Annotated in this window: 96 protein-coding genes, 2 tRNA genes, 2 rRNA genes, 1 other RNA gene and 1 pseudogene (2 of these 102 only partly in view); 52 read left to right on the top strand and 50 right to left on the bottom strand. The window is 57.9% G+C overall.

Going from position 1 to position 115,343, the window contains the following annotated elements; genetic code table 11:
* Positions 1–478, top strand: partial view of a UDP-glucose dehydrogenase family protein gene (locus GRI35_RS05810; RefSeq protein ID WP_160613285.1) — the final stretch only. The gene continues 833 nt to the left of window position 1, outside the view; the window shows 478 of its 1,311 coding nt (coding positions 834–1,311); the start codon falls outside the window, past its left edge; the stop codon is at positions 476–478.
* Here GRI35_RS05810 and GRI35_RS05805 read toward each other — a convergent pair.
* The 7 genes from GRI35_RS05805 to GRI35_RS05775 form a co-directional block, all read right to left on the bottom strand.
* Positions 475–1,266: a hypothetical protein gene (locus GRI35_RS05805; RefSeq protein ID WP_160613284.1), complete on the bottom strand. Its 792-nt coding sequence runs from the start codon at positions 1,264–1,266 to the stop codon at positions 475–477. The genes GRI35_RS05810 and GRI35_RS05805 overlap by 4 nt on opposite strands.
* A 39-nt stretch (positions 1,267–1,305) precedes the next feature.
* Positions 1,306–2,742 (bottom strand): flavin-containing monooxygenase, encoded by a 1,437-nt coding sequence (locus tag GRI35_RS05800; RefSeq protein ID WP_160613283.1) that lies wholly within the window; start codon positions 2,740–2,742, stop codon positions 1,306–1,308.
* Positions 2,742–3,395 (bottom strand): aquaporin, encoded by a 654-nt coding sequence (locus GRI35_RS05795; protein WP_160613282.1) that lies wholly within the window; start codon positions 3,393–3,395, stop codon positions 2,742–2,744. Before GRI35_RS05795 ends, GRI35_RS05800 begins: the two co-directional genes overlap by 1 nt.
* Before the next feature lie 53 nt (positions 3,396–3,448).
* Positions 3,449–3,855, bottom strand: an RNA gene (gene rnpB / locus GRI35_RS05790) — RNase P RNA component class A.
* A 7-nt stretch (positions 3,856–3,862) separates the two neighbouring features.
* Positions 3,863–4,567, bottom strand: a complete 705-nt coding sequence (locus tag GRI35_RS05785; protein ID WP_160613281.1) for an N-acetylmuramoyl-L-alanine amidase — start codon at positions 4,565–4,567, stop codon at positions 3,863–3,865.
* A 6-nt stretch (positions 4,568–4,573) separates the two neighbouring features.
* Positions 4,574–5,233, bottom strand: a complete 660-nt coding sequence (locus GRI35_RS05780; RefSeq protein WP_160613280.1) for a histidine phosphotransferase family protein — start codon at positions 5,231–5,233, stop codon at positions 4,574–4,576.
* Positions 5,234–5,361: 128 nt separating this feature from the next.
* Positions 5,362–5,757: a Mov34/MPN/PAD-1 family protein gene (locus GRI35_RS05775; protein WP_160613279.1), complete on the bottom strand. Its 396-nt coding sequence runs from the start codon at positions 5,755–5,757 to the stop codon at positions 5,362–5,364.
* A gap of 16 nt (positions 5,758–5,773) precedes the next feature.
* Here GRI35_RS05775 and GRI35_RS05770 point away from each other — a divergent pair, with 16 nt between their 5' ends.
* From GRI35_RS05770 to GRI35_RS05740, 7 genes are all read left to right on the top strand, one after another.
* The gene (locus GRI35_RS05770; protein ID WP_160613278.1) at positions 5,774–6,727 is read left to right on the top strand and encodes an RluA family pseudouridine synthase; all 954 of its coding nucleotides are present in this window, start codon (positions 5,774–5,776) and stop codon (positions 6,725–6,727) included.
* Positions 6,728–6,836: 109 nt separating this feature from the next.
* A complete protein-coding gene (gene rpoH, locus GRI35_RS05765) occupies positions 6,837–7,739 on the top strand; it encodes an RNA polymerase sigma factor RpoH (RefSeq protein ID WP_160613277.1) in 903 nt (300 codons plus the stop codon).
* A 97-nt stretch (positions 7,740–7,836) separates the two neighbouring features.
* Positions 7,837–8,505: a monofunctional biosynthetic peptidoglycan transglycosylase gene (mtgA, locus tag GRI35_RS05760; protein WP_160613276.1), complete on the top strand. Its 669-nt coding sequence runs from the start codon at positions 7,837–7,839 to the stop codon at positions 8,503–8,505.
* Between the two features lie 5 nt (positions 8,506–8,510).
* On the top strand, positions 8,511–9,488 hold the full coding sequence (locus tag GRI35_RS05755) for a cation diffusion facilitator family transporter (RefSeq protein ID WP_160613275.1): 978 nt from the start codon (positions 8,511–8,513) through the stop codon (positions 9,486–9,488).
* Between the two features lie 38 nt (positions 9,489–9,526).
* Positions 9,527–10,045, top strand: coding sequence for a sigma-70 family RNA polymerase sigma factor (locus GRI35_RS05750; RefSeq protein ID WP_160614778.1), 519 nt, complete (start codon positions 9,527–9,529; stop codon positions 10,043–10,045).
* Positions 10,042–10,758: an anti-sigma factor gene (locus GRI35_RS05745; RefSeq protein ID WP_160613274.1), complete on the top strand. Its 717-nt coding sequence runs from the start codon at positions 10,042–10,044 to the stop codon at positions 10,756–10,758. The genes GRI35_RS05750 and GRI35_RS05745 overlap by 4 nt, the downstream gene beginning before the upstream one ends.
* A gap of 75 nt (positions 10,759–10,833) precedes the next feature.
* Positions 10,834–11,400, top strand: coding sequence for a fasciclin domain-containing protein (locus tag GRI35_RS05740; RefSeq protein WP_160613273.1), 567 nt, complete (start codon positions 10,834–10,836; stop codon positions 11,398–11,400).
* Between the two features lie 369 nt (positions 11,401–11,769).
* Here GRI35_RS05740 and clpX read toward each other — a convergent pair whose 3' ends face one another.
* Together clpX and GRI35_RS05730 are read right to left on the bottom strand one after the other, a co-directional pair.
* Entirely contained in the window at positions 11,770–13,041 is a 1,272-nt protein-coding gene (clpX, locus tag GRI35_RS05735) for an ATP-dependent Clp protease ATP-binding subunit ClpX (RefSeq protein WP_160613272.1), read from the bottom strand.
* A gap of 206 nt (positions 13,042–13,247) precedes the next feature.
* On the bottom strand, positions 13,248–13,952 hold the full coding sequence (locus GRI35_RS05730) for an ATP-dependent Clp protease proteolytic subunit (protein ID WP_160613271.1): 705 nt from the start codon (positions 13,950–13,952) through the stop codon (positions 13,248–13,250).
* 262 nt (positions 13,953–14,214) lie between these two features.
* Between GRI35_RS05730 and GRI35_RS05725 the strand changes: the two genes are divergently transcribed.
* Positions 14,215–16,344 (top strand): TonB-dependent receptor plug domain-containing protein, encoded by a 2,130-nt coding sequence (locus GRI35_RS05725; RefSeq protein WP_160613270.1) that lies wholly within the window; start codon positions 14,215–14,217, stop codon positions 16,342–16,344.
* Here the strand turns inward: GRI35_RS05725 and GRI35_RS05720 are convergent.
* Positions 16,341–17,564, bottom strand: a complete 1,224-nt coding sequence (locus GRI35_RS05720; RefSeq protein WP_160613269.1) for an acyltransferase family protein — start codon at positions 17,562–17,564, stop codon at positions 16,341–16,343. The genes GRI35_RS05725 and GRI35_RS05720 overlap by 4 nt on opposite strands.
* A gap of 164 nt (positions 17,565–17,728) precedes the next feature.
* Between GRI35_RS05720 and GRI35_RS05715 the strand changes: the two genes are divergently transcribed.
* A complete protein-coding gene (locus GRI35_RS05715) occupies positions 17,729–19,081 on the top strand; it encodes a cation:proton antiporter (protein WP_160613268.1) in 1,353 nt (450 codons plus the stop codon).
* Positions 19,082–19,136: 55 nt separating this feature from the next.
* On the opposite strand, the gene tig is transcribed toward GRI35_RS05715, so the two are convergent.
* Together tig and GRI35_RS05705 are read right to left on the bottom strand one after the other, a co-directional pair.
* On the bottom strand, positions 19,137–20,738 hold the full coding sequence (tig, locus tag GRI35_RS05710; protein WP_160613267.1) for a trigger factor: 1,602 nt from the start codon (positions 20,736–20,738) through the stop codon (positions 19,137–19,139).
* Positions 20,739–20,808: 70 nt separating this feature from the next.
* A tRNA-Leu gene (locus GRI35_RS05705) sits at positions 20,809–20,893 on the bottom strand.
* A gap of 146 nt (positions 20,894–21,039) precedes the next feature.
* Here GRI35_RS05705 and GRI35_RS05700 point away from each other — a divergent pair.
* A complete protein-coding gene (locus tag GRI35_RS05700; RefSeq protein ID WP_160613266.1) occupies positions 21,040–21,354 on the top strand; it encodes a DUF3297 family protein in 315 nt (104 codons plus the stop codon).
* A 257-nt stretch (positions 21,355–21,611) separates the two neighbouring features.
* On the opposite strand, the gene GRI35_RS05695 is transcribed toward GRI35_RS05700, so the two are convergent.
* Positions 21,612–22,361 (bottom strand): CHAP domain-containing protein, encoded by a 750-nt coding sequence (locus GRI35_RS05695; protein WP_160613265.1) that lies wholly within the window; start codon positions 22,359–22,361, stop codon positions 21,612–21,614.
* Positions 22,362–22,513: 152 nt separating this feature from the next.
* Here GRI35_RS05695 and der point away from each other — a divergent pair, with 152 nt between their 5' ends.
* Positions 22,514–23,995, top strand: coding sequence for a ribosome biogenesis GTPase Der (gene der / locus GRI35_RS05690; RefSeq protein WP_160613264.1), 1,482 nt, complete (start codon positions 22,514–22,516; stop codon positions 23,993–23,995).
* A 27-nt stretch (positions 23,996–24,022) separates the two neighbouring features.
* Positions 24,023–26,035, top strand: coding sequence for an acyltransferase family protein (locus GRI35_RS05685; protein ID WP_160613263.1), 2,013 nt, complete (start codon positions 24,023–24,025; stop codon positions 26,033–26,035).
* On the opposite strand, the gene bfr is transcribed toward GRI35_RS05685, so the two are convergent.
* The 5 genes from bfr to GRI35_RS05660 all read right to left on the bottom strand — a co-directional run bounded on the left by bfr (position 26,036) and on the right by GRI35_RS05660 (position 29,849).
* On the bottom strand, positions 26,036–26,527 hold the full coding sequence (gene bfr / locus GRI35_RS05680; protein ID WP_160613262.1) for a bacterioferritin: 492 nt from the start codon (positions 26,525–26,527) through the stop codon (positions 26,036–26,038). It lies immediately after the preceding gene.
* Between the two features lie 136 nt (positions 26,528–26,663).
* A complete protein-coding gene (locus GRI35_RS13805; RefSeq protein WP_160613261.1) occupies positions 26,664–26,855 on the bottom strand; it encodes a (2Fe-2S)-binding protein in 192 nt (63 codons plus the stop codon).
* A gap of 169 nt (positions 26,856–27,024) precedes the next feature.
* The gene (locus tag GRI35_RS05670) at positions 27,025–28,395 is read right to left on the bottom strand and encodes an SPOR domain-containing protein (RefSeq protein ID WP_160613260.1); all 1,371 of its coding nucleotides are present in this window, start codon (positions 28,393–28,395) and stop codon (positions 27,025–27,027) included.
* Between the two features lie 37 nt (positions 28,396–28,432).
* A complete protein-coding gene (locus tag GRI35_RS05665; protein WP_160613259.1) occupies positions 28,433–29,110 on the bottom strand; it encodes a hypothetical protein in 678 nt (225 codons plus the stop codon).
* A 22-nt stretch (positions 29,111–29,132) separates the two neighbouring features.
* Complete coding sequence (locus GRI35_RS05660) at positions 29,133–29,849, bottom strand: ParA family protein (protein ID WP_160613258.1); 717 nt, start codon at positions 29,847–29,849, stop codon at positions 29,133–29,135.
* Between the two features lie 266 nt (positions 29,850–30,115).
* On the opposite strand from GRI35_RS05660, the gene GRI35_RS05655 reads away from it, so the two are divergent.
* Together GRI35_RS05655 and GRI35_RS05650 are read left to right on the top strand one after the other, a co-directional pair.
* On the top strand, positions 30,116–31,282 hold the full coding sequence (locus GRI35_RS05655; RefSeq protein ID WP_160613257.1) for an SPOR domain-containing protein: 1,167 nt from the start codon (positions 30,116–30,118) through the stop codon (positions 31,280–31,282).
* Positions 31,283–31,377: 95 nt separating this feature from the next.
* A complete protein-coding gene (locus tag GRI35_RS05650; protein ID WP_160613256.1) occupies positions 31,378–32,643 on the top strand; it encodes a DUF418 domain-containing protein in 1,266 nt (421 codons plus the stop codon).
* A 7-nt stretch (positions 32,644–32,650) separates the two neighbouring features.
* Here GRI35_RS05650 and GRI35_RS05645 read toward each other — a convergent pair whose 3' ends face one another.
* Complete coding sequence (locus GRI35_RS05645; RefSeq protein ID WP_160613255.1) at positions 32,651–33,877, bottom strand: dihydroorotase; 1,227 nt, start codon at positions 33,875–33,877, stop codon at positions 32,651–32,653.
* Positions 33,874–34,926 carry an aspartate carbamoyltransferase catalytic subunit gene (locus tag GRI35_RS05640; RefSeq protein WP_160613254.1) on the bottom strand — a complete coding sequence of 351 codons (1,053 nt, stop codon included), beginning with the start codon at positions 34,924–34,926 and terminating at the stop codon, positions 33,874–33,876. The genes GRI35_RS05645 and GRI35_RS05640 overlap by 4 nt, the downstream gene beginning before the upstream one ends.
* A 112-nt stretch (positions 34,927–35,038) precedes the next feature.
* Between GRI35_RS05640 and sppA the strand changes: the two genes are divergently transcribed.
* Positions 35,039–36,925: a signal peptide peptidase SppA gene (sppA, locus tag GRI35_RS05635; RefSeq protein WP_160613253.1), complete on the top strand. Its 1,887-nt coding sequence runs from the start codon at positions 35,039–35,041 to the stop codon at positions 36,923–36,925.
* A gap of 80 nt (positions 36,926–37,005) precedes the next feature.
* Here sppA and GRI35_RS05630 read toward each other — a convergent pair whose 3' ends face one another.
* From GRI35_RS05630 to GRI35_RS05620, 3 genes are all read right to left on the bottom strand, one after another.
* Positions 37,006–37,248, bottom strand: a complete 243-nt coding sequence (locus tag GRI35_RS05630; protein ID WP_160613252.1) for a hypothetical protein — start codon at positions 37,246–37,248, stop codon at positions 37,006–37,008.
* 50 nt (positions 37,249–37,298) lie between these two features.
* Entirely contained in the window at positions 37,299–37,943 is a 645-nt protein-coding gene (locus GRI35_RS05625) for an SOUL family heme-binding protein (protein ID WP_160613251.1), read from the bottom strand.
* A 90-nt stretch (positions 37,944–38,033) separates the two neighbouring features.
* Positions 38,034–38,648 carry a TetR/AcrR family transcriptional regulator gene (locus GRI35_RS05620; protein ID WP_290258934.1) on the bottom strand — a complete coding sequence of 205 codons (615 nt, stop codon included), beginning with the start codon at positions 38,646–38,648 and terminating at the stop codon, positions 38,034–38,036.
* A gap of 126 nt (positions 38,649–38,774) precedes the next feature.
* Between GRI35_RS05620 and GRI35_RS05615 the strand changes: the two genes are divergently transcribed.
* Positions 38,775–41,138 (top strand): TonB-dependent receptor, encoded by a 2,364-nt coding sequence (locus GRI35_RS05615; RefSeq protein WP_160613250.1) that lies wholly within the window; start codon positions 38,775–38,777, stop codon positions 41,136–41,138.
* A gap of 11 nt (positions 41,139–41,149) precedes the next feature.
* On the opposite strand, the gene GRI35_RS13690 is transcribed toward GRI35_RS05615, so the two are convergent.
* A complete protein-coding gene (locus tag GRI35_RS13690; RefSeq protein ID WP_202390517.1) occupies positions 41,150–41,392 on the bottom strand; it encodes a hypothetical protein in 243 nt (80 codons plus the stop codon).
* Positions 41,393–41,453: 61 nt separating this feature from the next.
* Between GRI35_RS13690 and serS the strand changes: the two genes are divergently transcribed.
* From serS to GRI35_RS05595, 4 genes are all read left to right on the top strand, one after another.
* A complete protein-coding gene (gene serS / locus GRI35_RS05610; protein WP_160613249.1) occupies positions 41,454–42,875 on the top strand; it encodes a serine--tRNA ligase in 1,422 nt (473 codons plus the stop codon).
* A 115-nt stretch (positions 42,876–42,990) separates the two neighbouring features.
* A complete protein-coding gene (gene surE / locus GRI35_RS05605; RefSeq protein WP_160613248.1) occupies positions 42,991–43,749 on the top strand; it encodes a 5'/3'-nucleotidase SurE in 759 nt (252 codons plus the stop codon).
* Positions 43,746–44,516, top strand: coding sequence for a M23 family metallopeptidase (locus GRI35_RS05600; RefSeq protein ID WP_160613247.1), 771 nt, complete (start codon positions 43,746–43,748; stop codon positions 44,514–44,516). The genes surE and GRI35_RS05600 overlap by 4 nt, the downstream gene beginning before the upstream one ends.
* A 6-nt stretch (positions 44,517–44,522) precedes the next feature.
* Positions 44,523–45,623 (top strand): potassium channel family protein, encoded by a 1,101-nt coding sequence (locus tag GRI35_RS05595; protein WP_160613246.1) that lies wholly within the window; start codon positions 44,523–44,525, stop codon positions 45,621–45,623.
* Positions 45,624–45,647: 24 nt separating this feature from the next.
* On the opposite strand, the gene GRI35_RS05590 is transcribed toward GRI35_RS05595, so the two are convergent.
* Positions 45,648–46,058, bottom strand: a complete 411-nt coding sequence (locus GRI35_RS05590) for a DUF1761 domain-containing protein (protein WP_160613245.1) — start codon at positions 46,056–46,058, stop codon at positions 45,648–45,650.
* A gap of 77 nt (positions 46,059–46,135) precedes the next feature.
* On the opposite strand from GRI35_RS05590, the gene rimO reads away from it, so the two are divergent.
* Entirely contained in the window at positions 46,136–47,503 is a 1,368-nt protein-coding gene (gene rimO / locus GRI35_RS05585; protein WP_160613244.1) for a 30S ribosomal protein S12 methylthiotransferase RimO, read from the top strand.
* 183 nt (positions 47,504–47,686) lie between these two features.
* Here the strand turns inward: rimO and GRI35_RS05580 are convergent, their stop codons facing one another.
* The 3 genes from GRI35_RS05580 to GRI35_RS05570 form a co-directional block, all read right to left on the bottom strand.
* Positions 47,687–49,375: a LuxR C-terminal-related transcriptional regulator gene (locus GRI35_RS05580; protein ID WP_160613243.1), complete on the bottom strand. Its 1,689-nt coding sequence runs from the start codon at positions 49,373–49,375 to the stop codon at positions 47,687–47,689.
* A gap of 106 nt (positions 49,376–49,481) precedes the next feature.
* Positions 49,482–49,784: a hypothetical protein gene (locus GRI35_RS05575; RefSeq protein ID WP_160613242.1), complete on the bottom strand. Its 303-nt coding sequence runs from the start codon at positions 49,782–49,784 to the stop codon at positions 49,482–49,484.
* A 154-nt stretch (positions 49,785–49,938) separates the two neighbouring features.
* Positions 49,939–50,808 carry a hypothetical protein gene (locus tag GRI35_RS05570; protein ID WP_160613241.1) on the bottom strand — a complete coding sequence of 290 codons (870 nt, stop codon included), beginning with the start codon at positions 50,806–50,808 and terminating at the stop codon, positions 49,939–49,941.
* Between the two features lie 140 nt (positions 50,809–50,948).
* Between GRI35_RS05570 and GRI35_RS05565 the strand changes: the two genes are divergently transcribed.
* The 7 genes from GRI35_RS05565 to GRI35_RS05535 all read left to right on the top strand — a co-directional run bounded on the left by GRI35_RS05565 (position 50,949) and on the right by GRI35_RS05535 (position 60,319).
* Entirely contained in the window at positions 50,949–51,746 is a 798-nt protein-coding gene (locus GRI35_RS05565; RefSeq protein WP_160613240.1) for a transglutaminase-like domain-containing protein, read from the top strand.
* Positions 51,747–51,876: 130 nt separating this feature from the next.
* Positions 51,877–53,316: a glucose-6-phosphate dehydrogenase gene (gene zwf / locus GRI35_RS05560; protein WP_160613239.1), complete on the top strand. Its 1,440-nt coding sequence runs from the start codon at positions 51,877–51,879 to the stop codon at positions 53,314–53,316.
* The gene (edd, locus tag GRI35_RS05555) at positions 53,309–55,120 is read left to right on the top strand and encodes a phosphogluconate dehydratase (RefSeq protein WP_160613238.1); all 1,812 of its coding nucleotides are present in this window, start codon (positions 53,309–53,311) and stop codon (positions 55,118–55,120) included. Before zwf ends, edd begins: the two co-directional genes overlap by 8 nt.
* Positions 55,120–56,103 carry a glucokinase gene (gene glk / locus GRI35_RS05550; protein ID WP_160613237.1) on the top strand — a complete coding sequence of 328 codons (984 nt, stop codon included), beginning with the start codon at positions 55,120–55,122 and terminating at the stop codon, positions 56,101–56,103. The genes edd and glk overlap by 1 nt, the downstream gene beginning before the upstream one ends.
* A complete protein-coding gene (gene eda / locus GRI35_RS05545; RefSeq protein ID WP_160613236.1) occupies positions 56,100–56,714 on the top strand; it encodes a bifunctional 4-hydroxy-2-oxoglutarate aldolase/2-dehydro-3-deoxy-phosphogluconate aldolase in 615 nt (204 codons plus the stop codon). The genes glk and eda overlap by 4 nt, the downstream gene beginning before the upstream one ends.
* Positions 56,711–59,485 carry a phosphoenolpyruvate carboxylase gene (locus tag GRI35_RS05540; RefSeq protein WP_160613235.1) on the top strand — a complete coding sequence of 925 codons (2,775 nt, stop codon included), beginning with the start codon at positions 56,711–56,713 and terminating at the stop codon, positions 59,483–59,485. Before eda ends, GRI35_RS05540 begins: the two co-directional genes overlap by 4 nt.
* Positions 59,486–59,602: 117 nt before the next feature.
* Positions 59,603–60,319 carry a L,D-transpeptidase family protein gene (locus GRI35_RS05535; RefSeq protein ID WP_407985043.1) on the top strand — a complete coding sequence of 239 codons (717 nt, stop codon included), beginning with the start codon at positions 59,603–59,605 and terminating at the stop codon, positions 60,317–60,319.
* On the opposite strand, the gene tilS is transcribed toward GRI35_RS05535, so the two are convergent.
* The 5 genes from tilS to GRI35_RS05510 form a co-directional block, all read right to left on the bottom strand.
* Complete coding sequence (gene tilS, locus GRI35_RS05530) at positions 60,312–61,367, bottom strand: tRNA lysidine(34) synthetase TilS (protein ID WP_202390515.1); 1,056 nt, start codon at positions 61,365–61,367, stop codon at positions 60,312–60,314. The two genes, GRI35_RS05535 and tilS, sit on opposite strands and share 8 nt — an antisense overlap.
* Positions 61,354–62,259, bottom strand: coding sequence for a tol-pal system YbgF family protein (locus tag GRI35_RS05525; protein ID WP_160613233.1), 906 nt, complete (start codon positions 62,257–62,259; stop codon positions 61,354–61,356). Before GRI35_RS05525 ends, tilS begins: the two co-directional genes overlap by 14 nt.
* Positions 62,260–62,429: 170 nt before the next feature.
* On the bottom strand, positions 62,430–63,281 hold the full coding sequence (locus tag GRI35_RS05520; RefSeq protein WP_160613232.1) for a helix-turn-helix domain-containing protein: 852 nt from the start codon (positions 63,279–63,281) through the stop codon (positions 62,430–62,432).
* A gap of 124 nt (positions 63,282–63,405) precedes the next feature.
* Positions 63,406–65,676: a phosphoenolpyruvate--protein phosphotransferase gene (ptsP, locus tag GRI35_RS05515; RefSeq protein ID WP_160613231.1), complete on the bottom strand. Its 2,271-nt coding sequence runs from the start codon at positions 65,674–65,676 to the stop codon at positions 63,406–63,408.
* Between the two features lie 68 nt (positions 65,677–65,744).
* The gene (locus GRI35_RS05510) at positions 65,745–65,900 is read right to left on the bottom strand and encodes a DUF465 domain-containing protein (protein ID WP_160613230.1); all 156 of its coding nucleotides are present in this window, start codon (positions 65,898–65,900) and stop codon (positions 65,745–65,747) included.
* Positions 65,901–66,095: 195 nt separating this feature from the next.
* On the opposite strand from GRI35_RS05510, the gene GRI35_RS05505 reads away from it, so the two are divergent.
* Together GRI35_RS05505 and GRI35_RS05500 are read left to right on the top strand one after the other, a co-directional pair.
* Positions 66,096–66,293 (top strand): YdcH family protein, encoded by a 198-nt coding sequence (locus GRI35_RS05505; RefSeq protein ID WP_160613229.1) that lies wholly within the window; start codon positions 66,096–66,098, stop codon positions 66,291–66,293.
* 336 nt (positions 66,294–66,629) lie between these two features.
* Positions 66,630–67,091: a DUF1465 family protein gene (locus GRI35_RS05500; protein WP_160613228.1), complete on the top strand. Its 462-nt coding sequence runs from the start codon at positions 66,630–66,632 to the stop codon at positions 67,089–67,091.
* A gap of 9 nt (positions 67,092–67,100) precedes the next feature.
* Here the strand turns inward: GRI35_RS05500 and glpK are convergent, their stop codons facing one another.
* Positions 67,101–68,570, bottom strand: coding sequence for a glycerol kinase GlpK (gene glpK, locus GRI35_RS05495; protein WP_160613227.1), 1,470 nt, complete (start codon positions 68,568–68,570; stop codon positions 67,101–67,103).
* Positions 68,571–68,716: 146 nt separating this feature from the next.
* On the opposite strand from glpK, the gene GRI35_RS05490 reads away from it, so the two are divergent.
* The 4 genes from GRI35_RS05490 to GRI35_RS05475 are packed head-to-tail and all read left to right on the top strand — an operon-like array spanning position 68,717 to position 72,656.
* On the top strand, positions 68,717–69,610 hold the full coding sequence (locus GRI35_RS05490; protein ID WP_328598450.1) for an MBL fold metallo-hydrolase: 894 nt from the start codon (positions 68,717–68,719) through the stop codon (positions 69,608–69,610).
* Complete coding sequence (locus tag GRI35_RS05485) at positions 69,595–70,296, top strand: DUF4230 domain-containing protein (RefSeq protein ID WP_160613225.1); 702 nt, start codon at positions 69,595–69,597, stop codon at positions 70,294–70,296. The genes GRI35_RS05490 and GRI35_RS05485 overlap by 16 nt, the downstream gene beginning before the upstream one ends.
* A complete protein-coding gene (gene nadA, locus GRI35_RS05480) occupies positions 70,293–71,282 on the top strand; it encodes a quinolinate synthase NadA (RefSeq protein ID WP_160613224.1) in 990 nt (329 codons plus the stop codon). Before GRI35_RS05485 ends, nadA begins: the two co-directional genes overlap by 4 nt.
* 42 nt (positions 71,283–71,324) lie before the next feature.
* Positions 71,325–72,656, top strand: a complete 1,332-nt coding sequence (locus GRI35_RS05475) for a DUF2254 domain-containing protein (RefSeq protein ID WP_160613223.1) — start codon at positions 71,325–71,327, stop codon at positions 72,654–72,656.
* Between the two features lie 7 nt (positions 72,657–72,663).
* Here the strand turns inward: GRI35_RS05475 and GRI35_RS05470 are convergent, their stop codons facing one another.
* A complete protein-coding gene (locus tag GRI35_RS05470; RefSeq protein WP_160613222.1) occupies positions 72,664–73,593 on the bottom strand; it encodes a DMT family transporter in 930 nt (309 codons plus the stop codon).
* Positions 73,594–73,654: 61 nt separating this feature from the next.
* Between GRI35_RS05470 and GRI35_RS05465 the strand changes: the two genes are divergently transcribed.
* Positions 73,655–74,758 carry an alkene reductase gene (locus GRI35_RS05465; RefSeq protein ID WP_160613221.1) on the top strand — a complete coding sequence of 368 codons (1,104 nt, stop codon included), beginning with the start codon at positions 73,655–73,657 and terminating at the stop codon, positions 74,756–74,758.
* A 45-nt stretch (positions 74,759–74,803) separates the two neighbouring features.
* Positions 74,804–75,679 (top strand): HpcH/HpaI aldolase/citrate lyase family protein, encoded by an 876-nt coding sequence (locus GRI35_RS05460; protein WP_160613220.1) that lies wholly within the window; start codon positions 74,804–74,806, stop codon positions 75,677–75,679.
* A 16-nt stretch (positions 75,680–75,695) separates the two neighbouring features.
* Here GRI35_RS05460 and GRI35_RS05455 read toward each other — a convergent pair whose 3' ends face one another.
* Together GRI35_RS05455 and lipB are read right to left on the bottom strand one after the other, a co-directional pair.
* On the bottom strand, positions 75,696–75,983 hold the full coding sequence (locus GRI35_RS05455; protein WP_160613219.1) for a hypothetical protein: 288 nt from the start codon (positions 75,981–75,983) through the stop codon (positions 75,696–75,698).
* The gene (gene lipB, locus GRI35_RS05450; RefSeq protein ID WP_407985042.1) at positions 75,980–76,651 is read right to left on the bottom strand and encodes a lipoyl(octanoyl) transferase LipB; all 672 of its coding nucleotides are present in this window, start codon (positions 76,649–76,651) and stop codon (positions 75,980–75,982) included. The genes GRI35_RS05455 and lipB overlap by 4 nt, the downstream gene beginning before the upstream one ends.
* Positions 76,652–76,718: 67 nt before the next feature.
* Between lipB and GRI35_RS05445 the strand changes: the two genes are divergently transcribed.
* Positions 76,719–77,537, top strand: a complete 819-nt coding sequence (locus tag GRI35_RS05445) for a hypothetical protein (RefSeq protein ID WP_160613217.1) — start codon at positions 76,719–76,721, stop codon at positions 77,535–77,537.
* Between the two features lie 30 nt (positions 77,538–77,567).
* On the opposite strand, the gene GRI35_RS05440 is transcribed toward GRI35_RS05445, so the two are convergent.
* Positions 77,568–78,176 (bottom strand): class I SAM-dependent methyltransferase, encoded by a 609-nt coding sequence (locus GRI35_RS05440; RefSeq protein ID WP_160614775.1) that lies wholly within the window; start codon positions 78,174–78,176, stop codon positions 77,568–77,570.
* Positions 78,177–78,319: 143 nt separating this feature from the next.
* Between GRI35_RS05440 and GRI35_RS05435 the strand changes: the two genes are divergently transcribed.
* A complete protein-coding gene (locus GRI35_RS05435; RefSeq protein ID WP_160613216.1) occupies positions 78,320–79,690 on the top strand; it encodes an MFS transporter in 1,371 nt (456 codons plus the stop codon).
* Between the two features lie 21 nt (positions 79,691–79,711).
* Here the strand turns inward: GRI35_RS05435 and GRI35_RS05430 are convergent, their stop codons facing one another.
* Positions 79,712–80,056 carry an arsenate reductase family protein gene (locus GRI35_RS05430; RefSeq protein WP_160614774.1) on the bottom strand — a complete coding sequence of 115 codons (345 nt, stop codon included), beginning with the start codon at positions 80,054–80,056 and terminating at the stop codon, positions 79,712–79,714.
* Positions 80,057–80,204: 148 nt separating this feature from the next.
* Here GRI35_RS05430 and GRI35_RS05425 point away from each other — a divergent pair, with 148 nt between their 5' ends.
* Positions 80,205–82,343, top strand: a complete 2,139-nt coding sequence (locus tag GRI35_RS05425; RefSeq protein ID WP_160613215.1) for a TonB-dependent receptor — start codon at positions 80,205–80,207, stop codon at positions 82,341–82,343.
* A gap of 6 nt (positions 82,344–82,349) precedes the next feature.
* Here the strand turns inward: GRI35_RS05425 and GRI35_RS05420 are convergent, their stop codons facing one another.
* Together GRI35_RS05420 and GRI35_RS05415 are read right to left on the bottom strand one after the other, a co-directional pair.
* Complete coding sequence (locus GRI35_RS05420; protein ID WP_160613214.1) at positions 82,350–82,901, bottom strand: (2Fe-2S)-binding protein; 552 nt, start codon at positions 82,899–82,901, stop codon at positions 82,350–82,352.
* A gap of 28 nt (positions 82,902–82,929) precedes the next feature.
* A complete protein-coding gene (locus GRI35_RS05415) occupies positions 82,930–83,694 on the bottom strand; it encodes a class II aldolase/adducin family protein (protein ID WP_160613213.1) in 765 nt (254 codons plus the stop codon).
* A gap of 151 nt (positions 83,695–83,845) precedes the next feature.
* Between GRI35_RS05415 and GRI35_RS05410 the strand changes: the two genes are divergently transcribed.
* The 9 genes from GRI35_RS05410 to GRI35_RS05370 all read left to right on the top strand — a co-directional run bounded on the left by GRI35_RS05410 (position 83,846) and on the right by GRI35_RS05370 (position 97,300).
* Positions 83,846–85,198 carry an MATE family efflux transporter gene (locus GRI35_RS05410; RefSeq protein ID WP_160613212.1) on the top strand — a complete coding sequence of 451 codons (1,353 nt, stop codon included), beginning with the start codon at positions 83,846–83,848 and terminating at the stop codon, positions 85,196–85,198.
* 70 nt (positions 85,199–85,268) lie between these two features.
* Positions 85,269–87,656, top strand: coding sequence for a chemotaxis protein CheA (locus tag GRI35_RS05405; RefSeq protein ID WP_160613211.1), 2,388 nt, complete (start codon positions 85,269–85,271; stop codon positions 87,654–87,656).
* A complete protein-coding gene (locus GRI35_RS05400; RefSeq protein WP_160613210.1) occupies positions 87,653–88,084 on the top strand; it encodes a chemotaxis protein CheW in 432 nt (143 codons plus the stop codon). Before GRI35_RS05405 ends, GRI35_RS05400 begins: the two co-directional genes overlap by 4 nt.
* A 55-nt stretch (positions 88,085–88,139) precedes the next feature.
* The gene (locus GRI35_RS05395) at positions 88,140–88,505 is read left to right on the top strand and encodes a response regulator (RefSeq protein WP_160613209.1); all 366 of its coding nucleotides are present in this window, start codon (positions 88,140–88,142) and stop codon (positions 88,503–88,505) included.
* A gap of 10 nt (positions 88,506–88,515) precedes the next feature.
* Entirely contained in the window at positions 88,516–89,631 is a 1,116-nt protein-coding gene (gene cheB, locus GRI35_RS05390) for a chemotaxis-specific protein-glutamate methyltransferase CheB (RefSeq protein WP_235900142.1), read from the top strand.
* On the top strand, positions 89,622–90,503 hold the full coding sequence (locus tag GRI35_RS05385) for a CheR family methyltransferase (RefSeq protein ID WP_160613208.1): 882 nt from the start codon (positions 89,622–89,624) through the stop codon (positions 90,501–90,503). The genes cheB and GRI35_RS05385 overlap by 10 nt, the downstream gene beginning before the upstream one ends.
* A 78-nt stretch (positions 90,504–90,581) precedes the next feature.
* Positions 90,582–92,150 (top strand): putative bifunctional diguanylate cyclase/phosphodiesterase, encoded by a 1,569-nt coding sequence (locus GRI35_RS05380; protein ID WP_235900141.1) that lies wholly within the window; start codon positions 90,582–90,584, stop codon positions 92,148–92,150.
* A complete protein-coding gene (locus GRI35_RS05375) occupies positions 92,147–93,970 on the top strand; it encodes a methyl-accepting chemotaxis protein (RefSeq protein WP_235900140.1) in 1,824 nt (607 codons plus the stop codon). Before GRI35_RS05380 ends, GRI35_RS05375 begins: the two co-directional genes overlap by 4 nt.
* 114 nt (positions 93,971–94,084) lie before the next feature.
* Positions 94,085–97,300: an amidohydrolase family protein gene (locus GRI35_RS05370; protein WP_160613207.1), complete on the top strand. Its 3,216-nt coding sequence runs from the start codon at positions 94,085–94,087 to the stop codon at positions 97,298–97,300.
* A 277-nt stretch (positions 97,301–97,577) separates the two neighbouring features.
* On the opposite strand, the gene GRI35_RS05365 is transcribed toward GRI35_RS05370, so the two are convergent.
* The 4 genes and pseudogenes from GRI35_RS05365 to GRI35_RS05350 form a co-directional block, all read right to left on the bottom strand.
* Positions 97,578–98,570 carry a DUF2891 domain-containing protein gene (locus GRI35_RS05365; protein ID WP_160613206.1) on the bottom strand — a complete coding sequence of 331 codons (993 nt, stop codon included), beginning with the start codon at positions 98,568–98,570 and terminating at the stop codon, positions 97,578–97,580.
* On the bottom strand, positions 98,561–99,523 hold the full coding sequence (locus GRI35_RS05360) for a DUF979 domain-containing protein (protein WP_160614770.1): 963 nt from the start codon (positions 99,521–99,523) through the stop codon (positions 98,561–98,563). The genes GRI35_RS05365 and GRI35_RS05360 overlap by 10 nt, the downstream gene beginning before the upstream one ends.
* Before the next feature lie 152 nt (positions 99,524–99,675).
* Positions 99,676–100,339: pseudogene (locus tag GRI35_RS05355) on the bottom strand (DUF969 domain-containing protein); the annotation flags it as partial.
* Entirely contained in the window at positions 100,336–103,920 is a 3,585-nt protein-coding gene (locus GRI35_RS05350) for a hydantoinase B/oxoprolinase family protein (protein WP_160613205.1), read from the bottom strand. The pseudogene GRI35_RS05355 and the gene GRI35_RS05350, both read right to left, overlap by 4 nt.
* Before the next feature lie 114 nt (positions 103,921–104,034).
* On the opposite strand from GRI35_RS05350, the gene GRI35_RS05345 reads away from it, so the two are divergent.
* Both GRI35_RS05345 and GRI35_RS05340 read left to right on the top strand, forming a co-directional pair.
* Entirely contained in the window at positions 104,035–105,126 is a 1,092-nt protein-coding gene (locus GRI35_RS05345; RefSeq protein ID WP_160613204.1) for a Gfo/Idh/MocA family protein, read from the top strand.
* Entirely contained in the window at positions 105,119–106,042 is a 924-nt protein-coding gene (locus tag GRI35_RS05340) for a TauD/TfdA family dioxygenase (protein WP_160613203.1), read from the top strand. The genes GRI35_RS05345 and GRI35_RS05340 overlap by 8 nt, the downstream gene beginning before the upstream one ends.
* Here the strand turns inward: GRI35_RS05340 and GRI35_RS05335 are convergent.
* Complete coding sequence (locus tag GRI35_RS05335; protein WP_160613202.1) at positions 106,032–107,744, bottom strand: solute:sodium symporter family transporter; 1,713 nt, start codon at positions 107,742–107,744, stop codon at positions 106,032–106,034. The two genes, GRI35_RS05340 and GRI35_RS05335, sit on opposite strands and share 11 nt — an antisense overlap.
* 135 nt (positions 107,745–107,879) lie before the next feature.
* On the opposite strand from GRI35_RS05335, the gene GRI35_RS05330 reads away from it, so the two are divergent.
* A complete protein-coding gene (locus GRI35_RS05330; protein WP_160613201.1) occupies positions 107,880–109,757 on the top strand; it encodes an ABC-F family ATP-binding cassette domain-containing protein in 1,878 nt (625 codons plus the stop codon).
* On the opposite strand, the gene GRI35_RS05325 is transcribed toward GRI35_RS05330, so the two are convergent.
* The 4 genes from GRI35_RS05325 to GRI35_RS05310 form a co-directional block, all read right to left on the bottom strand.
* On the bottom strand, positions 109,754–112,966 hold the full coding sequence (locus GRI35_RS05325; RefSeq protein WP_160613200.1) for a bifunctional cytochrome P450/NADPH--P450 reductase: 3,213 nt from the start codon (positions 112,964–112,966) through the stop codon (positions 109,754–109,756). The genes GRI35_RS05330 and GRI35_RS05325 overlap by 4 nt on opposite strands.
* Before the next feature lie 144 nt (positions 112,967–113,110).
* Positions 113,111–113,187, bottom strand: a tRNA-Met gene (locus tag GRI35_RS05320).
* Positions 113,188–113,408: 221 nt separating this feature from the next.
* Positions 113,409–113,523: ribosomal RNA gene (rrf, locus tag GRI35_RS05315) — 5S ribosomal RNA — on the bottom strand.
* A 128-nt stretch (positions 113,524–113,651) separates the two neighbouring features.
* Positions 113,652–115,343 (bottom strand): 23S ribosomal RNA (locus GRI35_RS05310); it runs 1,099 nt beyond the window's last position.

Below are 115,343 nucleotides of genomic sequence, written 5' to 3'. Positions count from 1 at the left end.
CGAAAGCCCCGTTCGCATCGTCGAAGCTGTGGTCAAAACCAATGAGACACGCAAACGCGCCATGGGCCGCAAGGTCGTTGATGCGCTGGGCGGTCCGGATGAAGCTCGCGGCAAGAGTGTCGCGCTGCTTGGCCTGACATTCAAACCGAATACAGACGATATGCGCGACAGCCCCGCGATTGCCATTGCCCAGACACTGCATGATGCAGGCGTGAGCGTAGCTGCCTATGATCCGGAAGGGATGGAAGTGGCGGCCCCGCTAATGCCTGAAGTCGCAATGAAGGAGAGCCCCTATGCCGCTATCGAAGGTGCGGATGCGATTGCCATTGTGACCGAATGGGACGCTTTCCGTGCACTCGACCTTGGCCGTGTAAAAGAACTCGCCAACGCACCAGTCCTGATTGACCTGCGCAATATCTATCAGCCGGATGATGTTCGCGCAGCGGGCTTTGAATATTCCAGTATCGGCCGGGCTTAGAACCCTAGCCAGTGCTGGCGGTCAGAGCGGCCGCTTAACTTTCTAAGACAGCTAAACGCGACCATCAGCGTCGATAGGCCGGTTGCAACGGCAATAGCGAAATGCTCCTGGCCGCCTTTGAAGTAGATCGCCAGCATTGCCCACAAAATCACCACCGAGTACCAAGGGTTGCCGCGCGCTCCTGTCGCTGCCGCCGAGCCGATCAGGCCGGCCACGAGAACTATTGCAGCTGCGAGCATCGGGTAGGAACTACCTGCACCGACACCGTGATATTTAAGCGCAGCCGTGATGTTCACGGTCGATGCGACAGTCAACCACGCCGCCAACGCACTAAAGGTCAGCGCGGTGATCCATCGTTCGCCTTTCGTGAACGGCTTTTCCCAAGCCACCAGAGCCCGCAATGTTGCAAGCAGGCAGACCAAGGAGAACAAGATAATGAGCGCCGAAATGAAAGTCAGATTGTAAAACTGGGTGTAGGTCGCCCACAATCCATTCGCTGCCGTTGCACCCGCAGTATACCAACCGATGCTGGCCACCAATGGATTGTCACGCTGGCCTGGCAGCGCTTGCCACACCGCGTAAATAGCGCAACCTAGGAACAGCGGCCCCCAAATCGCAAATGCCCATCCAGAGGGAACCACAAGCGTTCTGATTGCATCGGAACGTTGACCGATTGGCTCGCCCAAGCCGAAATTAGGCAGGAAGGTAGCTCCAATCTGCCAAATGACGGCAAGGACAATGGCGAGAATCTGGAGGGTGCTTCGCGTAGTTGGTGCTGATGTTTGCATAGGGTCGGAACCGACTGCAAAGGCGTCGGTTCCGCGAAATTAGGATCCGATAAGGAAATCAGCGAAGTCCGGCGCCTGCATCTCCTCGGCAAAACGGCTGAACTGCCACGGATACGAGGCTACCCTACCCTGCTTGTCGAAGTACCAGCTGTCACAGCCCGATACCCAGATTGTGCCATTCATCGCCTCACGCAGTTCAGCATTATAGGCCTCAGTCACAGCCGCTTTCGGCTCAACGGTGACACCCGAACTCGCGTGCTCGATCAGCGATACGACATATTTTGCCTGAAGCTCGGCTGTCATCAGGTAGGAGAAATTGCCTATCGGACTGTTTGGCCCGCCGATCATAAACCAGTTGGGAAAACCCGGAACTGCAACCGAACGGTAGGCATAGTTCCCGTCGGCCCATTCGTCCGCCAGCACGCGGCCATCGCGCCCGGCAATATGCATCGGATGGCAGAGACTGTGGGCATGAAACCCGGTGGCGTAGATCAGGTAGTCGAGTTCGTGCAGTGTGCCGTCCTCCATCCGCACGCCTTGGGGTTCAATCTTGCTGATTGCTCCTGTCTCCAGCGTCGCGTTTGGCCGCTGGATTGCCGCGTAGAACCCGTCCGACAGCACCAGCCGCTTGCAGCCGACTTTATAATCGGGCGTCAGTTTTGCGCGCAGGTCCGGATCAGCAATGCTGGCGCGCAAATTCTCTTCGCACGCTTCAACCATATGGTCATAAGCTTCGGGATTGTGGCCGGACACCGCATCGCCAAAAACTTCGTTAAACCGGCTGGCGAGGTAGTGATAATAACCGTCCATCTTGGCCGGATCATCGCGGTATTCCTTCCGTTTTTCCTCGGCAATCGGATGGTTGGGCAGCGGCATAATCCACTGTGCTGTGCGCTGGAATAGCGTCAGCGTTCCGGCAATCTCCGCCAGTGCACACGTCAATTGTGTACCGGTCGAACCACTGCCGATGATACCAACCCGCTTGCCGGTCAGGTCGACGCTGTCATCCCAGCGGGCTGAATGGCAGGAACCGCCCGCAAAGCTATCGAGCCCTTCGATATCCGGCATTTTAGGATGGTGCAGCGCACCGCTTGCAGAGATGACCGCATCGAAGCGCCCTTGCGGTCCTTTGCTGGTGGTCACGTCCCAACCACCATCGGCGAATTTCGCTTCAATCACTTCATGGCCGAATGCGATTTTCGGGAACGTGCCGATTTGCTTGGCCACATCGCGCATATAGCCTTGGATTTCAGCACCGGGAGAGCAGCGCCGTGTCCATTCGGCGTTAGGCGCAAAGGTGAAGCGATAGAGATGCGAGGGAACATCACAGGCCACGCCGGGATAGCGATTATCACGCCACGTCCCGCCTAGATCGTCACTCTTCTCAAACAGCGTGAAGTCGGTGATGCTTGCCTGTTTTAAGTAGTAGGCCGCAGCGATCCCCGAAGCGCCAGATCCTATGATCGCGACACGCATCAGCCTGATTTCTCATACAGCAGCTTTGCAACCCAAACCGCCGCGATCGCACCGGCAAACTGCGCAGCGACAAAGCCCGCCACATCAACCGGAGCAATCCCGGCAAAAGTGTTGCTGAGGCTGCGCGCGACCGTGATCGCAGGATTGGCAAAGCTGGTCGATGAAGTGAACCAATAAGCAGCACTGATATAGAGGCCCACAGAGGCGGGCACCCACGCAACGTTCACTCTGATCGTCCCCAGAATGGTCAGAACCAATCCGAATGTCGCAATAAACTCGCCCAGCCATTGCCCCGTGCCGGTGCGCGGCTTGAGCGAATATTGAATCAGCGGCTGGTCGAACATCACATGAGCCGCCCACACGCCGATGATCCCGGCGACCAATTGGACTAAGACAAACAGGAGCGCTTCCTTGGTCGCAATCTCTCCGCGTATCCGGAACGCCAGCGTCACCGCCGGATTGAAATGCGCGCCCGATATTGGCCCCAGCATGGCGATCAGCACCGACAAGATCGCGCCGGTTGCCAACGTGTTACCAAGCAGAGCAATCGCGACATTTCCGCCAGCAAGCGTCTCGGCCATAATGCCTGAGCCGATTACACAGGCGAAAAGGAAGAAGCTGCCAATCGCTTCCGCCAACAGTCTTCGACTCATTGTCTTTCCCTTCACAACTCAATTGCCGATGACAGAGTTGGCCGGAGTAGGAAAGTACCAGGGAGCCTGTAAGCCGGGTTCTGTCTTGCGGGTGGTTTCCCGAAGGACCCGATCCGCAAGGGCAGCCATTCCTCTAGGCTACGGATTGCTTCGCAGCTCAAGCAGCCAACCCGGGCGGTCGATGCGAAACGCATCTGCTGATTACTCAGCGCGCCGCCCCTATTTGGCCTTGCTCCGGGTGGGGTTTACCATGCCGTTTCCGTTGCCGGTCACGCGGTGCGCTCTTACCGCACCCTTTCACCCTTACCTCTAAGAGAGGCGGTTTGCTCTCTGTGGCACTGTCCCTTGACCTCGCCATCTTGCGATATTGAAGCCCGGCGGGCGTTACCCGCCACCCTTGTTTCGTGGAGCCCGGACTTTCCTCGGTATCCTAAGATAACGCGGCTGCCCGGCCCCCTGGCAGCTCGCTATCTAGCGGCTCCGCGGTCGCGATCAAGCAGCAACTGGAACAGGATCGCACAGATTTCTCCGTCCACTTGCCCATCCATCTTGTGCGGGCGCCAGCGGCGTTGGAATGCTTCGACCGCTTTGGTGCTGTCAGTAATGTCATAGCCATAGCGTTCCAGCGCGAGAAAGAAGGCCCCGTCATTGTCGAACGGATTGCCCAGCTGGATCTTTGGAACAGCGGTTGCGAGTCCGTAATCCGCCAGCCGGTCCCATGGGAAAAGTTCGCCCGGATCGGTCTTGCGCGCGGGGGCAACATCGGAATGGCCTACGACATTGGCTTTGGCGATATCGTATGTCTGCACAATCCGGTGAAGCAGCGGGACTAAAGCCTCAATCTGCGCATCTTCGAACGGGCGATAGCCTAAGCCATGTCCCGGATGATCGAGTTCGATCCCGATACTGGCCGAGTTAACATCTTTGGTCCCGCGCCAGAACGACGCACCGGCATGCCAAGCGCGCTTTTCCTCGGGTACGAGCAGCGTCACTTCGCCTTCTTCCGAAATCAGATAATGCGCGCTCACGCTCGCTTCCGGATCGCAGAGCCGCTCCAACGCGGTCTCTACCGGCTTCATCTCGGTATAATGCAACACGACCATCGAAATCGGCAATTTTCGCTCATTACAATTGGGCGATAACCGCGTGTGATGAACGAGCTCGTCTGCCATATTATCTTACCCAATAAGACCCTCTGGCTGGGGCAGCACTGCGCCCAGAACCAGCGCATCATCGCCCAGCTGATATTGCAAACCGCCGCCCGCTTTCTTGGCCAGCTGTGCAATCATATAGGCCGGCGCTGTACGGCTACTCAGTTCGTCGGCAGGTAAATCGCCTTGCAGCGCGTGCCCGATGGACTCGTCAAACGCGATCTTGTCGCCAGCGGCGCGAACAACGATTTCTGTATTCCCGCCGGTCATTTCCGCACCAATATCCAAAGTGCCGCCGCGAATAAGTGCGTCGAGAGCGATATGCGCGAGGTTCAGCAACACCTTCACCGCGTCCTTGGGAAGCTTCGCAGCGTCCATCGCCCAATTGGCTTCAACGCGCTTGGCATCGCCGATCAGCGCATCAATCACGGCCTTCGGTTCAGCCACCTCCACCATTTCGCCAAAGCCACCAGCCGCGCCAAATGCCAAGCGGAAAAATTTGAGTTTATCAGTGCTGGCCTTTGCGCTTTGTTCGAGCAAATCCATGCATTGCTTACGCATCGCCGGATCATGCTCGTCGGCGAGCAATTCCAAACCATTGCTCATCGCGCCCACAGGGCTAAGCAAGTCATGGCACAGCCGCGAGCAGAGCAATGCGGCAAGATCGGGAGACGGATTATCAGTCATTTACGGTTGCAAATCCTACAGGATGGAACACATGGAACACTGTCTTAGGGCAAATTTACCATAGCGCCACCCGCTGCGTCGAAACGAGTATTTTTCGCGAATAGCAGATGCCGCTCATGACGGTGATATTAGTCTTCTACGACCTCGTAGGAAAGCGGTTTGAAGCCCACGGGACCATCGCGCCAGAAGCGGATTTTGTCGCACCCTATTATCGCCCAGACCTTATCATCGCCCGCGGCTGAGGCCTGATCGGTTTTGGAAGGTTCTGGCAGTCCCTTGGGGTGAGAATGATAGTAGCCGATGACGTTCGGGCCGCCCTCGCGTTCGATCTTGTAGGCCGCGATGAGGGTAGCGGGGTCAATCTCGAAATGGGTTTCGGGTGTGGGATGGACGTTTGTGGCGGGTTGAATTTGGGCGATTTCACCGGCTGCGCCCAAGAGGATACCGCAGCATTCGTTTGGGTGCGTTTTGTTGGCCTCATTTCGAAGCGCCTCGATAAGATCACTTGAGATGTTCAACGTCATCGACCATCGCTTTAGCATGAGCGAGAGTGAAGTCATTACCGGAACCGTCGCCACATCCGGCCGCTTAGACAAAGCGCTAGCCGAAGCATCCGGCCTGTCGCGAGAGCGGGTCAAAGCGCTGATGGCCGAAGGCGCGGTTACAGTGGACGGTAGCCCCGCCATCAATCCTTCCGCCAAGGCTCAGTCAGGCAGCACGTTCATCATCACCGTTCCGCCTGCTGCCGAGGCAGAAGCGCAACCCCAGGACATCCCGCTAGAGATCGCGTTCGAGGATGAGCATCTGATCGTCGTCAACAAACCTGCGGGCATGGTCGTGCACCCAGCCGCAGGAAATCCTGACGGAACACTGGTCAATGCTTTGCTCCACCATTGTAAAGGGCAGTTATCCGGGATCGGCGGAGTTGCCCGCCCCGGCATCGTGCACCGGATTGATAAGGATACTTCTGGTTTGCTGGTTGTAGCAAAATCTACTGCTGCGCATGAGGGGCTGGCCGCCCAGTTAGCAGACCATTCGATCAAACGCCGCTATCATGCGGTGTGCGGCGGGCATCCCAACCCCGCCAGCGGAACGATCAAAGCACGCATTGGCCGGTCGGGTCAGAACCGCAAAAAAATGGCAGTTCTGCCCGACACATCATCACGCGGAAAACATGCAGTCACGCATTTCAAAACCATCGAAAAGCTCAATCATTGCAGCCTGATAGAGTGCAGGTTGGAAACGGGGCGGACACACCAGATACGGGTTCACCTTGGGTCAATCGGTCATGCGCTATTAGGGGATCCAACATATGGACGAACTCCAGCGAAATTGAGAGCGATTCTGAAGGAACTGGGCTTTGCCAGGCAGGCGCTGCACGCGGCGTCTTTGGGCTTCGACCACCCGATAACGGGCGAATTTGTCGAGTTTCAGACCGAAATTCCGGCCGATATGCGGGAACTTATCGACGAAACCGCACGTTCTGATCGATGAATAGCACTGCAAATCGTGCAAAGTGCGTCTATATGTAACCAAGCGGCCCGAAATAACGGATGCTCTTAGAGGTCCGGAAAACAGAGGCTGGCGAAGAAAGGTTAGGGAAATGAGTAACGTAACGACCAAAGTCCCGGCATTAGGCGGCGAGCAAAGCCTCAATCGCTATCTGTCGGAAATCAAGAAATTCCCCGTATTGACCGCCGAGCAGGAATATATGCTCGCCAAGCGTTATGCGGAACATGAAGATCCCGAAGCAGCCGCACAATTGGTGACCAGTCACCTTCGCCTTGTCGCGAAAATCGCGATGGGTTACCGCGGCTACGGCCTCCCTGTTTCTGACCTCATTTCAGAGGGCAATGTCGGGTTGATGCAGGGCGTCAAGAAATTCGAACCCGAGCGCGGCTTCCGCCTTGCTACCTACGCAATGTGGTGGATCAAGGCGAGCATGCAGGAATTTATTCTGCGCAGCTGGTCGCTCGTGAAAATGGGTACCACTGCGGCTCAGAAAAAGCTGTTCTTCAACCTTCGCCGGATGAAGAAAGAGCTTGAGGCCTACGAAGATAGCGACCTGCATCCCGATGACGTGACCAAGATCGCAACCGATCTCGGCGTGCCGGAGCAGGAAGTCATCAACATGAACCGCCGGATGATGATGGGCGGCGACGGCTCGCTCAACACCAAAATGCGCGGTGACGAGGAAGATGGCGGCCAGTGGCAAGATTGGCTGGTGGACGACTCGCCTCTGCAGGACGAAACTGTGGCTGACGCTGAAGAAGCGGAAGTCCGGCACGAAATGCTCGGCGAAGCGATGGAAAGTCTGAATGACCGCGAGAAGCACATTCTGACCGAACGCCGCCTGACCGAAAACCCGCAAACGCTCGAGGAGCTATCGCAGGTTTACGAAGTCAGCCGCGAACGCATCCGCCAGATTGAAGTGCGGGCGTTCGAAAAACTGCAGAAAGCGATGAAGACCATTGCTGGTGAGCGGTTTATGCCGACGGCAGCGTAACGCCAGAAAACCGGCGCAATCACCAAGCCCCCGCCAACAGCAATGTTGGCGGGGTTTTTGTTTATCGGCCGAGCATTGCACGCTATGCTTGTTGTAAATGACCCGCCTTTTCAAAATCCTCGTAAAGATCATACTGTGGTTCATAGGCCTCAGCCTTGCCTTTGTGCTGCTGTTTAAATTTGTGCCGCCGCCAGTCACCGCGACGATGGTGATGAATGGCGACGGGATTACCAAGGATTGGGAATCGCTTTCCAATATCGATCGCAATCTGGTCAGTGCCGTGATTGCTGGTGAGGACAGCAAGTTTTGCAGCCATAACGGTTTCGACCGCGAAGCTATCGAGAAAGCAATCAAGCGTAATGCACAGGGCGGGCGTATCCGCGGCGGCTCCACAATCAGCCAGCAAACCGCCAAGAATGTCTTCCTGTGGCAAGGCGGCGGTTATGTCCGCAAAGGGTTTGAAGCGTGGTTTACTTTCCTGATCGAGAATATCTGGGGCAAGCGGCGCATCATGGAGGTCTATCTCAACGTCGCCGAGACAGGGATTGGAACCTACGGTGCGGAGGCGGGCGCACAGCGTTACTTCGGTCACTCCGCCGCGCGTCTGACCAAGAGCGAGGCAGCGCGCATGGCCGCAGCCCTGCCCTTGCCGCAAAAGCGCTCTGTCACCAACCCGACCGGCTTCACGCGCAAATATGGTAACACCATCGCTGCGCGGATTGATGTGGTAAGGCGTGACGCGCTCGATGCCTGCGTCTATGACTGACGACAATGGGCGCCCGAGACTTACATAACCATACACATCATATCGAACACGGGCACGACCATGGGCACGGCCACGGACATGCGGGCCATTCGCACGTGCCCGCCGACTTCGGCCGCGCCTTTGCCATCGGGATCGTCCTCAACACAGCCTTTGTCATTGTCGAGGCGACCTACGGTTTCCTGTCCGGTTCAATGGCACTGGTTGCCGACGCCGGGCATAATCTATCGGATGTGCTGGCGCTGCTTGTGGCTTGGGGTGCGAGCATCGCAGCGAAGCGCGCGCCGACCACACGCTTCACTTACGGCTATAAGAGCTCCACGATCCTTGCCGCGCTGGCCAATGCCGCATTGCTGCTGATTGCCATTGGGGCGATTTTCTACGAGACATTGCACCGGATGACCGATCCGCAACCGATCGAGGGAATGACGGTTGTGATCGTTGCCAGCATCGGCATCGCGATCAACGCCTTCACCGCGCTGCTGTTTATGAAAGGCAGCAAAGACGATCTGAATATTCGCGGCGCCTATCTGCACATGGCCGCCGATGCGCTGGTGTCTGCGGGCGTTGTGCTGGCCGGTCTGGCGATAATCTGGACGGGAGCGCTGTGGATCGATCCGGCGGTAAGCCTAATCATCGTCGCGGTGATCGCTTGGGGCACATGGGGCCTATTGAAAGACAGTGTAAAGATGGGCCTGCTCGGCGTGCCCGAGGGTATTTCCGAGGCCGACGTCCGCACATATCTCTCGGGCCTTGCTGGCGTAAATGAAGTGCACGAGCTACATATCTGGCCGATGAGCACGACTGAGACCGCCCTGACCGCGCATCTGGTGATGCCTGCGGGTCATCCCGGTGATGTTTTTCTTCACGATATTGCGCGCCAGTTGAACCATCACCACCAGATCAATCACGCGACCATCCAGATCGAACAGTCGCGCGAATGTGCCCAGCACGGCTCCGCCTGTTTTGGAGCTGATGCAACGTGAACGCCGCCGACGCCGCCCGCGAAGAACTCAACGCTGCGATGAAGCGTCTTGCGGATGGTGACCGTTCGGCATTGGAATTTATCTATCAGGCAACTTCGGCGAAACTATTTGGCATCTGTCTCCGTATCTTGGGGGAGCGAAATGAAGCCGAGGACGCATTGCAGGATGTCTATATAAATCTGTGGCGTAGCGCAGACCGCTATGATCCCGACCGCGCCAGTCCGATTAGCTGGCTGGCGATCTTGGCGCGCAACCGCGCGATAGACCGCTTGCGGACGGGCAAGGTTCAGCGCGGCGCTGTGCCGGTTGATGAAGCGATGGAAATCACGGACAATGCTCCGCTCGCCGATGCCATGCTAGAAACCGAGCAACGCGATGCGAAGATCCACCATTGCTTGGGTGAACTCGAACAACGACAGCAGGATGCAATCCGCACCGCCTTCTTCAACGGCGCGACCTATGCGCAACTGGCCGAAGCCCGCGATGTTCCGCTAGGAACGATGAAAAGCTGGGTCCGCCGAGGCCTCGCCAAATTGAAAAGGTGTCTCGAAATATGAGCGCTCCAAAACTGACAGAGAGGGAACGTCTTGCCGCCGAGTACGCATTGCGCCTGCTCGAAGGTGAGGAGTTGCTACAGGCACGCGGACTGATGGCGAGCGATCCGGCGTTTGCTGCTGAAGTCGCTGTGTGGGAAGAGAAACTCAGCCATTTGCAGGCTGCACAACCCGATCTGGTACCCGGTCCGGAACTTTGGGCGCGGATCGAAACCGAAATCGCAGGCAGGCCGGTTGCGGGCAACGATAATGTCGTCTCGCTTCAGAAGCGCGTGCGAAACTGGCAATTTGCCAGCATGTTCTCCGCCGCTGCCGCGATTGCTCTCGCCTTCTTTGCATTCCCGGCCATTCTGGGAACCGGCGAAGAACCGGCGCAGCCTGACGCGCCGCTGATGGCCAATATTCCAATCGCCGACACACCGTTAAGGCTGGCCGTTACATACTTGCCCGAGCGCGAAGAGATTCTGGTTTCTGCGAGCGGCCTTACGGCGGACGGCGTGCACGATCATGAATTGTGGCTGGTGGCAGATGATGGCGCAAAAACGCTTGGCGTAGTGGTCCCGGGCGCAGAACGCCGTGTCGCCGTTGATCCTGCACTGGCATCGCTCATTTCCGACGGCTCGCAGATGGTTCTGACGCGCGAACCATTGGGCGGCGCGCCGAAGGGCGGAGAGGCTGGACCCGTGGTCGCACAGGGGGAATTCACCCAAATATAATTTGCATCCGCTGACCCGCGGGCTGCGTATCTCCATCACAAGCAGGACGGGGCTTGATGAAAAAAGGAGATACACATGTCTAAATTGAAATCACTTAAAGCTCTTGGTCTTGCCGCAACTGCCGCGATTGCCGGTGGCGCAGCTCTCACCGCGGTGCCGGCAACGGCACATCATCATAAGACTGCCGCTAAGGCCCAGCCTAACATCGTGCAAACCGCGATGAGCACCGGCGTCCATGAAACTCTGGTCGCAGCTGTGCAAGCAGCCGGTCTGGTCGACACTCTATCTGGGCCTGGCCCATTCACGATTTTCGCGCCAACCGATACGGCGTTCGCAAAGCTGCCAGACGGCACAGTCGCGACATTGGTAAAGCCCGAGAATAAGGGCCAACTGACCAGCATCCTGACCTATCATGCAGTCGCCGGTAATGTGAGCGCAGCCGATCTGGTCGCCCTGATCAAGAAGCATGGCGGCAGCGCCACTGTCACCACCCTGTCCGGCGGCACCCTGACTGCGCGCCTCTCCGGCGACACCGTGGTCATCACCGACGCAGCAGGCCACGCGACAGCGGTAACGCAAACCGACGTGAAGACATCGAACGGCGTGATCCACGTAACCGACGGCGTTTTCCTGCCCGGTTGATCGCTTACCCTTCCTGCGCTGCCGATTTTCCCCCAAACACGCAGCGCATAAAGAACCCCGCTCGGCCATTCCTCCGGCCGAGCGGGGTTTTCGTTTTTTGTTTTAGTCCCCCATTCGCCGGTCGCGAGCTATCCGGCTCACTTGGCTACCTCGCATAGGCTCGGGCGGCCGTACAGGTGGCCTTCGGCCGTCTGCGCCTTTGGCTTCGACTCCGGCCTTGCGGTCGGCTGGTCGCCGACCGGATCAGAGCCAGCTATCTATCTTGCTCCTGTTCTTGGTCGCGGCAGCCAGAGGGCGACTGCCCGACGCGCGGTTAGCGCGGAAGCCTAAGCGAGCGGATGCGAGCGCCGGCGTTTGAGGCTAAACAAACTAAGCAGCCTCGTCCTTCTTGGCTTTCTCGCCGCCGACTACGCGGATGGGTTCTTTCGTTCCTTCGACCACATCCTTGTCGATCACGATTTCGGTCACGCCGTCCATATCGGGTAGATCGAACATCGTATCGAGCAAGATACCTTCGACGATTGAACGAAGTCCGCGCGCACCGGTCTTGCGTTCGATGGCTTTCTTCGCAATCATTTCGAGAGCGTCTTGCTTGAAGGTCAGTTCGACATCTTCAAGTTCGAACATCTTGGCATATTGCTTGACCAGTGCATTCTTCGGCTCGCTGAGGATTTCCACCAGCGCACCAATATCCAGATCACGCAAAGTCGCGATAACCGGCAAACGGCCGACAAATTCAGGGATCAGGCCGAATTTCAGCAGATCTTCGGGCTCGCATTTTTCGAGCAATTCGCCGATGCGGCGTTTGTCCGGATCGGCAACATGCGCGCCGAAACCGATGCTGCGCTTCTGCAGACGGTCAGCGATAACTTTCTCAAGACCGGCAAACGCACCGCCACAGATGAACAGGATGTTCGTGGTGTCGACTTGCAGGAATTCCTGCTGCGGATGCTTGCGCCCGCCCTGCGGCGGAACGGAAGCAGTGGTGCCTTCCATCAGTTTCAACAGAGCCTGCTGCACGCCCTCACCCGACACATCGCGGGTGATTGATGGGTTTTCTGCCTTGCGGGTAATCTTGTCGATTTCATCGATGTAGACGATGCCGTGCTGCGCCTTGTCGACATTATAGTCGCTGGATTGCAGCAGCTTGAGAATGATATTTTCGACGTCTTCGCCGACATAGCCCGCTTCGGTCAGTGTGGTCGCGTCAGCCATTGTGAAAGGTACATCGAAGGTGCGCGCCAACGTCTGCGCGAGCAAAGTCTTACCGCAGCCGGTTGGACCGACGAGCAAGATATTCGATTTTGCCAGCTCCACCTCGCCCGATTTGCCACCGTGCTTGAGCCGCTTATAGTGGTTGTGGACCGCGACGGAGAGGACGCGCTTGGCGCGGTCTTGGCCGATCACATAATCGTTGAGCGTGGTGAAGATATCCATCGGCGTCGGCACATCGCCGTCACCCTTGCCGCCAGCGATGCCGGCTTTGGTTTCTTCCCGAATGATATCGTTGCACAGCTCGACGCATTCGTCGCAAATGAACACGGTTGGTCCCGCGATCAGTTTGCGCACTTCATGCTGCGACTTACCGCAGAAGCTGCAATAGAGTGTGCTTTTGGAATCAGTTCCGCTCAATTTCGTCATATCCCGTCTTCCCGAGTCCATCCTGCCCAACGGGGGCAAGAGGATTCGACCGACTGTAAAGCCGGATAATTGATAATCAACCAGCCATCGCTAGCAGACACCCCTTACAGGTACCTGAAGCGACAGGGTTGCTGAAATGCTACAGTTAACGTCCCGCACTGGGGCGAAACTTACACAAACTTGCCCTAGTGAGGGCGACATAAACTTTACTCGGGTGCGCCGCCGCTGCCCTTCTCATCATCCGATTCTTCGCCTTCGGGGCGTGTTTCGAAGACTTTATCGACCAAGCCGAACTTCATCGCTTCGTCGGCCTCAAGGAAAGTATCGCGGTCCATCGCCTTTTCAATTTCGGACAATTTCTTGCCGGTATATTTGACGTAGAGATCGTTCATGCTCTTCTTGATCCGCAGAATCTCGCGGGCCTGAATTTCGATATCCGAGGCCATACCGCGCGCACCGCCCGAAGGCTGGTGGATCATGATCCGGCTGTTCGGCAGCGCCACGCGCATACCCGGCTCACCCGCTGCGAGCAGGAAGCTGCCCATCGATGCGGCCTGCCCCATACATACGGTCGACACACGCGGCTTGATGTATTGCATCGTGTCATGGATCGCCATGCCAGCCGTCACCACGCCGCCGGGCGAGTTGATATACATGCTGATCGGCTTGGAAGGGTTCTCGCTTTCCAGGAACAGCAATTGCGCGGTAATCAGCGAGGCCATGCCGTCTTCGACCTGACCGGTCACAAACACGATCCGTTCGCGCAGCAGGCGGCTGAAGATATCGAAGCTGCGTTCGCCGCGGCTTGTTTGTTCGACCACCATCGGAACCAGCGCGCCGGTTAGTGGGTCACGGGAAAACTGGCCTTGCGTGCCGTAGGTGTCGCCAAGCTGCTCTGAGACGTCGATCATGATATTCCTAACTTCAGTGAATTTTGAACACCTATGTCGCGACTGCCAGCGCGATGTTCAAGGGCGTTAACCCTTCGCGCGAAAATGGCTGTTGATGGAACCGAGTAATTCAGCTGAAACTCCGTTCGTCTACAGCGGTAAACGGCACATCTCTTGTTGCCTGGGGTTAATGGTGTTTATCGTGGAATTTGATCCACCTGTCGAAGCTAACTGTTGTTCAAAACTCACCAATTGCACAAGGCACGTGGGAGGACTGAAAATCATGGACGGCAATACCGCTTTATTGCGCCTGACATCATCCCTGCTGGCAGGCACCGCCTTGTGGACGGGAGCCTCACTTGCCGCGCAGGAAAGTGATATCGAGCGAGCCACCAGTGGCACCGAGAGCGCTGCGGCACCGGCCGGACCAAATGTAAGCACCACCGGCACCGGCGGAACTTCCTATATGCCTGAATATTTCGCGCAGTTCGCTCCGCGCAACGCGCTTGACATGCTGCGGGAAGTTCCCGGCTTCAATATTCAGGGAGGTAACGGTGGCAGCCGCGGCCTCGGTCAGGCAGACGAGAATGTGCTCATCAATGGCAAACGCCTGTCGAGCAAGTCCGATAGCGCAAGCGACCAACTGGCGCGCATCCCGGCTGACAAAGTCGTCAGAATCGAAATTGTTGACGGGACCACGCTCGACATACCCGGCCTCACCGGACAAGTTGCCAACATATTCACTTCGGGCGGCGGCCTATCGGGCCAGTTTGAATGGCGCGGAGGTTTCCGGCCTCTAACCGACCGGCAAGAATATTTTGGCGGTGAAGCATCAATTTCCGGAGCGCTCGGCAAGCTCGGCTATACTCTCGCATTCGAAATGACCAATAACCGCTTCGGCGGCGTCGGCACGGGCTTGATCAGCGACGCGAACGGCACATTGATCGAGACACAGGACTTCTACTCCCCCGGTGCATTTGACCAACCATCGGTCTCCGCCAATCTGACATATGATTTCAGCGATGAAGTGACCGCTAATCTCAACCTGTCTTACGAGAAAGAGTTTTTTGATCGGAACCAGACCGAGTTCCAATTCGGCCCAAATCTGGTTGATCGCAATGAGCGCAGCGACCGGAAAAATCGCGAAACCGAGTATGAGATCAGTGCCGATATCGAATTCCCGCTCGGTCCCGGCCGTCTGAAACTGATCGGGTTGGAAGGCTTCGAAGGCGGTGTGTTTACCCAGACGCTGGTCACGGAATTTGCCGATGGCTCCGACGATACAGGTAGCCGCTTCATCTCCGACGCGGACGAAGGCGAGCGGATCGGGCGCGCCGAATATAGCTGGAACATGCTCGATGCCGATTGGCAAATCTCGGGCGAAGCAGCGTTCAACCGGCTCGACCGTGTCGCCAGCCTTTTCGAAGTGGTGGATGGCGATTTTGTGGAAATAGCCTTTCCCGAAGGAACCGGCGGCGTGACAGAGGATCGCTACGAAAGCATCCTCAGCGTCAGCAAGCAGATCACCGACCGGCTTGGCTTCCAAACATCCGGTGGCATGGAATTTTCCAACATCAAGCAAACCGGTGCGGCAGCCAATGCGCGCAAATTCAAGCGCCCCAAAGGCTCCGCATCGCTGGCTTGGCGGCCGCAGGATGGTTTGGACATTTCGTTGGAGCTGCGCCGGAGCGTCGGGCAACTCTCCTTCGGCGATGTTCTCGCGCGGGTTTTCCTCGACCAAGGCAACCAGAACGATGGCAATAACGAGCTGGTGCCCGAGCAAAGTTGGGACCTCGATCTCGAGATCAGCAAAAATTTGGGCGCATGGGGCTCGACCACTCTGTCGATCGTCCATCGCCGAATAGAGGACTATATTGATGTCATTCCGCTGACCGGGGGCGGCGAGGCGCGCGGCAATATCGACAAGGCCACACGTACTGATTTCGATTGGAACACCACGCTCAAATTCGATCCGCTGGGTATTCCCGGTGCGCAGGTCGATCTGGAATTCCAGATTGTCGAGACGAATGTCCGCGACCCGTTGGACGGTATTGACCGGCCGTTCTCCGGTCAGCGCAATCAGCGCTACCGCGCCGAGTTCCGCCACGATATTCCGCGCAGCGATATCGCTTATGGCACCAATATCTTTTACTCACGCAACAACCAGTATTTCCGGCGCGGCGAAGTCGGGCGTGAATATGAAGGCCCGACATTCGCCAACATCTTTATCGAACACAAAGACGTCTTCGGTCTGACGGTGAATGCGCAAGCCGGCAATCTGCTGGGCGGTGACGGCTTCTTCGACCGCACCGTCTATGATGGCAGCCGTGATGTCGATCCGGTGCTGTTCGTCGAGAACCGAGTGGCTCGTATCGGACCGATATTCCGCTTTAGCGTAAGCGGCAATTTTTAGGCCGCTGCCAGTCCCGGCGTACCCGCCGCAGCTTTACGTTCCCGCTTTGCCCGGATCTTGTCGATATCGGTCTTGCCGTTGAACAGCAGCCGCGCCCAGCCGAAACGGCGGACCACATATTCGTGGACGACGATCACGGTCAGCGCGGAGGCAGCCGTCAGTAGCGAGAATTCCAGCCAGATCGGCCACTCCACCGGCACCAGCCAGCGCCCGTAAACATAGACCAGGCAATGGTGGAACAGATACATCGACAACGCACAGTCGGCGAGCCATGCGGTGCGCGGTCCGCCGTTGATGAAGTAGCGATGGAAGAATTGCAGGATAAACAGCACGATCGTCCAGATCGCTAACTGGTTCGCGAACAGCATGAACAGCGACAGCAGCTCGCTCTGCTCCGGATTGGCGTAAGGTTGCAGGATCAGCGCCGCAGCCGCCGCATAGGGCATATACCAGCGCCACTTGACCAGTGTGGCCAGAAAGGCCGGAGACAAAGCCGCCATTACCCCGATCACAAAGAATGGGAACTCGCTGACCAGCTTGTACCAGCTTTGGAAGCCGGGGAAGATCAGCTCATATGCGCCGGGCACTTGTCCCGCGACAAGGTAATTCGCGGTGTTCGCGGCGGCCAGCAGCAGCAAGAAGAATGCGAAGGCAGCGCTCGATTTAAACGCCACCGCCAGCCATTCCGGCACTGCAACGGCGCGCCCGCGTAGTCCGGATTCGCGCGGTACAATCTTCTCTATCAATGCCGCGAGGAAGAACATTGGCACCAGGCTGACAAGGAACCACAGATGCAGCGCCCACAAACCGCTGGACCAGACCTCGACGAAGTTCGCACTGCCAATCCAGCCAAACGGGCTTTCACTACCGCCCGCATCGACATAGCGCAGATAAAGCTCGATCATGTTGAGCGTGATCGCGATCGTCACCAGCGGTACGCCCGTGCGCAGCAACCGGTTGAGCAGAAAATCGCCTACCGTTCGCCGGGTCAGTAGCAGAACCGCGAAGAAGCCGCCCACGAAGAAGAAGGTCGGCGTAACAAACAGGTGAAAACCGAAAATCAGCCAATCAAAAAATTCGTGCCGCGCAGTATTGGTTGTGATCCATAGCCGCGCAGGCGCATATACCGTCCCTGCATGCAGCGCGACGGACAAGAACATCAGCACCGACCGCGCACCGTCGATATCATGGTAATGCTTATTCTGCGTAACAGCACTCATCGGATCACTCCGGTACAATTGTTCCGCCCCCCGCAATGTCAGCTAGCCCAAAATCGTAAAATTTGGACAAAAGAGATGGCGCCGTGTCACTTTGGAACGCGGGCTTCGCGTAAAGTTAACCGGGCCGCAGGGAACCACTGCGCCGCTTTTCCGGTTAATACCCCATGGACGCGCGCATTCTGTTCTTTGCGATCTTCGGGCTGGCTCTGATGCTGGCCGTGATGCTGGAGCGAAAACTGTCGCGCAGTCTTATCCCGCTGCCCGTGCTGTATGTCGGGGTTGGCTATCTGTTGTTTTCAATGCCGCTGGGCTTGCCCAATCTCAATCCGGTGGGCGACACGCTCAATGCGATAACGCTCGAATACGTTACCGAATTTATTGTGATCGCTTCGTTGGCGGCTGCCGGAATTGCGATTGACCGGCCGGTAAATTGGAAAAACTGGCGGCAGATATGGCCGCTTCTTCTGATCGCAATGCCTCTCACGATCGCTCTCACCGCATGGCTGGGATGGTGGGCTCTGGGTCTTGCTCCGGCCAGCGCAATCCTGCTCGGTGCAGCGATGGCACCAACCGACCCGGTTCTGGCACGCAGCGTCCAGGTCGGCCCGCCGGGCGACAACGAGCGGCACGATCTGCGCTTCAGTCTGACGGCCGAAGCCGGCCTCAATGACGGGCTTGCATTCCCGTTTACCTATCTTGCGATCGCTGCAATCGGTGCCACGACAATCGGGGGCTGGACGCTGGAATGGTTTGCGCTCGATTTTGTCTGGCGGATTCTGGCGGGTACGGCTGTCGGCTACGGCATCGGCCGATTGGGCGCGTGGTATGTATTCGAACGCGAAGCAGATGGTCCGGCGGACAAGCAGGACGACGGGCCCGAAGTGTATTCCACCAGCGAAGGCCTGATTGTATTGGGCACATTGCTGCTGGCTTACGGTGTGGCAGAACTTGTCGAAGGATACGGATTTATCGCGGTGTTTGTTGGCGCGGTAACCGCACGCCAGCGCGAAAACGCCAGCCGGTACCACAAAATGAGCCACCATTTCATCGACCAGATAGAAAAGATCGTCCTGGTCGCGGTTCTACTGGGTTTTGGCGGGATGCTCGCTGGCGGGATATTGGATGCGCTCACTGTGCCTGCCGCTCTTGTCGGCCTCGCGCTTATCTTCCTGATCCGTCCGGCCAGCGGGGTGCTGTCGGAATCGCTCAGCCCGCTTCCTTGGGCAGGCAAATTTGCCGTCGCATTTCTGGGCATCCGCGGAATGGGATCGATTTATTACATGGCTTATGGCCAGAACCACGGCGACTTTACAGATGTCGATATCCTGTGGGCGACCATTTCCTTCACGATCCTTGTATCAATCGTTGTGCACGGCATCGCATCGGGCCGGGGAATCGAATGGGTCGAAGCGCGCGGCGGACATATTCATTTAGGCGAAAATGAGGCGATGCATTCGCTATCACCCGATGGTGAGAAAACTTTGGAAATAGAATCCGCAAGCGATCAGGCCCGCTAAAAGAAACGGGCGATATGCTCCCGCATACCGCCCGCCGATTGTCCAGAAAGCTGGATTATTTCTTCTTTGCAGCAGCCTTTTTAGCCGGTGCCTTTTTCGCGGCTGGCTTCTTCGCTGGAGCCTTCTTCGCAGCTGGCTTGGCCGGTGCTTTTTTGGCTGGAGCCTTTTTTGCGGCTGCTTTCTTGGCCGGTGCTTTCTCAGCCGGGGCCTTTTTGGCAGCTTCCTTTTTAGGAGCGGCTTTCTTGGCCGGCGCTTTCTTCGCAGGAGCTTTTTTCTTGGCCGCAGGCTTCTTCTTGGCACCCTTCTTCGCGGCTGTTTCCTCGGCCTCTTCGTCTGCTTCGATAGCAGCCTCAAGCTCTTCCTTGGTCACTTCGCGCTCGGTAACGTCGGCCTTCTCGAACAGGAAGTCGACGACCTTGTCCTCATAGAGAGGCGCGCGAAGCTGGGCCGCAGCCATTGGCTCCTGCTGGATGTACTGGATGAAACGCTCGCGATCTTCGTCGCGATATTGCTGGGCCGCCTGCTGGACGAGCATGCTCATTTCCTGCTGGCTGACTTCAACGCCGTTATTCTGGCCGATTTCACTCAGCAGCAGACCAAGACGCACGCGGCGCTCGGCGATGTTGCGGTAATCGTCTTTCTCGGCTTCGATTTCCTTCAGCGCGCCCTCAGGATCTTCGTCCTTCGCGGCTTCTTGCTGAAGCTGGGCCCAGATCTGGTCGAATTCGGCATCGACCATCTTGTTGGGCACATCGAAATCATGTCCAGCGGCGAGCTGATCGAGAAGCTGGCGCTTCATCTGCGTGCGGGTCAGACCGTTGGTCTCTTGTTCCAGCTGACCTTTGAGAAGCTCTTTCAGCTTGTCGAGGCTGTCGAGGCCGAGCGAGGTGGCAAAGTCATCGTCGATTTTGCTTTCGCCTTCGACTTTGACTTGCTTCACCGTGATCGCGAATTGCGCGTCTTTACCGGCGAGGTGCTCTGCCTGATAATCTTCAGGGAAAGTCACGGTGATGGTTTTCTCATCACCGGTTTTCACGCCAGCCAGTTGCTCTTCAAAGCCGGGGATGAATTGGCCTGAACCGATCACCAGCGGCGCGTCTTCTGCTTTGCCGCCTTCAAATTCTTCGCCGTCAATGCTGCCAACAAAATCAATGATCAACTGATCGCCGTCACCGGCCTTCTTCGATTTCGGCGCGTCGTTGTAGCTCTTCTGCTGGTCAGCGATATTCTTGACCGCTTCATCAACCGCCTCGTCGCTCACCGGAACGGTAAGACGCTCAAGCTTCAGACTGTCGATATCAGGCGTGTCGATAACCGGCAGAACTTCCAGCTCCACGGTCAGCTTGGCGTCTTTGCCTTCTTCATACCCTTCTTCGAGGTCGATCACCGGCTGCATCGCAGGGCGCAGCTTCTTTTCTTTCATCAGTTCATCGACTGATTCGCGGATCACATCATTGACGGTTTGCGCGTGTAGCTGCTCGCCGTGCATTTTCTTGACCAGATTCGCAGGCACTTTGCCGGGGCGGAAGCCGGGCATTTTGACCTGCGGGGCAATCTTCTTGACCTCTGCGTCGACCCGGCTGGCGATATCTGCTGCGGGAATGGTCACCGTATAGGCGCGCTGGAGGCCTTTGTTCGTGGTCTCTTTAATTTGCATGATCCGCTATTTAAACCTTTATAAAATCGTATAATTTCGAGCTTTCCGACTTCATTCCCGTGCGCAAATATGGTGCGGGCGAAGGGACTCGAACCCCCACATCGTAAGATACTGGTACCTAAAACCAGCGCGTCTACCAATTCCGCCACGCCCGCACACGAACGAAGCCGCACGCCCACACCTTTTGGCGCGAGACTCGCGAGCAAGGGTGCGCCCTTAAAAGGCCCCGATGAAAAGGGCAAGCACGGTCTGTGGCGTGCAGGGTCTTGCGAGGCACACAATGTCCGACTATCGGGCGCACATGAGTGATGAAAACACCCCAGAAAGCCCAGAGACACCCGCTGCAGCCGGACCAGACGTGCCGCCCGATCACATCTGTGTGAACCCGCGCAGCAAGTTCTTTGACGGCGATAAGCTACAGCGCGGCATCGGCATCCGGTTCAAAGGCCGGGAGCGCACCGATATCGAAGAATACAGCATCTCCGAAGGCTGGGTCCGCGTGCAAGCGGGCAAGACGCTGGACCGTAAAGGCCAGCCTCTGACGATCAAGCTGAAAGGCGAAGTCGAGGCGTGGTACGAAGATCTGGGCGACGAGCCGCCCGTGGCGAAAGCCTAACCGGCTTTCGCTGGTTTATTTGTTTAGCTTCAAGCGCCAGCGTGGACATCCGTCCACTTGGCTGCGCCTAACGGCGGCGCGCGGTCGCGCTCTGGCTGCCGCGACCAGGAACACGCGCTTCGATAGACAGCTGGCACCAAGAACCTTGGTCGCGGCAGCCAAAGGGCCGACCGGCCCGCCCGAGCGTTAGCGAGGACAGCCAAGCTGGCCGGATGGCCAGCGCCCGGCGACTGAGGGTCCAAAACAAACAGACTCTCTCAATCGTAGAGCGAAACAGCTGCTTTTACGCGATCATTCACATTACCGTGCTGCACGCGCGTCATCTGTACCGTAGGACGCGGCGCTCTGTGCGATGCCACACGCTGGGCCGGCTTGGCTGACAGGCTGGCAAATGCGCTTGCAAAGGCACGCGAAGGCTTGCGCGATACCGGGTTCGCGGCAGGCGCACGGGCGATCTGCGTCCGAGGCTTTGGCGCACTGAAAGACGGCCTCTCGAAATTTGGCGCCGTGTCCGAGTAAATAAAGCCATGGATCGGCCATGCAGTTTTGCCCAGTGCCTGTATCGGGTGATACCATACGCGGACTTCGCTCCAGTCATTACCCGGCGATACGTCCACCGCGCGCACATCGTTCTCGATCTGGCCGCGGCGTCCATTGATTGGCGACCAATTGGAGTGCCGCAGCAAAATGGTGCGGCTGTTCACGATCTTGCTGACCGCAGCCACGTGGCCCAGCTGCATATTGCCGTGCGGTTCAAACGCCATCACCGCGCCTACTTTAGGGCGATTGCCGCGCTTGAACCTACCTTCGGCCTGCTTCCACCAAGTGTATGCATCGCCGTATATGTTGATGCCCGAAACTTCGCGGGCATAGGGTACACATTGTAGATAGGGCGGCAATTCGCGCGATTGGTTGATACTTTCGCGAGCTTCGGCTCTGCTCGCCGTGATAGTTATGGTTCCGACAAGCGCAGCAGCGGCAATAAGGGGTGTAAAGCGGTGTAGCATGCCGTCCCTAATGCTGTGTTAGGGTTGCAACCACCCTGCCGGACACGGTTAACCAGAAATAACCATGAATATTCGTGGCACGCGCAAATACGCTTGGGCCCTGTCACTCAAACCTTGCCATTCGCGGTATTAACCGCCACCTGCGGCGCATTATGCTTCCGCAAGTCATCATTATTGGCCGGCCCAATGTCGGCAAGAGCACGCTGTTCAACCGCTTGGTTGGGAAGAAGCTCGCGCTTGTCGACGATCAGCCAGGCGTGACGCGCGACCGCCGCAGCGGTGATGCGGAGATCGCCGGATTGAAATTCGAAGTCGTCGACACCGCAGGGTGGGAAGATGACGATCCCGACACACTGCCCGGCAGAATGCGCAAACAGACCGAAGTCAGCCTTGTCGGGGCCGATGCTGCGATGATGGTGATTGATGCCCGCGCCGGTGTCACGACGCTGGACGAGGAAATCGCGCTGTGGCTGCGGAGCCAGAAAGTGCCCGTCGTGATGGTCTGCAACAAGGCAGAAGGCAAAGCCGCCGAGGCAGGCATCTATGAAAGCTATGCGCTCGGCTTTGGCGACCCGATCCCCGTTTCCGCTGAACACGGTGAAGGCATTGCCGATTTGTTTGGCGCGTTATGGCCTATCATCGGCGATAGCGAAGCGCGGATTGCCGCTGAAAAGGCAGAAATCGCTCACAACAGAAAACTCGCCGTCGATGAGGCCCGCGCTGCAGCAGAGGCAGCCGGCGAGGAATTTTTCGAAGAAGACGAGCCCGATACAGGCCCGTTGAAGCTGGCAATTGTCGGTCGGCCCAATGCGGGCAAATCAACACTCATCAACCGGATGTTGGGCGAGGATCGCCTGCTGACCGGCCCTGAGGCTGGCATCACCCGCGATTCGATTGCGGTAGACTGGCAATGGACCGACCCAAGCACTGGCGAAGCGCGCGATATCCGTTTGATCGACACCGCCGGGATGCGCAAGCGCGCCCGCGTAACCGAAAAGCTGGAAAAGCTCGCAGTTCAGGACGCCAAACTGGCAATCGATTTTGCCGAAGTGGTGGTGCTGTTGCTTGATGCGACACAAGGGCTCGAGCATCAAGATCTCAAAATCGCCTCGCAAGTCCTTGAAGAAGGCCGCGCATTGATGATCGCGATCAACAAATGGGACATTGCGCAAGACGCCTCCAGCCTGTTCAACGGCATTCGTGAGGCATTGAATGAAGGTCTCGCGCAAGTTCGCGGGGTTCCGCTTTTCGCTGTCTCTGCCAAAACCGGCAAAGGCATCGACACCATGTTGGCCGCCGCATTCGAACACCGCAGCAATTGGTCGAAGCGCGTGCCAACGGCAGCGCTCAATCGCTGGTTCGATGATGCGCTCAACAACAATCCGCCCCCTGCTCCCGGCGGCAAGCGCATCAAGCTGCGCTATATCACCCAGGTCGGCACCCGCCCGCCACGCTTTGTGGTGTTCGGGACCCGGCTGGACTCGTTGCCAACAAGCTATGAACGCTATCTGGTCAACGGCATTCGCAAGCATCTGGGTTTTGACGCCGTGCCGGTCCGCGTCGGTCTGAAAAGCGCTAAAAATCCGTACCACGTCCGCCAGCAGGCCTCCAAGCAGGAGCGCACGGAGCGCTAAGGGCATTCCGGGTTACAACACAGCGATATGGTAGCCCCAGCCGCATTCTCCTACCGACCGGAAATTGACGGCTTACGCGCTGTCGCAGTGGTCGCAGTCATTCTGTATCACGCGGGGTATTCGCTGTTTTCCGGCGGGTTCGTTGGCGTCGATGTATTCTTTGTCATTAGCGGCTATCTGATTTGTTCGCTGATCCTCAAAGACCTCGATCGAGGCACATTCTCATTCCTTGAGTTTTGGGAACGGCGGGCGAGGCGGATTTTCCCGGCTTTGTTCGCGATGGTGCTCGGCACGGTGCTGATTGGCCTGGTCTTGCTGTTTCCCGGGGACATACAGCGACTGGGCAGCAGTATGGCCGGGGTCGCGACTTTCCTGTCCAATATCGTATTCTCCCGCCAGACCGGATATTTCGACGCGGTCAGCGAGTTCAAACCGCTGATCCACACGTGGAGCCTGTCAGTCGAAGAGCAGTTCTATCTGGTCTTCCCGGTCCTGATATTCCTGCTGTGGAAGCTGGGCGCGCGCAAAGCATCGGCAGTGTTCGCAGGTCTTTTGATTGCCAGTCTGGCAGCGGCCGAGCTGACGGTGCGCGCCTCCCCCGATGTCGCATTCTTCTATCCGCACACACGCGCTTGGGAATTGCTCAGCGGTGTTCTGGCGGCGATTTTCTTGCACCGCGCACCCGCCAATTGGTCGGCGTCCACCCGCGAGATCGGGAGCATGGCCGGATTCGCGCTGGTTTTCGGTTCGATTTTCTGGCTCGATTCTACCACGCCGTTCCCAAGCCTCTACGCCGTTCCTCCGGTTCTTGGGACGGTGATGATAGTGCTGTTCGCGCGCGATGGCGGGATCGTTCGCAGCGCACTGGCGTGGAAACCGATGGTCGCAATCGGGCTCGCGTCTTACAGCGCCTATCTCTGGCACCAACCAGTTTTCGCATATGCAAGGCACCTCTACATCGCCGACCCATTGGGCATCATGATGCCTATCGCCATCGTGATCAGCGCGGCACTGGCCTATCTCAGCTGGCGTTTTATCGAAGCCCCGTTCCGTGATCGGTCGCGTTTCAGCCAGAAGCAGATTTTTGCAGGCTCCCTCGGCGCGCTGGCTGTGACATTCATCATCGGCGTCGGCCTGTATTTTTCCGATGGCTTAGAAGGGCGCTTCTCGCCCGAAGTGAGAGAACTCATTGCGAAGAAAGCCTATTCGCGCGGCTTAACGGGTAAATGCGTCATTTCCGAGCGAGAGCCCGACATTTTGCGTGCGAAGATCGCGGCCTGTTACGAACGGGGAAACACCATCTATTTGATCGGCGATTCCCACGCGCGATCAATCTCGCAGGCTGTGGGCAAGCTTGCCGATAGCAATAATATGAAGTTGATCGTGCTGTGGGAAAGCGGCTGTATGCCCGTCCAGACTGTCGGGCGCACCCGTCAATCGGAGACCTGCACGGATCTGAAAGCACAAACGCGTCAACTGACACACGATTTCCCGGCGCCGGTAATACTGTCGAGCCGCTGGCGGGGCTTTATTCAAGGTAATCCGTTCAACAATCGCGAAGGCGGCCAGGAATTTGGCCGGTCAATGCCGATGGTTGCAGATGGTGAATTGGTCAATAACCCGGTCGAGCGGGTCGAGACTGCCTTGCGCGATTGGTCGAAAGATGTGCCTCTGGTTATTGTCGATATGATACCCGAGGCTGGCTGGCTGGTAAAACATGCCATGGCCCGCCGCCGTCAAATGGGCATCGGCCCCGATGATCCGCTCACCACCAGCTACGACGCCTATCTGGACGCCAATCGCGACATTATCACGATGTTTGATCGTCTGGAACAGAACGAAGCAATCTCGGTCGTGCGCACTGCACCTATGGTGTGTAGCGAGCAATCAGGGCGCTGTCTTAACGAACGTAACGGCGAGGCACTCTATATCGACGACCACCACCCAGACTGGGCGTTCTCGCAAGATATTGCCGCCGGAGTGTTTGAGCAGTTGCACGGGCGAAAATTGGTTGCCGCCCCGGACAAAAACGACAGGTAATTATCCCGCGCCGCCATCGCCTGCGGCCTGGCTTTGCAACTGCACGTAATTTTCCAGTCCCATTCGTTCGATCATATCGAACTGGGTTTCGAGGAAATCGACATGTTCCTCCTCGCTCGCGAGGATGCCGGCGAAGAGATCGCGGGTCACATAATCGCGCGCGGTTTCGCAATATTCGATTGCATCGATCAGTAGCGGGATTGCGTCATGTTCGACTGCGAGATCGGCTTTGAGAATCTCCTCGACCGTCTCGCCAACCCGCAAATTGTGGATCGCCTGAAAGTTTGGCAATCCGCCCAAGAACAGGATGCGTTCGGCCAGTTGGTCGGCATGCTTCATTTCATCGATCGATTCGTGCCGCTCATATTCAGCGAGCTTGGTCACGCCCCAATCATCAAGCACGCGGTAATGCAGCCAATATTGGTTGATCGCGGTCAGCTCGTTAGTGAGAGCCTTGTTCAAAAATTCGATGACTTTCTTGTCGCCCTTCATGGCACGTCTCCTGATTAGGGGATATGCCACAGCCTATGCGCCGCAGGGCGGCAGTTTAGCAAGCGGAAACGTCGAAAAAACGGCAGAATTCCGCCATTTGCGAGTGATTTGCGTTAGTAGGAAAACGGTCCGGAAGTTACTCGGCGTAGGCCGGCATCAGCGCCATTTCGCGCTCTTCATCGACAATCGCTTGGGCATCTTCGAGGCACTGACCGCAATTCGGGCGCTTTCCCATGCAGGCATATACAGCTTCCACGTCACCATTATTCGCACACGCAGCACGGCGCAGATCGCTTTCTCTGATGGCGTTGCAAATGCAAATATACACGCGGGCAATCTCCTTCGATGGAAGAGAGGTAATGCGACTTACTCGCAATAGCAAGCGCTTTTGAGAATCATTTGCAGAGACTTGAGAGCGAAAAGCGCCCTCCCGAAACCGGAAGGGCGCTCTCGCTGTTATGCAAAATTTTTGCTGACCGGCAAAACCGGTACGAGAATTAGCGGCTGGCCATCCGCACGCCGCGGTCAATTGCACCTGGAAGCGGCGCATTTGCCGCCCAAGTAATGCAGCCTTGGCCTTTCGCTTTCACGGTCGAGCACATGCTGCGTGCGCTGGCGTTCTTGAAGCCGCCTGCCGAAACGCGGAAATATTTCTTGCCGCGCACACGTGCTTCGGTGATGACCATGTCATAGTCTTTCAGTTGCGGATAACGCTTGGCATAGATACCCCAAGCCCGTTTAGCGCTGGCTTCGGTCGAGAACGAGCCGAGTTGAATGAGATGCTCACCATGGGCCACTGGGCGTGACTCGGCAGCAGCTTTTGCCGCGGTGCTGGCTGGCGTTTTCTGGACAACCGGGTTCGATACGAAACGAACGGCGCTGCTGGTGATGTCCGCAAGCGTCGCTCCGGTTGGCGTTGGTTCGGCGAATGCAGCAACGAAACCCGTGGACTCTTCTGCAGGAGAAGGCGCCGCGCCAACAATAGGTGCCGGTGCGGGCGCAACAGCGACCTGTGCTCCAACAGCTGGCAACTCGCCGCCCATTGGTGGCAGTGCGTAGTCAGGTGATGCCATCGGTGCATCAGCGACTTGGACTGGATCCAGACCGGATGTTTGGGCGGCAGCCAGCTGCTCTGCTGTTACAGCATCTGAAAGCGCCAATTGCGCAGGCTGACCGGTATCGCCGACCAGCGGAACACCCAGAAGGTTGGCAACCCGTGATTGGAAATATTCGGGTCGGACAGTCTGCGCCCATTCACCGATACGGTCGCTGACCTGATCGGCCGGCACGTCTTCTGCCGCCATCAGACGAGCAGCCCGCCACTCACCCTTGAGAGCGTAAGAATAGGCCAGGTTCTGGCGAACTTTTGGTGTTGCCTGACCCGCACGCAGAGCGTTGCCCAATATGTGAATGCCGCGCTCAGGATTGCCCGCAAGTGAAAATGCCAGGCCCAGGTCGGCAGGATCAATCGAATCGCGGTACTCGCTGAGAGTTGCCAGCGCAGCAGAGTTGTTGCCCGCAGCGATTTCGGCGAGCGCATAGCTCAATGCCGTACGCGAACTGTTGTCGCCCAGCGTCATGGCGTCTTTGAAACTTGTGGCTGCCGACTGAAAACGGCCTGATTCCATGTACACGGCGCCGAGCATCGCGCGGTAACCGGCGTTACGCGGCTCAGCCAATACGGATTCTTCCGCATGGGCGATTGCTTGACTTGTCTTGCCTTTGACCAGTGCATTTTGCGCTTTTTGCGCGGAGAAATCAGCACGCGGCGCAGCCTGCGACGATGCGCAACCAGCCAGAGTGGTGGTTGCAAGGGCAGTCGTAACGGCCAGCATGATGGCCCGGTTTTGTTTGGCTATCTTGGGCATTGTCTGTTTCCCTTTTGCTCTTGGTCTTCGTGTCAAATCAGGTGCGCACTTGCGCGGCGAGTGAATCCACATCGGGCATGTCGCCGAGCAGTTGGTCGAGAGCTTCGGTCACCAATTGCTGGGCACTGCGATTGCGCAGCGTGCAGGCGAGGCGAAGTTTCAGATGGCGATCCGCATCAAGACGCAGAGTAAAGGCAGCGCGCTTGCCGCGATCCAGCGCGGAGCGGCGGTTGCGCGATGGTTTCGCATGCAGTTGAACCGGTGCAGGCTCTTGAGGCACTTCTTCGACGGGCAAAGCGTCCGCCTGGACGGGCTGTTCCTCTCGCTGTTCCGGCTCGTCCTCTTCTTCGAATTCTTGGCCTTCGCTGGAACCGGCCTCAGCTGGGCTCAACGTCGCATAAAGACCTTCTTGCTGGCGGCGCACTACGGGCTTTTCGGCCAGGAGGTCGGTCAAGGCTGCTTCAGCCTGTTCGGCCAGTTCCTGCGCTTCCGCATCCGCTTCGGGATTGGCCGGTGCCGGTGTCAGATGCGCGACTTCGGCATCATGCTTGGGCGCATCGTCTTCGGCGCCCATATCGTTCCAGCCCAGGTCTTCCAGGCTTTGCGCAGCGCTACCCGCTGTGAGCGGCGCCATTTGCGGGCGCATAGCCGGCTTCGCACCGCCCTTACGGGCTAGCAAAGTCGGGCTGAGAGAGGCAAAGTTCGAGTCGTCCATGACGTGTGTCCTGATCCCCCGCTTACTGGGCGACGCGGCGGCCGAAGCCTCCGCCTGGACGGTGAGCCGGTGCAACTTGCGAGACCGAACCTGGTGCCGCGAACACTGTGCGGCGGAAATTCTTCTCAAGCCGGTCAGCCATATAGTTCCAAAGTGCGGTAACCTCGGCTGCGCTGCGGCTTTCTGGATCGACTTCCATCACGGTGCGGCCATCGATCATAGAGGCGGCGAAATCCGTGCGGTGGTGAAGCGTGATCGGGGCAACGGTGCCGTGCTGTGACAGCGCGACGGCAGCTTCCGATGTAATTTTGGCTTTCGGCGTTGCGGCATTGACCACAAACACCAGCGGCTTGCCTGCGCGTTCGCACAGATCAACCGTAGCACCTACAGCGCGCAGATCATGCGGGCTCGGGCGGGTTGGCACAACGATCAACTCGGCAACGCCGATAACCGATTGGATGGCCAGAGTAATCGCTGGCGGCGTGTCGATCACTGCCAGTTTGAAGCCCTGCTGACGCAGAACCTGAAGATCATTCGCAAGACGAGCGACGGTGGTTTGCGCAAAAGCAGGATATTCTGCTTCACGCTCATTCCACCAATCGGCCAGCGACCCTTGCGGATCAATGTCGATAAGAACGACCGGTCCGGCCCCGGCGCGCTGCGCCTGAACTGCCAGATGTCCCGAAAGCGTGGTTTTACCCGATCCACCCTTTTGCGATGCTAATGCCAGTACTCGCAAGGCCTGGTCCCCCTAGAATCCGTTAACTTACAAAGCCGCACGATTGCGGTTCGGATGCTGAGATCGCAGGATACCCCTAATTTTGAGTTAACGAGACTTACATGGCATGAAGGAGATATCAGGTTGGAGTCGCTGGAATCCTAAGATTGCTGCCTTGGTTAACGGAGAAGTCAGCATAGAAACGAAATGCTAACGCCTCATTCACTATGAAGCCGCCACGAACATGATTTGAACCGGACCGATTTTAATAAGGGTCTCTCGACAGTATGATACGATCACGTGCACTTTCTCTTCTCGCAGCCGCCGCGACACTGGCTGTCGCTGCACCTGTTATGGCAGAGCTCAATGCTGGGTACGAAGCATGGAATCGCGGCGACTATAAAGCCGCCGTGCGCGAATGGCGCGACTTGGCTGCAGAGGGCAATGCTGATGCACAGTTTAACATGGCGCAGGCATACCGGTTGGGGCGCGGCGTAGAGCAGAATTCCAAACAGGCAGAAATCCTGATCGCGAAAGCTGCGGCGCAGGGGCACATCAAGGCGACCGATACTTACGGCCTTTTGCTTTTCCAAAGCGGCCGCCGTGAAGAGGCGATGCCTTACATCATCAAAGCTGCCGAACGCGGCAATCCGCGCGCGCAGTATTTACTGGGTATCGGGCACTTCAATGGCGATCTGGTGGGTAAGGACTGGGTTCGCGCTTATGCCCTGATGACTCTGTCGAACTCCGCCGGATTTGCCCAGGCCAAACCGGCGATCACACAAATGGATGATTTTATTCCGTTGGCGCAGCGCCAAGAGGCGCAAGTGCTGGCGCAGAAGCTGAAGCGCGATGCCAATACAACGCTGGCGCAGCAAATCGCCTCGGACGAATTGGGCGTGACGGTCAAACCGGCGGCATCCGCTTCGCCGCCACGGCAAGCAAGCGCATCTGCCCGCTCGCCACTGCCCAGCTCTGTGACGCGTATTCCAGAGCCAATCCAATCTATGAGAGTCCCGCCCTCAGTTGCCGCAGCGCAAACCGCTGTGGCCGAGGCCGCGCGTGTGACCGGCACCGAAAGCCCGGCCCGCGCAGGCGCTGATTTTGTGGTGCCGACGCAAGCTACGCCCGCCCCCGCCCGGACGGCTCCGGTGCGGACAGCTCAAGTTGCCGCTGATCCCAATCCACCTGCTCCGCGCCGCGTTGCTGCGAATTCGGCAAGCGCAAATGGGCCATGGCGCGTACAGCTCGGTGCATTTGGTGTGCGCAGCAATGCCGACCGACTGTGGTCGCGTCTGTCGGACAATGCGGTTTTGTCAGGCAAACAAAAGTTCGTGGTGCCTGCGGGCCGCGTCGTGAAGCTGCAAGCAGGCGGGTATCCAAGCCGTTCCAGCGCCCAAAACGCGTGCAATACACTGAAACGCAGCGGGCAAGATTGCCTGGTTACTCGCTAAGCGTCGCGGTTTCGTCGACGCTGACTAGCAACTCATAGATAAATATTCCCCCGTTTACCGCATGCTGCTAGCGATTGCGGTGAGGGGAATTTCGAATGAGTGACAGTACTAGCGAGCAGGTTCTGCCCGCATCCGCGACACAGACACCGCGATTGCTCGGTCTGGATTTCACCCGCGGTATCGCAGTGCTGGGTATTCTGGCCGCGAATATCATCGCGTTCGGTCAACCGTTCTCCGCCTATATGTGGCCTGACGGTTTCGTCGCGCCGCATGCAGATGATGCAGGGTGGATGTGGGTTGCGCAATTCGTCCTGATCGACGGAAAGATGCGCGGTCTGTTCACGCTGTTGTTCGGTGCGGGCCTGGTGCTGTTTATGGAAAAGGCGTGGGCCAAAGGGCAAACACGCTGGTTACAAGCCCGCCGGCTGGCATTTCTGCTGATATTTGGCTTGATCCACTTCTTCTTCATCTGGCGCGGCGATATCCTCATTCTCTACTCGATCGCTGGCTTCGCCGCGATGGCATGTCTGCGCTGGTCAGCGAAAGCGCAGCTGAGAGCAGGTATCCTTGGCTACATTGCGGGTATGCTGTTCTATGCAATGTTTATGGGGCCGGCCTATTTCGTCGCCGAAACCGAATGGGGCGAGCAGGCCGCCATGGCCGAAATGCGAGAAGGGCTGGCGCAAGGCAAGGCCGAAGATATGGCCGAGCGCGCGGCAGAAATCCCGATACTGACGCAAGGCAGTTATGCCGATTTCGTGAGCCACAATGTCACCGCCCATGCGGGAGACATTGGCTTCATGCTGTTCCTGTTTATTTTTGAAACCCTGCCGCTGATGCTAATCGGCATGGGGCTGTTCCGATACGGGTTTTTCAGCGGGGAGTTAGACCCTGCCAAGCAGCGTATGTGGGGCTGGATCGGCATTATCGCAGGAACGCTGATGACTGTGCCGATTGCGCTATGGGCGCAAAGCATAGGCTTCACCTATTGGGGCACACTTTCGGCATTTGTCGGATTTTCGGGACTGCCGCGCCTGCCCGTTATTATCGGTCTGGCCGCGCTGCTTGCGCTATGGGGACCGAAAGCGACCGGATGGCTGGGGCAGCGGTTCACGGCCGCTGGACGCATGGCATTCACCAATTATCTCGGCACATCGGTACTGATGATGCTGATCTTCCACCCTTGGGCTGGCGGGTTGTGGGGTGAACTCAACCGGCCGCAGCTGTATATCGTCGTGCTCGTCGCATGGGCGATCATGCTGCTGTGGTCGAAGCCGTGGCTATCGCACTTCCGTTTCGGTCCGCTTGAATGGCTGTGGCGCTGTCTGACTTACGGAAAGCTGTTCCCGCTCAAGCGGTAAGTCGAAACTAAAGCTGCACTCCGCCTTTGAAAACGGAGAGCGCCCTGCCCTGCGTCGGCTGATGGTCGAACGGCGTGTTGCCGCCTTTTGCCGCCATCTGGCTTGAGTCGACGACCCACGGCTTGTCCGGATCGACGATACATAGATCGGCTTCCAGGCCAGCGGCAATCTGACCGCATGGAACGCCGAGCAGTTTCGCCGGATTGGCGGCGAGCAATGCGCACGCACGTGGCATGTCGATCACTTTATCCCGCACCAATGTCAGCGTCATCGCGAGCAGCGTTTCCGCCCCGGCCATACCCGGTTCCGCATCCGCGAACGGAAGGCGCTTATCCTCCGGACCGCGGGGATCGTGGCCTGACGCTATGACGTCGATAGTACCATCGCCAATCGCCTCAATCACGGCTTGCCGGTCGCTTTCATTCCTGAGAGGCGGAGACAGCCGTGCGAAAGTCCGGAACTCCGCCGTCGCGAGATCGGACAGCATGAAATGTGCGGGCGTGACACCAGCTGTAACCTGAACGCCGCGAGCCTTCGCTGAACGCACCAGATCGAGCGATGCTTGGGTCGTTACCTGCCGAATATGTAGCTTCGCACCAGCCATTCCGGCGAGCGCGATATCGCGTGCGACGGCCAAAGCCTCCGCCTCGGCAGGCGCACTAGGCAGACCCAAACGCGTGGCCATATTGCCTGCAGTTGCAGACGCTGTACCCGAAAGACCAGCATCCTCAGCATGCGACACAACCACCAGATCGAGCATCGCTGCATATTGCAACAGCCGGAGCATCGCGCCCGAATCTCCAATCCATCCGCGCCCCGTTGCTACTCCGCGTGCACCGGCATCCTTCATCAGGCCGATTTCGGCCAGTTCACGGCCCTCAAGTCCCTTGGTCGCAGCCGCTAGCGGATGCACCCACAGGTCGGGCTTACCGCTATAGGCGACCAACCGCACGCGTGAGGGATAATCGAGCGGAGGGCTTTGATCGGGCATCACCGCTGCGCGCGTAATCCCGCCAAAGTGAAATGCTGGCTTATCGACGGCAAATACGCCGAAATCGACCAGCCCCGGCGTAATGAGTTTGCCCTTGGCATCGACGAGGGTATCGCCGTCCTGCGGTGTCACGTCGCCGACACTATCGATTACGCCATCAACACAGCGAACCGCGCCAGAGGTCAATCCGGCTGGCCCGACAATCTGGCCGTTTGTGATGGTAAGAGGCGCTTGCTGCTTCATGCCCAGCGCTCCCCATTAGCTGACAGCGCGTTGGCCCAGCCGTCAATTCCGCGTGTTTTGCGCGTTAGCACATCGAGCGCTGCCATCCGGATCGCAACGCCCATCTCGACCTGCCGCGTAATAATCGAGCGTCCGATCATATCGGCGACTTCGCTATCGATCTCGACCCCGCGATTCATCGGGCCGGGATGCATCACCAGGGCATCGGGAGCCGCGCGTTGCAGGCGTTCTTGCGTAAGGCCGAACAGATGATGATATTCGCGCGCCGAAGGGATAAACTGCCCTTCCATCCGTTCGGTCTGGAGCCGCAGCATCATCACCACATCGCTGCCATCCAGCGCGGCATCGAAATCGCTAAACGGCGTCGCGCCCATCGCTTCAACCTCGGCAGGCATGAGCGCTGGCGGGGCGCATAAGCGGACCGAAGCGCCCAGCGCTGTCAGGCACAGAATGTTGGACCGCGCCACGCGGCTATGCAGAATATCGCCGCAGATCGTGACGGTCAGGCCAGTAAAGTCATCGGCATTGTGTCCGCGTTCGCGCAGAGCATGACGCAGCGCAAGCGCGTCGAGCAAAGCCTGTGTCGGGTGCTCATGCTGCCCGTCTCCGGCGTTTAAGACCGGGCAATCGACTTTGCTCGCAATCAGTTCCACCGCGCCGCTGGAGCCATGGCGGATCACGATCGCATCTGCCCGCATCGCGTTGAGCGTGATCGCGGTATCGATCAGCGTCTCGCCCTTCTTCACGCTCGACTGCGCGGCGTGCATATTGACCACATCTGCGCCCAAACGTTTGCCCGCGATTTCAAAACTCAACAGTGTCCGGGTGGAGTTTTCAAAAAACGCATTGATAATCGTCAGCCCCGCAAGAGTATCGCTGTGTTTCGCGGTCTGCCGGTTCAGATCGACCCATTGCTCGGCTTCATCCAACAGAAACAGAACTTCGTGACGTTCCAGCTGGCCAATGCCGAGCAGATCGCGGTGCGGAAAGGCCAGTGACCCTGCAGGATATTCCCGCTTGGTACCGGATGAGGAGTGCGTCGATGTCATTAAAGTGAGGCCATTAGTCGAGGCAGGTCTGCGGCTCAAGCGGTTTCGACTGGCGATATTACCGATGTGTCCCTAACTAGGCTGCAATATTAGATTTAGAGGCAATTCGAAAATGGCATTTGCGGGTAAAGTTTGGCGGCTGTTACGGGGCATCAAGGATTTCTTGGCGCTGATCTTCCTGTTGCTGTTCTTTTGGATGCTGTTCGCCATTCTGACCGCGCGGCCCAGCGCTGCACTGGTTCAGGAAGGCGCTTTGCTGCTTGAGCTTGACGGCGTGATTGTCGAAGAAAGAACCGAAGTTGATCCGCTTCAGGCATTTTTGAGCGGACAGGCGCCCATGGCAGAATTTCAGGTCCGTGACGTCGTCCACGCGCTCAACAGCGCGGCCACTGATGAACGGATCAAAGCCGTTGTGCTTGACCTAACCAGCTTCGTTGGCGGCGGTCATGTGCATATGCAAACCATCGGCGAAGCGCTCGACCGGGTTAAGGCAGCGAACAAGCCCGTGCTTACTTACGCCATCGGTTATGGCGACGATGCGATGATGTTGGCCGCGCATTCAAGCGAGGTGTGGGTCGATCCCCTCGGCGGCGCTGTGATCGCAGGCCCCGGCGGTTCGCGGCTCTATTATGGTGAGTTGCTCGAAAATCTGAACATCAATGCGCGGGTCTATAAAGTCGGCACGTACAAATCTGCGGTCGAACCCTATTCACGCAGCGATATGTCGCCCGAGGCGCGCGAGAATTACCAGCAGCTATTCGGCTCTCTATGGGAAGAATGGCAAGCCAACGTCAAAAAGGCGCGGCCCGATATCGACCTCGATCTCGTCACCAAGACACCCGCAGAATGGGTACAGGCAAACCAGGGCGATTTGGCTCAAGCAGCGCTCGCTGCGGGCATGGTCGATAAGCTGGGCAACAAGGTTGAGTTCGGCGAGCGCGTCGCAGAATTGGCGGGCGAGGACGAATGGGACGAAGCGCCCGGGACTTTCGCTTATACAGAACTGGGCGCATGGCTCGCGGACAATCCGGTCGACACGGAAGGCGATGCGATTGGCGTCGTGACAATCGCGGGTGAAATCGTCGATGGTGATGCCGGACCCGGCACAGCAGGCGGTGACCGGATTGCCGGCCTGCTCGATGATGCGCTGAACGAAGACTTCAAAGCGCTGGTGGTACGGGTGGATTCACCGGGCGGATCGGTGCTCGCTTCGGAAGAAATCCGCCGCGCGATCCTGCGTCACAAAGCGAAAGATATTCCGATAGTCGTATCAATGGCCAATGTAGCCGCAAGTGGCGGATACTGGGTGTCCACACCAGCCGACCGTATCTTTGCCGAACCGGAATCGATCACCGGCTCGATCGGTATTTTCGCAGTGATCCCGACATTCGAAGATGCCGCAGCCGAATGGGGCGTCAATGGCGATGGCGTGCGAACCACGCCGCTATCCGGCCAGCCTGATCTGATTTCCGGATTCACGCCGGAAGTCGACGCTCTGCTGCAAGCCACAATTGAAGACGGTTACAATGATTTCCTCACCCGCGTTGCAGAAGCGCGTGGCAAGTCGATGGAAGAGATTGACGCAATCGGCCAAGGCCGTGTGTGGGATGGCGGAACTGCACGCCAGATCGGCTTGGTCGATCAATATGGCGGCATTGAAGATGCTCTTGCCTATGCGGCGGGAAAAGCCGGTCTAGAAGAGGGCGCATGGCACGCGCAATATCTGGGCGATGGCCCTGACCAATACAGCACTCTACTGCGCAGTCTGTTGATGGATGATGATGCAGAAAGCGCGCGAACCGGTGGCGACTTGTTCGCAATGGTAACAGGCCGTCAGCAAGCCTTGATTGGCCAAGCGCACAGCGATCTTGACCGTCTGCTGTCGGTCCGCGGAATGCAGGCCTATTGTCTGGAGTGTCCGGTATCACCGGCTGCTTCTAGATCGACGGCACCGCCGAGTGGATGGCTTGCCAAAGCAATGGCGATTTTTGCCGATTGATCCCATTCGGCAGCAAACATAAAAAGGGCGCGCAGGTCATAGAAACCTGCGCGCTCTTTTTAATGCTGTTTTGAACCCGATCAGAGTGCGGGTGCTTGCACCTTTGGCGGTGTAGCGGGGTCGGTGGTCACCTCGTTATTCTTTGCCAGATATTTCTTCGCGAAATACCCACCAGCTGTGAGTGCCACAAGCACGGGTAGGCTGGCGCGCTTTGCAATCGTTGCCGCGCCCACGCCGAGCAGCGCGCCGGTCGGACCGCCCATACCTCTCGCGCTTTTCGCCAATTTTGAGCCTGCTACTGCGCCGATAATCTTGCCAATCATGATAATCTCCTTTCGGATAATCAATGCGTTACCGCGGTCTTGGTTCCAGCTTATTCAGCGGCCAGCTCAATCATCACTTCATTGCGGCGACGTTCCGGCGGTGTGCCGGGCGCGTCGTAAAACGCGTATGTCGGTGAAGCCGCTGCGCTGAGATCCTTTATTGCCATGTAGGCTTTCAGAGTACCCTCGTGCTGATCGACCCGATCTTGCGAGGCCCAACCGGAAAAGCGGATCACGGCGACTTTCTTCGCCGGAACTTCGATCAGTCTCACGTCCGGATTGTTCGGCCTCGGTAGCGTGTCCATCGTGTATTGTGAGGGCATGATAAAGCGCACTTGCCATGTCTCGCCATCATTTTGCTGGGTCACGGGAGACGTCATCGCGATTTTCTCGCCTTGCGCGCGCGCGTTGGCTTGCTGCGTAACCGGCGACGTCATCGCGATGTCTTTTTGCGAGAGATTGTTACCGAAGATATAGTCCGCAATCACACGGAAGCCGCGTCCCATTGCGCGGCGGCGATCGCCAGCCACTTCAGCCTGCGCGACAATCATCGGCGCATATTCGCGAATTTCGATATTTTCAGCGCTGCTTAGAACGGTGTATTGCGGTTGCTCTGTCCGATCGTCCGCAGTAGCCGCTCCTGCAGAACCTGCGGCCAAAGCCGCGAGGCCCGCAGCTAAATATCCCTTGTTCATTCTCGCCGCCGATCATCTGCTAAATATGTTTTTGGAATCCAGAGAACGGAGCCTGCGGCAATTGGTTCCTTCGCAGCAAACGCCAGAGCGCTATTCTTGGCCAGCAATACCGTGGGCCAGCATAGCGTTGGCAGCGGCGGCCACTTCGTCCGCAGACATGTCATTCTCCCTGCCCCAGATCGCATAGCGCAGGCCCAGAAACACATTCATTCCCATCAACGCCCATGCATGGGCCTCTTGCGGGTCGGCGCGGAAATGACCCTGTGCCGCGCCAGCCTTGAGCCGGTCGAGAATACGCTCGGCGATTGTTTCATAGTGGTTTTGGTAGCTGGCCGGATCAACAAATTCGGCTTCGTCGATAATGCGGTAGATTTCCTTGTGCTCGCCTGCGAAGTCCAGAAATCCTTTGAGCGCAGCGCGCTCGATTTCGAGCGCCGTCATGCGCTCATCAATCGCTTCACGGGCCGCGCGTTTTACCGAATCGCTCATATCGGCGACCAGCGCGCGGAAGATCGCATCCTTCGAATCGAAATAGGTGTAAAAGCTGCCGAGCGCGACACCGGCGCGGCGGGTGATCCCGCTGATCGAGGCTTCGTGGAAGCCCTTCTCACCAAATTCGGCAGTCGCAGCATCGAGCAATTTACGCAGCGTTTTGCGCCCGCGCTCGGTGCGCGGCTGCTTCGCAGGCGGCTGTAATGTTTGCACGATTGCTGTTGCCCTTCCCGACCCCACTGAAGGCGTGAGTAAGCGGCAAATCGATTCCTCGCAAGACTAAACTTGAAAGTTGGTTCATGTTTCAATATTAGGAGTCAGAACCATGGGAGAGAATCGATGCGCTTCACCAATCGCAGATTAATTTGCAGCTTGCTGGCCGGTACTGCGGCACTTGCTTTCACCGCCGCGCCAGCCGTGGCGCAGGACACTGACGGGACTGAGGCCGCAGAGGCTGGCAGCGGCGATCCGATCATCACTGTAACCGCGCGCCGCCGTGAAGAGCGTATTGTCGATGTGCCGCTCTCGATCACTGCGATCAGCGGCGATGAGCTGGCGAAGACCGGCACGCTGGAGCTGACGGAAATCGGCCAGAAGGTTCCCAACCTCACTCTGGAGGTCTCACGCGGTACCAACACCACGTTGACGGCATTTATTCGCGGTGTGGGGCAGCAAGACCCTGTTGCAGGCTTCGAGGCCGGCGTCGGGCTGTATGTCGATGATGTCTATATCAATCGCCCGCAGGCCGCGGTGCTGGATATTTATGATGTCGAGCGGATCGAAGTTTTGCGCGGCCCCCAAGGTACCCTCTATGGCCGCAACACCATCGGCGGCGCGATCAAATATGTGACCCGCCGCTTACCCGATGATGTCGAGCTGAAAGTGCGCGGCACATACGGCTCCTACGATCAGGCGGACCTCGTTGTCAGCGGCTCTGCTCCGCTCACCGACAGCCTGAAGTTCGGCGCGAGCGCTGCCCGCCTCAGTCGCGGCGGTTTCGGTGACAATCTCAATCTCGCGGGCGTCGAAAATTACAACAAAGACGTGTGGGCCGGCCGCGCCACTCTGGAATTCGACAATGGCCCTGTCTTCGCGCGCCTTTCCGGCGACTATGTGAAAGACAATAGCGAGGCCCGTCAGGGTTTCCGCCTGATCCCGGGACTGTTGACCGGCGCGCCCGTGCTGGATGACGTTTATGATACGCGCGCAGGCCTGAATGTCGTCGATCAGGAGGTCGAAGCCTTTGGCGGCGCGCTCAACATCGCAGTCGAGGTGAGTGACACGATCACACTGAAGAGCATCACTGGTTACCGCGAAGACAAATCAACTACGCCGATTGATTTCGACAGCCTGCCAGCTGCCGATCTGGACGTGCCAGCGATTTACGAGAACGACCAGTTCAGTCAGGAATTTCAGCTTCTATATGAGAGCGATAATTTCAACGGCGTGATTGGCGCATATTACCTTGACGCCAATGCCTTCACCGCGTTCGATGTGGCCCTGTTCACGACCGGCGATCTGTTGTTCCTGCTGGATCCAACAACCGATCTGCGCGGCCTTAATGCACAGACGCTGGGCGACGTAAACACCAAGACATGGTCGATCTTTGGTGATTTCACCTATGATATCTCAGAACAATTGAGCATTTCTCTCGGCGGTCGCTATACCAGCGACAAACGCACCAGCCGGGTCCTCAGAACAAGCTTTGTTGGCGGCTTCTCGAACCTGTTCGGAGGCTCGGGCGTACCGTTCGCCGTCACGTCCGACTTTAACGGCAGCCAGACGTTCGAGGAATTCACCCCCCGCGCCTCGATCAGCTATAAGCCGACCGAGAACCACAATATCTATTTCACCTACTCACGCGGCTTCAAAGGCGGCGGTTTCGATCCGCGCGGCCAAACCAGCGCCGCGCCCGATCTGGACGGCGATGGCGACATCGATTTCGACGACCAGTTCCGATTCCTCAGCTTCGATCCCGAAACGGTCGACAGCTATGAACTGGGCTGGAAGGCCTCGCTGCTCGACAATCGTCTGAATATCGCGGTTGCCGCTTTCAAAGGTGATTACACCGACATCCAGATTCCCGGATCGGTTGGCTTCGACACTACCGGTAACGGCGTGAATGACAGCTTCATCGGCATTACCAGCAATGCTGGCGAAGCGGATGTGAATGGCTTCGAATTCGAAGGCAACGCGCTGGTCGGCAAAGACTTCGCCGGTGCGGGAAGCCGTTTCAACGTCAATTGGTCGCTTGGCTATGTCGATGCGACATACAAACAGTTCATCGACGCATTCGGCGTGGACGTAGCGGATCAGCGGGTGTTCCAGAACACACCTGAATTCACCGTCAGTGCCGGGTTTGATCTTGGCCTGCCGGTTGCCAACGGGATCGTCGATCTGATTGGCGGGGTTAGCATGCGATCCGATGCCAGCCAGTTTGAAACGCCCAACGCATTCCTCGATCAGGACGGGTTCGTACTGCTCGATGCGAGCATTGTTTACACCGCCGACAGCGATCGCTGGTCGATTGGTGTCCACGGTAAAAACCTGACCGACAAGCGCTATATCGTGGCCGGATATAACTTCGTTGCAGGCGGCACCAATGGCGTGCCGTTCGCGCCTACGCTTGGGCTTGAGGGCACACTTACAGGCTTCTACGGCGATCCCCGCCGGGTCTTTGTTACTGGCGAGTTCCGCTTCTAGCGGCACATAGCTCAGCCGGACGCTCCTCTCCCGATGCGTCTGGCTTCCCGAGACCGCGCGGCTTCCACTGTGAAGCTGCGCGGTTTTTGGTTCCACTCGCCTTCAGCAAAGATAATGATATCACCGGGCGCAGTATCGTTCTCGGCATACATATCCCATGCTTCATGGATCATATCGGGCTCTCCCCAGATGCGCACTGCGTTCCAGTACCTGTCATCCCGAAAACCGACAAAATGGACGAGAGCTTTGCGCATATTCACGCGTTAGCCACCGCGGTGCTTGAGACCAAATCAAAACGAGTCCATAGCCGCGCCCATGCATGATATTCGATTTATCCGTGAGAATCCCGAGACGTTTGATGCCGGTCTGAAACGGCGCGGGGCCGAGCCTGCTTCTGCCTCGCTTCTCGTGACCGATAGCCAGCTTCGCGCAGCTATCCAAACACTAGAAGAAGGCCAAAACCGCCGGAAAGTACTATCGAAGGAATTTGGAGATTGGAAACGTAAGGGGAGTAATCCTCCGACGAATTTAATAGCTGAGTTGGAGAGCCTTAAGGTAAACTTGCCAAGTGGCGAGAAGGAAGTAGCCAAACTTCGGAAGAAGTTGAGAGATGATCTTGATTTAATACCCAACCTGCCAGCGCCGGATGTGCCTGATGGTGCAGACGAAAACGCCAACGTCGAATTGGACACTTGGGGAAACCCCCGCAACTTCGATTTCAAGCCCAAGGAACATGCCGATCTGGGACCAGACTTGGGATTGGACTTTGAAACTGGGGCGAAACTGTCAGGTTCGCGCTTTACATTCCTACGCGGGAATATGGCCAAACTTCACCGGGCGCTTGGTCAATGGATGCTCGATCAACAAACCGGCGAGAAGAACGGTTACATCGAATGCAACCCTCCGTTGCTAGTCAACGACGCAGCGATGTATGGCACTGACAAACTGCCGAAGTTTGCCGAGGACTCCTATAGTTTAGAGTCCGGATTGCCAAAGGACGAACAGGACCGTCTGTTTGGTCAGTTCGTAAGTGATCTTGTCGCAGAACAGGGAGGCAGTGCCAGTTTTGGTATTCCGGGTCTCTTGGAAAGGTTTCGAAAGGCACTCTTCGATCAAGGCTTTACCCGGCGCTGGCTCATCCCCACCGCCGAAGTCAGCCTGACAGCATCGGTCCAAGGCGAGATCCTCGACAACGATGCGCTACCCATGCGCATGACCGCCCTGACCCAATGCTTCCGCAGCGAAGCGGGGTCTGCGGGTAAGGATACGCGCGGTTTTATCCGCCAGCACCAGTTCGAAAAATGCGAGCTGGTCAGCATCGTGCGCCCCGAAGAGAGCGAAGCCGAACATGAGCGAATGACTGAGTGCGCCGAAGGTATCTTAAAAGCGCTCGAGCTCCCGTATCGTAAGGTATTGTTGTGCACCGGCGATATGGGCTTCGGCGCGCGCAAAACCTACGACCTGGAAGTCTGGCTTCCCGGACAAGGTGCTTACCGCGAGATAAGCTCATGTTCCAACACAGGCGATTTCCAGGCGCGGCGAATGAACACACGCTATCGGCCGGAAGGCGAGAAAAAGACAGAATTCCCGCATACGCTCAATGGCTCGGGCCTTGCGGTCGGGCGGACCTTGGTAGCGGTGCTCGAAAACTATCAGAATGCTGACGGGAGTGTCACAATTCCCGAGGTTTTGCGGCCTTATATGGGCGGTATCGAGAAGTTGGAACCTCAACCATGACCAAGCTATTTAAACCCCTCCCCCTTGAGGGGGAGGCCAGGTGGGGGTGTACGGCACTTGCAGTTTGCGTCGAACGCCCACCCCTAACCCCTCCCTCAACGGAGGGGAACTTACCGTGAGAATTCTCGTAACCAATGATGACGGAATTTTCGCGCCGGGCCTCACAGTGCTCGAAGAGATCGCAGCCGAGTTCAGCGACGATATCTGGGTATGCGCACCGCATGAAGAGCAATCAGGCGCCGGACACTCGCTCACGCTCAATGCGCCCGTCCGCCTGCATACCCATGGCCCTCGCCGGTTCTCGGTCACCGGTACGCCCACAGATTCGGTCACGCTGGGCCTGCGCAAAGTAATGGATAGCCCGCCCGATTTGATCCTGTCCGGGGTCAATCGGGGGGCGAATCTCGGCGACGATATCACCTATTCGGGTACCGTATCCGCCGCCATCGAAGGCGCGCTGGCGGGCATCCGTTCAATTGCACTGAGCCAAGTCCTCGACCGCTCCGCAGAGCACGAACAATTCGACGCGACACGCCAGTGGGCAGCCAAGGCCATCGCGCCCCTGCTCGATACGCCGCTGCCCGAACGCACGCTGGTAAATGTAAACTTTCCCCCGCTTGCGGGCGAAAAAGTTGCGGGGATTCGCGCGGTCAGGCAAGGATTCCATGACTACTCACGCGGCTCGGTAGTCGAAGGGACGGATCCACGCGGTCTGCCCTATTATTGGTTCGGGCTGCATGCGATCGAACATACGCTCGATCACGGGACTGATCTAGAGGCAATTGACGAGGGGTTTGTATCGGTGACGCCGCTTCAGCTGGATCTCACCCACCATACCTCTCTCGAAGCCTTGGCCGGGAGATACTCGACATGAAGGAACTTGCTCTGTTGCTGCTCGCACCGCTGCTGATTGCTGCGGGCGATCCGACCACCGAAACCGAACATGTTGTGACCGAGGGCGAAACGCTGGGCGGCATTGCCAATCGCGCGCAAGTGCCGGCCTCTGTCATCGCGGCGGCTAATGGATTGCAGGAACCCTACAACGTTCGCGTCGGCCAGAAACTGCAAATCCCGCGTCAAAAAGTGCACGTGGTGAAGGATGGCGACACCGGTTTTGGCATTGCCCAGCGGTATGGCATTCCTTTCGCCAATATCGCAATCGCCAACGGGTTGGAGGAACCATACACCATCTCCACAGGACAGCGGCTGATTATTCCAGCGGTGATCCAGTCCGTCCCCGCTCAGCGTCAGGCCCCCACCGAACCCTATTTCCGCTGGCCGCATGATGGCGAAGTGATGCTGGGCTTCAGCCTGCGCGAAGATGGCAAGGGCCATGACGGTCTGGATATGAAGGCCAACCCGCTCGATATGGTCCGCGCATCATCCTCAGGGACTGTAGTGTTCGCCGATGAAGAACCCAAGCGCTTCGGGCGTCTGGTCGTGATCGATCACGGCAATGGCTGGCGCACACGCTATGGCCACCTTGCCAAACTGACGGTCAAACTGGGCGATGTGGTCAAAACGGGCGAGCGCATTGGCCTCGCCGGTGATGCAGGGGTCGCCACCGAAACCGAGCTGCATTTTGAAATCATGAAAGATAACAAGCGCATTGACCCTGCGAGCAAGCTGCCGCAACGGTAAACCTGCATGAGCGATCAAATCGACCGTATCGTAAAACCGGGCAGCGGCAGGCGCGTGCGCGGACCCAAGTTCCAGCCGCTGCGGCGCGCAACGCGCGTTCCCGTGTGGGGCGATCTGGGTATCCGGCTTGGTCTGGCGATCTTCCTGCTTGCAATCGTGGTGCTGATCCATTGGTGGGACCGCGGCGGACTGGTCGACAATCTCGACGGCGATGTCAGCTTCACCGATGTCATCTACTTCACTCTGATTTCGGTTACCACAACCGGTTTTGGCGACATTGTACCGGTGACCGACCGGGCCCGCATGGTGGAGGCTGTCATTGTGACGCCGATCCGGTTCGCGGTATTTTTTATCTTTGTGGGCACCGCCTACAATTTCATTATGAAGCGCAGCTGGGAGAAGTTTCGCATGAAGCGCATTCAAGAGAAGCTATCCGACCACATCGTCGTCCTGGGCTACGGCGTATCCGGCTCCGAATCGGTCAATGAACTGATCGAGCGCGGGATGGACGCCAGCAATATCGTCGTCATCGACCCCAGCGAGGAACGGCTTATCGAAGCGGAAAAGCTGGGCTGCAATATCATGGCTGCCGATGCCACCCGCGACCGGACGCTCAACGCGGTGCGGATCACAGAGGCGCAAAATGTGCTGGTGTCCGCGGGCCGCGATGACACGTCGATCCTGATAGTGCTGACAGTACGCGCGCTGGCCCCAAATGTGCCGATCAGCGTTGTGGTCCGCGCCGACGACAACGAGTCTCTCGCCCGCCAAGCCGGGGCTAACAATGTCATCAATCCCGTACGCTTTACCGGGCTGCTGCTCGCAGGCTCTGCCAAGGGTGCGCATATTGCCGACTATCTCGCCGACCTCGCCTCGGTCACGGGCCGAGTGCAGCTCGTCGAGCGCGAAATTACCGAAGAAGAATGCGGCTGCGCGATTACCGAACTGAGAACAGGCGGGCGCGGCTTACGGGTTTATCGCAAGGGCAGAGTCCTCGGCTTCTGGGAAGATGAGTGCCAGAATCTGCAGCCCGGCGATATCGTGGTTGAAATTGTCCCGACCGAAAATGGTGAAGAGCGCGGCGACGGCCACAATGGCCGCCACTAACGCTCTCCTAAATACCGCCACTGATTATGGCAGATAGGCGTGGACTGTTCCCATAGCGAGGTAGAACAATATCCAGTAGCCCGCATCAATGAAGAATAGCGTCTTGCCCTTTTGCGAGAACAGGTAATTCGTTCCCAGCGCAGGAATGATAAAACCGATTGCCACCCCGAATGCGGTCATCACTTTTACCGCGACCGACAGATCAGTGGCATAGCTCGCAAAAGTATGCGCCAGCGTCCAGCTGCCGAGCAGCGAAAACGCGAATGCGCCGCCATAGACCAGGCCCATATTGCCGTCTTGGATCTGCTCTTCGGTCAGGCCGACAGCGCCCATCCATTTCTTGCCCATGACCGGACCGTACCAGATACCGCCAACGATAAATCCGCAAGCAGCCGCCAGCACCACCGCCAGCCAGTTCACATCGAATAAGTCCATCAAACCCTCCCTGATGGCGCGACCCAACCCGGACGGTATAGCGCAAAGCCGCTTTCAGGTGTAGAGGCGCGGCCATAATGAACACGACGACTCTTCCTGACGCCAAAAAAGTTGGCATGGTTTCCCTCGGCTGCCCCAAAGCCTTGGTCGATTCCGAACGCATTCTTACGCGCCTGCGGGCAGACGGTTATGCGATGTCGCCCGATTATGCCGGCGCTGACGTTGTGCTTGTCAACACCTGCGGCTTCCTCGACAGCGCGAAGGAAGAAAGCCTTCAGGCCATCGGCGAAGCCATCGCCGAAAACGGTCGGGTGATCGTGACCGGCTGCATGGGCGAAGAAGCCGACGCGATTCGCGCTGCGCACCCCCAAGTTCTGGCGGTCACTGGCGCGCATCAATATGAGCAGGTGGTCGAGGCGGTGCACGAGCATGCTCCGCCGAGCCAAGGGCCGTTTGTCGATCTGATACCGCAACCAGACATCAAGCTGACCCCGCGCCATTACAGCTATTTGAAGATTTCAGAGGGCTGCAATCACTCGTGCTCTTTCTGCATCATTCCCGATTTGCGCGGGAAGCTTGCCAGCCGCCGGATCGATGCGGTTCTGCGCGAAGCCGAGAAGCTGGTCGCCGCGGGGACCAGAGAGCTCCTCGTCATCAGCCAGGACACCTCGGCCTATGGCGTCGATACCCGCCATGAAGAACGCGATTGGAAAGGCCATCCCGTCCGCGCGCATATGACTGATATGGCGCGCGAGCTGGGTCAGCTCGATATAAGAGACGGGACCCCGCCATGGGTGCGGCTGCACTATGTTTACCCCTACCCGCATGTCGATGCGGTGATCCCGCTAATGGCGGAGGGTCTGCTGACGCCCTATCTCGACATTCCGTTCCAGCATGCCAGCCCTTCGGTCCTCAAGCGCATGAAGCGCCCCGCGAATGAGGCCAAAGTCCTGGAGCGCCTCAAGAACTGGCGTACCATCTGCCCTGACATTGCGGTGCGCAGCAGCTTCGTCGTCGGCTTCCCCGGAGAGACCGAGGATGATTTCAAATATCTGATCGACTGGCTCGAAGAAGCGCAGCTCGACCGCGTCGGTGCATTCCGTTTCGAACCGGTCGAAGGCGCACAGGCCAACGCTCTGCCCGATCCCGTGCCAGAGGACATCAAGGAAGAACGCTACGCCCGGCTGATGGAAGTCACCGAGCGGATTAGCGCCGCCAAACTCGCCGGCAAAGTCGGCAAGGTCCTGCCTGTCATCATCGACCAAGTTGGCGAGCCCGACGAAGATGGCGACATCGGCGCCACCGGCCGCAGCCAGGCCGACGCGCCTGAGATCGACGGCAATGTATTCTTGCGCAATGTGCCCGAAACGCTGGCAGCCGGCGATATCATCAGCGTCGAAGTCGAAGAAGCCGACCCGCATGATTTGTACGGGGTGATTCGTTAATTCGAACCACACTCTGACTGAACAGGGCCAGAGTTAGCTAATAAAGTACATCCGGAAAGACGGTTCTTGAACGAACTGTCCATGGGACGTGACGATCGACGATGCGAAAGAACGCGCCATTCGTGTGAGGAAAGGCGAAGCGAAGCTAGCAGGCGTTCGCGATGTAGGAAAATGCTGCCCGGCCTACGAACGATTAATATGCAATTTCAACGCCGTATCGAATATCAGTCTGGGCACCTGATGCATCGCCAGACTGCCGACATTTTCCAGCGGACCGATTAATTCAAAACCGTACTTCTCGCAAAAAGCGCGCTGCTGCTCTGCCGGCGCGAGCCCGTCTTCTTCTCCACACACCATGACCACGGGCCGCGCTAGATTTTTGCAATATGACGACCAGTCGCTGGCCGATAGCAACGTCTGCTGGAATGGCGCATTATAGCCATCCTGAAATGTACGCTGCATCGACCGGCGCATTGTTTCAATCACTTCGGGATCATCGAACGTGGCAAGGTCGGCAGGGCTATGACCATAGAGACTTTTGAAGAACCCGGCACCATCGCCCTTGCGGATCATCGCTGCGGCTGCGGCAAAATAAAGCTTTACGAAACCGGGCGCGATCCGTGCCAACCGCATCGGTGCGCGATAGCCGAACGCCAGATGTGCGAAATCATCAGCACTAATGGCGGGCAATATTGCTCCTGCGGTGACCAGCCCGTCGAAACGCTCGGGAGCTTTTTTGACGAATGCGAAACCGTAAGGCGCCGAAACGCGAACTGTAATGACCGGGCAACGATCGACGCCCAGACTGTCCAGCAGTTCAAATACCCGCGCAGCGTAGTCTTCCAATGTTGCGAGGCCCATATTTGGTACCTGGCTGCCTGCATAGAATGGCAACCACGGCGCGATCACGCGAAACCCGTTAGCCCGCGCTGCGAAAGACTGGCGCGGGGTCAATAAAGCACCATCGGCAGTCGCATGTAGATATAACAGCGGAATGCCGTCACGCTTACCGTGAATTTCGTACGGTAACATGCCACCATCGGACGCCCGGAAAACGTGGCTGTTATCAGTACCATCTGCTGTGTCGGTACTGAACTGGGCAGCCATAAAGGACGCGTGGAACCCACCGTATAACGATACAAGATCAAGTTGCGAGCCGATCCCGAGCTTTCTCAGAAGCGTTTTAAGTTGATTGCGCGCTGTCCCGATTGATCGATCTCGCGATTGGGCAAATTGCCGGATCGACAGACCGTCAACGATGTAACGGGCAAGTTGTGACTCCGTTTCGGTGAGCCGCAGAACATTGGTAAAAGCCGCTCCGCTTCGCTCATCCCAGCGTAACCTGATCGCGCGCAGTTCAGCCAACGGTTCAGGCGCTTCACGCAGCGTGGCCACGAACAGGATTCCGTTGTCATCATCTCTGTCGGCGCGCAAACGAAGCAGCAAAGGCTGGTGGGTTTCGCCGTTGCGAAGCGCCCACGAGAGTTTCTTGGCGCTTGCCGGATCAAGCTCCCATACCCAGACAGGGATCCGGTCCGAAATGCCAGCCGCCCATTCGGCCGCAAAAGTTTCGTCGATCGATACGATCCGTAAGTCGATACCGAGAATAATCTGCGGTTTTGCAGCCCCGCCCGTCTTTTGGCGGTCGTCCGTCCCGGCTGATGCCAGCCCTTTGAAATCGTCGCCGATATTGGGATCGATCTCGTCGAGCAAATCGACTATCCGGTCAAAATGACCTTGCATTTGCTCCATTCTTTCGGGCTGATCGACAGGCTCGGCCTGCAACAATGACAGCAACTGCAATAGCCGGTCGGGCTTGGCAACGACGCCATAGGCGTCCCGGATCAGCTTATCGGTCGATTCGTCGCTCATAGTCTGGACCTTGCCAATAGTAATGAAGCTGTAAAACAAAAAAGGCCGCACCCCGTGGGGAGGTGCGGCCAAGGTTACACCACGAAACTGGATCGCATCGGTGTGTTTATTTCACGCAATATTTGCCGGAAGCTTTGAGGCCGCTGGGGCAGCTACCACTGCGCACTTCGGCATAATCGTCTTTGTCACCGACGCAGTAATTGGCCGAGGCACGGAAGCCCGTGGGGCATGAGCCGATTTTGACGATCGCGACTTTGCTGCTCGATTTACAGCTAGAGCCGGACGCGCTGAAGCCCTTGGGACACGAGCCGTCCTTGCTGACCTGCGCGCTACTGGACTGTGCGAAAGCCATAGGGGCTGTGCCGATAGTGAGCGCAATTGCGCCAATAGTTGATACAATAACCTTCATGCTAAACTCCTAAAACGGTGAACAGTAAAAATCCCAGAAGGAGAATGCCGCACACGATAACTACGAAGACATCACCCATGGCGAATTCCCTAATTGAATGCGTGATGGAAATGACGCGCCGGACGCGTTGTGGGGAGGTACCGGCGCGCCGAGCTCATGAACCGGTAGGACCGCGGCGGAATGTAAACGCCAAGGTGCTTTTGCCAGTGTTTTTGTCGTAGTGCTGGCAATAGAAGTCTGTGCCACGATCAGTATGCAGACCCGGCATGTTGAACGTGATCATTTTCTTGCCGCGTGCATCGAGCACTTTCTTATACTGGTTTGACCGGGAGGAATTGCTGCCGGTTGCCGTTGGCGTGTAGCCGGTCGAATTGCCGGTATGCAGCATGACGTCTTTGCCGCTGTAATTGTCTTGCGGCGGAGCATTCACATTGTCGAGCTGCAGCTTACCGTCATACGATACGCATTGCAGAGCGTAGCGGCCTTTGTTGTACGCCACCTTGTCGACTTCGACGTACAGCACGTCGAACACACCCATGGCCGGAAACACACAGCCATTGGTTGGCGTGACATTGACCCGGTTCAGCAGCCCTGAACGCTCTTCCGTGCTGATGCCCTGACTGAATGTGTAATCGCCTGCCTGCGCGATAAACGCGTTGCTCAGCCCGACATTGGCGCATTGGGTTGCCGATTTGAACTTGGCCGGCATAGGGCCCGCGATGCCCGCGTGACTTTTCGGGCGCGCTGTCTTCGGGTAGTTGCTGCGCTGGCGCATGCCCTGCCTGATGGCAGCATTGCGTCCGCCGGGGGCGCGCACTGCACGCGGGCCGTTTCCGCGGCTTACCGAGTCGACGGCATCAACTACCTCTTCGACATCTTCGACGGCTTCTTCGACTTCTTCGACTTTCTTTTCGACTTTCTTGACCTTGTCGCGAAGCTTGCTGAACGGCCCGGCGTCTGCTGCTGCCGAAAAGCCTGTAGTGGCGATCGCCAAACCGGCAACTGCGAGAATTGATTTTTTCATGATACGATCCCTTTTGATATTGATAGCGGGCAGCTATCGCGATCAAGGATTCGTTCGAATGTCCCATCTGGTACAAACGGGCAGTTTAATGTTGATTTTTTGCACCCGAAACCCGCCCTCATTCAAAGCATTGTCCCATCATGGCCATAACCATTTCCGCCAAATTCGTGTTCGAGACGTCCGAGCCGACCGATATTCTCCTTCAGTTCGAGGCAGCGGAGATTCCAGAGCAGCGCCTGCTGTCGGCGGACACGTCTCTTCCCCAGGCAAAACACCTCGCTCGCATTGCGGCGGGGGATGATATTGGCGAGCGGATCTGGCTGCGGGTCGATGGGAAATATTCGGTCGATTATCGGGCGGAGGTCGAGCTGGATAGGCTCCTCAGCCCGATCAGCTCGCTGGACCGGGTCGAGCCGCATAATTTGCCTGCAGAAGCCGTGAAATATCTGTTCGACTCGCGCTATTGCCAGGCGGACCGGATGCAGAGCTTCGTGCAGGACGAGTTTGGCGATCTGGCAGGCGGCGCGCGGATTATGGCGATGCATGAGTGGATCGCGCGCAACTTCACTTACACGCCCGGCGCGTCGGATGCCTCTACCACAGCCGTCGACAGCTTTGTCGAACGGCGCGGTGTGTGCCGCGACTATGCGCATGTGATGGTGACTCTGGCGCGGGCCAGTGCGATCCCGGCGCGTTTTGTCAGCTGCTATGCTCCGCATGTCACGCCCCAGGATTTCCATGCAGTGGCAGAAGTGTTTCTGAGCGATCCGACTACTCCCGGAGGCGGTGCGTGGTATCTGATCGATGCCACCAATATGGCCAATGCCGAAAACATCGTAAAAATCGGCGTGGGACGTGATGCTGCCGATGTCAGCTTTATGACCAGCTTCGGGCAAAGCAATTTCCTGTCGAGCGAAGTGTCAGTCTCCGCAAGCTGATCGCGCCAGCGCGCGACTGCATGAATACATATGCGCGAGTATGAAACGCGCATCATGCGGGGTGCATGGCGCGCGGGTGAGTGCTACACCGAAGGCTCACCGGCTTGCATTTATTGGGAGATATGCGCGCATGAACTTTACCGCCGACAGGCTGCTGCTGTTCGGGGCGACTGGCGATCTGGCGCAGCGTATGCTGCTGCCCTCGCTCGCGGCGCTGCATGCGGATGCGCTGATTGCGGATGATGTGAAGATCATCGGCACCGCGCGATCCGAGATGACCGACATCGAGTTCCGCAATTTTGCGCGCGAAGCTTTGGAAAAATACATGCCCGCCGACCGGCGTAGCGGGATGGCCGAATTCCTGGGTCGCCTAAGCTATCACCCGCTCGATGCGACCACGCTGGACGGATTTCAAGGCCTCGCGGACAAAGTCGGCGAGCCGCAGCGCGGCCTCGCAATTTTCCTCTCCACCGCCCCCAGCCTGTTCGAACCAACGATCAAGGGCCTGCAACATGCCGGTCTCGATGGCGAAAACGTGCGGATGTGCCTTGAGAAACCGCTCGGCACCGATCTGGAAAGCAGCCGCGAGATCAATGATGCGGTTGCCGCCGCCTTCCCCGAAGACCGGATTTTCCGGATCGACCACTATCTCGGCAAGGAAACGGTGCAGAACCTGCTCGCGCTGCGCTTTGCCAACATCATGTTTGAACCGCTGTGGAACGCGGCGCATATCGATCATGTGCAGATCACCGTGGGTGAGACTGTAGGTCTGGAAGGCCGCGTCGCGTTCTATGATGATGCGGGCGCGATCCGTGACATGGTGCAAAACCACATGCTGCAATTGCTGGCGCTGGTCGCGATGGAACCGCCTTCCGATTTCGACGCGACCGCCATCCGCGACGAGAAAGTGAAAGTGCTGCGATCGCTGCGCGAAGTGCGTCAGGGCGAAACCGTCACCGGCCAATACCGCGCAGGCGCAATCGGCGGCGAAGCGGTTCCCGGATATGACGAAGAATTGGGCAAAGATTCGGAGACCGAAACCTTCGTCGCGATCAAGGCGCATGTCGATAATTGGCGCTGGAAAGGCGTGCCTTTCTACATGCGCACCGGCAAACGCCTGCCCGAGCGTGTGACCGAGATCGTGGTTCAGTTCAGCCAGGTCCCGCATTCTATCTTCGAGGGCAAAGGCGCGAAGATGGTGCCAAACCGGCTGGTGATCGGCATCCAGCCGGAAGAGAATGTGCAGCTATCGATGATGGCCAAAGTTCCCGGGCTCGGCCGCGATGGTATTCGCCTGCGCTCCGTCCCGCTCGATATTGCCATGCCCGATGCGTTTGTCGGTCAGCACCGGCGGATTGCCTATGAACGGCTGCTGCTCGATCTGATCGAGGGCGACCAAACGCTGTTCGTTCGCCGTGACGAGGTCGAAGCACAGTGGGAATGGATCGACGCGATCCGCGCCGGTTGGGCCGCGCAAGGCTTGACCCCGCAATCATACACCGCCGGAAGCTGGGGCCCGAGCGCCGCCATTGCGCTTGCCGAAAAAGACGGGGTGAGCTGGTATGAGTAATCTGCACGACACACTCCACGCGGTAACGCAGCGGGTCATCCAAAAATCGCGCGGCAGCCGGAGCCGTTATCTGGAACTGATCAAGCGCGAGGCTGACAATCAGCCGGATCGCAATGCGGTATCCTGCTCCAACCTGGCTCATGCCTATGCAGGGGCGGAGGAAGACCAGAAAGCGTTGATGGCGCATAAGGGCCCCAATATCGGGATCGTCAGCGCTTATAATGATATGCTGTCCGCGCATCAGCCCTATGGCCGCTATCCCGAACGCTTGAAAATCTACGCCCGCGAAGTTGGCGCAACCGCGCAAGTCGCGGGCGCTACGCCCGCAATGTGCGACGGCGTGACGCAGGGCGAGAACGGCATGGAGCTCTCGCTGTTCAGCCGCGATGTGATCGCGCTCAGCACCGGCGTCGCGCTCAGCCATGCGATGTATGACGGCGCGCTGATGCTGGGTATCTGCGACAAGATCGTACCCGGCCTGCTGATTGGTGCATTGCGCTTCGGCCATTTGCCAGCGATTTTTGTGCCCAGCGGCCCAATGCCCAGCGGTATCTCCAACAAGCAGAAACAAGCCACGCGGCAGCTTTATGCAGAGGGCAGGGCGACCCGCGCAGAACTTCTGGCCAGCGAGATCGGCAGCTATCACTCACCCGGCACGTGTACCTTCTACGGCACCGCCAATTCCAATCAGATGATGATGGAAATGATGGGCCTGCATATTCCGGGCGCGGCATTTATCCAGCCTGGTACCAAGCTGCGCCAGGCCTTGGACCGCGAGGCTGTGCACCGCGTCGCGGCCATCGGTTTGGACGGCAATGACTATCGCCCGATCGGCCGCTGTGTCGACGAGAAAGCGATCATCAACGCGGCTGTCGGCCTGCTCGCCACCGGGGGATCGACCAATCATGCGATCCATATCCCGGCGATGGCGCGGGCTGCCGGTGTGCAACTCGATTGGACCGATCTGTCCGAACTGTCTTCGGTCGTGCCGTTACTCGCTCGGGTCTATCCCAATGGCTCTGGCGATGTGAACCATTTCCACGATGCTGGCGGTATGGGCTATGTAATCAAAGAGCTTCTCGGCGCAGGCCTCGCGCACCAAGACGTGCTGACCGTGGGCGACAGTGACTTGTCGCGCTACGGCGAAGAACCCGGACTTGACGGCGATGCACTGACATGGCGCGAAGTCGGCAAAAGCGGCGACGACACCATGCTCCGACCTGCCAGCGACCCGTTCCAAAAGGATGGCGGGATGCGTTTGGTGGAAGGCAATCTGGGCCGTGCAACGTTCAAAACGAGCGCCGTGTCCGAGGACCGCTACACCGTCGAGGCACCCTGCCGTGTGTTTGACCGACAGGAAGATGTTACCGCCGCATTCCAGGCAGGCGAGCTCGACCGCGATGTGGTGGTGGTTGTCCGGTTTCAAGGGCCCCGCGCCAATGGCATGCCGGAACTTCACTCGCTGACGCCGCCCCTCGCGGTGCTGCAGGATCGCGGATATAAAGTCGCGCTGGTCACCGATGGCCGCATGTCGGGTGCTTCCGGCAAGGTTCCGGCGGCCATCCATTGCACACCCGAAGCGTTGGGCGGCGGACCGCTGGCGAAACTGCAAACCGGCGACGTCATCCGGCTTTGTGCGAACACTGGCGCGCTCTCAACGCCCGCGGATCTGGACAGCCGCCCGGCTGCACCCGATCCGGTTGCGGATGACGGATTCGGGCGCGAGTTGTTTGCGATGTTCCGCAGTCATGCTGACGGCGCAGAACAGGGCGGATCATCCATGCTGGCACAGGCGGGTCTATAATGGATTTGGTGACAGTCGATATTGGCGGCACGCACGCGCGCTTTGCAATCGCCACCATCGCGGATGACGGCGCGATCACGATGAGCGAGCCGGAAACGTTGCACACGGAAGATCATGCGAGTTTCCAGACCGCGTGGGAAGATTACCGCGAACGTCAGGGCGGCACACTACCCAACGCCGTGGCGATGGCGATTGCCGGGCCTACGGGCGGCGACGTCATCCGCTTTACCAACAATCCGTGGATCATCCGGCCCGCTCTGGTGAAAGAGAAGCTCGGTGTCGAGCGCTTCGCAATCGTCAACGATTTTGAAGCAGTCGCGCATGCCGTTGCGCGTGCTGATGAAGACCAATTCATCCATCTGACCGGCCCCGAACAACCGCTGGCACCAACCGGGAGACTCAGTGTGATCGGCCCCGGAACCGGGCTTGGCGTTGCGCATCTCTACCGCGAACCAAGTGGCGAATACCGCGTGTCAGCAACCGAGGGCGGGCATATCGATTTTGCCCCGCTTGACCAGATCGAGGACGCAATTCTGGCCCGATTGCGCAAGCGGCATAACCGTGTTTCAGTAGAGCGTGTTGTCGCAGGCCCAGCGATTGTCGATATTTATCAAACGCTTGCCGCGATGGAGCGCAAGGCTGTGCCCGATTGCGACGATATAGAGGTCTGGACCAAGGGCATGGCGGGCGAAGACAGCCTCGCGGCAGCCGCAGTCGACCGTTTTTGCCTGTCACTCGGCAGCGTGGCGGGCGACATCGCGCTTGCGCAAGGCGGCTTTGGCGGCGTCGTGATTGCTGGCGGGCTTGGGTACCGCATTCGCGAAAGCCTGCAGACGTCAGGATTTGCCGAGCGCTTTGCCGCCAAAGGCCGCTTTGCCAGCCTGATGGCGACAATTCCGGTCAAACTTATCATTCATCCACAGCCCGGCCTGTTCGGCGCAGCAGCCGCATTTTCAACCCAGCATTCCGGAGCCACCCAATGAGCGATATCGAAACCATCATGCGCACTGCGCCCGTTGTCCCGGTGATTGTCATCGACGATGTCGCCCATGCCGTGCCGATGGCAGAAGCGCTGGTCGCTGGCGGTCTGCGCTGCCTCGAAGTCACTCTGCGCACGCCGCAGGCTTTGGACGCGATCAAGGCGATGAAGCAAGTCCCCGGCGCGGTCGTTGGTGCAGGCACAGTGACAAATCAGGAAGAACTGGAAGACGCATTGGAGGCGGGCAGCGAATTTATCGTCTCGCCCGGCCTGACCGACACGCTGGGCCGCGCTGCGATCCGCCACAATGTTCCGTTTCTGCCCGGCATCGCCAATTCGGGGGACATTATGCGCGGGCTCGATCTGGGGCTAACACACTTCAAATTCTTCCCCGCGATGGCGGCAGGCGGATTGCCTGCACTCAAAGCGCTGGCAGCACCGTTCGGTCAGTGCCGTTTCTGCCCGACCGGCGGCGTCAATCTGGAGAACGCGCCCGAATGGCTGGCCTTCGACAAAGTTCTGTGCGTCGGTGGAAGCTGGGTCGCACCCAAAGGTGAACCGAATGTGGCGGCGATTGAAGCCATGGCACACGAAGCGGCAGCGCTAAACACATGAAAACCGTCGCCGATCTGACCGCGCGTTTGCGTGAACTGCACCAGCAAACGCAGGAAACACCTTTATTCAATCCGGCGTTCCAACTCTCGCTCGACCTCTCGCGCGAGTTGGAAGCGCGCAAAATCAGCCTCGATGATATCGAGCGGATGATTGCGGAGCTGGAATGCGGATCGCTGAAGAGCCGTGCAGGGCGGCTGAGGAACAACCTCGCTCCGGTATCACCGGAAGCGAATGACGCGGCATTGGCAGAGCTTGGCGGCGATGATTTCGACACCTTCCGCGCTCGCTGGGAGAATCCCGGGTTACATGCAGTGTTTACCGCGCACCCTACATTCCTGCTGACGCCAGAGCAGACCGAGGCCGTGGCCCGGTCTGCCAGCAGCGATGCCGACATTAGTGACGATACCTGCGTTGCGACATTTGAACGCCCGACGATCTCTCTCCGCTACGAACATGATCGCGCGATGCATGCAATCGGGCATGCGCAGGACGCACGAGATCGGATCGTGTCCAACGCGCTGGGTCAAGCAGCCGAAGCTTTCCCGAGCAAATGGTACGAAGCCAAGCCTCTTCCGTTCCGCTTCGCCAGCTGGGTCGGTTACGATATGGATGGCCGGACCGACATCAAATGGTTCGATTCCATTGGCTTCCGCCTGTCTGAAAAAGCGCAGCGGCTGGAACGCTATGTCGCTTCGCTCGAAGCTGTCGACGATACACATCCACTGCTTGAGACTTTGCGCAATGCGCTGGCCTATTCGCAGGATCGCGCATCGGATTTCCGTGAGGATTTAACCGAGCCGGCTGCGCTATCGAAGGCAGCCAATACGCTGACGGCGGATCACCCGCACAAACTGCTCTCCCTCGCGCCGGTTATTGAATTGCTAGAGGCCGAGGCGTTAGGCGCGGACACCGGGCGCGCGATTGGCCTCAAAACGCTCGCTGCGGCAATGCGCGCCGATGGTTTGGGCATGGGCTGGATTCATTTCCGGGTGAACTCCAGCCAATTACACAATGCCATCCGCCGCCGGATTGATCCTGACAATACGCTCGATCTGGGCAGCAAAGGCGCGATGGCAACATTGCGCGAATTGCTGGGGAAAGTGCAGCCGCTGCGCTCAAACTTTGCCGCGCTGGCTATCGAAAGCAGCACTGCAATCCGGCAATTCCTCGCGATGGCGCAGATTATCCAGCACATCGATGGCGATGCGCCGATCCGGATGCTGATTGCCGAGTGCGAACAGCCTTCGACCATTTTGGCCGCGCTGTATTTCTCGAAATTATTCGGGATCGAAGACAAGGTCGACGTGTCGCCTCTGTTCGAGACCGAAACCGCGCTGGAGCATGGCGGGCGCTTCCTCGATGCGCTGCTGGCCGAACCGATCTATCAGCAATATTCGCGCAAGCGAGGCCGCGTCGCGATCCAGACCGGCTTCTCCGACGCGGGGCGGTTCGTCGGACAGATTCCGGCAAGTTTGGCTATCGAACGGCTGCAAGGCCGCCTGGCCGAGGCGATGAAGGACAACGGCTTGACCGATGTCGCGGCGCTGATTTTCAACACGCATGGCGAAAGCATGGGGCGCGGTGCGCATCCCGGCGGGTTTGCCGACCGGCTTGCTTGGCCGCTGAGCGCATGGACCCGGCGACGGTTCGTGCGCGCGGGTATCCGCTTGGAACCTGAAGTCAGCTTCCAAGGCGGTGACGGCTATCTCCATTTCGCCACACCCGAACTGGCGCTCGCAACGCTCACTCGGATCGCAACGCTTGATCCGGCACATACCGATCCCGATGCGCCGACCGACCAGTTCTATCGCCGGACCGATCTCAGTCTCGATTTCTATCGCGCCGTGCGCAAGCACCAGCGCGACCATCTGGAAAGCCAGACATATAGCCGCGCGCTGACAGCGTTCGGATTGGGCCTCCTCAACAGTACCGGCAGCCGCGTCTCCCGCCGGCAATCCGATCTGAGCGCTGACCGCGATATGAACCTGCGCCAGATCCGCGCCATCCCGCATAATGCGATTCTGCAGCAGCTCGGCTATCCGGTTAACATCATTTCGGGCATCGGCAGCGCAGCGGACGGGAATTATGAAGACCTCGCCGCGCTGCTCACCGAGAGCGAACGCGGGCGGCAACTGATCCGTCTGGTTCGTGCCTCCAATGCGCTGGCCAGCATCAAAACGGTCGCTGCATTCGGCGAGCTGTTCAATTCCGCCTATTGGGCGAGCCGCCCCTATCGCGGGACCGAGAGCCATCTGTCGGATGCTTGCGAAACACTCGCCGAATATCTGACCAAGGATGACCGGACCGGGGTATTCAGGCGCCTTGCCTCACGCCTTAGGGTCGATGCGCTGAAACTGCACCGACTGCTGGACATGATTCCGGATGAGTCACCACTCGATGACCGCGAGAATATCCGCCGGTCGATCGGCGCATTGCAAGCGCTGCGGCTCACCCTCCTCCAGCATATGTTCCTGAAAGCAGTCTCAATCCCGGCGTTTAGCCGTGCGAACGATATTAGCCGTAACGACGTGCTGGAGATGGTGTTCACTCTGCGGATCGACGATGCGCTGGCGCAGCTACGCCGGGCCTATCCTACAAGCTTCCCGGGTCTCGACAATTTCTCCGTCGATGAGCCTAGCGATTACCCGGATGGTGCTGGTGAAGGCTACACCGCGATCCAGCGTGATTATATCGATCCGCTCGAACGTGCTTACAAGCTGAGCCTGCGGATTGGCACCGCGATTGCCAACCAGTTCGGCGCGCATGGATAGTTCGCGCTGAATTTGCATCAATTTACAGCGACGGAAAAGCTGTTTCCAAGTGGGACGCCTGCGACGCGATACTGGAAAATTTAAGATTTTTCGATCATATCACCTTGTATGAGCCCGATGATGAAATGGATAGGCGGCGCAACGGCTGCATTGGTATTGGCCTTTGGCGGAGCAACGCTGGCCAGCGGATTTATGTCTCAAGACACGGCGATGGATGCTGCGGCACCGACGCTGGAAGACGCGATTCCGGTCGATGAGGACGCTGTTGCGCAGGCTAATGCCCAAGCCGGCACTGGCGACGGCACCACTCCGGAATTTGTCTCCGAGCCTGTCATTCAGGAAATTCCCGAGAAAAAACCTGATCCGAAAGACGAAGCGTTCGTCATCAAACGGATCCTGCCGATCGACGGGCCAATCAAATATGGCGAGTGGCACTGGGATGACGAAGGAATCGAGGACGGTCCTCTGGTTATGACGGTCGATCTACAGGCCCGCGTTATTTCGGTTTTCCAGGGCGGTTATGAAATTGGAGCGGCGGCGGTTCTGCTTGGCACCGATAAACACCCGACGCCGCTTGGCACATTCCCGATCCGTTACAAGATGCGGCACAATGTGTCAGAGAAATACAATAACGCACCCATGCCCTATTCGATGTTCCTGACGGCAGACGGCATCGCGCTGCACGGTAGCGAAGTCGAAAACGGTTTCGCCAGCCATGGCTGCGTGGGCATGCCCGATGAATTCGCGGCGAAGATTTTCGCCATCGCCAAGAAAGGCGACAAAGTGATCATTACCGACGGCAAACGTATCGGCATGGGCGACTCGATTATTTGAGCTGATTGGCTGACTGGCCCGTTTTGCGCGGTGGTTCGGGTTCGAACTTCCAAGCAGCCCAGCTCATGTCCGGTTCGGTTTCGAACATTATCGGGCGCGCCAATACGCCAGCTAAAGAGGCGTTTTGCTTGCTGCGCAGGCGGTCGATCATCGTCGCAATCTGCGTTCTTGGCGCGCCGTCACCCAGACGCTCGATAATCCAATGAACATTTTCGATCTCGAACGCTTCACCGCCGCCGAAGATATAGACAATGCCGTCATCCACCTCGTGCATCCACTTCTGCCGCCGCATTTCCAGCACATGCTCCACATCGTTGAGCATTTCACCAAGCAAGCGAGCACTCTTGGCGATTGCGATTGAATCAAGCCATTCCTGCGCGGCGAGTGCTTTTCGGACGCGCACCCTGTCGAAATTCTCATCGTTATTTGACGGGTCGCAGACCGGGATAATTCCGACATCATCTAGTAAATGATTCAACTCGGATTTGCGCCAGCCAAGCAGCGGACGCACTATATCGAATTCGCCAGGCGGATCTTCGGAGTATGCCCATGATGACACCCTGACCCCCGCCAGACCGGCAAGTCCGCTTCCCCGGTTCAGCCGCATCAAAAGTGTTTCCGCCTGATCATCCGCGTGATGCGCCGTCGCAAGCGCTGCCAACCCTTGGCGGACTGTCCAGTTTGAAAGCGCGGCATAACGCGCTTCGCGAGCCTTAGCCTGAACGTTTCCTGCCCCTACTTCCACTGCAATAGTTTCGTGTGGAATCGACAGTCTCGCGCAAAGTTGCGCGACATATTTGGCTTCTGCAGCGCTTTCTTCGCGCAGCTGGTGATCAATCGTCGCCGCTTCGACACGTCCCGGGATCAAATTATGAGCGAGCAGCAATAATGCAACGCTGTCTGGCCCGCCCGATACCGCAATACCAATTTTGCACAGATCGGAATGGACCGACTCACTGCCCCAAGCAGCAATTAAATCAGCGCGAAACCGCTCGACTAACTGCGGGTCAATCGCGCCAGTTTCTGCAGGGATATCAATTGCACTCAACCTTGCCCAGATTGCGCTGATATTGACTGCTCAAACGGCCCGAAGCGAGTGCAGGATAGCTATCGCTGAATTCAGCCAAAGCGATACAGGCACGATTGGTATCGTCCATTGCGATCATCGTTTCGGCAAGGAACAGCAAACTATCGGGCGCTCGCGCATCGCTTTTGCCAGCTTGGTAATTTTTGAGGAACCAAGGTGCTGCATCATCAGGCTTGCCATCATCCAGATAGGCACGGCCAAGCAAATTGCGGCCATAGGTCGTGCGCCAGTGGTCCGGATATTGTTCGACGAACAGTGTCAGCTGCTGCTGCGCTTCCGGGTAGAAGCCGGCATTCCACAGACGGTATCCGTAGGAATATTCATCATCCGCAGCATCATCGGTTTGCGGCTTGGCAATTTGCTGGACCGCGGCCAGGCGTCCGTCCGATGGTCCGCGAGCTGCCGGTACTGTAGCACGCGCTGGTGCGGCTTCAGCTGTATCCGGCAGAACCGAAACCGGACCAGTGGTTTCCGCAGCTACGGCACTCGTCGGAGTTGTTTCGAGCGCGACAATGCGGGTAGTCAATTGCATGATCGCATTGGTGTTTTCTTCGGTCTGCGCCGTCAGCGCAGCAATCTGCGCTTCAAGCGCGTCAAGCCGGATCAGAATATCGGTGACGGCCGTGGTCGAAGGTGTGGTGATTGTATTGCCGCTCGGCGTGCCGGTAATCTCCGGCTCGAAATAGCGACCGTCACCGCCGGGGAACACTTTGCGCTGCAGCGCGCGGACTTCCGATTCCAGCTTGCGAATTCTAGGCTCGTTGTCGCTTTGCGCCAACGCCGGCATGGAGGTTCCGGTCACGGCGACCAATGCAAGACCAGCGACCAATACGCGGCTCGTTCGACTAAACATGTTCCTCAACGCTCCTGTCAATTTTCAAATCGGGTATGACGATGCAGTGCCAAACCCAAGCTGAACACCCGTGCGAATCTTGCCGAACCACTGACTCCTTGTCGAGGGGCATTCGGGTCAAATCGGTGGAGATGTTGGCGTATATGCCACAGGCGTGTGCTGTGGAGTGACTAACCTGTTGTTTGTTCGTCGGGCGAGTTCGCCGTTGCCTGCGCTTCCAGATCGTTGACACGCGCGACCAACGCCTCTGCCGTAACCGGAAGATCGCCAACGGTTTCACTGCGATTGGACAGCGTGCCGATCGACTTCCCGCCAATCCGGATCACCAGCGCTTCCGGTCGACCGGTACGTATTTGCGGGCCGACTGCATCTGCGGGCACGGTGTAACTTTCGCCCTGCGTCATGATTTTTTCCATCAGACGCTGTCCGGAGCTGTCGTAGAAACGGACCCAAACGTCGTTCTCCAAAGATGTGAAGACGACAGGGCCAGATGGTGCTGCATCGGTGCCCGCTGCTCCGTCAGTATTTACTGTATCTTCGCCACTGGTCTGTGCAGCGGCAACCTCTTCTTCGGATACCAGCGGTCCCGGTCCCGATCCGGGCATGAAATAGTCACGGAAATAGGCGAGTGATCCGGCGATCAATATGAGGACAGCAAACGCGCTAAACCACGCCAGCCCGCGCGAGGGAAGCCGTGCCGGATCGCCCGGTTCAAAGGTAGCGCCGCGATGCGCTTCGCCACCTTCGCCATTGTCCAGTTCGTCGCGTACTTGTTGCGCGATCTCGTGCTCGTCCAGGCCGACCACGCGGGCATAGGTTCGAGCAAATCCGATCGCGTATGTTTTAGCCGGAAGTGCAGCGAAGTCGCCGCTCTCCAAAGTCTCGAGATGGCGGATAGGAATTCGGGTCTCGGATGCGATTTGCTCGACAGTTTTATCAGCATCAGCGCGTGCGCGCGCCAGACGCTGGCCAGCGCCCTCTAACGGAAGTTCACCTTCCAGCTGATTGCCCTCTTCATTCATAGAAAATCCCTTGCGCCCGGTTTTATATTTTGACGTAGAAGAGTAGCCTATCCTGATGCTGTCAAGCATTGAACGTGAGGTCACACTTTCGGTTCCGATGAACCGGTCACGTTACGCGGTGAAGTCAATCGATATTGATACCGCGATCCAGCGCCCATTGCTGCAAAGTATCACGCATATTTTCCGGCGGATTGGTAAGCCAGCCATTCATCGCTTCGGTGATTTCCGCCAGATCGATCTGGCGGACCAGTTCCTTTATCGGGCCAACAGAAACAGGCGTGATTGACAATCGCCGGAATCCCAGCCCCATCAAGGCGAGCGCTTCCAGCTGTCGTCCGCCCATTTCGCCGCAGACGCCCAGATCGACTTGCTGACCGACTGTCGCTTGCGCAATACGCCGCATGAAGCGCAGGATCGCGGGAGAAAGCCAGTCGTAACGCTCCGCCAGCTTTGGGTTCGCACGGTCAGCCGCGAACAGGAACTGAGTGAGATCATTTGTACCGACCGAAAGGAACGACAGTTTCGGAATCAACAGATCTAGCACTTCAGCGAGCGCGGGCACTTCCAGCATGGCGCCGTAATGGATCGCCTCCGGCAGCGTTTTGCGCTGCTTTTTCAGATAAGCGAGCTGTTCTTCAAACACCGCCTTGGCCGCATCGAATTCCCACGGCTCGGAAATCATCGGGAACATCACATACAGGGTCCGGCCCGATGCCGCTTCGAGCAGTGCCCGGGCCTGCGCTTTTAACAGTCCGCCGCGCTCCAAGGCCAGCCGCAAGGCGCGCCAACCCATCGCCGGATTTTCCTCATCCTCGGTATTCTCGGAATTGAGATACGGAACCGCCTTGTCGCCGCCAATATCGACGGTGCGGAAAATCACCGGCCTGTCGCCAGCGGCATCCATCACGTCGCGATAGAGCCGCAATTGTTTCTCGCGCTGGGGCAAGGTCGCCGACACAAGAAACTGGAATTCGGTCCGGAACAAACCAATCCCGTCAGCACCGACCAGATTGAGATTGGAAATATCTTCGCGCAGACCGGCATTCATCATGACCTGGATGCGTGTCCCACAGCGCGTGAAAGGTTCGACATCTCGCAATTTGGCATATGCCGCCTGGCGTTCCTTGCTTTTCGCGAAACGGGTATCGAAAGCTTCGGCAACCGATTGCGTGGGGCGAATGGATGCAGTGCCGCCGTCTGCATCCAGCAGGATCTCATCGTCCTCACGAACGATCCCGCGCAGCCCGTTTGCGCGGCCCAGCACCGGTACCCCCATGGCGCGCGCGACAATCACGACATGCGCAGTCAGCGAGCCTTCTTCTAGGATCACGCCTTTGAGCCGCCGCCGGTCATATTCGAGCAGCTCTGCAGGCCCGAGATTTTTGGCGATCAGGATAGCATCCTTGCGCAGCCCCTGTGTTGCCGCGGTACCTAACTGGCCCGAGACGATCCGCAGCAGGCGGTTCGCCAAATCTTCCAAATCGTGCATCCGGTCAGCGAGCAGCGGATCGTCGATCTCGCGCATCCGCATTCTGGTGTGCTGCTGCACTCGTTCGATTGCCGCTTCGGCGGTCAGACCTGAATCAATGGCTTCATTGATCCTCCGGCCCCACCCCTCATCATAGGCGAACATTTTGTAAGTCTTGAGTACTTCTTCATGCTCGCCGCCCGCACCGAATTCAGCATTGTTGGTTATGCTGTCGATCTGTTCGCGCATTTTGTGGAACGCGCGGTAGACCCGCTGGCGTTCGACCTCGATATCGTCGGCCATGACCTGATCGATAGTCACGCGGGGCTGGTGATAGACCGCGACGCCGCTGCCCAAGCCTTTGACCAATGGCAGGCCGGTAATCGTCACCGGACCGGTTTGTTCGGGCGCAAGACCGCGCGCCTCCTCCTCATCGACCAAATCATTGTTCGAGATCAGTTCGGACAGAACCATCGCAGTGGTCTGTAACGCTTCGATCTCGACATCTTCATAGCGGCGCGGTTCAACATGTTGAACGCACAGGACACCTACCGCACGCTCGCGATATACAATCGGCACGCCTGCGAAAGAGTGGAACTTTTCCTCGCCTGTTTCGGGCCGGTATTGAAAGTCAGGATGCGCCTTTGCCTCCGCCAGGTTGAGCGTTTCGATATTGTCGGCAATGGTGCCGGTCAGCCCCTCGCCCATCGCCAGACGGGTCACGTGTACAGCAGATTTGTTGAGACCATGCGTGGCAAACAATTCCAGCATCTGTTCACGCAGCAGATAGATCGAGCAGACCTCGCTATTGAGGCTGTCTGCGATAATATCGACCACGCGGTCCAGCTTACCCTGCGCGTGCGTGCGCGAGGCCATAATCTCGTGCAGTTGCGTCAGAATTTGGCGAGCGGAAGCAGCAGCTGTCATTCGGTGAAGCTACACCAATGCGTGGTAATTGTTAATGGGCAGCAGTTTTGATCCGCGCCGAAATACCGCTAACCGGCGGCCATTTCCTCTTTCAGTCGCAGTTTCTTTTTCTTGAGAGCCTGGATTGTCGCAGTGTCAGGTGCTGGTCGGCTTTCTTCTTCGCGAATTTTTGCGTCGAGTCCGGCATGTTTGGTTTGCAGCGCGCTAACGTGGGACGATTCCATTGGTCTCTCCTTACAGTTACGACAGCCCCCTCTTCTCAGAAGGGGAGCGACTCGTCCCTGCGGACGAAACGCTGATGAGCATAGAAACACAAAATGTGCCTCTTGCGAAGTCCTGTGTAACCCGTAAGCGGTAAACAAGACCTTGTTCACGACAAGCCGTAAGCAGGGGCCGAGAATGCGGAGAACGGTATGTCGATGACTGAACAGGAGATGCGCAAGCGTTTGGCTGTGCTCAAGACCGACCACCGGGATCTCGATGCGGCGATTGATGCGCTTCGCGAAACCGGCTCGACCGATCAATTGCAAATCGCGCGGCTGAAGAAGCGCAAGCTCGGTTTGAAAGACCAGATCGCGATGATCGAAGACGCGTTGTTGCCAGATATTATTGCGTGAGATTTTTTTATTTAGCCCCTCAGTCGCCGGGCGGAATGCATCCGCATTCCTTGGCTACCTCGCACAAGCTCGGGCGGCCAGTCGGCCTTGCGGACCCTTACAGGTCCGATCCATTCCAAGCCATCAGTATCGCGCCAATTCTTGGTCGCGGCAGCCAGAGGGCGACTGCCCGACGCGCGGTTAGCGCGGTAGCCTAAGCGAACGGATGTGAGCGCCGGCGCTTGAGGCCAAACAAGCGCTCAAAACGTCCCGTTTTGACACAGTCCCGAATTGGTTCGGGATATCTTGGTTTCCAAGCTGGAACCTGCGCGAATCCGGTTCTAGCGCAGTATCAGGATGGGGAAACCGACCGATATCAATCAGCCTATTGTAGAGGCTCTATATAGCGAGGCTTTGCTTCTCGCCGATGAAGTGCGCCAGGTGTTTGACCTCCATCCGATCCGGGAGACGGGGCAAAATGCGGATACTTTGCGGCTGGCGCTATCGGTCGAAGGGCTTCGTACTACGACCCGCGTGATGCATGTGCTCGCATGGCTGCTCAACCACCGGGCTTATTTCTCCGGCGAGCTGACCGAGTTTCAATTGCGCCGCCATTCAAAGCTGCCGCCGGACCGCCCGGCAGAGCGTGAAAATCTGGTATTGCTGGAATATAGCACGCGCGAATTGATCCTCGAGAGTGAAAATTTGCACGCACGGATCACCCGGCTTGATGCCGCATGGCGTGACCGGTTTGAAATGCGCCCCGCCGCCATCCTGCGCTTGCAGGAACGCTTGGGCCATGCCGTCCACCGCGCGTAATTTGTGTATTTAGGCGGCGGCAAGAGCTTTCTGCCACGCCGCAACCCTCGCTTGCCTGACACCGGATTCCATCGACGGCGTGAAATTGCCGATGGCGCCGCGCATAGTGCTGCTCGCCTCATCCAATGAAGCCACCAGCCCCGCGCCTTTGGCCGCAAGCATGGCCGCACCGAGCGCTGTCGTTTCCACGAAATCAGGTCGCTCGACAGGCAAATCGAGCAAGTTAGCGATGTCCTGTGCCATCCAGTCATTCGCGCTCATCCCGCCATCGATCTTGAGCGACGTCCACTCTGCGCCATCGGCGGCAAAGGCCTTGGCCAGATCGTATGTCTGATGCGCCATCGCCTCCAACGCAGCGCGCGCAATCTGCGCCCTGCCAGTCGCAAAACTAAGGCCAGCAATCACGCCGCGTGCTTCCGGCTGCCAGTGCGGAGCACCGAGGCCCGACATGGCTGGAACAATCACGACACCGCCGCTATCGTCGATAGAGCGCGCCAGCGTTTCGGTTTCTGAGGCGGTGCCGAGCAAGCCCAGCGAATCTCTTAACCACTGCACCAGACTGCCTGCAACAAACACCGATCCTTCCAACGCGTAGGTCCGTTTTCCATTCTCTTGGTAGAGCACAGTACCGAGCAAACGGTTGTCCGATGTCGGAATGTCATGCCCCTTGTTGGCCAGAATGAATGCGCCGGTTCCGTAAGTCGCTTTGGTCTCACCGGGCGAGAGACAACCCTGACCGATAGTCGCCGATTGCTGGTCACCGACCAAGCCGGTTATCGGGATCGGCGCGCCGAACAATTCGGGTAGGGTCACACCAAAATTACCGGCATTGTCGGTTACTTCGCCCAGCGCGGCTTTGGGCACTTCAAACAATTCGCACAGGTCATCGTCGAACTGTGCACTGCCCAATGGGAGCAGCAGGGTCCGGCTCGCATTGCTGGCGTCGCTGATACGTGCGCCCCCGGTCAGCTTATAGACCAGCCAGCTTTCAATTGTTCCGAGCGCCAGTGTGCCGGCCTTTGCCGCCGCCGCAACCGCAGGTTTGTTCCGGACCAGCCAACGCATCTTGGTGCCGGAAAAATAGGGATCGAGCAGCAATCCGGTCTGCTTCTGCACCTGCGCTTCGTGGCCCGCCTCCTTCAGCTCTTCGCAGAAATCGGCGGTGCGCCGATCTTGCCAAACAAGCGCCTTGGCCAGCGGTTCGCCGCTATTCTTGTCCCACGCGACAACCGTCTCGCGCTGGTTGGTGATGCCGATGCAGGCGATCCGCTCTGCACCGCCCGCTGCCTCAACCATTTCGCGCGCGCAGGCGAGTGTCCGGTGCCAGATTTCGGTGGCATCATGCTCCACGCGGCCCGGCGCGGGATAGTGCTGTGTCAGCTCTTGCTGGGCGCTGCCCAGCGCCTTGCCATCCTGCGCAAAGAGCATCGCGCGGGTAGAAGTTGTGCCTTCGTCCAGAACGAGAATTTTCTTGGTCATGTTGTATCTCTCCCCTTCCCGTTTGCGGGAGGAGTTAGGGGTGGGTTTCTCACACGGCAGATCATGCCCACCCCCGCCCTCTCCCGCAAGCCGGTGGGGAGATTATCGACAACAGCGCAAATGATCGTCATATCGCGCTTATGGCAATGCCACCCAAACCATGGCCGACCGGATTGGTCGAGCAGCCCGAGCCGCTGGTCCGCCGCGTGCTCGCTCCCAACCCCTCGCCCTACACATTTACCGGAACGCAAACCTATCTGGTCGGTGCGGAGCACGAGATAGCCGTAATCGATCCCGGTCCAGCTGAACCTGAGCACCTGAATGCGTTGATCGCCGCGATTGGTGATGCCAAAGTCACGGCGATCATGTGTACGCATACGCACCGTGACCACTCGCCGGCAGCCAAGCCGCTTTCGGAGCGCACAGGCGCTCCGGTAGTCGGCTGCGCGCCGCTGGTGCTTGAAGTGGATGGTCCGCGCTCAGACGAGGCCTTCGACACCACTTACGAACCCGACCGTGTGCTTGAAGATGGCGAGCAAATGACCGGACCCGGTTGGACGCTCACCGCCGTTCACACGCCAGGCCACACGTCAAACCATCTGTGCTTCGCGCTGGAGGAAAGCGGCGCGCTGTTTACCGGCGATCATGTGATGGGTTGGTCAACCAGCGTGGTGATCCCGCCAGACGGCGATATGGGCGATTATATGAAGAGCCTCAACAAGCTCTACGCCAGATCAGAAAATGGCGTAGACAGCGTTTATTACGCCGCCCATGGCGCCCCCATCACCAAACCCCGGCAATTGGTACGCGGCATGATCGGTCACCGTCGTCAGCGTGAGAATCAGATCCTCAGGCTGCTGGGTGAAGAATCCACCAGCATCGAACAGCTCGTTCCGCTGATGTACAAGAATCTCGACCCGCGCCTTACCGGCGCCGCGGGAATGTCCGTCAAAGCGCATCTGATTGATTTGGAACGCAGAGGCATTGTCAGCCGTTTAGAAGAAAAGGGGCATTTGGAAGACATATGGCAGACAGCGTAGAACCAGCGAGCGACACCGCAGAGACGGAAGTGGCCGCGCCTAAACCTGAAAAACAGAAATCGCTGGCTCGCATTCAAGCGGTGCCGTGGCTCATCGTGATCCTGCTGATCGCGGCGACCGTGTGGCTGTTCTGGCGCGCGTTCATTTTTCAGGAAGAAGGCGATCCGGTGGGCAGCGCGATGCTGGCGTTCGAGAAGCAGAATTCGCTCACCGTGTTCAGCTCGCGCTTCGAAGTTACAGCGGAAAGCACCAACACAACCTCGCTCGGCCCGATCAATCTGGCCGAGTCGCGCCAGGCCGCCATTATCCCGGTGACCATCGAATACCGCGTTAATCTGGCTTCGGTCGGGCGAGACCGGATCGCATGGGACGCGGATACCGAGACAATGGACATCACTCTGCCGACACTCAAAATATCCACACCCAACCTCGATGAGGCGCGCAAGAAGGTTTATACCGAAGGCGTCTGGGTAAGCCGCGGTGCATCGGAAAATCTCAGCCGCGAGAATTCACTGCAAGCTGAGGAGAAAGCGGCAGCCTTCGCCAAAAATCCGGAAGTTTTGGCATTGGCGCGGCAGGCCGCTAAGGATGCGATCAGGCAGAACCTGACGATCCCGCTGCAGGTCGCAGGCTATGACGATATTACAGTAAATGTTCGTTTCGACGGCGAGAAGGTTCAAGAATGAGTGTAGAATCCAAACTTCCTACCGGCGATGATCTGCTGGCCGAAATTGACCGGCTGCGGAAGGAAAAGAATGCGATAATCCTCGCGCATTATTACCAGAAGCCGGAAATTCAGGACCTTGCGGATTATGTCGGTGATTCGCTCCAACTGAGCCAAAAAGCGGCAGAGACAGACGCCGATGTCATCGCCTTTTGCGGTGTAAAATTTATGGCAGATACCGCGAAAATTCTCTCGCCCGAGAAAATCGTGGTCCTGCCCGATATGGATGCGGGCTGTTCGCTCGAAGACAGCTGCCCGCCGGACAAGTTCAAAGCCTTCCGCGAAGCGCATCCCGACCATATCGCGCTGACCTACATCAATTGCTCGACCGAAGTGAAAGCTTTGTCCGATGTAATCGTGACCAGCTCCAGCGCCGAGACAATTCTCCAGCAAATCCCCAAGGACCAGAAGATCATCTTCGGCCCCGACCGTCACCTTGGCGGCTATCTCAGCCGCAAGTTTGACCGCGAAATGCTGTTATGGCCCGGCGTGTGTATCGTCCACGAAGCCTTTAGCGAAACCGAATTGCTGAAGCTGAAAGAAGAGCATCCGGGTGCACCTATCGCTGCCCATCCCGAATGTCCGCCCACCATCGTCGACCATGCTGACTATGTCGGATCAACCAGCGGTATTCTAAAATTCGCGCAGGAATTTGAAGGTGACACGCTGATCGTGGCGACCGAGCCGCATATCATCCACCAGATGGAAAAGGCGCTGCCCGAGAAAAACTTCATCGGCGCGCCCGGTGCAGACGGCAACTGCAACTGCAATATTTGCCCCTATATGGCGCTCAACACGATGGAGAAGCTTTACACCTGCCTGCGCGATCTTGAACCGCGCATCGAGATCGAGGAAGACCTGCGCCTGCAAGCGAAGAAGAGCCTCGACAAGATGCTCGAAATGGCCAGCGGGACCGTTGGCAAAGGCGATTTGGGACCGGCGAACTAACTTGGCTCGCAACCCTTTGTCTTTCGGAACGTTACTGTTCCGATGACCGCTGAAATCCGCTTCTTCTGGGCGCGCCTGCACGCCAATTACTGGTTCTTCCCGGCGACCTTCGCAATTTTGGCGGCGGTGCTGGCGTCGGGCATGATCGCGTTGGATCGCAGCGGTTTTGCTGAAACGCTGAACAACGCCAGCTGGCTTGTCGCGGCCCGCCCCAAGGGGGCGGCCGATATGCTGACGGTGATGGCAGGTTCGATGATCGGTGTCGCCTCGACAGTGTTCTCGATAACACTCGTGGCGGTCACCTATGCAAGCGGCAATTACGGCCCGCGTTTGCTGACAAATTTTATGGAAGACCGAGGCAATCAGCTCAGCCTCGCGACGTTTATCGGCAGCTTTGTGTATGCGCTGATTGTGCTGCGCAGTGTGCGCGCCGAAGATGAAACCCCTGCGGGCGGTTCTGGCGCGGCGGATGCCCTGCCCGGCTTTGTGCCGCAATTGTCATTACTCGTCGCCTATCTGCTGATGGCGGTGTGCGTCGCTGTGCTGGTGTTCTTCCTCCACCATATACCCTCCAGCATACGCATCAACACGGTGCTGGAGAAGATCGGTACCAAGCTCATCGCGGCGATCCGAAAGACTTATCCCGTCGAAGACGAATTTTCGGATAGTCTCGAGCAAGTTGCCGGGAAGCCCGTTTTGGCCAAAAGCAATGGCTATGTTCAGATGATCGATTTCGAGGATCTGGAAAAAACCGCCCGCAAACATAATTGTACCTTGTCACTGAAGGTTCGCACCGGCGATTTCGTTCATCGTGACTTGCCGCTACTCGAGATCAGCGATGGCGACCCCGAAGAGCTAGCCGACACTCTGCGCGAAGATTTTACCTTGGGAGCGTCGCGTACGCCTGAACAAGACCCGCAATTCCTGATCGATGAATTGGTCGAGATCGGATTGCGCGCGCTGTCACCCGGTATCAACGACCCCTTCACCGCGATAACCGCGCTCCACTGGCTGGGTGCAGCAACGTCAGAAATTGGCCGGCGCGATCTGCGCAAAGATATTTGCGGGGCTGACGCTGATGATTGCCCCGTCATTCCGCTGCCTGACGATTTCGATCATTACCTCAAACGCGGCTTCGGCTCGATCCGTAGCGCGGTGGCAAGCTCGCCAACTGCAGCCGAAGTGATGCTGGACACCATTTCCAACGCGGCGACGCCGATCAAGGACGAGAACCGTCAGGCGATGCTGCGTGACGAGGGCAAGCTACTGGCCGAGCAAGTGCGCGGGCATCTGACCGGTCCCGATCTTGATCGATTTGAGAAGCATGCCGCAGAATTTGACCGCTGCTTCTGGGCAGAAACCGACGCGAATTAGGCCCAGATCAAGGCGCAAGCTTGGGCGGCGTTTTCCTCTCGACCCGATTGCGCTTTGCGACAAGCAACGCACCACCCAGCAGCAGCATCCCAAATATATCCAGCGGCAACAGCACTTCGCCAAACGCGCTATACCCGATCATCGCCGCAACAGCAGGCTGGGTCAGCAGCGCTAAGCCGATAATCAGCGGCGGAAAGTGACGCAGGCTGAAGACCAGCAGCCCCTGCCCGATCAATTGGCTGGATACGAACAAGATCACAATCGGCGTCCAGTCGGTCGGCCAGACAGGTTCCCCATTCACCAGCGCAAGCGCCAGGATCACCGGGCACGCAAAAATGCTGACCCACACCAGCAGGCTCCACGCGCCGATGCCTTTGCGGGCATCTTGCAGCGTCAGCAGATAAACGGCGTAGAACAACCCTGCGGCGAGGCAAAACAGGTCACCGATCAGCGTCGCCGTGCTGATTTCAAGGCTGCGGCCCAGCAATATGCTTGCACCGCCAAGCGCGAAGATAATCGCCAGCCACTCCATCCCGCGCGGCACAGTACGGGTAATGATGAATGTCCAGAAAAGCAGCACGATGCTGCCCGCATTGCCGAAGAGTGTCGCATTGCCGAGGCGGGTTTTCTCGATCCCGATATGCCAGCTCGACAAATCCAGCGCGAAGGCGGCCGATCCGAGAGCGACCAGGATCAAGGTCTTGCGCGGGATACCGGTCAGCGCCTGCCCGGTCCCTTTCGCCAGCAAGATCAGGAACGGCAGCGCGAGGAACAACCGCCAGAATGCCGCCGAAACCGGGCCGGTATCCGCTAACCGTACGAACCATGGCCCCAGCGCCAAAGCAACATTGCCCGCGAGCAATGCGGTCAGAAGCACCCAGCGCGGCCATGTGCTGCTATCGCGCCTAGAGGCGTTTGTTGCGGTTGCATTACTCACCTTCCCCCCTTAGCTGACACGATAGATTGCAAATAGATACTTTTGACGGGAGCCATCCTTTATGACCGACGCACTTTTCCAGCCGATTACTCTCGGCGCGATTGAGGCAAAGAACCGCATTCTGATGGCGCCGCTGACGCGCGGCCGTGCGACGCCTCCCGGATTTGTGCCCAATGAAATGATGGCGACCTATTACCGTCAACGCGCCAGCGCCGGTCTGATTATCAGCGAGGCAACCGGCATCAGCGTTGAAGGTCTAGGCTGGCCTGCCGCTCCCGGCATCTGGAGCGACGAACAAGTGGAAGGCTGGAAGCTGGTCACCGATGCAGTTCACGAAGAAGGCGGCAAGATCGTGTTGCAGCTTTGGCATATGGGCCGGATCGTCCACCCCGATTTTCTTGGCGGCGAAAAAGGCGTTTCCGCTTCGGCCACCACCGCACCCGATCACGCGCACACGCCGACCGGCCGCCAACCGCATCAGGAAGCCCGCGCACTTGAACTGAGCGAAATTCCACGCGTCGTAGGCGATTACAAACATGCTGCCGAGAATGCGAAGAAAGCGGGTTTTGACGGCGTTCAACTGCACGGCGCGAATGGCTATCTGGTCGACCAGTTCCTGCGCGAAACTACCAATTTGCGGACCGACGAATATGGCGGCCCGCCTGAAAATCGCGTGCGCTTTATGCGCGAAGTGCTCGAAGCTCTGATCGATATTTGGGGCGCAGACCGCGTTAGTATCCGCCTATCGCCCAATGGCGACACGCAAGGCGCGGACGACAGCAATCCCGAAGCCCTGTTCGCCGAAGCAGCCAAAGTGGTTGAAGAGCTGAACCTCGGCTTCCTTGAGCTACGCCAGCCTGGGCCTGAAGGTACATTTGGCCGTACCGATGTGCCGCAGCAGGATGGGGTGATCCGCAAAATCTATACCGGTCCGCTGGTGCTCAACAGCGACTATTCCGGCGAAGAGGGCGCTGCCGATATCGCGTCAGGACGCTGCGATGCGGTCAGCTATGGTCGGCCATTTATCTCCAACCCAGATTTGCCGGACCGGATTAAGCAGGGTGCCGACTTCGCTCCGAATGTCGATGTGCCGAAGAGCTGGTACCTGCCGGGACCTGCGGGCTATATCGACTATCCGACTCTGGCCGAGCAACAAACCGCCTGACCGGCGCAAATACTCTTTAAGAATTTGAGGCTATGGCCGCAGACTATGCGATCATGGCTCACCATCAAAGGCAATAGCGCCGCCCAACTGGCCAAAGCGCCGCAGATTGGTGCGGATGCGCTGGTGGTGGACATGCGCGCTGTCCCGAATGACGAAAACGCCGCACAGGTTCGGGCGGATGTGGCCGAATGGTTCGGCTCTTTCCGCGAACAACTATCGACGCCCAAACGCTTCAAAAGATGGCTCAAGATCAAGCCGATCGACGAACCGCATTGGGGTGACGATCTTATGGCGATTATGGCCGGTGCACCCGACGGCTTGATTGTCCCCAAATGTACCGGGCCCGAGCAAATTCGGATGCTCGCTTCCGAACTCTACGAGATCGAGCAGCGGCATGGTCTCGCCCAAAATGCCACCAAGATTATCCCGCAGATCGGGGAAACGCCCGGTTCGGCTTTGACGCTGCGCGACTACACCGATGATCCGCATCCCCGCCTCGCCGGATTTGCATGGAATGCCCAGGGTCTTGCGCGCAATATCGATGCACACCGGACTCATATCGAAGATGGCGGTTGGTGCGATACAATGCGATTGGTGCGCGGAACCACAATCCTGCTTGCCAAAACGCTCGGTTTGCTCGCTATCGAAACGGCAGTGCCCGACCCACGCGACGTCCAGACCGGCGCGGTGGCGGCGCGCAGAGCACGCCAAGACGGTTTTACCGGTATGGCCGCGATTCATCCGCGCCAAGTCGGCCTTATCAATGAAGCGTTCAAGCCGACGCCGAGAGAATGTGCTGATGCGCAGGCCATAGTCGACCTATTTGCAAGCAGCCCGACCGCCGCAGTCGTCAATCATAAAGGAACGATGATCGACCGGACCGGCCTGGAACAGGCTCAACAAATGTTGGAGCTTGCGTAAACCTAGCAAGCCAAGCCTATTCAGCGTCCGCCTCTGGCGCGGGTTCGGCGGGTTCCGCTTCCGGTTCGGGCGTTTCTTGCGCTGCCGGAGCAGAACGCCTTGAATCATCCGCCGCGCTGGTTTCACGCACCGCTGGTGATGTTGATTGCAGCTCATCCAGCGGAATCATCGCGTCGCTGATCGATCCCTCGAGCACATTTCCTTCCGCGCTGCGCGCATCGTCATCTGCTGCAACAGGCGCAGGGTCGTCCCCGCAGGCCGACAGCAGCGGCAAAGCGCACAGGCAAATTGCATAGCGGATCATGAAGTCACTCCTGAATCTTCGGACAGCATATCTAGGAATGCATCGCCCCGCGCAAGCAATGCGTCATCCCATTGTTCAGGAGTGATGTCGATTCCCAGCCTCGCCAGACTGGTCACCCCAAATTCGGCGATCCCACAGGGCACGATACCCGTGAAGTGCGACAAATCCGGCGCAAGATTGACCGAGAAACCATGCATCGTGACCCAGCGCCGAACGCGTACTCCAATGGCACCGATCTTGGCCTCGCTGCCATCAATATCGCGAGTCCAGATGCCGATCCGGCCCTCCGCGCGCCATGCCTCGACTCCGATATCGCCAAGCGTATCGATCACCCAGCCTTCTAAACTGTGCACAAAGCGGCGCACATCGCGGCCTCGTTCGGTCAGATCGAGCAATGCATAGCCAATCCGCTGACCTGGTCCATGATAGGTATAGCGACCGCCCCGTCCAGCCTCGACAACTTCGAAGCGAGGATCGAGCATTTCATTTTTGTCAGCACTGGTTCCAGCGGTGTAGACCGGCGGGTGCTCCAGCAGCCATAGCAGTTCGCGCGCGTCACCCGCAGCAATCGCGCGGTTGCGCACGTCCATTTCATCAAGCGCTGTGCGATAAGGCACTTGCTCCACAGCGCGCCTCACCGCGATATCCGATGCGAGTTTTCCAGACATACTCATTGCGTGGCGTGCACAGGAGCGGTTATCAAGGGTAATAGTTCATTAAAGCAGGGTTTGGCATATGAAATTTGATCTCGACAAAGCGTGGAATGAAGCAGTGACCATGCTGAGATCCAACCTCGATGTGCTGAGCGTGGTGGCAGGAGTGTTCTATTTCCTGCCTTCGTTGGCTTTGACACTATTGATCCCCACAGCGGAAATTGAAGCCGCAGCGCAAGACCCGGAGCGATTTCAAGCCGCCATGGGCGCGTTGCTGGGCCAATATTGGCCAGTGATGGCGGCATATTTTGTGGCCACGGTGATCGGATCGCTAACGCTCTACGCTTTGCTAGGCAAAGCGCACCGACCAACGGTAGGGGAAGCGCTCAAAATCGGTTTGACCGCCTGTATCCCCTATATCGCGGCGATGTTATTGTTCGTGTTTGCGATCACCATTGTATCGGCAGCCATCAACGTCATCGGAGCACTTTCCGGCGTAACGGCAATCGCAATTGTTATGACAATCATTTCAATCGCGGTGATCATATTCATATCAATGCGATTCCTGCTCGTAGGGCCGATCATGGCGATAGAGCAGAATTATAACCCGATCTCCGCACTGCTCCGGTCCTGGAAACTGGTGAAAGGCAACACGCGCAAAGTCACGATTTTCATGCTTCTGGTTGGCGCGGCTGTGATCGTAATCTATATTGTTACAGCCGCAATCATCGGATTGTTTGCGGCACTGCTCGGTAGCGGACAAGCCGCGCTGTGGGTGGAAGGTATCCTGTCGGGCCTGTTAGGGGCCGCAATCAGCACAATTATCCTGACGATCTATATCGCAATCCACAGGCAATTGGCTGGCGATCCGCCGCAGACCCTCAGCGATACGTTTGAATAAGTAGTAGCCGCCACCAACCGGCGGACCGGCTTACTCTTTCCAGCCCCAGAACAGCTGGCAGGGCAGGATATTCCAGAACTCGAACCCGCTATCGATACGGGTGAAGTGCTTGGCCATAAAGTCGCGCGCCTTGGCGCTGAATTGATAGACCAGAAACGCGCCGCCGGGCCGGATGATCCGGTGGGTTGCGGCAGCAATGGCCGGGCCGACACCATCGGGTAAGGTCGAGAATGGCAGGCCAGACAACACGTAATCGGCATGCTGATGCCCGTGATCGCGGACAATCTCCTCGACATCAGCAGCGGAGCCATGAACGGCTGTGAAACGGCTGTCGGTAATTGTCCGGTTGAGATAGTCGATGAATAGCGGGTTGGTGTCGATTACGATCAGCGCACCATCGGCGCGCAGCTTCTCCAGCACCGGCTCGCAAAAAGTGCCAACGCCCGGACCATATTCGACGAACAATTTGCACTCGTCCCATTTCACCGGTCCCAGCATTTTGCGGATAGTAAAACGCGATGACGGGATGATCGAACCGACCATTTTGGGATGTTCGAGGAAGCCCCGGAAGAAGACGCCCCATTGGCCGAGCAATTTGCGCAACCGCGTGCCGACGCCGATGCGTTTCGCTCCCACAATCTTGGGGGTAACCTGTTGTGAATCTGTCAAAATTGCGCCCTGTAATACAGCGCCTTTCCGTAACGGAAGGCAGCGAGTGTGTGCGCCTGCCAAATTCACCTGCGCATTGCAAGCGCTGCTATCCGCGCGTAGCGGCTAAGGCAATGTCCAATACAGACTTATCCGAGACTGCCGACGCGCCGCGCAAACCAATCTCGCGCGAGCGTATGGCGTTGTTGTTTGCAGTGATGCTGACCACCGCAGCAGGCAACACCGCGATGCAATCGGTTATGCCGTCCATCGGCACCGAGCTGGGCGTCAATGACGTGTGGATCAACCTCGCTTATTCATGGTCGGCGCTGCTCTGGGTGATTTGCGCGCCAATTTGGGCCCGCCGGTCGGACAGGCGTGGTCGCAAGTCGATGATGGCGCTGGGCATGGTCGGCTTCATCACTTCGATGGGGCTATGCGGCATGATCCTGTGGTTCGGACTGATAGGGGCGCTTTCAGCGTTGTGGACACTTATCTTCTTTGCCGCCGCGCGCAGTCTGTATGGCGGTTTTGGATCGGCAGCGCCGCCAGCGGTGCAAGCCTATGTGGCCGCACGAACGGCACGTTCGGAAAGGACACAGGCACTGTCGTTGATCGCCTCAAGCTTCGGTCTCGGCACGGTAATCGGTCCGGCCCTTGCACCGCTGTTGATCTTTCCCGGACTTGGACTGACCGGCCCGTTTGCGGCATTTACAATCTTTGGCGTAGTGACGCTCATCGCGCTCCGCGTTCTCCTGCCAAACGACGAGCCACAGTTCGCCGCGCGTGGTTCTGCCTTTAGTGCGCCATATGGGACGAGTTCCACGGACCGCTCATCGGAAGACGATGATGATGGGGACGACGCAGATGCCGCTCCGCGCCCAGCAGAAACTCCCGAGCCAAAGCGTATCGGCTGGTTCGAAACGCGCGTAAGGCCGTGGGTCATCGCTGGCCTGCTTGGCGGTCACGCCCATGCGATGATATTGGGGATATCAGGCTTCTTGGTGCTGGACCGTTTGGGACTACGCGAAACGCCGCTCGAAGGCGCTGGCCCGGTGGGTGTCGTGCTGATGTGCGGTGCGGTGGCCACGCTGCTGGCACAATGGGGCGTGATCCCGCGCATGAACCTTGGTCCACGCGCAGCAATCTTGTGGGGCGTAGCACTGGCGAGTGTGGGCGTGATCCTGCTCGGCATCGCGCAGAATTTGCACGGCATTGCTCTTGGCTATTCGATAGCCTCGCTCGGCTTTGGCCTGTTCCGCCCAGGCTTCAATGCGGGTGCATCGCTAGCTGTCACCCGCGCCGAACAGGGCGAGGCATCCGGCGTTGTCGCCTCTGCCACTGGTGCTGCCTTTGTATTCGCGCCGGCGCTGGGAGTGCTGCTCTACAATTGGTCCGAATGGGTCAGCTTCGCGACAGTGGTTGCGCTGTGTCTCGCCGTGTTCGTGATTGGCCGGCATTCCCTGTCGGCCGATGAAGTCACAACCAAAGACCGCCCAGCCTAGGCCCAGATACCCTGAGTCCGGTCAGAGTATTTCCAGCACCGTGTCCTGCGGGCGGCAAATGCGTACACCCTTCTCGGTTTCAACAACGGGGCGCTCCATCAGGATCGGATCAGCGGCCATAGCCGCAAGCACCGTGGCATCATCCGCATCGGGCAGGCCGCGCTGTTCAGCATCGGTTCCACGTAAGCGCAAAGCCTTGGCCGGAGACACGCCCGCATCCTTATATAGCTGTGCCAGCTTTTCTTTGCTCGGCGGCTCTTTCAGATATTCGACCACAGTCAGATCGACTTTCGACAAGTTCTCCAGAATCGCCAAAGTCTTGCGCGAAGTACCGCATTTTGGATTGTGCCAGAGTGTCGCTTTCATAGTCGCAGCCATCATAAATCTCCGTAAAACTGTTGCAGGCCTCCTACAAAATCCAAGTTTCTTCGCCAAGCTGCGATTATGAATTGCAATTGCGAGTGAGTTGCAATAGCGAGCCGAGCATCACTTTTGGACGGGATGATCGAATCACATGAGAATACTTACGACACGCCTGCTCAGCGCTACCGCTGTGACAGTCGCACTTGCTGCAAGTCCGGCAATAGCTAACGAATCACAGACTACGGACCAGAGCGAAGAAGCAGGTGATGAGGACATCATCGTCACGGGCAAGGTGCTTTATACCAACCAAGTGAATGCGGTGAAAACCCCTACTCCGATCATCGACGTCCCGCAGAGCCTGTCGATCACCACCAGCGAGGATATCCGCAAGCGTGGCTTCGACAGCATTGGCCAGATCGTTGATTACACCCCAGGCGTGAATACATCGCAAGGCGAAGGACACCGCGACTCGGTCGTCTTCCGCGGCGTCCGTTCTACCGCCGACTTCTTCATCGACGGCGTTCGCGACGACGTTCAATATTACCGCCCGCTCTACAATCTGGAGCAGGTCGAAATCCTGCGCGGCCCCAACGCTCTCCTGTTCGGGCGCGGCGGCACCGGCGGCGTATTGAACCGCGTGACCAAAAAAGGCGTTCTGGGCGAGAACTTCACCGGCTATCAGGCAAGCGTCGATACATTCGGGGAATTCGCCGGCCAGGTTGATCTCAACCTCTCGACCAGCGACACTGCCGCGTTCCGCGTGAACGCGATGTATGAGAGCCTGAACAATCACCGCGATTTTTACGATGGGGAGCGCATCGGCATCAACCCGACCGCGCGGTTCATGCTGACACCCGATACCACAATCGACCTGTCTTACGAATATCTCGACCACCAGCGCTTTATCGATCGCGGTATTCCAACCGGATCAGACGGCCGCCCGGCGGAAGCGTTTGCGGAGATCGTCTTCGGCGATCCCGAACTGAACACCAGTGAACTGGAAGCGCATCTTTTCCGCGCCAATCTGCAGCATAATTTCTCCGACCATGCGAAGATCAATGTCACAGCCGCCTATGGCGATTATGACAAGCTGTACGCGAACTTTTACGCGTCAGGCTACGATCAAACGAATACCCCCGACCAAGTCACGCTAGACGGCTATGTCGATACGACCCGGCGGCAAAACCTGACCCTGGCCGGTAACTTCATCACCGATTTTGCAACCGGTAGCGTCGAGCACACGCTAATCATCGGCGGCGAATATATCAGCACGTCGTCCGACCAAGACCGCTTCAATTCGTTCTGGTCGACCACGATGGACGACAACGAATTCTTCACCATAGCTCGCCCGCTCAATCTGCGCGGCGGCGTTGGCGTTAATGCATCGGGTCAAGCAACGACCAATGATTTTACTGCCGATATCAATGATGACACACGCGTGAACATCGATGTGTTTTCGGCCTATATCCAGGACGAAATCGAGGTGACCGACTGGCTCAACCTTGTGCTCGGCGCACGGTTCGACAGCTTCGATATCGAAGTGAACAATGTTGTTGATAGCGAAATCCGGACCCGTAAGGACGAGGAAATCTCCCCGCGCCTTGGCCTTATCATCAAACCGCAAGAAAACATCTCGATCTATACCAGCTATTCCGAGAGCTTTCTGCCTCGCAGCGGTGAGCAATTTGCCAATATCAATGGCGATAATAACGCGCTCGATCCCGATACTTTCACCAATCTGGAAGCGGGCGTGAAATGGGACATCAATCCCGGCCTCAGCCTGACCGGTGCGGTGTTCCAGATCGAGCAAAGCTCTCCGCAAGTGGACGACAATGATGCGTCGCAGCTTGTCATCGTGGACTCCAAAATCCAGGGCTTTGAATTGCAACTGCAAGGCAGCCTGTCAGATTTCTGGACGGTATCGGCGGGCTACAGCTACCTTGACGGCGAGCAAGTCAATCAAAACGGCCCGACCGGCCTGCGTCCGCGCGAACTGCCCGACAGCACCCTGTCGGTGTGGAACAATTTCCAGATCACTGACCGCTTCGGTTTAGGAGCCGGTTTAACCTATCAGTCGGACAGTTTCATCGACAATGGCAACAACGCCATTCTTCCTAACTATATCCGCATCGATGCGGCGGCATATTACGATATCTCGGAGAATATCCGCCTACAGGTGAATGTCGAGAATGTGACCGACGAGCTGTATTTCCCCAACTCTCATTCGACGCATCAAGTGACCGTGGGCGCTCCGCTCAATGCGCGGTTTGCAATCAGCGGCCGGTTCTAACAAGACTTACTCCTCACGCTCCGAAGGTGCGACGATCGCAGGAACCTCTGCCGCCGCATCTTCGGAGCTGATCCCCGGCGCGGGAGCCGCGCTGATTGTTTCCTGACGCCGCGTGACACGCCCAGCCCGCTGGATCGCATTGACCAGTCGCGGATAAACGCCGCAGCGGCAGAGATTAGGGATAGCCTCCTCGATATCTCGCTTGCTGGGATCGGCATTCTTGGCGATCAGCGCCGCGCCCGCCATCACGATGCCCGGGGTGCAGAAACCGCACTGGATCGCCTGCTCAGCCACCATAGCCTGCTGCACCGGGTGCGATCTGTCCCGCGACAGGCCTTCAATAGTGGTTATAAAACGACCTTCGGCCTCGGCGATAGTGATCAGGCAGCTCCGCAAAGCCTCTCCATCAACAATCACCATACACGCGCCGCAATCGCCCACACCGCAACCATATTTGGTACCGGTTAGATTGGCAGCATCGCGCAGCGCCCACAGCAGCGGGGTCTCTGCATCCATATCGAATTCGACCGGTTGGTCGTTGACCGTCATCCGCGGCATCGGCGGAAGCTCCCGCTAGCTTAGAGGCTTAGTCGCGCCAGCTATTATCGGTGCGGTCGATCTTGCGCTTCCACGCTTCGAAATCGAATACCCCCGCGCCGCCTTGTTCCTGCATCACGAACAGATCGCGTTGGTGGACATCGACTACTTCTTGCGGGACGATGCGCGGATTGCCCATACTCAGAGTGGCAACTTGAATCTCGCACGCACGCTGGAGCGCCCACATCTTCAGGAACATGCCCTGAATGGTCTTGTCCATCACGACCGGGCCGTGATTACGCAGCATCAAAATGCTGTGATCGCCAAGGTTTTCGACCAAACGAACACCCTCTTCTTCACGAACCGTCACGCCTTCGAAATCGTGATAGCCGATCTGGTTCTGGAAATTGCAGGCATAGAAATTGGTCGGCATCAAGCCATCTTTGTGGCTGCACACCGCCATCGTTGCAGTGGTGTGAACGTGGCAGATCGCCTGCGCTTTTTCACCCAGATTCTTATGGAAATAGGCATGCTGGGTGAAGCCGGCTTTGTTGACCATATATTGCGACTGGCCGACATTGTTGCCTTCGACATCAATTTTGACGAGGTTCGATGCGGTCACCTCGTCGTATAGCAAGCCGAACGGGTTGATCAGAAACGTATCATCTTCGCCCGGAACCGCGACGGAAATGTGATTGTAAATCGACTCACCCCAGCCGAGGTGATCGAAAATCCGGTAGCATGCAGCCAGATCCAGCCTCGCCTGCCATTCGGCTTCGCTACATTCCACATTCGGTTTCAACTGGGTCGCCACGTTGCTCTCCTAGGTCTTGTCATTGCGTTGCGTTTGGGGATGTATCGCACGACCATGCCGCACCGCACAAGTCGCGATCTTGCAGCAATCATGAGCACGCGCTCAGAAAATCGCTTCCCCGCCCCATTCCGTCGCGCTAGGGGCCGGTGCGATGAGCGATGGAGCAAAACTGACACGCGGCGATATTCGCGGGCATCTTGTCACTCAAACCACCCCCATGATCATTGGCGTTGCGGCGATGATGTCGGTCGGACTTATCGACGCGTATTTCATTGGCCAATTGGGCAGCGCCGAGTTGGCCGCAATCGCGCTTATCTTTCCGATCAGTATCGCGCTGAGTAGCCTCGGTATCGGCGTGATGGTCGGGATCAATTCGGTTGTGTCGCGTTCCTTGGGCGCAGGTGACAATGAAAACGCTGCTAGCCGGGGCAATATCGGCATCGCGTTTGCCCTGATGGTCGGCATCGTGATGGCTGCGATCCTTCTCGCATTGCTCGATCCGCTGTTCACGCTGATGCAGGCCGATGACAAGCTAATGCCGATCATCCGCGCTTATATGATTCCGTTTGCGATGGGCTTCCCGCTGATCATGGTGATGATGGGGATCAATGGAGTAATGCGCGGACAAGGCGAGGCGCGAAAAACCTCTTACGTGTCGATCTGTTACGCGGTGGCGAACTGGATACTCGATCCGATACTGATCACCGGAGCGCTCGGCTTTGAAGGATTCGGCATTGCGGGCGCGGCCTATGCCACCAATATCGGCTGGGCGATTGCACTGGTTCTGGCGCTGTTCTTGCTCAAAGGCACCGCCTTGCCGTTCAATCCGTCTGCCATCAAAAGGGACCAGATTGCGCCTGCTATCAAGGCCCTGTCGTCAGTCGCGGGACCCGCCGGATTTTCCAATGCGATCAACCCGATCGGCCTTTCGGTTCTAACCGCTTTGGTCGCGACACAAGGCCAGGACGCGGTGGCTGGATTCGGAGCTGCAGGACGTATCCAATCTTTCGCAATTGTCCCATTACTTGCACTGTCGGGAGCCATCGGATCCATTGTCGGGCAGAACTGGGGCGCCAACCAATTTGACCGTGCTCGGCAAGCGATGCGCTGGGCTGCCGGTTTCTCAGTGGTTTATGGCCTGTTCGTTGCCGTCGTGCTGGTCGCGGCGAGCGGGTGGTTTGCGCAGCTATTCAGCGACAATCCCGCCGTTATAGATGAATTCTCACGCTACCTCGCCATAGCGGCATGGGGCTATGCCGGATTTGGTCTGTTGATTGTCAGTAATGGCGCTCTCAATTCCGTAGGCAAAGCTGGCTGGGCGCTGGCGCAAAGCTGTTTCCGCGTGTTCTTGGTGATGATGCCGGTCGCGTGGCTGCTACGCCCCACATGGGGATCGGATGCCATCTATAGTGCTGAATTGGCGGCCAATGTTGTCGGCGGCGCTGTTGCTTTGGTGCTGGTGCTTCGTATCCTCGGCCAAAGGCATAGCTCCGATAAGGCTTAGTATCTAGCCGTGCTTACACTTCGTTAACCATCATCGCCCATAGAGTTCCGGACTATCCGGGGGTTTTGTAATGGACGACCTACTCGCAGAATTCGTGGCGGAAACGCGCGAGATGCTTGAGGCTATCGAAGGTGAACTGGTCGCGTGGGAGGCGGAGCCATCGGACCGTGCGCGGCTCGATAACATCTTCCGCTTCGTCCATACGGTCAAAGGCAATTGCGGCTTCTTCGACTTTCCGCGCCTCGAAAAACTCAGTCACGCTGCCGAAGGCGTGCTCGCTGAAGTGCGCGCTGGCCGCCGTCATGCCGATAGCCGGCTCGTTTCCGCAGTTCTCGCAATCATCGACCGTATCACGCAGATGACCACCGCTATCGAAGCCGGTGAAGAACTGCCTGTAGGGAGCGATGAATTTCTGATTGCCGCGCTCGAAGGTGACGCGAGCGATGTCGGTGAGACGTTGGCCATGCATTCCGCTCGGGAAGATGCGGAGACAAAAACAACCGATGCAGGGCCGCAAGCCCCTCGCTCCATCCGCTTGCCAGTTGCGTTACTCGACCGGGTGATGAGCGGCGTATCGGACATGGTTTTGGCACGAAACGACCTTGCCCGGCGGCTGCGCGATGCGGGGAACGAACCGACATTAGACGGCCCGTTCGAGCGCCTGTCCGGCATCCTGTCCGACGTTCGCGAAGCCATCACCAAAATGCGGATGCAACGCATCGAACACCTCTACAACGCGATCCCGCGCCTTGTTCGTGATCTTTCGACCGAGCTCGACAAACAAGTTATGGTCGATTTCGAAGGCGGCGATGTCGAGCTGGACCGCGAAATGATCGAAATGATCCGCGACCCCGTCACGCATCTGATTCGCAACGCAATCGATCACGGCATCGAGAAACCATCAGAACGCCTCCGCGCAGGCAAACGTGAAATCGGTATGCTCGCCATTGCTGCGCGCCAATCGGGCAACCGGATCACAATTGTTATTTCCGATGACGGCGCTGGCCTGAACACAGATAAGATCGGCGAGAAAGCGGTTTCATCCGGTCTCGTTAGCCAGAAAGAACTGGATGCGATGCCGCCAGAAAGCGTCACCGATCTGATTTTTGAAGCTGGCCTTTCGACCGCTGAAGAGGTTAGCGCGATATCCGGTCGCGGCGTCGGCATGGATGTCGTCCGCGCTAATATCGAAAAAATCGGCGGCACTATCACTGTCTCGTCCAATCCGGGCGAAGGCACGATGTTCTTCCTGCAAATCCCGCTCACGCTGAGCATTATTTCGGCGCTGACCGTCAGCGTCGATGGGCAGCGCTTCGCAATCCCGCAATCCTATGTCGAGGAAATCGCGCATGGCGCGTCGGCATCGGTCGAATTTTCCCGTGTGGGCGACACCGATCTTGTAACATTCCGCGACCGCCGTTTGCCCTGCCTGACTCTCAACAATGTGTTGGGTGTGAAACCACGCGGTGCTGGCTGGGATCAACGTCTGGTGTTGCTGCGCCTCGGTAGTGGCGATCTGTTCGCGCTCGCAGTCGACAAAATTCACGATCAGGAAGATTTGGTCATAAAGCCTCTGGCTCCAGCGGTCATGCAGAGCGGACTCTATGCGGGAACGACGCTGCTGGATGATGGCAGCCCTGTGTTGATGCTCGACATCCCAACCGTCGCCAGCGAAAACGGTTTGGTCAGCGATGTTCGCGCGCGTCCTGCACAGGTCACTGTTAGCGAGAAAGCTGTCGTTGAAGAGCGTGGACGCACATTGATGACCTTTGTCGGCCTAGACGGCAAACGCCGCGCAATCGGCATGCAACTGGTCGCGCGGATCGATCAAGTGCCGCATGACGCATTCGCCATCGACGATGGTCGCGCGCAAGTCGTTGTCGATGGTAAAATTATGACATTGGTTGGGGTCGGCAATGACACCGAACAGGTCGAAATTCCAGCCGGCAATGTGAAGCTGCTGCGCCTGTCCGATAGCGAGTGCGAGTTGGCCTATGCCGTCGCCGAACTGGGCGAATCGGTGATCATCACCCAAGATCTCGCATCGCCCGAAGGCGATACTCGCCTCGAAGGGGTGGCGCTGATCGACGGCGAACTGATTCCTGTGGTCGACGGATACCGACTGTTTGCCAAGCATGGCAGCATTGCCACTCCAGTAGAAAAACTGGTGTGCCGTTTGCCGGAAGGCGATGATTGGGTCGACCGGATGCTGCAGCCGCTCGTTGCCGCCGCGGGCTACCGTGTCGCCAGTGATCCGGACCAAACAGCCGATGTAACCATAGTCCTCACCGACACTGCCGATGCGGTTGATACGGTTGATACGGTTGCCAACGGCCGCGTGATCAAACTCTATAGCGATCCAAATGCACCTATTGGGAAAGATGACAGCATTTACCGGTACGACCGCACCGCTCTGGAAAGCGCTCTACGCAAAGCCCGCATAGGAGACCGGTCATGAGAGAATTGATCCTTATGTTCGATATCGCCGGACGCCGCGTCGCGATCCCCGCGGTCGAAGTCCAATCGGTAATCGAGCTGGAAGATATTTATCCGGTGCCGCGTGCGCCCGACTACGTAACCGGCTTGACGGCAATGCGTAGCCAGTCGCTAACTGTGATCGATTGCCGCAAAGCTCTGGGCCAAGAAAGCAAGACTGAGTATGGCGAACGCTCCCCCGTTATCGAATTGGATGGCCACCTCTACGCGCTACTTGTCGACAGTGTCGATGACGTTGTCGAAACGCAATCTGAAATCACGCCGGTCGCTGGCGGCTTTGGCAAGGAATGGGAAAATGCCGCTCAAGGCATGGTCGAAACCGACCGCGGCCCCACTTTGCTGATCGATATTCACAAGCTGATCGGCGGCCAAGCCGCAATTGCGGCTTAAACACTTGGTTACCTTAATCCGCTACCCGCAGATAGAACTATAAGGATCGCCCGAAATGAAAAGCTGTCTCATCGTCGATGACTCGCGGGTAATCCGCAAAGTCTCCCGTCACATACTCGAATCTCTCGGCTTCACGGTCGAGGAGGCGGAGAATGGGCAGGAAGGCCTGGAACATTGCCAGGGCACGATGCCCGATGTGATACTTCTCGACTGGAATATGCCGGTGATGACCGGGATCGAATTTATCGCCCAGCTGCGGCAGCAGCCCGGCGGCGACAAGCCAAAAGTTGTCTTCTGCACGACGGAAAATGACATCGCGCACATCCGGGAAGCCATCAGTGCCGGGGCGGACGAATATGTGATGAAGCCGTTCGATCACGAAACGCTCCAGATCAAACTTCAACTGGTAGGCATGGCCTGAGGCTGCGGCCATGGGCAGTGAAGCTACCATACTGACATCGGGGCCGAAACGTCGCCGCGCTTTGTCGGTGCCGACGCGCGTTTTGCCAACCCGCGTCATGATCGTCGATGACAGTCTGACCGTGCGCACTGCGCTCGCGCGGATGATCGCGGCTGAGCCCGATCTTGAAGTTGTTTGTAAGACGAGCAGCGCCGAACTGGCCCTGCAGCAATTGCGCAAAACGCCTGCCGATGTAGTGTTGCTCGATCTCGAAATGCCCGGAATGGGCGGATTGCAGGCGTTACCGAAAATTCTCGAAGCACATAGCAGCACCCAAGTTTTGGTCGTATCAACGCTTGCTGAAGACGGTGCAGAAGCGACACTCGCCGCACTTTCGATGGGTGCTGCCGACACTATGCCCAAGCCACGCTCTGGTGGTTTTGTACCGGCCTATTGCGAAGCTCTCTTAGGCAAAATTCGTGCGTTGGGTAACGGCAATTGCCCGGCTGCGGGACATGCAGCGAACGTCGCTGCGCAGAAACTTCGCAGCCTTCCTCGCCAAGCACCAGAAGTGCTCGCGATCGGCGCGTCCACTGGCGGCATTCATTCGCTCTGTACATTGCTGGAAAATCTACCGCGCGAGTTCAACCTGCCAATTCTGGTCACTCAGCACCTCCCCGCTTCCTTCATGCCGGTATTTGCCCGGCAATTAGAGTTGGCAGCAGCGCGAAAGGCCTGGGTCGCAGAAGACGGAATGGCGATCAATCCAGGAAATATTTACGTTGCGCTTGGGACCGGACACTTGAACGTTATGCGCCGCTCGACCGGTCTTGCTTGCAAAATCACGCACCAAACCATGCCGAGCGGCTGTGTGCCGTCGGTCGATCCGATGTTCGAAACACTGGGCAAAGCAACCGAAGGCCGCGCTATCGGTATCGTTCTGTCCGGCATGGGCAAGGACGGGGCGACTGGCGCTGCCGATCTGGTCGATCAGGGCGGCACGATCTTTGCGCAGGACGAAAAAACATCCGCAGTATGGGGCATGCCGCGCGCGGTCGCTGAGCGCGGGCTAGCGTCCGCCATTCTGCCGCCTGCTGACCTTGCCAAGAGGATCATGGCAACTTTGGGAGCAGCGGCATGGAAGTGACCGAAGTTTCCTACCGGATCATTGCCGATCTGCTCGAAGCACGCACCGGCCAGCAGCTTACCGAGGGCCGCCGTTGGCGCATCGGCACGGCTTTGTCGGGCATTTTTCGCGAGCGGGGCATTACCAATATCGACCAGCTGGTGTGTCTCCTCGCCGATAACAGCAATGGCTTGCTCGCCCAAGATGTGGTCGAGGCGTTGCTCAACAACGAAACCTACTTCTACCGCGACCGGATTATGTTTGAATTGCTGTCGCAACGGGTGCTGCCCGATCTCGCGGCAAAGCGTGCAGAAACCAAGCGCTTGTCCATCTGGTCGGCTGGCTGCTCAACCGGCCAGGAAGCACTGACGTTAGCGATGCTATTCGCTGACAATCCGAGTCTTTGGAAAGGCTGGACAATCGATATTGTCGGGACTGACATTTCCCAAAAGGCAATCAATGCGGCGCAGCGCGGGTGCTACACCCAGTTCGAGATTCAGCGCGGACTTGGCGTGACACAGATGCTCAGGCACTTCAACGAAACACAGCGCGGCTGGGAGCCCTCTGCCGACCTGCGCAAGATGGTCCGTTTCAAGCAACGCAATATTCTAGAACCCGCAGGCAACATCCAGCGTTTCGACCTGGTGCTGTGCCGCAACGTCCTGCTCTATTTCGATACCGCACGCAGATCGCTAGCGTTCGACCGGATTGCAGAAGCAATGCGCGACGATGGCTGGTTGATGATCGGTGCGGGAGAAACCGCAGTAGGCCGGACCGAACTGTTCCAATCAGTCGAGCGACATCAAGGCCTCTACCAACGCGCGCCCGCAAGCCTGATGTCTGAAACGGGCGAGAATGGCGCATATCCCGCGCGACGAAAACATGCCGGGTAAACCCGAAATTAACCAATCCTTAGGGTCAAAACCCTAGCCCGACAGAGACTGTCGGAGAACCGACTTTTGGGGGTCTGAATGCAAGTAACGTGGCAGGAACTGGGCACAGCGCCGAAAATGCTGGTGATTGCACCCTTGGTGGTGCTCACGGGTATTTTTGCGAGCGTGACCGGCTTGGTGCTGGCCAGCGACCAGATCACTTTGTCGCCATTCCTGATCATGGGCGGCCTAAGCATCTATGTCATCGCCGTTGCAGTTCTTTGCATGATCGGTTTGAGAACCGTCGCCAAGCTGCAAAATCTAGGCATGACTGATAGCCTGAGCACTCTGCCCAACCGGCGCTCCATGCATGGCGAGATTCGCGGCAAAATTTCGCGGGGTGATGAACTTGCCGTCGCACTAATCGACCTTGATGGCTTCAAAATGGTCAATGACCTTTATGGCCACGCCGTCGGCGATGAACTGATCAAGAAATGCGCCGTTATCCTGCGTGAAGTGTGCGGGGGCGACGCAAGATGTTTCCGTCTCGGCGGCGATGAATTCGCGATTTATATGGCGGGTCCGCTATCAAACACCATACTCGAAGGCATGTGCCGCGGACTGCTTGAACGTTTGGGCCAGTCGATCCCGATAGAGGAGCGCCGCATCGCTATCGGTGCCAGCGTAGGCCTTTCGCATACAAGCGGAAGTGACGGCCTCGATTCCTCCGAACTTCTACGCCGCGCCGATGTTGCAATGTACGTGTCCAAACGCGGCGGCAAGATGCGTTGCACTTGGTTCAAAGCCGATTTCGATCGCAATCTCGAAGCGATCCGCGACATGGACGAAGAGCTACGCGCTGCCCTGCTCAATGACGAGTTTCGCGTCAATTATCAGCCTCTCGTCGACGCAAAAACGCGCGAAGTTGTTGCGGTGGAATCGCTCATCCGCTGGCATCGCCGAGATGGAAAGAATGTCGGCCCCAACGTGTTCATTCCGATTGCCGAGGAATCCGGTCTGATCAATTCGATCGGGCTGTTTGTTCTACGTCAGTCTTGCAAGGACGCGCTGGGCTGGAACGGCATCAAATTGTCGGTCAACATTTCGGCAGCGCAACTGCGCAATCCGGAGTTTCCAATCCAGCTCGGCCAAATCCTGGAAGAAACAGGATTCGAGGCAGAACGGCTTGAGCTGGAAATTACCGAGACATGTCTGGTACTCGATCCGGTGGTTGCCGAACGCAGTCTTGATCTCATCCGCGGCTTCGGCGTCAATGTCGTGCTTGATGATTTCGGCACAGGCTATGCGTCCATCGGATTCCTCCGCCAATTCCGGTTTGAAAAGCTGAAACTGGACCGTTCGCTCGTCGTCGATTCCGCTGACGATGAAAGCCTCCGCGCGATGATGTTGTCGAGCATTTCGATGGCACAGGCGCTCAAAATGAATGTCACTGCAGAAGGCGTGGAGACCGAGGCGCAGGCAGATCTGGTACGCTCTGCCGGTTGCGACCAAATCCAAGGCTGGCTCTATTTCAAAGCCATGCCGCCGGAAGATATCGCGCAACATCTGAGCGCCCTCGCCCCTAACGAACCAAACAAACAAAATTCCGCAGAACCAGGGCTCGAACCGCAGCCCGAACTAAGGCCTGAACAAAGGAAAGCGTCATGAGCGCTATGGATAAAATCGTTTCCGAAATCGGCGAGGAGATCGCCAAAACTCAGGAGCGCCCAACGTTAGAGCGCGGCAACGCTCTTGCTCGCGCGCATGCTTGGTTTCAGAACCAGCCAATTCCGCGGAAGTTGAAGACCGTTTTCGGGGCATTTTTGCTCCTGTTGACTGTTACCGCTGGTGTCGTCGTGGTTGGCATGGTCCAGCTATTTGATCACACCATGACACGCAGCGCATTGAGCGCTGCAACCATTGAAGCGGCTGATTTACGCAGTGTTGTGGGTGAAATGCGGTACCACGCAATGCGCTATACGCTTTCAGGAGAGGCGGCTGAAAGCGAGCGAATGTCCGAAACGCTGAGTACCGCGCAATCCAGTCTTGGCAGCATTGCGGCCGTAATTGCCGAGAATGCGCCTCAGTTCACGCCCAATGTTGACGCTCTAAAAGAACAGTTGAACGATTACGGAGCTTCATTCGAGCGTGTCAAAGCCAGCCGCTCACTGTCTGGCGCAAGCGAGGAGACAACCCGCCTAGCTTATGAATTGGCGGCGACTGGCGATACATTTTACACTCAATCCGATGCTCTCGAAGCAACTTTGGCGGATGAAATAAATGAAATGCATTCCTCCGGATTGGAGTACTTTTTCGACCTTGTGACCGCCGTTGTAATTCTGGCTGGTATCTCGGCTGCGATCCTGTTCTTTGGCATGCGCTTTCTTGCCCGCGACTTGATCCATAAGGGGTCTGAAATCGTCGGGGGCATGAATGAACTTGCCGCTGGCCGTGCCGAATTCGAGATCGAGGGTGCCCACCGGGAAGATGAAATCGGCGATATGATCCGCGCTCTGGAAGTGTTCAAGCTGGCCAATGGCCGCTTGATCCGTGATGCGAAAGAGCGGGAGGAACGCGCCAAAGCCGAGCAGGACCTCCTAGTCGAGCGCGAACGAGAAAAAGAAGAGCGCCGCGAGCAACAGCAAAAACTGGTGCGCAGCATGGCCGACAGCTTTGAGCGGACGGTTGGCGATATTGTCAGCGGCGTTGCGGCAGCGTCATCGCAGCTCAAGTCCACTGCTGGCTCCATGGCAGCCGCGGCAGAACAATCATCCAACCAGACCAATCTGGTAGTGACATCTATGGCGGAAGCCTCCTCTGGCGTAACAGCCGCAGCAGCGGCAAGCGATGAATTTGCCATGTCGATCGGCGAAATCAGCCGGCAAGCAGCCTCTTCTGCTGAACTCGCCCGCAAAGCGTCTGAATCTGCTGAGCAGGCTGACTCTACGATCTCAGCCCTTTCAGACTCTGCTGCACAAGTGAGCAATGTTGTTGAACTCATCCAATCGATTGCCAAGCGTACCAACTTGCTGGCCCTCAATGCTTCGATCGAAGCTGCACGCGGCGGTGAAGCAGGCCGCGGATTTGCGGTTGTTGCTTCCGAAGTGAAGGAACTGGCCGCGCAGACCAGCCGCGCAACCGAAGAAGTGGCCGATCAAATCCGCGCAATGCAAAGCTCAACTACGAACAGCGTAACTGCTTTGCGGACAATTGGTAGTCAGATTGGGCAACTTGAATCGACTGCGATCTCGATTGCATCAGCTGTCGACCAGCAATCAGTTGCGGGTCAGGATCTGGCGCGCAGTATCGACCTCGCCGCGCGTAGCAGTGACGAGGTCTCATCAAGCATCATCGGTGTACGCGAAACATCGCTCGCCACAGGCGCAGCAGCATCGCAGGTCCTCAACTCGGCTACCGAGTTGGAAGGTCAAGCGGCAACGTTGCGCAACCAAGTGGGTGATTTCCTGCAGAAGGTTCGCAAAAGCTGATAGGCACCGGCTTTCCGTAAGTTTCTACCGACCGCACGATTGACCGGATACGCGGCATGGACGCCGTGCAATCCCGTCCCTAAAACCTTCGCAGAAGTTTAGGGGACTCACATCATGAAAACTGCAAAGATCGCGGCCAAAACACTTGGCCTCACCTCGGTACTCGCCAGCCTGCTTTTCGCGTCCACACTCCATGCGAAGGACAAGGATGAGAAGTGGGACGTGAACGCGCCGGCGGGCGCCAAGATCAAGCAAGTGGACATCAATGTCGATGAAGGCAGCTGGATCGATGTCGATGTCAGTCCTGATGGCCAAAAAATCGCATTCGCCCTGCTCGGCGATATTTACACCATGCCGATCAGCGGCGGCGAGCCCACGCGCATCGCAGAAGGTCTCGCGTGGGAAGTCCAGCCGCGCTGGTCTCCCGATGGCAAGCAGATTGCCTTCACATCGGATCGCGGCGGCGGCGACAACATCTGGGTGATGGACACCAATGGCAAGAATATGCGGCAAGTCACCAAGGAAAGCTTCCGGCTAATGCACCAGCCGACTTGGAGCCCCGACGGGCGTTTTATCGCGGCGAAGAAGCATTTCACCACCGGCCGCTCGCTGGGTACTGGCGAAGTATGGCTGTATCACGTGACGGGCGGCGGCGGCGTCAAGCTGGTCGAACGCCCCGATGAGAACCACCAGAAGGAGTTGGGCGAGCCAACCTATGCTCCTGATGGTTCAGCGATCTACTACACGCGCAACACCACGCCGGGCGGGACTTTCATTTACGCGCAGGATTCCAATGCGGGCATCTTCGCAATCGAGAAATATGATCTCGCAACCGGCGAAATTACGACGGCGGTTTCCGGCTATGGCGGGGCGGTGCGCCCTGCCCCTTCGCCTGACGGCACCAAGATTGCCTTCGTCCGGCGCGAAGAAGACAAATCGCGTCTGTTCGTGAAAGACATCGCATCGGGCGTCGAAACCAAGATATACAACGATCTCGACAAAGACGTGCAGGAAACCTGGGCGGTCACCGGCGTGTACCCCAACATCGATTGGACCCCGGACTCGCAGTCCATCGTGTTCTGGGCTGGCGGCAAAATCCGCCGGGTCAATGCGGATGGCTCTGGCGCGGCGGTCATCCCCTTCACCATTTCCGACACGCGCGGTGTAGCCAATGCACCGCACCCGGAAATCACGGTTGCACCCGACACTTTTACCACCAGCATTCCCAAATTCGCCAGCGTTTCTCCCGATGGCGGCCAAGTCGTGTTTGAAACGCTGGGCAAGCTCCATATCAAATCCACTGCAAGCGGCGCCCCACGCCGCCTGACGGGCGATAGCAGCCGCGCCATCGAGGCGTTCCCGAGCTGGTCGCGTGATGGCAGCAAGGTCACCTTCGTCCGCTGGACCGACCAAAATCTCGGTACCATCATCAGCATGGATGTTGCCGCCGGAACCGAGACAGCCGTGACCAGCGAGCCCGGCCATTACGGCAATCCGCGTTTCTCTCCCGATGGCAGCACTATTGTTTATGAGAAACGCGGTGGCGGCTATCTGACATCGCCTGACTATTCGGAAAATACCGGCGTCTACCGGATTGCGGCCAATGGCGGCGGGACACCGATAATGGTTGCCCGCGGGAAAAGCGCTCCGCAGTTCGGTGCGGTATCTGATCGGCTGTTTATGATCAGCGGTGGTGGCGGCGGGCTGCAGCTCGTCTCGACCGATCTTTCCGGCGAGGCCGAGCGCGTCCACGCGAAGGGGGATCTCGTCAATGACTTCACAGTTTCTCCGGACGGGAAATTCCTCGCCTTTCGCCAGAACTATGAAGCATTCGCCATGCCGCTCATGCCGGGCGGGCAAATGGTCGCGGTCAGCTCGGGGGCCAATTCGCTGCCGGTGACCAAAGCCAGCAAAGGCGGTGCCGACTATATAGGTTGGTCGAATGGCGGCGCTCAGCTCAATTGGAGCCTCGGCCCCAATCTCTATTCAGCGGCACTATCGGACATGTTCCCTAACTCCGCCGATGCAAAGTTCACACCGCCCAGCAAAGGCGTGTCTTTGGCAACGACGCAGCAGGCAGCCAAGCCAAGCGGTGTGGTCATCCTTACGGGCGGTACCATTCTCACTATGACTGGCGATGGCGCGGGCCGGATTGAGAACGGCACAATCATTATTCAGGGAGACCGTATCGGTACCGTTGCCGATGCCAGCGAACTGCCGCTTCTTCCGGCAGACGCAACGCGGATAGACATGACCGGTAAATTCATCATGCCCGGCCTGGTCGATGCGCACGCGCATGGTGCGCAAGGCACCGGCGATCTGGTGCCGCAGCAGAACTGGACGCTGGTCCAGAATCTGGCGATGGGCACCACGACGATGTTCGACCCTTCATCATCTGCCAGCCAGATTTTTGCGGCGGCAGAGCGTCAGCAAGCCGGCACGTTGCTGGCTCCGCGTATCTTCTCGACCGGAGAGATTATTTACGGTGCCAAAGCGCCAAGTGTCTATGCCGAGATCAACACTTATGACGATGCGCTTGCGCATGTGCAGCGGATCAAGAAGCAGGGCGGTATCGCCGTCAAAAACTATAACCAGCCGCGCCGCGAACAGCGCCAACAAGTCGCCCGCGCAGCGGCGGCAGAGAATATGCTGGTTGTAGCCGAAGGCGGATCGCTGTTCGGAATGGACATGAACCTAATCGCCGACGGCAACTCGACGCTTGAACACAACGTCCCGCTCGATGTGTTCTATGACGATGTCGTGCAGTTCTTCGGACAAAGCCAGACCAACTACACCCCGACCATCACTGTCACCTATGGCGGGCTCGGCGGCGATCCCTATTGGCGGCAGGCACAGGACGTGTGGACAAATCCCCTGCTCGTTCACACCCCGCCCAAACGCCTGCTCGCCGACAATGCGCGCCGCACAAAGGCACCCGAATGGGCCTTCGTCGATGATGACAATGCGCGAGAAGCCAAAAAGCTGGCCGATGCGGGCGTGAAAGTCTCGATCGGCGCGCATGGCCAGCAGGCCGGCATCGCGGCGCATTGGGAAATGTGGAGCTTCGTACGCGGCGGCATGACCCCGACCGAGGCATTGCGTGCAGGAACTATCGTCCCGGCGGAATCGCTTGGCATGGATAAAGACATTGGCAGCATCGAAGAAGGCAAGCTGGCCGATCTGATCGTCCTGTCAGCCGACCCAACCGCCGATATCCAGAACAGCGACGATATCGAGCAAGTGATGCTCGGCGGCAGACTCTACGATGCCAAAACAATGAACGAAGTGGAGACCGGCAACGCAAAACGCCTGCCTTATTGGTGGGAGTGACACCGGATCGAATACATCGCTGGAACGCATACGGCACGTTTAGAAAATGTGTCTTTTCGCGAAAATCGCTGTTTTTCAGTGGTTTTATCGGCGGACAGCGGAACCGGGTGTGACCTTTCATATGACAGGCGCTCCCTGTCGCGAATACGGTCGCGCAGACAGAGCGTGGAGCAGAAAACGAACGATGGGAAAGAGCAGCGCTCCGGCTAGCAAAATCGGTGGATGTAGGAAAATCGTTCGATAGCGCGCAGTAGACGCGCAACGATCCCTTACTTCGTCATTGCGAGGAGCCCATTAGAGCCAGCAACGCAAAGCTCGCCAGCCAGTGTTCGCCCGCATAATCGCCCGCAACATGCGGCATTGCCGCGTCGAGGTGCGTTTTCGCCAAGCGCTCAGCAAGAACGGCGTGTTCCGGCACCGCTTGACCAATCTCTCGCCATGCCCAGGCGCGGCTGAGATTGAGGCCGTCGAGATGCGCCACTTTGCCGTCGCTTCGGTCACTGACGGTTGCGGGTTTGAACAAGGTTGCAGGTTGGCTGTTCGAAAGGTCAGGCAGGAATGCGCCGAACCAGCCTGCAAACATGTCGGCAGGCAGCGACTTCTGCATAAGCAACGCCACACTGAGAGCTGGCGAGAGAAACTCGTCACCGCCCGGTTCCCACGCCTGACAACCGCGATCTTCGCCAAACCAGCGCTTGGCAGTCCCGCGAACAGTCTCTGCAAGGTCGGGATCGAACTGGTCCGCCCACTCAACCGCGAGTGTCAGCGCAAAAGCGCTGTTGAAATGCGTGCCGGTTCGGATCGGATAGGTCAGGATTGCCAGATAGCTCTCCAAACGTTTTGCGAAGGCGCGGGCTAAAGGTTCCAACCGTTGGCCCCAAGCCTGATCTTCATGCCGCACAGCCTCCAGATGCAGATAGAGTAGCCATGCCCAGCCATAAGGGCGCTCAAATCCGGCTGAACCCGGACGGCTGAGATAATCCAGCTCGGCGGCCAGCTTATCTTCGCTCAACGTAGTCTCGGCCAGCTCCCCGATCTGCGCCGCCGCGGGCATATCGGGATAGAGCCGCCTTAGAGTCAGCAGCGTCCACCAGCCATGCACGCAGCTATGCCAGTCGAAGCTGCCGAAAAAGCACGGATGCAGCACGCGCGGAGGCAACACATCCGCATCTGCGTTCATCACGTGATCGAGCTTACGCGGGTATTCCTGGCTTACATGACCCAGCGCAATCCGCGCGAAACCCCGCGCAATCTTCTCGGTCAATTCCATAGCAGAAAGGCCCCGACATAGATGATCACCACATTGCATACCCATAGCGGGATTGCGGTCCCGATTTGCTGGCGGATCACACCGTTCTGGTCTTTGAGCTCGAGTAGCGCGGCGGGTACAATGTTGAAATTCGCCGCCATTGGCGTCATCAAAGTGCCGCAGAAACCGGCCAGCATTCCAACCGCGCCGATTACCGCAGGATTGCCGCCATAATCCTCCACCAGCAGCGGAATACCAATCGCTGCTGCCATCACCGGGAATGCCGCGAAAGCATTGCCCATAATCATCGTGAACAGCGCCATGCCCAGCGCGAAGATGATAACAGTCAGCAGTACGCTGCCCTCAGGTATGATCGAGCCCGCGATCCCGCCGATGATATCGCCGACGCCCGCCAGCGCAAACACTGCGCCCAGCGCAGCGAGCATTTGCGGCAGGATTGCCGCCCAACCGATCGAATCGAGCAATCTGCGCCCCTCTTCTGCCGCCGCCAGCGCTGGCGGTTTGAGCCACATCATGGCAGCGACGAGCGCAAAGAGCACGCCAATTCCGAACAGGATCAGGGTCTCACGCCGCTCTTCGAACAGGGCAGTTTCTCCAAACGGCGTGTAATTATAGAGGAGCGTTCCCGCGACTGCCGTGATCGGCACAATCAGCGCCGGAATAAACAGCTTGTTGCCGAGCAGGTTGGAGAAATTGAGGCGTTGTTCGAGCGAAGTTGTTTCGGGATTGCTTCGGCCCAAACCGCCAATCCCGGCAATACCCACCATCGCGAGCACCAGCACGCCATTGGCGAAGTCGCTCAAGTGACTGCCAAACAGGAAACTCCCCGCGAGCAGTCCCCAGAACGCGGCATTTCCCCAACGCTTGGCATTCGATCTGTCGAGAATGCTAAGCAACGACCACGCGAGGAAGAACAGACCTGCGAGAATGTAGAGCCATTCATAGGTAATCATCATTCCTCTCCCTTGGGAGAGGGGGACCGCGACGCGCCAGCATCGGGGTGGAGAGGCACCTTCTGATTATGAGAACCACCAACGGGCGGCGAAAGGGTTGACTGTGCCCCTCCACCATCCTGCGGACGGTCCCCCTCCCCCGATGGGGGAGGAATATTCGCGAGCCTTCGGTCAAAAGCGAGTATCCGTCCGCCATGGATGAAGAATGCACATATGGCAGTCGGAATCGCCCACACTGAAAGTTGCAGCGGCGTCAGCGGGTAACCTGCGCTTTCGAACACGCCCTGGATCAGCAGGATCGAGGCGATGGCAAAGAAGATATCTTCGCCAAAGAACAGTCCGACATTGTCGGTCGCCGCCGACATGGCCTTCACTTTCTCGCGCTCTTCCTCGGGCAGTTCGCCGTGCGATTTCTCGGCAGCAGCCTCAGCCATAGGTGCAACGAGCGGGCGTACTGCCTGCGGATGTCCGCCGATATCTTTCATGCCGATAGCCGCTGTGATCTGGCGGAAACCAAGATAGACTACGAGGAGCTTACCCATCGTCGCGCCGCGCATGTTCTCGATCAGCCCGCGCGCGTTGCTGCAGCCCGTATCGCTCCAGCAGGCCGATCACGGGCAATATGATCCATGTCACGCTGATATAGCGGTTGTCGTTGAACGCCTTGCCCAGAGCCTCGATCACCGCGACGAAATCCAGCCCGCCCAGCAGCCCGGTGGCAATCGCGGCCACGACCACCACCAGCAGAGGATTGAAGCGGAGTGCAAACCCCGCCACCACAATCAATATGCCGGCAAGCGGCCAATAATTGGTCATTCAGCTTCCCCGTCTTCGTTTCCGAAACCGCCCCCTCCGGGCGTTAGAATTACGAACGTATCGCCTGGCTGCATTTCAGCCGATGCAGTCGCCGATAGATCTTCGCGCGAACCGTCGTTCCGCTCAACCCAGTTTTCTCCTGCCAGCGCATCACCGCCGCCGGCAATACCGCGTGGTGCAATCTCCCGCCGGTTCGCAAGCATATTGGCGCGCATGGACTCCAGAAATGTCACCCGGCGTTCAACGCCATCGCCTCCATCATACATGCCCTTTCCTCCAGACCCCTTGCGGATAGCAAAGCGGTCCAGCCGTACTGGCAGGCGCGTTTCCAAAATCTCGGGATCGGTCAGGCGGCTATTGGTCATATGCGTTTGGACAGCGCTGGTCCCGTCATGATCCGGTCCCGCGCCGGAACCGCCCGCGATTGTCTCGTAATATTGGTGCTGCTCATTGCCGAAAGTGAAATTGTTCATGGTGCCTTGCGACGGTGCCAGCCTGCCCGTTGCCGCAAACAAGGCGTCGGTGACAACCTGGCTGGTCTCGACATTTCCAGCGACGACAGCCGCCGGGTACACTGGATTGAGCATCGAACCCTCGGGCACCACCAATTCTATCGGACGCAGGCACCCGTCATTCATCGGGATCACATCGTCGATCAATGTGCGCACGACGTACAGCGCGGCGGCGCGGGTGATCGAGCGCGGCGCATTGAAATTATTATCCTGTTGCGCGCTGGTGCCGGTGAAGTCGAACACGGCGGAGCGTTTCGCGCGGTTGATCCGGATTTCGACTTGTATCTGCGCGCCATTGTCCATCGGGTAAGTGAATGCGCCATCCTCTAGCCGAACGAGCAAGCGTCGGACCGACTCTTCGGCATTGGCAAGGACATGGCGCATATAGGCGGCCAGCACATCTGCGCCTTGGTCCTTGGCTGCACCCGCCAGCAATTCCGCGCCGCGCGTGCACGCCGCAATTTGCGCACGCAGATCGGAGATATTGCGGTCAGGGTTGCGCGCAGGCCAATCGCCCGATGCCAGCGCTTCGCGTATTTCCGCCTCGCAAAACCGGCCTTCATCGACCAGCAACAGATTATCGAGCAGCACGCCTTCTTCATCGATGGTGCGGCTCTCGGGCGGCATTGATCCCGGGGCTATCCCGCCAATGTCCGAATGGTGGCCTCGCGCTGCTACGAAGGCATCGGGCGCGGTGCTGTCATCGCAATAGAACACGGGCACGATGATCGTCACATCGGGCAAATGGGTGCCGCCGCGATAAGGGTCGTTGAGCACATAGGCATCGCCGCGCAGGATCCCGCGACCATCGCGCGGTGCCCCGTCCTCGCCGGTTCCGCGCGCCTCAAGAATGCGCCGGATCGAGTCCGCCATTGACCCCAAATGCACCGGAATATGCGGCGCATTGGCGATCAGGGATCCTTCGGCATCAAACAGCGCGCAGGAGAAATCGAGGCGTTCCTTGATGTTCACCGAAGTCGCGGTGGATTGCAGGACAACCCCCATTTCCTCGGCAATCGCCATAAACAGATTGTTGAATATCTCGAGCCGCACCGGATCGACATCAGTGCCGTCAGCGCGCTGCCGTTCGAGCGGTGTATGCCGTGTCAGAACAAGGCTGAAGTCCTCTTGCAATACAGCCTGCCAGCCCGGTTCGACGACAATCGTTGAACCCGGATCGATGATCAGCGCCGGACCTTTTACCGGCTGTCCCTGGTTCAGTTGGCTGCGGTCAAAAGCAGGCCATTCGCCTTCCGCTGCCAAGCTCGCTGTTTCTGGTCGATAGCTCGCATCCGTCAGCCCACCCGCTGCGCCACTGGCTTCGACGCTCAGTCCTTCGACGATGATTTGCCCCTCGGCTTCGGAATATCCGAAGCGGCGGCGATGTTCGTTTCGGAACGCTGCGGCCATTGCCTCAGGCTCCACGAGATCAAGCGTCAGTGTGCTGTCACTTCCGGCGAAACGCAGTCTGGCGCGGCGGGTCAGGGTGATTTGGGCGTCGTCCAACCCCTGCCCGCGCATCACGTCAAGCACACCCTGTTCAAGTTGGTTTAACTCGGGGTCAATCGGTTCACCCAGCGGCCTGACAACACTCGTTTCACGGATCGCTTTGACCGGCGCGAGACCGATCCCATAGGCCGAAAGCATTCCAGCCAGCGGGTGAACCAGAACTGTCTCGATGCCCAATTCGTCAGCCACTTTGCAGGCATGTTGACCGCCCGCGCCGCCAAAGCAGGCCAACGCATAGCGGGTCACATCATAGCCACGCGCGACGCTGATCTTGCGGATCGCGTTGGCCATATTGTCGACGGCGATCGCGAGAAACCCTTCGGCAATCTCTGCCAGTGGCATGTTGCCTTCTAACGACGCTGCGACCTCCTCCAACCGATCGCGCGATGCCGCAGAATCGAGCGGTTGATCGCCGTGCCGACCGAAGACCGACGGGAATAGCGCAGGATCGATCCGGCCAAGGAACAGGTTGCAATCGGTCACTGTCAGCGGGCCGCCCTTGCGATAGCACGCCGGCCCCGGATTGGCCCCGGCACTTTCAGGTCCGACGCGGAAGCGCGTCCCGTCGAACCGGCAAATCGAACCGCCGCCCGCCGCAACCGTATGTATCTGCATCATCGGCGCAGCGACACGTACACCGGCGACCATGCTATCGCCGGTCAGCTCATACTCGCCCGCATAATGCGCGACATCGGTCGAGGTGCCGCCCATATCGAAACCGATCAAGCGCGTGTGCCCCAATGGCTCCGATGCAGCGACCATGCCGACTACACCGCCAGCCGGCCCGGACAGGATCGCATCCTTCCCGCGAAAGGCGCGCGCTTCAGCAAGCCCGCCATTCGATTGCATAAAGCGCAGTTGCCGTGTCTCCGGCAGCCGTCCTGAGACCTGATCGACATAGCGACCGAGCACCGGCGACAGATAGGCGTCCACGACCGTTGTATCCCCGCGGGGGACCAGCTTGATGAGCGGCGAGACTTCGTGGCTGACGCTAATCTGGTTGAAGCCCAATTCACGTGCGATCTCTGCCAGCCGGGCTTCGTGTGCCTGATATTTCCAGCCATGCATCAGCACGATGGCGAGCGCGGTGATGCCCTGCTTGCGGATATCGCTCAGCGCCTTACGCGCCGCATCCTCGTTCAGCGCCGTTAGAACTTCACCATCGACGCCAACCCGCTCTTCAATCTCGACCACATCCAGCGCCAATTGCGACGGCAGAACGATATGCCGCGCAAAAATTTCGGGCCGTGCCTGCGTTCCGATCCGCAAAGCATCGCCAAAGCCCGACGTAATCGCCAGTGCAACGCGTTCGCCCTTCCGCTCCAGCAAAGCATTGGTGGCGACTGTCGTCCCGATTCGAACCTCCCGGATTGCGCCCTCACCGTGCTGCGCCATCAGGCGAGCGACTGCCTCGCTTGCCGCGTCTTCGTAATGCTCGGGGTTTTCGGACAGAAGTTTGTCGGTGACGATCCGGCCATCGGGTGTGGTTGCCACCACATCGGTAAACGTCCCGCCGCGATCTATCGCGATGCGCCAATCGCCTGAAGCCGGTGATGTCATTGATGGCTATCCCTCGTCTATCGCGCGACTATAGGCATGGCTTGTGCTCCGGCAAGCCGAGATAGTTGTAATCATCCGCTTGTAATGATCGCTGGCGCGCAACATAGGGAAAGCGTGAATACGAAACGAAAATACGCCATTATCGGTTGCGGCATGATGGGCCGCGAGCATATGCAAAATATTGCATTGGTCGATGATGCCGAATTGGTGGCCATCGTCGATCCCGATGCCGGGTCTCGAGACGAAGCAAAAGCACTGGGCGAGACATTAGGGCAAGACTTCGCGCTGTTCGACAACGCGGATACACTGTTCGCCGATGCGATACCCGATGCGGTTGTCATTGCGTCGCCCAACTTCACCCATTTCGAAGTCGCCAAACATGCGATGACGTATGATGTCGCAATCCTGCTGGAAAAACCCTTTTGCACTGAAATGGATGACGCAGCCGCGCTGGAGCAGTTGGCGCGCGATTATCCGCATACATTCTGGGTTGGCATGGAATATCGCTATATGCCGCCTATCACGCGCTTCATCGAGCGGGTGCAATCTGGCGAGACCGGCCCTGCGAAAATGCTCTATATCCGCGAGCACCGTTTCCCCTTTCTGGAGAAAGTCGGCGATTGGAACCGCTTCAATCGCAATACCGGCGGGACCTTGGTCGAGAAATGCTGCCACTTTTTCGATCTGATGCGGCACACTCTGCAAGACGAGCCGATCCGCATTTTCGCCAGCGGCGGACAGGATGTGAACCATCTCGACGAAAGCTATGATGGCGAAGTGCCCGACATTCTCGACAATGCTTATGTAATTGCCGATTTCGCCAAGGGCACGCGCGCAGTCCTCGACCTGTGCATGTTCGCCGAGGGCGCAGAGCAGCAGGAAGAGATTTATGCGCTTGGCCCGGTTGGCAGGCTGGATGTCGCGATACCCGCCGCGACCGTCACGTGGTCCCCGCGCGACAAGAGCGGCGTGGCAATCGAAAATGTCGCTACGCCAAGCGATGCATTGGCAGCCGGCGACCACCACGGCGCGACCTATTTCCAACTGCGCGATTTTCACGCGGCGCTGGTTAACGGCGCTGCGCCTAAGGTAAGCGCAGTCGACGGCCTCCGCGCGGTTCAGATGGGCTCGGCAGCACAGCAGTCGATAATGACCGGGCTGCCGGTACAATTGGATTTCAAAAGTGGTGGAGTTGGCAATGGTTGACAGTCCGGTGGATGGATTTCCGCATATCGTCGCTGGTGACGGCGATCTCGCGGACTATCTGGTGTCGCACAAACCGGTGATCGATACGCAATTGGCGGCCAGCGGTGCAATGCTGTTTCGTGGTTTCGATGTCCCGAGTGTCGGCGAGTTCGATGCCGCCGTGAGCGCTTATGGCGAGCCGAACTTTCCGTATAAAGAATCGCTCTCCAACGCCGTGCGCGTCAATTTGACCGAGCGGGTTTTCACAGCAAATGAAGCGCCGCCCACCACCAGCATTCATTTGCATCACGAGATGGCACAAACGCCGATTTATCCGAGCAAGCTGTTCTTCTATTGCGAGATCGCACCGGACAAAGGCGGCGCGACACCGCTCTGCCGTTCCGACATTTTGCTGACAGAACTGGCCAAGGCCGAGCCCGGTCTGGTCAACGCTTTCGAGATGCTCGGCGTCAAATACACCAATGTCATGCCGGGCGCAGATGACGCCGGATCAGGCCAAGGCCGCAGTTGGCGCAGCACGCTGGGCGTGGAAGACCGCGCTCGGGCGGAGGAGCGCCTGAGTGCGCTGGGCTATAGCTGGGCGTGGGATTCGGATGACACTCTGCGTGCTACGACCCCTGTATTACCGGCAGTGCGCGCGCTTGGCGGCGGGCGGAAATCCTTCTTCAACCAGCTGATCGCGGCGTTTCGCGGGTGGTCGGATAGCCGGAATGATCCGTCAAAATCGGTGACCTTTGGCGATGGAATGCCGATCACTGGTACCGACATGGACACGGCCATCGCGCTGTCGGACGCGCTGAGTTATGACCATCAATGGCAGGCTGGCGATGTGGTGCTGGTCGATAATTTCACGGTGATGCACGGCCGCAAGCCGTTCGAAGGCAAACGCAAAGTCCTCGCGTCACTTATCCAGTAGCGCGCGCGCCTCGCGCCGACATAACCCAAGCCACCACATTCGCCAGCGCCAACAGCCCGAATAGAACCGGCAGGATCGCGCTTGCCCCTGATCCGCTGGCGAGGCCGAGCGGGGAGAACAGCAGGTACAGCCCGACCACGCAGGAAAACAGCGTAAACGCCATCGGCCGCGCAAAGTGCCACGGGGTCATATCGACCTTGTGTTGGACCGGCGGGACATAGGCTTCTGCGCGCGGGCGCAGATATCCGGTCACCAGCATAATGCCGATCTCGATCACGAACAGCACGGCATAGACATGGATAAAGTGCAGCGTGATCACATCGCCCAACACAAAGCGATACAGCGCGTAGGCAGTGACGTGGAAGATGATCACGATCTTCGCGCCCAGTGCCGGAACCCGCCGCGTGAACAGGCCGATGATCACGATCACTACAGTCGGAATATTGTAGAAGCCGGTGAACACGCGCACGACTTGCCACAGCCCTTCTTCAGCAAAATAGAGCAGCGGCGCGACCGCGAAGGAGAAGATCGCGATAATGATACTGACGATCTTGGCGACCCGGACCAGTTGCGCATCGGACACTTTGCCGCGGCGTGCAGGTGCGTAGATGTCGAGCGTGAACAAAGTCGCCGCGCTGTTGAGCAATGAGTTGAACGAACTGAACACGGCGCCCAGCAGCACCGCCAGGAAGAAACCGGTCAGATAAGCAGGAAGCACATCATTGATCAGCCTTGGATAGGCTTCATCGATTGTGCCCAGCCCCGGGCCGTATAGGTGAAACGCAATCACACCCGGGATCATCATCATGAATGGCACGAGTATCTTGAAGAAGCCGGAGGCGAGCACTCCCTTTTGCCCCTCGGCCAAGGACCGCGCACCCAATGTCCGCTGGATCACATATTGATTGGTGCACCAGTAAAACAGATTGGCGAAAATCATGCCGGTGAAGATTGTCCCGAACGGGGTCGGGTCATCCGCGCTGCCGATAGCATTCAGTTTCTCAGGATGATCGGACACAAGCCGGTTAAACCCGTCCGAAAAGTCACCGCTGCCGAGCATTATCACGCCGAGCACTGGCACCAGAAAACCGATCAACAGCAGCCCGACGCCGTTGAGCGTGTCCGACACGGCAACCGCCTTCAGCCCGCCCAGCACCGCATAGGCAGCACCGATCAGCCCGATCGTCACAACCGTCAACGCCAGCGATGGAAAATAGGCAAGCCCTGTGAGATCAGGCACATTGAAGAACGCCATTACCGCTATTGAACCCGAATACAGCACCGATGGGATTGTGATCAGCCCGTAACCCAGCATAAACAGGACCACCGACATACGGCGCACGACGGGATCAAAACGGTCGTTGAGAAATTCGGGCAGCGTCGTGAAAGCGCCGGCGAGATATCGCGGCAAGAACAGGAACGCCATTGCAATGGTCGCCACCGCCGCGGTCACTTCCCACGCCATGCTCGACATATTATGCCCGTAGGCCGAGCCGTTGAGGCCGATCAGCTGCTCTGCCGACAGGTTGGTCAGCAGCAGCGAACCCGCGATAAAGGCGGCACCCAAGCCCCGTCCGGCGAGGAAATAGCCGTCTTTCGTTTCGGTCGTGCCGCGCGTTTTCACCCAGCTGACCCATGCCACCAGCGCCATCACGCCGATACAGGTCACGAGCGTAAAGAGGATCGAACTCTGCCCCGTCATAATTGTGAAGAAAGCACCAACGCCCCGCCCTGCCCGTTACCTGTGTGCGGCACCTTTTAGGGCGCTGCCAGCAATTCGCAAATGCGCTGCACTCATCGGTTGGGATTTGCGCGATAGGCTGGTAGGCGGCGCGCCATGCTTGGGATCAACGGAATCACTGTGCGGCTTGGCGGCCGGACCATTATCGACCGCGCGACTGCGGCGATTCCGCCGGGCGGGCGCGTCGGCCTGATCGGCCGGAATGGCGCGGGCAAATCCACGCTGATGAAAGCGATCATCGGCGAGATCGATCCGGACGAAGGCAGCATTGATATGCCGCGCCGCACACGCTTGGGCTACATCGCGCAGGAAGCACCGGAGGGGGCGGCCACGCCGCTCGAGACCGTGCTGGCCGCAGATGTCGAACGTATGGAACTGCTCGCAGAGGCGGAGACTTGCGAAGACCCGGACAGATTGGGCGATGTTCACGAGCGGTTGCTTGCCATCGACGCCTACACTGCCGAATCGCGTGCCGCGCGTATTTTGATCGGGCTTGGCTTCGACGAGGCCATGCAAGCGCAGCCGATCGACAGTTTCTCCGGCGGGTGGAAGATGCGGGTTGCGCTGGCAGCTTTGTTGTTTACCCAGCCCGACGTGCTGTTGCTCGATGAGCCGTCCAACCACCTCGATCTGGAAGCGACGCTTTGGCTTGAAAACTTTCTCAAGGCCTATCCGGCAACGGTGCTGGTGATCAGCCACGAGCGCGATTTGCTCAACAATGTGGTCGACAATATCCTGCATCTGCAAGGCGGGAAGCTGACGCTTTATCCCGGCGGCTATGACAGTTTCGAACGCCAGCGCGCAGAACGGGCTGCGCAACTGGAAGCAGCCAAGGCATCGCAAGACGCACAGCGTGCGCGCCTGCAGGATTACGTCAGTCGCAACAGCGCGCGCGCCTCTACCGCGAAACAAGCGCAATCGCGCGCCAAGATGCTGGCGAAGATGCAGCCGATTGCCGCATTGATGGAAGATCCCTCGCTCAGCTTTGACTTCCCGCAACCGAACGAATTGAAACCGCCGCTGATCACGCTCGATCTGGCGGCTGTCGGGTATGAAGAAGATACACCGATCCTCCAGCGGTTGAACCTGCGGATCGATCCTGATGAGCGGATCGCACTGCTGGGGCGCAACGGCAACGGCAAGACTACATTGGCCCGCCTGCTGGCGGCGCAGCTCGCTCCGATGGAGGGTGAGATCAATGTCTCGGGAAAAATGAAAGTCGGGTACTTCACCCAATATCAGGTTGAGGAACTGGCGAGCGATTCCACGCCGCTGGAACATATGACCCGGGTGATGAAGGACGAAAAGCCCGGCGCAATCCGCGCGCAATTGGGGCGGTTCGGCTTTTCGGGCGATCGCGCAACGCAGCTCGTGACCAAACTGTCCGGCGGCGAACGCGCGCGTCTCGCGCTGGCGCTGATTACGCGTCACGCCCCGCATTTGCTCATTTTGGACGAGCCGACCAACCACCTGGATGTCGATGCACGCGAGGCGCTGGTGCAGGCGCTCCACGCCTATGATGGCGCGGTTATTCTGATCAGCCACGACCGGCATATGGTCGAACTGACCGCTGACCGGCTTGTGCTGGTCGATAGCGGCCGTGCAGTCGATTATGACGGCAGTATGGAGGACTATATCGACTTCGTGCTCGGCAAAAATCAGCCGCGTGATGAAACGAAAGGCTCTGGAAAGCCCAAGGACTCAAAGAAAGACCGCAAAGCCGCCGCCAAAGAACGCGCGCTGGCCCGCGAGGCGAAGAGCAAACTGACCGCGTGCGAGAAGGACATCGCCAAGCTGGAAGCCCAATGCAAAATTATCGATCAGGCGATTTTCGAACCAGATGATGCCAGCGAAGCGGTTGCCAATTTATCGATGAGCGAACTCTCTCACCGGCGCGGACTACTCAGCAAGCAGATCGAAGAAAAAGAGGCCGAGTGGCTGGAGCTGAGCGAAGCGCTGGAAGCAGCAGGCTAGCCGACCCACACGTCCAGCACGTAACGCTCCTCGTCGATCATGCTGTCGATCCAGCGGGTCGCATCGCTCTGCGAAGAACCCGTTTTCTCCGAATAGATCGCTTTCAACGCCTCGCGCACATCGGGCTCCATCCGTGCACCATCGCCGCAAATATAGATGCGCGCGCCCTGATCGATCAGCGCCCAAACGCGCTCTGCTTCGCGCGTGATGAGGTCCTGCACATAAGTGCGCGATCCTTCGTGGCGTGAAAATGCGGCGAAGATGTCGGCTACACCGCGCTTGCCATAATCCTCCAGCTCTTCGCGATAGAGATAATCATAGTCCGGATGCCGGCAGCCGAAGAACAGCAATGCATCGCCCAATTCCGCGCCGTCCTTTCTCAGATGGTCGCGTTGTTGCAGGAACCCGCGAAACGGCGCGATGCCGGTACCGGGCCCGACCATTATGATCGGGCGGGACAGATCATCGGGAAGCCGGAAATCGGAAGTAGGTCGCTTGATAACGGCTTGAAATTTCTCGCCCGGTTTCAGTCCAGCGAGATAGGTCGAGCAGGTTCCCTTGAACTCGCCTTTCCCTGATAAAGCCGGTCCGCGCGTCACCCCAACGGTGATCGAGCAAGTGCCCGGCGTGTATGATGGCGCGGAAGAGATCGAATAATAGCGCGGACTGAGGAAAGGTATCAGTTCAAGGAACACTGCAAGCGGCAGGTCGCAAGCGGGATAGTCCTCGAGAATGTCGAGCACCGATTTGCGTTTCTCAAGCACTTGGGTCGTGTAGGCATCGGTTCCGCCGTCTGCGGTGGGCTGGGCTAAAGCCTCCAGCGCGGTGCGGGAATTGGGGCATTCGCAATAACGCGCGAGCATCGCGATGTCGCGGCGTGTCGCAACCGCCTGCAACTCGCCTGCGGTCTGCGCCAGATTATAGACCGAGAAGGTACTGCCACTGGGAAACGGTCCGCGCATTTCGCTGCGCGATTCAATCCGGACATAGGTATCGCGTTCAAGCCGGAAGCGTTTCAGCAGGCGATCTACAACCGCATCATCATTGAGCGGGACAACGCAAAGATGGTCGCCCGGTTGATAGTCCATTCCGTCTGGCAAACGGACTTCGATATGCCGTGTGGAGCGGCCCTCGCCCTGGCTGGTGTCCTTCAGCTCGGTATTGCCGAGCACTTCGACTTCGCGCGCACCCAAGCGCCCGGCGACGGTATTGGCGGTGATGCTCTGGGTCACTTCGACCGAATAGAGTGGTTCAGCAATTTCATCGCTGCCGCCCACCAGATCAAGGCCAAACTCTTCGCCCAATTTGGGCATCAGCTCGTCGAGCCAATCGTGGAACTGCGTATCGACATCGCCGCGGGCATCAAGTTCCTGCGTTTCGACAATCCGCTTCGCGCCAAATGCCTCCAACGCCGCATCGATCTTGCGCGGGACATCCTGGAAGGTCGCCGCCCAATCGCTGTTCCCGCAGCCGAGCATCAGATAGGATACGCCATCGAGTTTGGTCTCGGCTGGCGTGGATTCCTCCAGCCAATCGACAAATTTCGCTGCATTGTCTGGCGGCATACCATTATAGGATGAGCACGCGATTGCGACTGCGCCTTCGGTTGGGAGCTTACGCGCGAAAGTATCAAGTTCGGCCAGCGTTACATCGAAGCCGCTAAACTCCGCCTTCTGCGCCAGTTCGCGCGCGAAGCTTTCACTCGATCCCAGATTTGATCCATAGAGTACCAATAGCGGCGTGCCATGGCTGGGGACGGGCGCTGCAACATCGGTATCGACGCTGGTATCCGCGACCGACACAGTACCGCCCCGCTCGACATCATCGCGCAACCGCGCCTTGATGAAGAACTCGTTCGGTTTGATCGACAGCGTTTCTTTGATGTCGAGTTGATAATCGGTGTGATCGAACAGATCGAAACGCTGAAGAATCATGCCGAGCACAAGGATGGATTCCTGTATCGCAAACTGCCGCCCGATGCAGGCACGCTGGCCGTTGCCGAATGGTTTATACGCCGCAGGATTGCGCGCCGCCTCCGCTTCGGGCGTGAAATGATCGGGATTGAATTGCTCGGGATTGTCGCCCCAGACCGATGTATCGCGGTGCAGCGAAGGGATCAGGACGGTCGTGAACGTACCCTTGGGAATGGCGTATTTTCCGCCAATGACCTCGTCTTTATACGGCGCGAGACCGAGCGCAGGTGCTGTAGGCCAGAGCCGCAGCGCTTCGGAAAGAATGGCGCGGATATAAGGCAGCCTGCCAATTTCAGAGAGCGTCGGCGCGCGGTCGATATTGCGGCCGAGCACCGCGTCCACCTCCGCATAAGCGCGTTTCAGCACATCGCGGTTCTTGAGCAGATAGTAGATTGTGAATGACAGCAGGCCGGACGTGGTCTCATGCCCCGCAATCAGGAAGGTATTGATCTGATAGCGGATATTCTCGTCCGACAGCCTCTCGCCCGTAACCGCGTCACGGCCCTTGAGCATGAAATCGAGCAGGTCTTCCGGCCCATCCCCGCCTTGGCTACGGCGCTCGCGGATAATCTCGTCGACGAGATTGTTCATATAGGCAGCATCGCGGTGGAGCTGCTTGATCTGGTCGCCCTTGAACAGCTTTTCGCCCGGGATACCGCGCATATTCAGCGTTGTTCCCAGCGTGCGGTTGAGCGCTTCTATGAAAGGATGGAAGTCTTCGCGGTAGAATGAGTTGAACCGGTATCCAAAGCCGCATACGCCTATCGTATCGAGCGTGAGACGGATCATGTCCTTGGGCACATCGATCACATCATCCGAATTCGCCCTCTCCCACTTGAGCATTAACTGATTGGCGATGTCGGTCATCATCGGGAGATAGGAGCCCATCGCTTTCTGGCTGAAAGATGGCAGCAGGATATTGTGTGCCTTCGCCCAATTCGGATCATCCGTATCGCCCGTGAACAGCCCATCACCCGCAATCAGACGCAGCCTTTTCAGCGGCCCGCGAACAGTCTTGTCGAAACGCTTCTCATCGCACACCTCGGCAACCAGATCCGCGCCGGACACCATGATCAGCGGCGTCCCCATCATGTCGAGCTGGAAAATCGGCCCATGCTCCTCGGCCAATTCCATCAGTGACTGGATCATCCGCTCGGCATCGACCGTAAACGCATTGCCGACGAGCGGCTTAGCTGGAGGCTGGGGAATATTGGTAAGAGCGGGTTCTGTTGCCATAGTGCTCCCTTCTGCCAGACAAACTTCACCCCGCAAAGAGGGATAGCGTCATCCAGACCTTCTGCCGGCCAAGTGCTGACCAGAAACACCAAAAGCCCCGCTGTGATCAGCGAGGCTAAATAAAATGGGCTTTCAATGAGACGGTGGTTGCGGGAGTAGGATTTGAACCTACGACCTTCAGGTTATGAGCCTGACGAGCTACCGGACTGCTCCATCCCGCGTCACCGTATGTTGCTGGCTTCAAGCGCCAGCGGCTGCATCCGCAGCCTTGGCTATCCTCGCATAAGCTCGGGCGGCCGGTCGGCCTTGCGAAACCTTCGGTTCCGTTCGGCGCAACGCCAATAAGGACATGGTCCCTAGAGACGCCAAAAGGGCTGCCCTTGTGGGTCAGCCCTTTGACTTATGAATGGGTTTTTTACCGCGCATACTCACCAGCTATAATGCCTGGCAACGACCTACTCTTCCAACGCTTAAGCGTTAGTACCATCGGCGCTATTTGGTTTCACGGCCGAGTTCGAGATGGGATCGGGTGGGTCACAAATGCTATGGTCACCAAGCAATAAAGCCAGTGAGTGTGCGGGTTAATCGATGCGATACGTTTATATTAGGCGTCAATGATCTGGCTGTGATGTCTTCCGACACCAACAAACAGAGCCTTACAGGCCTGTCGTTGATGGTGGGATTCATCAAGCATGATCAGAGTTATTAGGACTGGTTAGCTACACGCGTTACCGCGCTTCCACACCCAGCCTATCAACGTAGTGGTCTACTACGACTCGAAGATACCTTATCTCAAGGGAGGCTTCCCGCTTAGATGCTTTCAGCGGTTATCCCGTCCATACATAGCTACCCAGCGGCACTCCTGGCGGAATGACTGGTACACCAGAGGTATGTTCACCCCGGTCCTCTCGTACTAGGGGCAACTCCTTTCAAGTATCGACGCCCACGGCAGATAGGGACCAAACTGTCTCGCGACGTTCTGAACCCAGCTCACGTACCACTTTAATTGGCGAACAGCCAAACCCTTGGGACCTGCTCCAGCCCCAGGATGTGATGAGCCGACATCGAGGTGCCAAACACTGCCGTCGATATGAGCTCTTGGGCAGTATCAGCCTGTTATCCCCGGCGTACCTTTTATCCGTTGAGCGATGGCCCTTCCACGAGGGACCACCGGATCACTATGACCGACTTTCGTCTCTGCTCGACTCGTCAGTCTCGCAGTCAGGCAGGCTTATGCCATTGCACTCTCGCAGACGGTTTCCAACCGTCCTGAGCCTACCATCGCGCGCCTCCGTTACTCTTTAGGAGGCGACCGCCCCAGTCAAACTACCCGCCATAGAGGGTCCCTGATCCGGATAACGGATCTAGGTTAGATATTAGAAAACAACAGGGTGGTATTTCACAGGTTGGCTCCACTCGGACTGGCGCCCAAGTTTCAAAGCCTCCCACCTATTCTACACAGTTCTTTCCCAATACCACTCTAAAGCTGCAGTAAAGGTGCACGGGGTCTTTCCGTCTAACCGCGGGTACTCCGCATCTTCACGGAGAATTCAATTTCGCTGAGCATATCCTGGAGACAGTGGGGAAGTCGTTACGCCATTCGTGCAGGTCGGAACTTACCCGACAAGGAATTTCGCTACCTTAGGACCGTTATAGTTACGGCCGCCGTTTACTTGGGCTTCAATTCGGAGCTTGCACTCCTCCTCTTAACCTTCAAGCACCGGGCAGGCGTCAGACCCTATACGTCGTCTTGAAGCCGACTTAGCAGAGTCCTGTGTTTTTGATAAACAGTCGCTACCCCCTGGCCTGTGCCCCCTGATAAGAGTTGCCTCGAATCAGGGCCTCCTTCTTCCGAAGGTACGGAGGCAATTTGCCGAGTTCCTTCAGGATACTTCTCTCAAGCGCCTTGGTATACTCTACCTGACCACCTGTGTCGGTTTCGGGTACGGTCTATATGAAGAGGCTATTTCCTGGATCTGCTTGGCAGCCTGCCCAATCCAATAAGGACAAACTACTTCCACAAACCGTCACACATCTTCAGGCCCACGAATATTAACGTGGTTCCCATCGACTACCCCCTTCGGGCTCGTCTTAGGGGCCGGCTTACCCTACGCTGATTAGCATTGCGTAGGAACCCTTGGTCTTTCGGCGAAAGGGTATCTCACCCTTTTTATCGCTACTCATGTCAGCATTCGCACTTCCGATATGTCCACCGTCGGTTACCCTTCGGCTTCATCCACTTACGGAACGCTCCGCTACCGCTCATAGTAAACTATGAACCCTAAGCTTCGGTGCATTACTTTAGCCCCGTTACATCTTCGCCGCAGGAACCCTTATTTAGACCAGTGAGCTGTTACGCTTTCTTTAAAGGATGGCT

The sequence above is a fragment of the Pontixanthobacter aestiaquae genome, assembly GCF_009827455.1.
GTDB classification, from domain to species: Bacteria; Pseudomonadota; Alphaproteobacteria; order Sphingomonadales; family Sphingomonadaceae; genus Pontixanthobacter; species Pontixanthobacter aestiaquae.
Note: the sequence above shows the minus strand (reverse complement) of the source record. Positions and strands in the feature narration are given on the sequence as shown.

Bases quoted from the DNA above. Each gene is read 5' to 3' on its own strand.
- GRI35_RS05805 (WP_160613284.1), bottom strand. From the start codon at position 1,266: ATGCAAACATCAGCACCAACTACGCGAAGCACCCTCCAGATTCTCGCC.
- GRI35_RS05800 (WP_160613283.1), bottom strand. From the start codon at position 2,742: ATGCGTGTCGCGATCATAGGATCTGGCGCTTCGGGGATCGCTGCGGCC.
- GRI35_RS05795 (WP_160613282.1), bottom strand. From the start codon at position 3,395: ATGAGTCGAAGACTGTTGGCGGAAGCGATTGGCAGCTTCTTCCTTTTC.
- GRI35_RS05785 (WP_160613281.1), bottom strand. From the start codon at position 4,567: ATGGCAGACGAGCTCGTTCATCACACGCGGTTATCGCCCAATTGTAAT.
- GRI35_RS05780 (WP_160613280.1), bottom strand. From the start codon at position 5,233: ATGACTGATAATCCGTCTCCCGATCTTGCCGCATTGCTCTGCTCGCGG.
- GRI35_RS05775 (WP_160613279.1), bottom strand. From the start codon at position 5,757: ATGACGTTGAACATCTCAAGTGATCTTATCGAGGCGCTTCGAAATGAG.
- GRI35_RS05770 (WP_160613278.1), top strand. From the start codon at position 5,774: ATGAGCGAGAGTGAAGTCATTACCGGAACCGTCGCCACATCCGGCCGC.
- rpoH (WP_160613277.1), top strand. From the start codon at position 6,837: ATGAGTAACGTAACGACCAAAGTCCCGGCATTAGGCGGCGAGCAAAGC.
- mtgA (WP_160613276.1), top strand. From the start codon at position 7,837: ATGACCCGCCTTTTCAAAATCCTCGTAAAGATCATACTGTGGTTCATA.
- GRI35_RS05755 (WP_160613275.1), top strand. From the start codon at position 8,511: ATGGGCGCCCGAGACTTACATAACCATACACATCATATCGAACACGGG.
- GRI35_RS05750 (WP_160614778.1), top strand. From the start codon at position 9,527: ATGAAGCGTCTTGCGGATGGTGACCGTTCGGCATTGGAATTTATCTAT.
- GRI35_RS05745 (WP_160613274.1), top strand. From the start codon at position 10,042: ATGAGCGCTCCAAAACTGACAGAGAGGGAACGTCTTGCCGCCGAGTAC.
- GRI35_RS05740 (WP_160613273.1), top strand. From the start codon at position 10,834: ATGTCTAAATTGAAATCACTTAAAGCTCTTGGTCTTGCCGCAACTGCC.
- clpX (WP_160613272.1), bottom strand. From the start codon at position 13,041: ATGACGAAATTGAGCGGAACTGATTCCAAAAGCACACTCTATTGCAGC.
- GRI35_RS05730 (WP_160613271.1), bottom strand. From the start codon at position 13,952: ATGATCGACGTCTCAGAGCAGCTTGGCGACACCTACGGCACGCAAGGC.
- GRI35_RS05725 (WP_160613270.1), top strand. From the start codon at position 14,215: ATGGACGGCAATACCGCTTTATTGCGCCTGACATCATCCCTGCTGGCA.
- GRI35_RS05720 (WP_160613269.1), bottom strand. From the start codon at position 17,564: ATGAGTGCTGTTACGCAGAATAAGCATTACCATGATATCGACGGTGCG.
- GRI35_RS05715 (WP_160613268.1), top strand. From the start codon at position 17,729: ATGGACGCGCGCATTCTGTTCTTTGCGATCTTCGGGCTGGCTCTGATG.
- tig (WP_160613267.1), bottom strand. From the start codon at position 20,738: ATGCAAATTAAAGAGACCACGAACAAAGGCCTCCAGCGCGCCTATACG.
- GRI35_RS05700 (WP_160613266.1), top strand. From the start codon at position 21,040: ATGAGTGATGAAAACACCCCAGAAAGCCCAGAGACACCCGCTGCAGCC.
- GRI35_RS05695 (WP_160613265.1), bottom strand. From the start codon at position 22,361: ATGCTACACCGCTTTACACCCCTTATTGCCGCTGCTGCGCTTGTCGGA.
- der (WP_160613264.1), top strand. From the start codon at position 22,514: ATGCTTCCGCAAGTCATCATTATTGGCCGGCCCAATGTCGGCAAGAGC.
- GRI35_RS05685 (WP_160613263.1), top strand. From the start codon at position 24,023: ATGGTAGCCCCAGCCGCATTCTCCTACCGACCGGAAATTGACGGCTTA.
- bfr (WP_160613262.1), bottom strand. From the start codon at position 26,527: ATGAAGGGCGACAAGAAAGTCATCGAATTTTTGAACAAGGCTCTCACT.
- GRI35_RS05670 (WP_160613260.1), bottom strand. From the start codon at position 28,395: ATGCCCAAGATAGCCAAACAAAACCGGGCCATCATGCTGGCCGTTACG.
- GRI35_RS05665 (WP_160613259.1), bottom strand. From the start codon at position 29,110: ATGGACGACTCGAACTTTGCCTCTCTCAGCCCGACTTTGCTAGCCCGT.
- GRI35_RS05655 (WP_160613257.1), top strand. From the start codon at position 30,116: ATGATACGATCACGTGCACTTTCTCTTCTCGCAGCCGCCGCGACACTG.
- GRI35_RS05650 (WP_160613256.1), top strand. From the start codon at position 31,378: ATGAGTGACAGTACTAGCGAGCAGGTTCTGCCCGCATCCGCGACACAG.
- GRI35_RS05645 (WP_160613255.1), bottom strand. From the start codon at position 33,877: ATGAAGCAGCAAGCGCCTCTTACCATCACAAACGGCCAGATTGTCGGG.
- GRI35_RS05640 (WP_160613254.1), bottom strand. From the start codon at position 34,926: ATGACATCGACGCACTCCTCATCCGGTACCAAGCGGGAATATCCTGCA.
- sppA (WP_160613253.1), top strand. From the start codon at position 35,039: ATGGCATTTGCGGGTAAAGTTTGGCGGCTGTTACGGGGCATCAAGGAT.
- GRI35_RS05630 (WP_160613252.1), bottom strand. From the start codon at position 37,248: ATGATTGGCAAGATTATCGGCGCAGTAGCAGGCTCAAAATTGGCGAAA.
- GRI35_RS05625 (WP_160613251.1), bottom strand. From the start codon at position 37,943: ATGAACAAGGGATATTTAGCTGCGGGCCTCGCGGCTTTGGCCGCAGGT.
- GRI35_RS05615 (WP_160613250.1), top strand. From the start codon at position 38,775: ATGCGCTTCACCAATCGCAGATTAATTTGCAGCTTGCTGGCCGGTACT.
- GRI35_RS13690 (WP_202390517.1), bottom strand. From the start codon at position 41,392: ATGCGCAAAGCTCTCGTCCATTTTGTCGGTTTTCGGGATGACAGGTAC.
- serS (WP_160613249.1), top strand. From the start codon at position 41,454: ATGCATGATATTCGATTTATCCGTGAGAATCCCGAGACGTTTGATGCC.
- GRI35_RS05600 (WP_160613247.1), top strand. From the start codon at position 43,746: ATGAAGGAACTTGCTCTGTTGCTGCTCGCACCGCTGCTGATTGCTGCG.
- GRI35_RS05595 (WP_160613246.1), top strand. From the start codon at position 44,523: ATGAGCGATCAAATCGACCGTATCGTAAAACCGGGCAGCGGCAGGCGC.
- GRI35_RS05590 (WP_160613245.1), bottom strand. From the start codon at position 46,058: ATGGACTTATTCGATGTGAACTGGCTGGCGGTGGTGCTGGCGGCTGCT.
- rimO (WP_160613244.1), top strand. From the start codon at position 46,136: ATGAACACGACGACTCTTCCTGACGCCAAAAAAGTTGGCATGGTTTCC.
- GRI35_RS05580 (WP_160613243.1), bottom strand. From the start codon at position 49,375: ATGAGCGACGAATCGACCGATAAGCTGATCCGGGACGCCTATGGCGTC.
- GRI35_RS05575 (WP_160613242.1), bottom strand. From the start codon at position 49,784: ATGAAGGTTATTGTATCAACTATTGGCGCAATTGCGCTCACTATCGGC.
- GRI35_RS05570 (WP_160613241.1), bottom strand. From the start codon at position 50,808: ATGAAAAAATCAATTCTCGCAGTTGCCGGTTTGGCGATCGCCACTACA.
- GRI35_RS05565 (WP_160613240.1), top strand. From the start codon at position 50,949: ATGGCCATAACCATTTCCGCCAAATTCGTGTTCGAGACGTCCGAGCCG.
- zwf (WP_160613239.1), top strand. From the start codon at position 51,877: ATGAACTTTACCGCCGACAGGCTGCTGCTGTTCGGGGCGACTGGCGAT.
- edd (WP_160613238.1), top strand. From the start codon at position 53,309: ATGAGTAATCTGCACGACACACTCCACGCGGTAACGCAGCGGGTCATC.
- glk (WP_160613237.1), top strand. From the start codon at position 55,120: ATGGATTTGGTGACAGTCGATATTGGCGGCACGCACGCGCGCTTTGCA.
- eda (WP_160613236.1), top strand. From the start codon at position 56,100: ATGAGCGATATCGAAACCATCATGCGCACTGCGCCCGTTGTCCCGGTG.
- GRI35_RS05540 (WP_160613235.1), top strand. From the start codon at position 56,711: ATGAAAACCGTCGCCGATCTGACCGCGCGTTTGCGTGAACTGCACCAG.
- GRI35_RS05535 (WP_407985043.1), top strand. From the start codon at position 59,603: ATGATGAAATGGATAGGCGGCGCAACGGCTGCATTGGTATTGGCCTTT.
- GRI35_RS05525 (WP_160613233.1), bottom strand. From the start codon at position 62,259: ATGTTTAGTCGAACGAGCCGCGTATTGGTCGCTGGTCTTGCATTGGTC.
- GRI35_RS05520 (WP_160613232.1), bottom strand. From the start codon at position 63,281: ATGAATGAAGAGGGCAATCAGCTGGAAGGTGAACTTCCGTTAGAGGGC.
- ptsP (WP_160613231.1), bottom strand. From the start codon at position 65,676: ATGACAGCTGCTGCTTCCGCTCGCCAAATTCTGACGCAACTGCACGAG.
- GRI35_RS05510 (WP_160613230.1), bottom strand. From the start codon at position 65,900: ATGGAATCGTCCCACGTTAGCGCGCTGCAAACCAAACATGCCGGACTC.
- GRI35_RS05505 (WP_160613229.1), top strand. From the start codon at position 66,096: ATGACTGAACAGGAGATGCGCAAGCGTTTGGCTGTGCTCAAGACCGAC.
- GRI35_RS05500 (WP_160613228.1), top strand. From the start codon at position 66,630: ATGGGGAAACCGACCGATATCAATCAGCCTATTGTAGAGGCTCTATAT.
- glpK (WP_160613227.1), bottom strand. From the start codon at position 68,570: ATGACCAAGAAAATTCTCGTTCTGGACGAAGGCACAACTTCTACCCGC.
- GRI35_RS05490 (WP_328598450.1), top strand. From the start codon at position 68,717: ATGCCACCCAAACCATGGCCGACCGGATTGGTCGAGCAGCCCGAGCCG.
- GRI35_RS05485 (WP_160613225.1), top strand. From the start codon at position 69,595: ATGGCAGACAGCGTAGAACCAGCGAGCGACACCGCAGAGACGGAAGTG.
- nadA (WP_160613224.1), top strand. From the start codon at position 70,293: ATGAGTGTAGAATCCAAACTTCCTACCGGCGATGATCTGCTGGCCGAA.
- GRI35_RS05475 (WP_160613223.1), top strand. From the start codon at position 71,325: ATGACCGCTGAAATCCGCTTCTTCTGGGCGCGCCTGCACGCCAATTAC.
- GRI35_RS05465 (WP_160613221.1), top strand. From the start codon at position 73,655: ATGACCGACGCACTTTTCCAGCCGATTACTCTCGGCGCGATTGAGGCA.
- GRI35_RS05460 (WP_160613220.1), top strand. From the start codon at position 74,804: ATGCGATCATGGCTCACCATCAAAGGCAATAGCGCCGCCCAACTGGCC.
- GRI35_RS05455 (WP_160613219.1), bottom strand. From the start codon at position 75,983: ATGATCCGCTATGCAATTTGCCTGTGCGCTTTGCCGCTGCTGTCGGCC.
- lipB (WP_407985042.1), bottom strand. From the start codon at position 76,651: ATGTCTGGAAAACTCGCATCGGATATCGCGGTGAGGCGCGCTGTGGAG.
- GRI35_RS05445 (WP_160613217.1), top strand. From the start codon at position 76,719: ATGAAATTTGATCTCGACAAAGCGTGGAATGAAGCAGTGACCATGCTG.
- GRI35_RS05435 (WP_160613216.1), top strand. From the start codon at position 78,320: ATGTCCAATACAGACTTATCCGAGACTGCCGACGCGCCGCGCAAACCA.
- GRI35_RS05430 (WP_160614774.1), bottom strand. From the start codon at position 80,056: ATGAAAGCGACACTCTGGCACAATCCAAAATGCGGTACTTCGCGCAAG.
- GRI35_RS05425 (WP_160613215.1), top strand. From the start codon at position 80,205: ATGAGAATACTTACGACACGCCTGCTCAGCGCTACCGCTGTGACAGTC.
- GRI35_RS05420 (WP_160613214.1), bottom strand. From the start codon at position 82,901: ATGCCGCGGATGACGGTCAACGACCAACCGGTCGAATTCGATATGGAT.
- GRI35_RS05410 (WP_160613212.1), top strand. From the start codon at position 83,846: ATGAGCGATGGAGCAAAACTGACACGCGGCGATATTCGCGGGCATCTT.
- GRI35_RS05405 (WP_160613211.1), top strand. From the start codon at position 85,269: ATGGACGACCTACTCGCAGAATTCGTGGCGGAAACGCGCGAGATGCTT.
- GRI35_RS05400 (WP_160613210.1), top strand. From the start codon at position 87,653: ATGAGAGAATTGATCCTTATGTTCGATATCGCCGGACGCCGCGTCGCG.
- GRI35_RS05395 (WP_160613209.1), top strand. From the start codon at position 88,140: ATGAAAAGCTGTCTCATCGTCGATGACTCGCGGGTAATCCGCAAAGTC.
- cheB (WP_235900142.1), top strand. From the start codon at position 88,516: ATGGGCAGTGAAGCTACCATACTGACATCGGGGCCGAAACGTCGCCGC.
- GRI35_RS05385 (WP_160613208.1), top strand. From the start codon at position 89,622: ATGGAAGTGACCGAAGTTTCCTACCGGATCATTGCCGATCTGCTCGAA.
- GRI35_RS05380 (WP_235900141.1), top strand. From the start codon at position 90,582: ATGCAAGTAACGTGGCAGGAACTGGGCACAGCGCCGAAAATGCTGGTG.
- GRI35_RS05375 (WP_235900140.1), top strand. From the start codon at position 92,147: ATGAGCGCTATGGATAAAATCGTTTCCGAAATCGGCGAGGAGATCGCC.
- GRI35_RS05370 (WP_160613207.1), top strand. From the start codon at position 94,085: ATGAAAACTGCAAAGATCGCGGCCAAAACACTTGGCCTCACCTCGGTA.
- GRI35_RS05365 (WP_160613206.1), bottom strand. From the start codon at position 98,570: ATGGAATTGACCGAGAAGATTGCGCGGGGTTTCGCGCGGATTGCGCTG.
- GRI35_RS05360 (WP_160614770.1), bottom strand. From the start codon at position 99,523: ATGATTACCTATGAATGGCTCTACATTCTCGCAGGTCTGTTCTTCCTC.
- GRI35_RS05350 (WP_160613205.1), bottom strand. From the start codon at position 103,920: ATGACATCACCGGCTTCAGGCGATTGGCGCATCGCGATAGATCGCGGC.
- GRI35_RS05340 (WP_160613203.1), top strand. From the start codon at position 105,119: ATGGTTGACAGTCCGGTGGATGGATTTCCGCATATCGTCGCTGGTGAC.
- GRI35_RS05335 (WP_160613202.1), bottom strand. From the start codon at position 107,744: ATGACGGGGCAGAGTTCGATCCTCTTTACGCTCGTGACCTGTATCGGC.
- GRI35_RS05330 (WP_160613201.1), top strand. From the start codon at position 107,880: ATGCTTGGGATCAACGGAATCACTGTGCGGCTTGGCGGCCGGACCATT.
- GRI35_RS05325 (WP_160613200.1), bottom strand. From the start codon at position 112,966: ATGGCAACAGAACCCGCTCTTACCAATATTCCCCAGCCTCCAGCTAAG.